77 protein-coding genes (1 of these 77 running past the window's edge) are annotated in these 115,343 nt (G+C 49.6%); 52 read left to right on the forward strand and 25 right to left on the reverse strand.

Annotated features, from left to right (window positions below; all coding sequences use genetic code 11):
• Positions 1–6 precede the first annotated feature (6 nt).
• The 7 genes from N3Z11_RS00005 to N3Z11_RS00035 all read left to right on the forward strand — a co-directional run bounded on the left by N3Z11_RS00005 (position 7) and on the right by N3Z11_RS00035 (position 18,885).
• Positions 7–10,863, forward strand: coding sequence for a non-ribosomal peptide synthetase (locus N3Z11_RS00005; protein WP_260655079.1), 10,857 nt, complete (start codon positions 7–9; stop codon positions 10,861–10,863).
• Entirely contained in the window at positions 10,847–12,718 is a 1,872-nt protein-coding gene (locus N3Z11_RS00010; RefSeq protein ID WP_260655080.1) for a hypothetical protein, read from the forward strand. The genes N3Z11_RS00005 and N3Z11_RS00010 overlap by 17 nt, the downstream gene beginning before the upstream one ends.
• Positions 12,719–12,794: 76 nt before the next feature.
• Entirely contained in the window at positions 12,795–14,048 is a 1,254-nt protein-coding gene (locus N3Z11_RS00015; protein WP_260655081.1) for an efflux RND transporter periplasmic adaptor subunit, read from the forward strand.
• A 26-nt stretch (positions 14,049–14,074) separates the two neighbouring features.
• Entirely contained in the window at positions 14,075–14,755 is a 681-nt protein-coding gene (locus N3Z11_RS00020; RefSeq protein ID WP_260655082.1) for an ABC transporter ATP-binding protein, read from the forward strand.
• A 9-nt stretch (positions 14,756–14,764) separates the two neighbouring features.
• Positions 14,765–17,206 (forward strand): ABC transporter permease, encoded by a 2,442-nt coding sequence (locus N3Z11_RS00025; RefSeq protein WP_260655083.1) that lies wholly within the window; start codon positions 14,765–14,767, stop codon positions 17,204–17,206.
• A gap of 111 nt (positions 17,207–17,317) precedes the next feature.
• Positions 17,318–18,295 carry an aspartyl/asparaginyl beta-hydroxylase domain-containing protein gene (locus tag N3Z11_RS00030; RefSeq protein ID WP_260655084.1) on the forward strand — a complete coding sequence of 326 codons (978 nt, stop codon included), beginning with the start codon at positions 17,318–17,320 and terminating at the stop codon, positions 18,293–18,295.
• A gap of 86 nt (positions 18,296–18,381) precedes the next feature.
• On the forward strand, positions 18,382–18,885 hold the full coding sequence (locus tag N3Z11_RS00035; protein ID WP_260655085.1) for a cytochrome b/b6 domain-containing protein: 504 nt from the start codon (positions 18,382–18,384) through the stop codon (positions 18,883–18,885).
• A gap of 41 nt (positions 18,886–18,926) precedes the next feature.
• On the opposite strand, the gene N3Z11_RS00040 is transcribed toward N3Z11_RS00035, so the two are convergent.
• Positions 18,927–19,979, reverse strand: a complete 1,053-nt coding sequence (locus N3Z11_RS00040) for a TauD/TfdA family dioxygenase (protein WP_260655086.1) — start codon at positions 19,977–19,979, stop codon at positions 18,927–18,929.
• 444 nt (positions 19,980–20,423) lie between these two features.
• Positions 20,424–21,521 carry a hypothetical protein gene (locus N3Z11_RS00045; protein ID WP_260655087.1) on the reverse strand — a complete coding sequence of 366 codons (1,098 nt, stop codon included), beginning with the start codon at positions 21,519–21,521 and terminating at the stop codon, positions 20,424–20,426.
• Between the two features lie 1,046 nt (positions 21,522–22,567).
• Here N3Z11_RS00045 and modA point away from each other — a divergent pair.
• From modA to N3Z11_RS00065, 4 genes are read left to right on the forward strand one after another with little or no spacing between them, the layout of a single operon-like run.
• Positions 22,568–23,434, forward strand: a complete 867-nt coding sequence (gene modA / locus N3Z11_RS00050) for a molybdate ABC transporter substrate-binding protein (protein ID WP_260655088.1) — start codon at positions 22,568–22,570, stop codon at positions 23,432–23,434.
• 10 nt (positions 23,435–23,444) lie between these two features.
• Entirely contained in the window at positions 23,445–24,122 is a 678-nt protein-coding gene (gene modB, locus N3Z11_RS00055; protein WP_260655089.1) for a molybdate ABC transporter permease subunit, read from the forward strand.
• A gap of 43 nt (positions 24,123–24,165) precedes the next feature.
• Entirely contained in the window at positions 24,166–24,828 is a 663-nt protein-coding gene (locus tag N3Z11_RS00060; RefSeq protein WP_260655090.1) for a sulfate/molybdate ABC transporter ATP-binding protein, read from the forward strand.
• A gap of 35 nt (positions 24,829–24,863) precedes the next feature.
• Entirely contained in the window at positions 24,864–25,679 is an 816-nt protein-coding gene (locus tag N3Z11_RS00065; protein ID WP_260655091.1) for a TOBE domain-containing protein, read from the forward strand.
• 150 nt (positions 25,680–25,829) lie between these two features.
• Here N3Z11_RS00065 and N3Z11_RS00070 read toward each other — a convergent pair whose 3' ends face one another.
• From N3Z11_RS00070 to N3Z11_RS00080, 3 genes are all read right to left on the reverse strand, one after another.
• On the reverse strand, positions 25,830–27,080 hold the full coding sequence (locus tag N3Z11_RS00070) for a DUF2235 domain-containing protein (protein WP_260655092.1): 1,251 nt from the start codon (positions 27,078–27,080) through the stop codon (positions 25,830–25,832).
• 191 nt (positions 27,081–27,271) lie between these two features.
• Positions 27,272–28,633 carry a class II fumarate hydratase gene (locus tag N3Z11_RS00075; RefSeq protein ID WP_313771317.1) on the reverse strand — a complete coding sequence of 454 codons (1,362 nt, stop codon included), beginning with the start codon at positions 28,631–28,633 and terminating at the stop codon, positions 27,272–27,274.
• A gap of 163 nt (positions 28,634–28,796) precedes the next feature.
• Positions 28,797–29,342 carry a hypothetical protein gene (locus tag N3Z11_RS00080; RefSeq protein WP_260655094.1) on the reverse strand — a complete coding sequence of 182 codons (546 nt, stop codon included), beginning with the start codon at positions 29,340–29,342 and terminating at the stop codon, positions 28,797–28,799.
• A gap of 275 nt (positions 29,343–29,617) precedes the next feature.
• Between N3Z11_RS00080 and N3Z11_RS00085 the strand changes: the two genes are divergently transcribed.
• Together N3Z11_RS00085 and N3Z11_RS00090 are read left to right on the forward strand one after the other, a co-directional pair.
• Entirely contained in the window at positions 29,618–30,037 is a 420-nt protein-coding gene (locus tag N3Z11_RS00085) for a DUF2141 domain-containing protein (RefSeq protein WP_260655095.1), read from the forward strand.
• Positions 30,038–30,186: 149 nt separating this feature from the next.
• Positions 30,187–31,047: a DMT family transporter gene (locus N3Z11_RS00090; protein WP_260655096.1), complete on the forward strand. Its 861-nt coding sequence runs from the start codon at positions 30,187–30,189 to the stop codon at positions 31,045–31,047.
• A gap of 108 nt (positions 31,048–31,155) precedes the next feature.
• Here the strand turns inward: N3Z11_RS00090 and N3Z11_RS00095 are convergent, their stop codons facing one another.
• The gene (locus N3Z11_RS00095; protein ID WP_260655097.1) at positions 31,156–31,836 is read right to left on the reverse strand and encodes a glutathione S-transferase family protein; all 681 of its coding nucleotides are present in this window, start codon (positions 31,834–31,836) and stop codon (positions 31,156–31,158) included.
• A gap of 226 nt (positions 31,837–32,062) precedes the next feature.
• A complete protein-coding gene (locus tag N3Z11_RS00100) occupies positions 32,063–33,382 on the reverse strand; it encodes a tetratricopeptide repeat protein (protein ID WP_260655098.1) in 1,320 nt (439 codons plus the stop codon).
• A gap of 649 nt (positions 33,383–34,031) precedes the next feature.
• Here N3Z11_RS00100 and N3Z11_RS00105 point away from each other — a divergent pair.
• From N3Z11_RS00105 to N3Z11_RS00135, 7 genes are all read left to right on the forward strand, one after another.
• The gene (locus N3Z11_RS00105) at positions 34,032–34,583 is read left to right on the forward strand and encodes a type VI secretion system tube protein Hcp (RefSeq protein ID WP_313771318.1); all 552 of its coding nucleotides are present in this window, start codon (positions 34,032–34,034) and stop codon (positions 34,581–34,583) included.
• Between the two features lie 35 nt (positions 34,584–34,618).
• Positions 34,619–35,509, forward strand: coding sequence for a type VI secretion system tube protein Hcp (locus N3Z11_RS00110; protein WP_260655099.1), 891 nt, complete (start codon positions 34,619–34,621; stop codon positions 35,507–35,509).
• A gap of 32 nt (positions 35,510–35,541) precedes the next feature.
• Positions 35,542–36,093, forward strand: coding sequence for a hypothetical protein (locus N3Z11_RS00115; RefSeq protein WP_260655100.1), 552 nt, complete (start codon positions 35,542–35,544; stop codon positions 36,091–36,093).
• A 369-nt stretch (positions 36,094–36,462) separates the two neighbouring features.
• A complete protein-coding gene (locus N3Z11_RS00120) occupies positions 36,463–36,837 on the forward strand; it encodes an MmcQ/YjbR family DNA-binding protein (RefSeq protein ID WP_260655101.1) in 375 nt (124 codons plus the stop codon).
• A gap of 122 nt (positions 36,838–36,959) precedes the next feature.
• On the forward strand, positions 36,960–37,580 hold the full coding sequence (locus tag N3Z11_RS00125) for a glutathione S-transferase family protein (RefSeq protein ID WP_260655102.1): 621 nt from the start codon (positions 36,960–36,962) through the stop codon (positions 37,578–37,580).
• Between the two features lie 97 nt (positions 37,581–37,677).
• Positions 37,678–38,958, forward strand: a complete 1,281-nt coding sequence (gene sbcD / locus N3Z11_RS00130) for an exonuclease subunit SbcD (RefSeq protein WP_260655103.1) — start codon at positions 37,678–37,680, stop codon at positions 38,956–38,958.
• The gene (locus tag N3Z11_RS00135; RefSeq protein ID WP_260655104.1) at positions 38,955–42,428 is read left to right on the forward strand and encodes an SbcC/MukB-like Walker B domain-containing protein; all 3,474 of its coding nucleotides are present in this window, start codon (positions 38,955–38,957) and stop codon (positions 42,426–42,428) included. Before sbcD ends, N3Z11_RS00135 begins: the two co-directional genes overlap by 4 nt.
• 91 nt (positions 42,429–42,519) lie before the next feature.
• On the opposite strand, the gene N3Z11_RS00140 is transcribed toward N3Z11_RS00135, so the two are convergent.
• The 3 genes from N3Z11_RS00140 to N3Z11_RS00150 all read right to left on the reverse strand — a co-directional run bounded on the left by N3Z11_RS00140 (position 42,520) and on the right by N3Z11_RS00150 (position 48,226).
• A complete protein-coding gene (locus N3Z11_RS00140; RefSeq protein ID WP_260655105.1) occupies positions 42,520–46,482 on the reverse strand; it encodes a PAS domain S-box protein in 3,963 nt (1,320 codons plus the stop codon).
• Positions 46,483–46,661: 179 nt separating this feature from the next.
• Positions 46,662–47,402 carry a YdiY family protein gene (locus tag N3Z11_RS00145; RefSeq protein WP_260655106.1) on the reverse strand — a complete coding sequence of 247 codons (741 nt, stop codon included), beginning with the start codon at positions 47,400–47,402 and terminating at the stop codon, positions 46,662–46,664.
• Entirely contained in the window at positions 47,399–48,226 is an 828-nt protein-coding gene (locus tag N3Z11_RS00150) for a mechanosensitive ion channel domain-containing protein (RefSeq protein WP_260655107.1), read from the reverse strand. Before N3Z11_RS00150 ends, N3Z11_RS00145 begins: the two co-directional genes overlap by 4 nt.
• Positions 48,227–48,386: 160 nt before the next feature.
• Between N3Z11_RS00150 and N3Z11_RS00155 the strand changes: the two genes are divergently transcribed.
• Positions 48,387–48,938 carry a DUF1285 domain-containing protein gene (locus N3Z11_RS00155; protein ID WP_260655108.1) on the forward strand — a complete coding sequence of 184 codons (552 nt, stop codon included), beginning with the start codon at positions 48,387–48,389 and terminating at the stop codon, positions 48,936–48,938.
• An 18-nt stretch (positions 48,939–48,956) separates the two neighbouring features.
• On the opposite strand, the gene hemN is transcribed toward N3Z11_RS00155, so the two are convergent.
• Positions 48,957–50,315, reverse strand: a complete 1,359-nt coding sequence (hemN, locus tag N3Z11_RS00160) for an oxygen-independent coproporphyrinogen III oxidase (RefSeq protein ID WP_260655109.1) — start codon at positions 50,313–50,315, stop codon at positions 48,957–48,959.
• 135 nt (positions 50,316–50,450) lie between these two features.
• On the opposite strand from hemN, the gene N3Z11_RS00165 reads away from it, so the two are divergent.
• Positions 50,451–51,731: a metal-dependent hydrolase family protein gene (locus N3Z11_RS00165; protein ID WP_260655110.1), complete on the forward strand. Its 1,281-nt coding sequence runs from the start codon at positions 50,451–50,453 to the stop codon at positions 51,729–51,731.
• Positions 51,732–51,870: 139 nt separating this feature from the next.
• Here the strand turns inward: N3Z11_RS00165 and N3Z11_RS00170 are convergent, their stop codons facing one another.
• The 3 genes from N3Z11_RS00170 to N3Z11_RS00180 form a co-directional block, all read right to left on the reverse strand.
• Complete coding sequence (locus N3Z11_RS00170) at positions 51,871–52,335, reverse strand: DUF2489 domain-containing protein (protein WP_260655111.1); 465 nt, start codon at positions 52,333–52,335, stop codon at positions 51,871–51,873.
• A gap of 15 nt (positions 52,336–52,350) precedes the next feature.
• Complete coding sequence (yihI, locus tag N3Z11_RS00175; RefSeq protein ID WP_260655112.1) at positions 52,351–52,902, reverse strand: Der GTPase-activating protein YihI; 552 nt, start codon at positions 52,900–52,902, stop codon at positions 52,351–52,353.
• Positions 52,903–53,646: 744 nt separating this feature from the next.
• On the reverse strand, positions 53,647–54,288 hold the full coding sequence (locus N3Z11_RS00180) for a c-type cytochrome (protein WP_260655113.1): 642 nt from the start codon (positions 54,286–54,288) through the stop codon (positions 53,647–53,649).
• 181 nt (positions 54,289–54,469) lie between these two features.
• On the opposite strand from N3Z11_RS00180, the gene yihA reads away from it, so the two are divergent.
• The gene (yihA, locus tag N3Z11_RS00185) at positions 54,470–55,102 is read left to right on the forward strand and encodes a ribosome biogenesis GTP-binding protein YihA/YsxC (RefSeq protein ID WP_260655114.1); all 633 of its coding nucleotides are present in this window, start codon (positions 54,470–54,472) and stop codon (positions 55,100–55,102) included.
• 694 nt (positions 55,103–55,796) lie between these two features.
• Here the strand turns inward: yihA and polA are convergent.
• Positions 55,797–58,589: a DNA polymerase I gene (polA, locus tag N3Z11_RS00190; protein WP_260655115.1), complete on the reverse strand. Its 2,793-nt coding sequence runs from the start codon at positions 58,587–58,589 to the stop codon at positions 55,797–55,799.
• Between the two features lie 543 nt (positions 58,590–59,132).
• Between polA and N3Z11_RS00195 the strand changes: the two genes are divergently transcribed.
• Together N3Z11_RS00195 and N3Z11_RS00200 are read left to right on the forward strand one after the other, a co-directional pair.
• Complete coding sequence (locus tag N3Z11_RS00195; RefSeq protein WP_260655116.1) at positions 59,133–59,528, forward strand: cytochrome c5 family protein; 396 nt, start codon at positions 59,133–59,135, stop codon at positions 59,526–59,528.
• Between the two features lie 250 nt (positions 59,529–59,778).
• A complete protein-coding gene (locus N3Z11_RS00200) occupies positions 59,779–62,370 on the forward strand; it encodes a diguanylate cyclase domain-containing protein (RefSeq protein WP_260655117.1) in 2,592 nt (863 codons plus the stop codon).
• On the opposite strand, the gene rep is transcribed toward N3Z11_RS00200, so the two are convergent.
• On the reverse strand, positions 62,344–64,362 hold the full coding sequence (gene rep, locus N3Z11_RS00205; RefSeq protein WP_260655118.1) for a DNA helicase Rep: 2,019 nt from the start codon (positions 64,360–64,362) through the stop codon (positions 62,344–62,346). The genes N3Z11_RS00200 and rep overlap by 27 nt on opposite strands.
• A gap of 176 nt (positions 64,363–64,538) precedes the next feature.
• On the opposite strand from rep, the gene ubiK reads away from it, so the two are divergent.
• The 4 genes from ubiK to N3Z11_RS00225 all read left to right on the forward strand — a co-directional run bounded on the left by ubiK (position 64,539) and on the right by N3Z11_RS00225 (position 67,176).
• Positions 64,539–64,802, forward strand: coding sequence for a ubiquinone biosynthesis accessory factor UbiK (gene ubiK / locus N3Z11_RS00210; RefSeq protein ID WP_260655119.1), 264 nt, complete (start codon positions 64,539–64,541; stop codon positions 64,800–64,802).
• Positions 64,802–66,094, forward strand: a complete 1,293-nt coding sequence (locus tag N3Z11_RS00215; protein WP_260655120.1) for a metal-dependent hydrolase family protein — start codon at positions 64,802–64,804, stop codon at positions 66,092–66,094. The genes ubiK and N3Z11_RS00215 overlap by 1 nt, the downstream gene beginning before the upstream one ends.
• 25 nt (positions 66,095–66,119) lie before the next feature.
• Entirely contained in the window at positions 66,120–66,272 is a 153-nt protein-coding gene (locus tag N3Z11_RS00220; protein WP_260655121.1) for a hypothetical protein, read from the forward strand.
• 124 nt (positions 66,273–66,396) lie between these two features.
• Positions 66,397–67,176: a glycosyltransferase gene (locus N3Z11_RS00225; RefSeq protein ID WP_260655122.1), complete on the forward strand. Its 780-nt coding sequence runs from the start codon at positions 66,397–66,399 to the stop codon at positions 67,174–67,176.
• 54 nt (positions 67,177–67,230) lie between these two features.
• Here N3Z11_RS00225 and N3Z11_RS00230 read toward each other — a convergent pair whose 3' ends face one another.
• Positions 67,231–67,581, reverse strand: coding sequence for a RidA family protein (locus N3Z11_RS00230; RefSeq protein WP_260655123.1), 351 nt, complete (start codon positions 67,579–67,581; stop codon positions 67,231–67,233).
• 79 nt (positions 67,582–67,660) lie between these two features.
• The gene (locus N3Z11_RS00235) at positions 67,661–68,485 is read right to left on the reverse strand and encodes a YggN family protein (RefSeq protein ID WP_260655124.1); all 825 of its coding nucleotides are present in this window, start codon (positions 68,483–68,485) and stop codon (positions 67,661–67,663) included.
• Between the two features lie 266 nt (positions 68,486–68,751).
• On the opposite strand from N3Z11_RS00235, the gene N3Z11_RS00240 reads away from it, so the two are divergent.
• The 3 genes from N3Z11_RS00240 to N3Z11_RS00250 are packed head-to-tail and all read left to right on the forward strand — an operon-like array spanning position 68,752 to position 73,049.
• A complete protein-coding gene (locus N3Z11_RS00240) occupies positions 68,752–70,560 on the forward strand; it encodes an assimilatory sulfite reductase (NADPH) flavoprotein subunit (RefSeq protein WP_260655125.1) in 1,809 nt (602 codons plus the stop codon).
• Positions 70,560–72,284 (forward strand): assimilatory sulfite reductase (NADPH) hemoprotein subunit, encoded by a 1,725-nt coding sequence (gene cysI / locus N3Z11_RS00245; RefSeq protein ID WP_260655126.1) that lies wholly within the window; start codon positions 70,560–70,562, stop codon positions 72,282–72,284. Before N3Z11_RS00240 ends, cysI begins: the two co-directional genes overlap by 1 nt.
• A gap of 30 nt (positions 72,285–72,314) precedes the next feature.
• A complete protein-coding gene (locus tag N3Z11_RS00250; protein WP_409566850.1) occupies positions 72,315–73,049 on the forward strand; it encodes a phosphoadenylyl-sulfate reductase in 735 nt (244 codons plus the stop codon).
• Between the two features lie 71 nt (positions 73,050–73,120).
• Here the strand turns inward: N3Z11_RS00250 and N3Z11_RS00255 are convergent, their stop codons facing one another.
• Entirely contained in the window at positions 73,121–75,886 is a 2,766-nt protein-coding gene (locus N3Z11_RS00255; RefSeq protein WP_260655128.1) for an Ig-like domain-containing protein, read from the reverse strand.
• Between the two features lie 661 nt (positions 75,887–76,547).
• On the opposite strand from N3Z11_RS00255, the gene N3Z11_RS00260 reads away from it, so the two are divergent.
• Positions 76,548–77,933: a S41 family peptidase gene (locus N3Z11_RS00260; RefSeq protein ID WP_260655129.1), complete on the forward strand. Its 1,386-nt coding sequence runs from the start codon at positions 76,548–76,550 to the stop codon at positions 77,931–77,933.
• Here N3Z11_RS00260 and N3Z11_RS00265 read toward each other — a convergent pair.
• The gene (locus tag N3Z11_RS00265) at positions 77,896–79,065 is read right to left on the reverse strand and encodes a lipopolysaccharide assembly protein LapB (RefSeq protein ID WP_260655130.1); all 1,170 of its coding nucleotides are present in this window, start codon (positions 79,063–79,065) and stop codon (positions 77,896–77,898) included. The two genes, N3Z11_RS00260 and N3Z11_RS00265, sit on opposite strands and share 38 nt — an antisense overlap.
• A gap of 208 nt (positions 79,066–79,273) precedes the next feature.
• Between N3Z11_RS00265 and sstT the strand changes: the two genes are divergently transcribed.
• The 7 genes from sstT to N3Z11_RS00300 all read left to right on the forward strand — a co-directional run bounded on the left by sstT (position 79,274) and on the right by N3Z11_RS00300 (position 86,786).
• On the forward strand, positions 79,274–80,479 hold the full coding sequence (gene sstT, locus N3Z11_RS00270) for a serine/threonine transporter SstT (protein WP_260655131.1): 1,206 nt from the start codon (positions 79,274–79,276) through the stop codon (positions 80,477–80,479).
• 304 nt (positions 80,480–80,783) lie between these two features.
• Complete coding sequence (gene cysG / locus N3Z11_RS00275) at positions 80,784–82,205, forward strand: siroheme synthase CysG (protein WP_260655132.1); 1,422 nt, start codon at positions 80,784–80,786, stop codon at positions 82,203–82,205.
• Between the two features lie 54 nt (positions 82,206–82,259).
• Positions 82,260–83,177, forward strand: coding sequence for a sulfate adenylyltransferase subunit CysD (cysD, locus tag N3Z11_RS00280; RefSeq protein ID WP_313771327.1), 918 nt, complete (start codon positions 82,260–82,262; stop codon positions 83,175–83,177).
• On the forward strand, positions 83,177–84,610 hold the full coding sequence (cysN, locus tag N3Z11_RS00285; RefSeq protein ID WP_260655134.1) for a sulfate adenylyltransferase subunit CysN: 1,434 nt from the start codon (positions 83,177–83,179) through the stop codon (positions 84,608–84,610). Before cysD ends, cysN begins: the two co-directional genes overlap by 1 nt.
• Before the next feature lie 80 nt (positions 84,611–84,690).
• The gene (gene cysC / locus N3Z11_RS00290) at positions 84,691–85,293 is read left to right on the forward strand and encodes an adenylyl-sulfate kinase (protein ID WP_260655135.1); all 603 of its coding nucleotides are present in this window, start codon (positions 84,691–84,693) and stop codon (positions 85,291–85,293) included.
• Between the two features lie 18 nt (positions 85,294–85,311).
• Complete coding sequence (gene cysQ, locus N3Z11_RS00295) at positions 85,312–86,115, forward strand: 3'(2'),5'-bisphosphate nucleotidase CysQ (RefSeq protein WP_260655136.1); 804 nt, start codon at positions 85,312–85,314, stop codon at positions 86,113–86,115.
• A 233-nt stretch (positions 86,116–86,348) separates the two neighbouring features.
• Positions 86,349–86,786, forward strand: coding sequence for a hypothetical protein (locus N3Z11_RS00300; protein ID WP_260655137.1), 438 nt, complete (start codon positions 86,349–86,351; stop codon positions 86,784–86,786).
• A 97-nt stretch (positions 86,787–86,883) separates the two neighbouring features.
• Here N3Z11_RS00300 and N3Z11_RS00305 read toward each other — a convergent pair whose 3' ends face one another.
• Complete coding sequence (locus N3Z11_RS00305; protein WP_260655138.1) at positions 86,884–88,230, reverse strand: sodium-dependent transporter; 1,347 nt, start codon at positions 88,228–88,230, stop codon at positions 86,884–86,886.
• A gap of 360 nt (positions 88,231–88,590) precedes the next feature.
• Between N3Z11_RS00305 and N3Z11_RS00310 the strand changes: the two genes are divergently transcribed.
• Positions 88,591–89,337, forward strand: a complete 747-nt coding sequence (locus N3Z11_RS00310) for a substrate-binding periplasmic protein (RefSeq protein ID WP_260655139.1) — start codon at positions 88,591–88,593, stop codon at positions 89,335–89,337.
• Between the two features lie 76 nt (positions 89,338–89,413).
• Positions 89,414–90,112, forward strand: coding sequence for a 16S rRNA pseudouridine(516) synthase RsuA (rsuA, locus tag N3Z11_RS00315; protein WP_260655140.1), 699 nt, complete (start codon positions 89,414–89,416; stop codon positions 90,110–90,112).
• Positions 90,113–90,154: 42 nt separating this feature from the next.
• Here rsuA and N3Z11_RS00320 read toward each other — a convergent pair whose 3' ends face one another.
• Positions 90,155–91,291: a site-2 protease family protein gene (locus tag N3Z11_RS00320; protein ID WP_260655141.1), complete on the reverse strand. Its 1,137-nt coding sequence runs from the start codon at positions 91,289–91,291 to the stop codon at positions 90,155–90,157.
• A 423-nt stretch (positions 91,292–91,714) separates the two neighbouring features.
• Between N3Z11_RS00320 and N3Z11_RS00325 the strand changes: the two genes are divergently transcribed.
• The 6 genes from N3Z11_RS00325 (at position 91,715) to N3Z11_RS00350 (ending at position 104,726) form a co-directional block, all read left to right on the forward strand.
• Positions 91,715–92,758 carry an efflux RND transporter periplasmic adaptor subunit gene (locus N3Z11_RS00325; RefSeq protein ID WP_260655142.1) on the forward strand — a complete coding sequence of 348 codons (1,044 nt, stop codon included), beginning with the start codon at positions 91,715–91,717 and terminating at the stop codon, positions 92,756–92,758.
• The gene (locus N3Z11_RS00330) at positions 92,755–95,949 is read left to right on the forward strand and encodes an efflux RND transporter permease subunit (RefSeq protein WP_260655143.1); all 3,195 of its coding nucleotides are present in this window, start codon (positions 92,755–92,757) and stop codon (positions 95,947–95,949) included. Before N3Z11_RS00325 ends, N3Z11_RS00330 begins: the two co-directional genes overlap by 4 nt.
• A gap of 231 nt (positions 95,950–96,180) precedes the next feature.
• Complete coding sequence (locus N3Z11_RS00335; protein ID WP_260655144.1) at positions 96,181–97,155, forward strand: catalase family peroxidase; 975 nt, start codon at positions 96,181–96,183, stop codon at positions 97,153–97,155.
• 356 nt (positions 97,156–97,511) lie between these two features.
• The gene (locus N3Z11_RS00340) at positions 97,512–97,856 is read left to right on the forward strand and encodes a hypothetical protein (RefSeq protein ID WP_260655145.1); all 345 of its coding nucleotides are present in this window, start codon (positions 97,512–97,514) and stop codon (positions 97,854–97,856) included.
• Between the two features lie 10 nt (positions 97,857–97,866).
• On the forward strand, positions 97,867–102,480 hold the full coding sequence (locus N3Z11_RS00345; protein ID WP_260655146.1) for an RHS repeat domain-containing protein: 4,614 nt from the start codon (positions 97,867–97,869) through the stop codon (positions 102,478–102,480).
• 470 nt (positions 102,481–102,950) lie between these two features.
• On the forward strand, positions 102,951–104,726 hold the full coding sequence (locus tag N3Z11_RS00350; RefSeq protein WP_260655147.1) for an alpha-amylase family glycosyl hydrolase: 1,776 nt from the start codon (positions 102,951–102,953) through the stop codon (positions 104,724–104,726).
• Between the two features lie 15 nt (positions 104,727–104,741).
• Here the strand turns inward: N3Z11_RS00350 and N3Z11_RS00355 are convergent, their stop codons facing one another.
• Together N3Z11_RS00355 and N3Z11_RS00360 are read right to left on the reverse strand one after the other, a co-directional pair.
• Complete coding sequence (locus N3Z11_RS00355; RefSeq protein WP_260655148.1) at positions 104,742–106,766, reverse strand: ATP-binding protein; 2,025 nt, start codon at positions 106,764–106,766, stop codon at positions 104,742–104,744.
• 112 nt (positions 106,767–106,878) lie between these two features.
• Positions 106,879–107,139, reverse strand: a complete 261-nt coding sequence (locus N3Z11_RS00360) for a DUF1289 domain-containing protein (RefSeq protein ID WP_260655149.1) — start codon at positions 107,137–107,139, stop codon at positions 106,879–106,881.
• A gap of 590 nt (positions 107,140–107,729) precedes the next feature.
• Between N3Z11_RS00360 and ilvG the strand changes: the two genes are divergently transcribed.
• The 4 genes from ilvG (at position 107,730) to ilvA (ending at position 113,434) form a co-directional block, all read left to right on the forward strand.
• Positions 107,730–109,400: an acetolactate synthase 2 catalytic subunit gene (gene ilvG / locus N3Z11_RS00365; protein WP_260655150.1), complete on the forward strand. Its 1,671-nt coding sequence runs from the start codon at positions 107,730–107,732 to the stop codon at positions 109,398–109,400.
• A complete protein-coding gene (gene ilvM / locus N3Z11_RS00370) occupies positions 109,397–109,663 on the forward strand; it encodes an acetolactate synthase 2 small subunit (RefSeq protein ID WP_260655151.1) in 267 nt (88 codons plus the stop codon). Before ilvG ends, ilvM begins: the two co-directional genes overlap by 4 nt.
• Positions 109,664–109,841: 178 nt before the next feature.
• Positions 109,842–111,695, forward strand: coding sequence for a dihydroxy-acid dehydratase (gene ilvD / locus N3Z11_RS00375; protein WP_260655152.1), 1,854 nt, complete (start codon positions 109,842–109,844; stop codon positions 111,693–111,695).
• Positions 111,696–111,889: 194 nt separating this feature from the next.
• Positions 111,890–113,434 carry a threonine ammonia-lyase, biosynthetic gene (gene ilvA / locus N3Z11_RS00380; protein WP_260655826.1) on the forward strand — a complete coding sequence of 515 codons (1,545 nt, stop codon included), beginning with the start codon at positions 111,890–111,892 and terminating at the stop codon, positions 113,432–113,434.
• Between the two features lie 384 nt (positions 113,435–113,818).
• On the opposite strand, the gene N3Z11_RS00385 is transcribed toward ilvA, so the two are convergent.
• Positions 113,819–115,343, reverse strand: partial view of an AAA-like domain-containing protein gene (locus N3Z11_RS00385; RefSeq protein ID WP_260655153.1) — the 3' portion only. Its footprint extends 476 nt past the window's final position; only the last 1,525 of its 2,001 coding nucleotides appear in the window; the start codon falls outside the window, past its right edge; it ends in the stop codon at positions 113,819–113,821.

The raw sequence follows: 115,343 nt of genomic DNA on the forward strand, positions 1-115,343 counted from the left end.
GGGTTTGTGGCGGCGTCGACCGGGACGGAGCGGCGGTTATGTGAGTTGTGGCAGCAACTGCTGGGTGTAGAGCGTGTTGGGGTGTCGGATAACTTTTTTGCGCTGGGCGGGCATTCGTTGCTGGCCGTGCGGTTGCTGGGCGCGATGAAAGCGGAGTTTGGTCAGGAGCTGGCGCTCAAAACAATCTTCGCCAGGCCTGAGATCCGTCAGCTGGCATTGGTATTGGAGACAACATCACCGGTCAGGCCTCTGTCTGTCCAACCGCTGGATGATTTGCCGTCAGGATCTGACGTGATTGTGCCGCAAATGCTGCCATGGCTGGCGCTGAACCAGGATCAGCTGGATTATATTTGTGCACAAACACCTGGTGGTGCTGGCAATATTCAGAATATTTACGGCCTGACACCGTTACAGCAAGGGATCTTGTTTCATCATCTCAGTCAGCCACAAGACCCCTATATCATTCCGATTTTGTTTTCGTTTGCAGATCAAGCGACAGTTGCTGTGTTTCTGCGCGCACTTGAGTTTGTGATTGCCCGGTATGATGTTTTGCGAACCATGTTTCTCTGGGATCAACTGCCCGAACCTGTTCAGGTGGTTCAAAGGACGGCTACCTTAGCTGCACACTGGCAGAAATTTGACAATCAGGCGCAGGCTCAGGCGTTTTTGCAGCAACAATTACAGCGGCCTGACGGACTTTCCTTGCAAAGTGCTCCCTTAATGCACGCTGAGATCACCTGGGTTGGGGCTGCACAGGAGCATCAGGTGCTGCTCAGGTTCCACCATCTTGTCACTGACCATGTTGGACTCGAAGTACTGGCCCATGAAATAGCCTTATTTTTACAGGCTAAACATCAGCAATTGGCAAAACCACTGCAGTTCAGCAGCTTTATCGGCTGGCTTAAGCAGCAATCGCCCACCCAGGCGGAGCAATATTTTACGGCAAAGCTGGCTGATTTTGCGGAGCCCTCATTACCCTTTGGCTTGCGGGATATTCATCTGGATGGTCAGGGCGCGGTGCGGGAGCATCACCTGATGCCGGTTGCGCAAAGCCGGTTATTGCGCCAGTTGGCAGCAAAACATCAGGTGAGTCCGGCGGCATTGTTTCACGCCGCCTGGTCGCTGGTGATTGCCAGCTGCAGTGCCACTACAGATGTCGTTTTTGGCAGTGTGTTGCTTGGGCGCACACAACATACAGATATGGCCACCATGGTTGGTACTTTTATCAATACCTTGCCTGTGCGTGTCACTCTTGACGATTTATCTGCGGCAGAATTGATCCGGCAAATGCAGAGCCAGCTGAACGATCTGCTGCAGTATGAGCACACCCCATTGGTTCAGGCCAAACGCTGCAGTGCGGTACCAGCCGACATGCCATTGTTCAGTGCGCTGCTGAACTTCCGTCATTCGTCAGCTGAGCCTGCACAGCAACAGGCGGCAGAGCCGGCATTGCAACTTTTAACTTCAACAGAAACCAGCAATTATCCGTTTGAATTAACCGTTGACGATCTGGGTTCAGAGTTCCGGTTAAAGCTGCAGCTGGTGCCGCAGATCAATGCCCGGCAGGTGATGGATTACACCCTGAAGGCACTTGAACATGTGCTGGATGCGTTAAATACCGGTTCTGCAGCGCTGGTAGGTGGCATGTCGTTACTCAGCGATGCAGAAGTGGCAGAACAGATCAAATGCTGGGGCCGCCCGGACGGACAGCATAGCCTGAACGCGCCAGTCCCGGCTCTGATCAGCCAGCTTGCGCAGCTTCAGCCAATGGCTGTGGCACTGTGCTGTGAAAAAGAACAACTGAGTTATCAGCAACTGGACTATATGGCCGGGCATTTTGCGGCATACCTGCGGCAGTCGCACAAGGTGCAGGCCGGCGATTTTATTGCGGTGAAGCTTGAACGGAGTATTTATCTGCTGCCGGTACTTTTAGGGATCTGGCGCGCCGGTGCTGCTTATGTGCCACTGGACCCGTTAAGCCCGCCGGAACGTCAGCAGCTGATATTGCAGGATTGTCAGGCAAAATTGGGCGTCAGCGACAGCGGGATAGACCAGGCCGGCATAGGTCAAATCCGGCTTGATGACCCTGAGGTGCTTGCAGTCATGCACCAGAGTTGTGCGCCTGAGCAGAGCCAGAGCGCAGACGCTGATGATCAGGAGTTACCGGCCTATGTGCTTTACACCTCAGGGACCACAGGTGTGCCCAAAGGTGTACTGCTGTTACAGCGCAATGTCCGGAATTTTCTGGCCGGTATGCTGGCAGCGCCTGGCCTGAAGTCCGGTGACCGTCTATTGGCCGTAACATCCATTAGCTTTGATATTCATGTGCTGGAACTGTTTTTACCTTTGCTGGCTGGTGCCCGGCTGGTGATTGCCAATACTGCACAAAGCCGGGACGCCAGGGCCTTACGCCTCCTGCTTCAGCAACATCAAATCACCATCATGCAGGCAACACCAGCCAGCTGGAAAATGTTACTGGCCGATGGCTGGCAGCCTGACGCCGGTTTTACCAGCCTGTGTGGTGGAGAGGCATTGCCGCAGACTTTGGTCGACAAACTTTGTCATGGTGGCGCAGTACTTTGGAATATGTACGGGCCCACAGAAACTTGTGTCTGGTCCGCCTGTGGCAGGATTCAGCCGGCAGAACCTATTCATGTTGGCCGTCCTGTGACCCACACCGAATTGTATATCCTTTCTGCGAAAGGTCAGTTGTTACCTGCCGGAGTCATTGGCGAGTTATGGATAGGCGGTCAGGGGGTCAGTCCTGGTTATCTCAATCGGCCGGAGCTGAGCAACAAAATGTTTGTTGCGCCTGTGACGCCGCAGATCCGTCAGTCGTCAGCGGGCGGCAAGCTGTTCCGCACCAATGATTTGGCCCGTTGGCTACCTGATGGGCGGCTGCAGATTATGGGACGCGCCGATCAGCAACTGAAAATCAGGGGTTACCGGATTGAGCCCGGCGAGATTGAGTATCAGTTGCAGCAGTCAGAGCTGGTGACTGAGGCTGTTGTTGTGGCGGTACGCGACCCTCAGCAAGAGCCAATACTGGTCGCTTATGTCGTGCCGGCAACACCTGCAGTAGCCGGCAATGAGCTCCACAAGGTGCTCAGCGACATGCTGCTGGCTGTTCTGCCCGCCTATATGGTGCCGGCCCTCTTTGTGCAATTGTCGGAGCTTCCGCTGACTGCCAACGGCAAAATCGATCGAAAACAATTGCCGGCACCAGATTTTGGCACTTCGGCTGCTCCTTTTGTCGCGCCTGCAACAGCCCTGGAGCAGGTGATTGCGAAGTGCTGGCAGCATTGTCTGGGTCTGTCGCACATCGGTGTGCACGATAACTTTTTTGCCATGGGCGGGCATTCCATTATTGCGGTTCAGGTGGTCAGTCAGTTGGGCTTGCATGGCATCCGGATCAGTCCGTTGCAACTTTTTGCACACCCCACTATAGCCGGGCTTGCAGCCAGTTTGCAGCTGCACAGTGATGCGCAGGAGAGCGAGTCTGTACCCGCAAATCTGCTGGATGCGAAGACTGAATCTGTGACACCGGAAATGTTGCCGCTGACCGACCTTTCTCAGCAGGATATTGACCAACTGCTCAGCCAGATCCCGGGTGGAGTGTCACGTATTCAGGATATCTATGACTTAGGACCGCTGCAGGAGGGGATTTTATTTCTGCATATCGCCAGTGAAACCGCCGATCCTTATTTACTGCAAACAACATTTACTTTGCCGGATCAGGCTGCTGTGAACCGGTTTATTGAGCATTTGCAGCTGGTGGTGGCACGGCATGATGTGCTCAGAACAGCGGTGTTCTGGCAAGGTCTGTCAAGACCGGTGCAGGTGGTCTTTCATGAGGCTGGAATTCCTGTGCAGTGGCATAGGTTGAGCGAAACACAAAATCCGGAGCATTACACTGCAGCGCTGATGCAGCAGCCCTGCCGGATGACTTTAACCCAGGCCCCGTTACTGTCTTTGCACATTGTCAGTCAGCCTTCGGTTTCGCAATGCACCCTACTACTCAGGTACCATCATCTTGTGACCGATCAGATGGGGATCCGGCTGGTCTGTGAAGAATTACAGCTGCTGCAAAACGGCCAGGCTGAGCTGCTGCCAGCTGTCCGGCAGTATCGCGATTTTATAGCCTCTGTGCGTCAGTCTGCCAATCAGGATGCCGCCAGTCTGTTCTTCCGGCGCATGCTGGGTGATAAAGATAACGCCACTCTGGTGTTCAACATAAAAACGGATCCGGCGGGGCAGAGCGTACGGCAACAAATCAGCTTGGCAGACGAGCTGGCTGCCGGTTTGCGAAACAGTGCGGCCCTTTTGCATGTTAGCCCCGCAGTGCTGATGCACTGTGCCTGGGCACTAATGGTTGCAGCCTGTGCCGGTGACAAAGACGTTGTGTTTGGTACCGTGCTGTCCGGGCAGGTCCATCACAAACCTCAGGCGGGTCAGATGCTGGGGGTGCTGGTCAATACCCTGCCAATCCGGGTTAACACTGACGGCGTGACGGCCAGGTCATTGGTGCAACAGGTTGCATCCGGCTTGCAGCAGCTGCTGAACTATGTTCAGGTGCCGCTGGTGGTCGCGCAGCAGTCGAGTCCGATCGAAGCGCCTTTGCCTTTGTTTAACACTCTGCTCAATTACCGCCATACCGAAAAAACACAGGCTGCGGTCAGTGGTCAATTGCCTGAGCCGGTTGATGTCAGCCTGCACAGTCACTATCCGGTGGAATTGTCTGTTGATGACGATGGCCAGAGTTTTCAGCTGACATTACAAACCCACGCCGGATATCCGGCAGAGCGTTTGCTGGGTTACCTGCAACATGCACTGGCCGGGATGCTCGATGCATTGGCACAGCCAGAGGATAGGCCGGCCGTATTCTGTCTGTTGTCCGCACAAGAGAAGGCACAACAGCAATTTATCTGGAACAACACCCGGTCTGATTATCCGCAGCAGCAATGTGTTCATCAGCTTTTTGCGGCGCGGGCCGCGTTGCAGCCGCAGCTGCCGGCTGTGATCTGCGATGGCGTGACGCTCAGCTACGCTGAACTGGATCGACGGGCCAATCAGCTTGCACATTATTTGCGCGAACAGTATCAAGTCGCGCCGGAACAGCTGATTGGCTTGTGCCTTGAACGTTCTGAACTGGTGATTATCGCGATGCTGGCCGTGCTCAAAGCTGGAGCAGCCTACGTGCCGCTGGATGCAGCATACCCAAAACAACGTTTGTCTCGGATGCAGGAGGATGCCGGTTTAGCTGTGATTCTGGTGCAACAATCCACCAGCGACAGAACTCAGGCTGAGGTGCAACTGGTACTGGATGATCCTGAAGTACAGCGGGAACTTCAGAGTGCTCCATGCACTGATGTTGATGCACAAAAGCCGACAAGTTCAAATCAGCTGGCTTATGTGATCTATACATCGGGCTCTACCGGTCGGCCAAAAGGGGTGATGATTGAGCATCGTAGTCTGACCAATCATGTAACTTATATCAGCCGGGAATATGGGCTTGGTGCCGGCGACCGCTGTCTGCAGTTGTCTTCGGTGAGTTTTGACAAGTCAGTCGAAGAAATATTTCCGACCTTATGCAGTGGGGCAACGCTGGTGATTTTTAAACAACAATTGTTCGAAAGTCCTCAGGCCTTTACGGCCATGTGCCGGCAGTATCAGGTTGATGTATTAAATCTTACACCGGCATTTTTTCATGAATATGTGGTGCAGGCGTCTAATGGTGAATTGCAGGGGATCCGCCACATTAGTGTCGGCGGCGACAAGCTTAATAGCCAGGATATTCAGGATTACTTCAACAAGCATCAGCAGCCACCACGATTATTAAATGTGTACGGACCAACGGAAGTCACGGTTGATGCCTGTTATACCGAGGTTGATCTGTTGTATCCGAACAGTATTGGTAAACCGGTTGCCAATGCACAGTGTTATGTACTGGATGCGCAGTTACAACTGGTCCCGGTTGGGGTTATTGGCGAACTCTACATCGGTGGTGTGGGAGTGGCCCGTGGTTATCTGAACCGACCGGAACTTACAGCGGAGCGCTTTATTGCCAATCCTTTGGCAACAGGAAGCGGAGACAGGCTGTATCGCACTGGCGACTTAGTCCGTTGGCTGGAACACGGTGCTATTGAGTATCTCGGCCGGGCCGATCATCAGGTGAAAGTGCGTGGTTTCCGGATTGAACCGGGGGAAATAGAAAGCTGCCTGATGGCGATGCCGCTTGTCGGGCAAGCGGTGGTTGTTGCCATCAGGGCACCGTCTGGTGGTCAGCAACTGGTGGCTTATCTGACGGTTGCGTCCGAATATGCGCAGTTATCAACAGAGGTTGTGACGCAGCAAGCGCAGCGGCAGCTGGCTGCCAGCTTGCCGGAATATATGGTGCCGGAGCTGTTCATGGTATTGCCGGCTTTGCCGATCAACCCCAACGGAAAAATTGACCGGCATGCCTTACCACATCCGGACAGCATGCAATCTGTTCAGACGTTCGAAGCGCCGCAGACCGAAGGAGAAAGAGTTATTGCTGCGGTCTGGCAGGAGGTACTGTCGTTGCCGCAAGTCAGCCGGACCGATCATTTCTTCCGGCTGGGTGGTCACTCTTTATTATTGACCCGGGTGCTGGCGAGATTGCAGCAGGTCCTGCAAATCCATATCCCCCTGAAAACGTTATTTGAGTCGCCGGTGCTGTCAAAGCTGGCGGCGCAGCTCGACCAAATCACCAGAGTCAAAGCTCAGGTGAAGATCAATCACGTATCCCGCTCGCAGCGCCTGCCTTTGTCTTATGCGCAGCATCGCTTATGGATGCTCGATCAGATTGATGGGGGTGGCATTCACTACAATATGCCTGCGATATTCAGATTAAGCGGTCAGGTGGATAGTGATGCTCTGGAGTATGCCTTCAGTACTATTGTGCAGCGCCATGAAGCATTGCGGACTCTTTTTCTTTGTGATGACCAGGGAGAGGTGTATCAGCAACTGCAGCCGGCCAGCCAGTTCCGGGTGCAAAGTCTGGATATCTCTGCACAATCTGCAACAACAATCCCGGCGCACATCCAACAGCTGTTAGCGCAGCCATTTGTCTTAAGCCAGGATTATTTGCTGCGGGTACATCTGCTACACGACAGCGCGGAAAGTGCAGTGTTGCTGATCAATATGCACCACATTGCTGCTGATGGCCATTCCGTGGGCCTGCTGATGCATGAGTTGAGTCTGTTATACCGGGCAAAGCAGGCAGGTCTGGTGGCTGAGTTGCCTGAATTGCCGGTGCAATATGCTGACTACGCCTACTGGCAACGCCAATGGTTAAGTGGGGATGTGCTTGAACAGCAGTTGCAATACTGGGAGCAGCAACTCCATGGTCTGCCTCAGGTCCACCAACTGCCCATTGACCGGCCCAGACCGCTTCAGCAAAGTTATGCTGGTGCTTCGTATTGTCATCAGATCCCGGCAGAGCTGACAGCGCGTCTGGCGGCTCTGTGTCACAGGCACGATGCCACTTTATTTATGGGCATTCAGACATTGTTTGCCATTTTGCTGGCCCGCTTCAGCAATGAGCAGGATATTGTGATGGGAACGCCTGTGTCTAATCGGGAGCAGCCGGAACTTGAGCAACTTATCGGTTTCTTTGTCAATACGCTGGTACTGCGTAACGATCTCACCGGCAAGCCCGGATTCAGTTCACTGTTAGCACAAAGCAAAGATATGCTGCTGGCAGCCTATGAGCATCAACACACACCATTTGAACTGGTCGTCGAGCGGTTAAAACCGGAAAGAACACAGAGTTACACGCCGTTGTTTCAAATCATGCTGGTATTTAATCCGGAAGTTCCGTCTGCTGTTGCATTGCCGGGGCTGCTCGCTGAAGCGCCGTATTATGCGACAACCACCGCAAAGTTTGACTTAACCTTACACGTGAACGAAGAAGCAGGTGCGCTGACGCTGAACTGGGAATTTAACACCGACCTGTTTAATCCGGAATCAGTGCAAACAATGGCCCAGGCCTTTGAATGCTTACTGGACGGCATACTGGCAGAGCCTGAACTCAACGTGTATGCGATCAATATGCTGCCGCCGGCCTTGATGCAACAAGTGACTGTAGACTGGAATCGCAGCAAATGGCCGGGGCAGGCTGATCTTTGTATGCACGAGCTGTTTATGCAGCAACTGATAGCGGCGCCTGAGCACATTGCGACTATAGATGCTGCGGGTCATACACTGACTTATTTACAATTATACAGTCAGGTTGTGCAGCTGGCCGCGCAGTTACAGCCGCTGCTTCCTGCCAGTGCTGAGCCGCTGATTGCGATTCGGTTACCAAAGAGTCCGTTACAATTGGTGGCGGCATTGGCGGTTCAATATGTCGGGGCAGCCTATCTGCCGCTGGAAACTGATTGGCCCGCATCAAGATGTGAGCAAATCCTGCTTCAGGCCGATGTGCAGTTGCTGATCGCCACAAGCAGCCTGACCGCTTTGGCAACAGAAGGACTCCGTGTCTGTTATCCGCAGCCAGCAGTAGTGGAGCAGAGCCGGGCCGAACTTCTGGCGCAGGCCAGTGGTTATACGCCGTTACAAACCCCTGCATCACTGGCTTATGTCATCTTTACTTCAGGATCCACCGGCAAACCCAAGGGAGTGGCCATTGAACATGGTGCGGCGGTGAATACCTTGCTTGATATCAACCGGCAGTACGGCGTGACTGCGGCGGATAAAGTGCTGGCGGTTTCTGCTTTCAGTTTTGACCTGTCGGTGTATGACTATTTTGGCATGCTGGCAGCAGGCGGCACTGTTGTGTTCCCGCAGCCGGAATTGGCGAAAAATCCGCAGCACTGGCTGGAACTCACTGAGCGTTTTGCTGTTTCTGTCTGGAACACAGTGCCGGTTTCGGCAGCGCTGTTGGTAGAGCAACTGGAAGAGCAAAGACGCAGTTCTGCTATTTGTTTTAAAGCGGTCATGATGAGTGGAGATTGGATTGATCCACAGCTACCGGCAAGGCTCTGGCAGTCATTTCCCGGTAGTCGGTTATACAGTCTTGGCGGGGCCACCGAGGGCTCTATCTGGTCTATTCATTACCCTATCGAACAGGATACCTCAGCTTTATCCAGTGTCCCTTATGGCCGGCCTATGTCAGGACAGTCATTCTTCATTTTAAATGACATGTTGCAACCTTGTCCGCCACAAGTTACAGGTGAGCTTTTTATCGGGGGGCTGGGTGTTGCCCGCGAATATTATCGTGACAGCGAGTTGACCGGGCGGCAGTTCTTGTGGCATCCGGAGTTAAAACAGCGACTGTACCGGACCGGAGATCTGGGCCGGTATCGCAGTGATGGCCTGATTGAATTCCGCGGCCGTCGGGATAACCAGGTCAAGATCCGTGGTTTTAGGGTGGAGCTGGGTGAGATAGAGCATACGCTGAAATCGCACCCGTTCATTGGTCAGGCTGTGGTTGATGTGCAGCAGACAGCTTCAGGTGACAAAGTGCTGGTTGCTTATCTGGTGCTGCACAACGAACAGGTCATAGCGAGCCGGCTGGAATTTATCGAGCAATGCCGTGATTGGTTGCGCAGTGTCTTACCGCATTACATGGTGCCACAGGCGTTCGAAATTCTGTCCGCTTTGCCTGTAACCGCGAATAACAAAGTTGACCGTAAAGCATTGCCAGCGCCGCAGTTGCAACATAGTGAACCCGAAATGATCTTACCGGCAGACGCATTTGAGGCTTCGTTGTGTGCGATCTGGCGGCAGATTTTCGCCAATCCTCAGCTTGGCATGAAAGCCAATTTCTTTGACCTTGGCGGGCATTCGCTGCTCGCCACCAGGTTGATAGCGAAAGTGCGCAGTCAGTTAGGGTTGCAGGCCACACTGGGTGATGTGTTTTTGCATCCGCAGTTACAGGAGTTTGCCAATCAGTTACGGCTGCGGGAACAGGAAAGTTTGACCAGTGAGTTGCCGGAAACCATGCTGCAACTGAGTACCACACCTGGTTCGGGAACACTCTTCTGTTTTAATCCCGGAGCCGGCACAGCCCATTGTTATGGGCGTTTGGCTGCTGCGTTGTCCGGCCAGTATCAGTTGGTCGGCTTACATTCGCCGCTGATTTACGAACCGCAGTTTTTTGCTGATTTTAAGGCGCTGGTCAACCGTTATGTACAATTGATACTGCGATACCAGACTGAGGGGCCTGTCACTTTACTGGGCTATTCGTCGGGTGGTGTCCTCGCTTATGAAGCGGCCTGCCAACTGGTTCAGCAGGGATATCAGGTCCGGGTTCTGCTGTTAGACAGCTACGCGACTATGGCTGAATATGAAGTACCAAGCCAGGCCTGGTATGCCCCTATACAGTTGGCCTTGCAGGAAATTCTGCTGTTACAGCCGGAACTGGACTGGCATCAGCTGGATGCAACGGATGTTCCGGCAGCGCTGAGCTCTCTGAGCAAACAGCTGCGCCGGCAGTTTCCTGATCATTATATTGCACAGGTCAGCGAAGAAATGACCTGTCGCTATTTGCAGCATTTTATCACGCTGGACAGGTTGAAAAGAGGCCACTGCATCCGCCAGTCAGCGCTGGATTTGGTGTTGTTCAGAGCTGAACTGACGCCACCGGCCGATGGCTTTAATCAGAATCTGAACTGGGACTTGTACAGTAGTGGCAGTGTCAGAATTTTACCATTACAGCAATCGCATCAAACCATGATTGAGTCTGCGGAACTGGCGATGTCTGTGGCTGAATATTTGCGACTGCCTGTGCCACATCAGGCTGACAGAGATGCCGCAAAGGGACAAAACAGCACTACCCATCAGGGGCTGACCCCAGACTTATGCCATGCGGGAGGCGTCAATGAATACAGCGCCTGAGCAACTGGATTTTGATATTCAGGGTTATATACGGGAGGCATTAATGCATGGCCGTAATCATGTATCCGCGCACTGGCGGGAAAAAATTTCGGCGCTGATTGCCCCTTTCCGGCTTGATCCGCGGCAACCCGATTTTAGCCCGGACTGTGGTCTCTGGGAGCGGTTTTTATGGTGTGAAAACTTCACAGCTCTGGGAGAAAAACACAATTATGCTTCATACACTTATTCACCGGTTTTTGATTGTTATCTTGATGCCGGCACCGATGGAGATTTTTGGAGAAAGAATAAAAATGTATGGTATGCTCTGGCAGCGTTGGTTAACGATTGGTTTATTTATGAAATGGAATTATTCAACAAATACACCGAAAACGGTTACACCAAAAAGGGATATAGGCCCGAGCTTGTCGCTGACAGACTGCAACTGTTAAAAGAGCTGAAACAAAGCCTGATGGAAACGGACAATTCGTTTTCCGTCCATCGTGACCAGGGGTTTCCTGACCATGGCTATCCGCATGATATTGAGTATTTCCGTGATGTTGATGCAGCATTAACGACTTTAGTCATGCTGACGGGGCTTCCCGGTGGTATTTATCATGATGAATATATGTTTCTGCGCATGGTGCAACTCACGGAATGTATCTTTTTTGCGGTCGGAGAAGGTGTTCACGACGGATTAGCGTTTTATCAGCAGGGAGAACAGCAAAGGGCTGCTGATATCTTCCGGCAACTGACGGTGCTGATGGATGTACTCAGCCGTTTGTTCAGTGTGATGGATACTCTGGCTGTGGAAAACTTTTATCAGGGTTTTCGGGTAGATACCGGTAATGCCGGTGCTATTCAGTCGGAAAAGTATCAATGGCTGGAGCGTCTCCTGACCGGTATTCAACCGGACAAACTGGGCGTTGTGCTGCAGATAGCAGAACTGAGGGACAAGTCCAGGCTAAAAGACACTGCCATGCCGACTTTAAGGCAACTCTATCAGACCATGCTGAACTGCCGGGATTGTCCTGAACTGGCATTTTTCAGTCAGCGTCTGTTGCATCAATTCCAGTTCTGGAAAGCCAGACACCTGGCGATTGCAATAAAAATGTTGCCTAAAAACTTCGGCGCCGAAGGTCCGCTGGGAATCGGTTATCTGAAATCGAATTTAAGGAACAATATGACTGAAATGCGGCGTCATAGCAGAGAAGTACCGGAGGTTCGGTTATCCACAAGGGCTTGCCAGCTATTTGAGGGACTGACTCTGGTTTGGATACAGTGTACCGATGTTGACCTGCAGAAACTTCAGCTCGCTTTACAAATCAATACCGAAGATATCCGCCAGTCGATGCTGGAACATGCCGATCTGATAGAGCATAACCTTGATGATTATCAGCGGTTTTTCAGCAGTAAACAGGCTGCTTTTCCATTACGCAAACAGATGCAGCACGGTTTACCTGCACCAACAGTTCCTTTGGTTCCGCGTCTGTTACTGCATCTTGAGTTCTACCGCGGTGTGCTGGCGGGGGTGTTTGATATCGACCGGATTGATGGTGATGTGTTAGTCGATGTCAGTATCGAAGCTGAGGTTTACAGTGGTATCGGCAAATCCCGTCAGGTGATCTGTCAGGCCAATGAATTGGTGTTGCGCGATCAGGCAGGAGTAATGGCCTCGTATTTTTCTGGTCCGGGCGGCCGCACAGCCATGGCAGCTGATGGTCCTGTGGCCGGACGGCGCCTCGGTCTGATGTTATTTTCATCACCGGCTATGGCACCTGGCAGCCTTGAGGACACCATCACTTTGATTAACAAATTGTTTTCAGCAGCAGCCGGTACAGTTGACCTGAGTTATTTACGGTTTCAACCAGGGCCATAACGGATATAGGGAAGCCGCTACGCCAAAGTTATCTGGTATTGCGGCTGGCAGTTCAGGAAGTAAGAAAGGTATTGATGTGGATATAAAAAAGCAGGTTGTAACCAAAGATAAAAGTGTACCGGTCAAGTGGGGGCTGGGGCTGCTGCTGATACTTGGTCTCTGGATGCTTTACGCCAGACTGACCAGTCAGGAAATCAGTCTGGAACGTAAAAGCCTGGTGATTGCCGAAGTGCGCCAGGGCGATTTAGAGGTTTCGGTCGACGGTTTTGGTGTTGTCAGATCAGACGATATCAGACTGTTAACAGCACCAAGTAATTCTATTGTGAAAGAGATACTGGTGAAGCCCGGAGCCCGGGTGCAGGCCGGAGATGTGATTGCCCGTCTGGAAAACCCTGATGTAAGACAAGAGCTGCAAAATGCCCGGCAGGAACTGTCAAAAGTACAGGCAGATTTACGGCAAACCATCGCTGATCATGAGTTGGCGATGCTCAACGAAGCGACTGAAGTTTCTGATACTCAGGCAAATTACGAAAAAATCTCTTATATCGTTCAAGCCGAGTCTTCACTGGTGGAAAAGGGAATTATTTCCAAAGTGACCCATGTCGAAAGCCAGGTTGAAGCAGAACGTTTGAAAGCAAAACTGGTGTTTTTACGGGAGAAGCATGAAAGGCTTAAGCGAATTCACGCAGAGATGATCAGTATCAAAACTGATTTGGTCCGGCAGCAGGAAGGTACAGTGAAACTGATTGAACACAAAGTCGATCAGTTGGAGATTAAGGCGGAGCTGACAGGTATGTTGCTGAAATCAGCCATTGGTTTGGGACAGAGCCTGGTGATAGGACAAGAGGTTGCCACTATTGGCAGTGAGGGTTCGCTGGAAGCCTTTATAAAGATCCCACAGGATAAAGCGCAGCGGATTCAAATTGGACAAAAGGCGGTGATTAATAACCGCCAGGATCAGATTGAAGGGGTAGTCAGCCGGATCGATCCTGTGGTTGTCGATAACACGGTTGAACTGGAAATTGACCTACCCGGAGAATTACCGCTGAGTCTGAAAGCGGAGCAGAATGTTGAAAGCAGAATCATTATCGGCAGTTTGGCTGATGCTATGTATATTGAACGCCCTGCCAAAAGTACAGAAAACACGATGCTGAAATTGTTCAGGATTGATGAAGATGATTCTAAAAAAGCGGAATTAGTGCAACTGGCAATGGGCGAAACCGCGAACCAATATATTGAAATTAAATCCGGAACCAAGGTTGGACAAAAGTTTATTATTTCCGATTTGTCAAACCTGATGACTTCTGAAAATAGTATCGTGCTTGAATAAATATTATAAATTGAACAGGGTGATTTATGAAAAGAGTGACCATAGAAATGAATGGTATTGGGAAAATATTCGAAACTGATGAAGTTGAAACCCATGCCCTGAAAAATGTAAGCCTGAAAGTATACGACGGTGATTTTGTATCATTATCTGGTCCGTCGGGATGTGGAAAATCTACATTGTTGTCTTTACTCGGGCTGTTAGATACACCCAGTAGTGGCGAATATAAAGTGGATGGCATCAATGTCAGTAACCTTGTGTCCGATCGTGCTGCTGAGATTCGTAATCAAAAATTTGGTTTTATTTTCCAGTCTTTCAACCTGATAGATGAGCTTTCAGTGTTTGATAATGTGGCCTTGCCACTTCGTTACAGTGCACAGCGTTTCCAGGCAAGTCAGGTTGAAGAACAAGTTCGCCAATGCCTCGCCAGAGTGGGTATTGAACACCGGATGAACCATAAACCTAACCAGTTATCAGGTGGACAACAACAACGTGTTGCCATTGCAAGAGCGCTTATTTCCAAACCATCCGTGATTCTGGCCGATGAACCGACCGGTAACCTTGATTCAAAAAGTGGTGATGCGGTCATGAGTCTGCTGGGCGAACTGAATGACGCAGGAAGTACCATTTTTATGGTGACTCACGATAGCCGGTATGCGGACTTCACCAAAAAGAAGATTCAAATGATAGATGGCCAAATTGTTGCGTAAAGGATATGTATGAATAACTTACGTTATCTGATCAAAAGATCCGTTCAGGCGGCGTTGGCTGACAAGTCTTTTTTTGCCGGTGTTGTAGTCACTATGGGTATCACTATTGGTGTGTTTCTTGTTGTACTGACTTTGGGATTCTACATGCTGTTAAAGCCCTTAAGTTATCCGCAGCAGGACGAGCTTTTTGTGGTGGATTACCAGCGGATAAATCAGAGTGGTGAGGCCGAAACCTCATTTTTTCTTTACCCTGCAGCAGAAGCTTTGTATCGTAATATTCAGAGTGCCAAAGATATCGGTGTCAAAGCGCAGTCTATGCTGTTTTTTTCCAAAGAAGTCCTGACCTCAGAACCTCTGCAACCTAACCTTGCGACCGTTTATACCACGGCAAGCACTGCGGATATCCTGGGGATACCTATGGCAAAAGGGCAATGGTTTCCGCCTGCAGAACTCGGGCAACGTGTGCCTGGTGCGGTGATCTCTTACCAGGTATGGGCAGAGCAATTTAGTTTAAGGGAAGACATTCTTGGCCAGAAACTGGTTGTGAATGGGGTCAGTCATCCGGTGATTGGCGTTATTCAGGCAGACTTCGTTGCCCCACAACTTGCCGAAGTGGGCCTGACGACACAACTGTGGTTGCCCTGGGACTTTAATAATTCTGAATACAAAGAAGACTGGCGAAATGTTGAAGGTAAGTTGTTTTATCTGATCAAAACGCCAGCGGCCAGTACCGGCCAGCTCAGTGTTGTGCTCAGTGCTATGGCTAATGAAATGTTTCGCAAAATGACCATTGATAATCAGCACTTTGTCGGCTGGTCTGCCGATATTGAAGTCACGCCATTACGGTCAAAGTTAGTGGCCGGTAATATGACCACAGTGATATTTTTGCTGGCGGGTGGCTTAGGATTGCTGTTGATTGCGACCAGTAATATCACCAATCTTTTTATTTCGCGGGTGGTGTCAAAACATAAACAACTGGCGATTTCGGCAACTCTGGGAGCGAAGAAAAAGCATTTGTGGTTACAAATGTTCAGTGAAACCTTAGTGTTAATGCTGGCATCCAGTGCTGTTGCGGTTTTGATAGCTTTATTGGGCTTTGGCTTGATCCAGCGGTTTTTCAGCACTCAGCTGGCCCGCGCGCATGAGATATCCTTTGACTGGATGACCCTATGTTCGGCATTGTTGGTCGCAGTTGTGCTGGCTTTTATTATTTCATTATTGTCGATCCGTATTGTGAATTACCGGCAGCTCAGCCAGTCGCTGAAAAGCAGTGGTAAAGGTGTGGGCGTACAAATTTCGTCCGGAGTCCGGAATGCGTTGCTGGTTTCGCAGATTTCTGTTGCTGTGGTGCTGATTTTCTGCAGTGCCAGCCTGATTAAAAACGCGGCCACAACCCTGCAACGGCATGTCGGCTTCGACAGCACAAATGTGTTACGGCTGGAATTCAGAATCGCCACTCTGGATTGGCAGGGTTGGGATACCTATGCGCCTAAAGTAACGGAATTTCGTGACAAACTCGCCGCATTGCCAGAGGTTGAGGCAGTGACCTTCGCCCGCTCACCACTGGAAGATATTTATCAGTTTGCGCTGACTTACAGTGGAGATGGCAAGCGTTATTACCCCTTCCATCGTAATGTCGACCACAATTATCTGGATGTTGTTGGCCAACGCCTGCTGGCGGGCCAGGGTTTTGCGTTAAAGGATGTGCAAAGCCGCACCAATGTTGCAATGGTCAGCGCTACTTTTGCAGAGCAATTGGGACAGGGCGACATTACCAGTGTCATCGGGAAAACCCTGGCAATCGATTCTATACCCCCCGCCACCATTATCGGCGTTGTTGAAGATCTGGTTGTGCCATCAAAAGCCGAAATTCCGCCACGGTTTTATGTTCCGAACGGTGGTTCGGCATTGTGGCTGATGCTGAAGCTGAAACCAGGCACTGTAGTTACAAGGGAACAAGTGACGGCTCTCATGCGTGATACAAACAACCAGTTTGCGCTGACGAATTTTTCTTCATTACAGGCTGATGTGGACAGGGCTAATTTTACGCATCTGGTCACGCTGACCGTTGCGGGAAGTCTTGCCATATTTACCTTGTTGCTGGCCTTTCTGGGCTTGTTCGGCATCATTAGCTATGGTGTTAAATCACGTACAACGGAATTTAATATTAAAATGGCTATTGGAGCGAAATATAACAACATCTTTAATGAAACCGTGCGGGAAAATATCTCAATACTGATGATTGGCGCTTCTTTAGGTACTATCTTTATTATTACCTGTCTGTATTTTTACTACGACTTATTGAGTGTTTATATCTCAATTAGTTCTATGTATATGTATGCCATAACGATAGTTGCTGTATTCGCTGTTCTGATTTTGTCGAGCTCTATTTCGATGAGAACAATTAAAAAGAACAGTATCGTCAATGGCCTGAAGGGGATTGCTGCATAATTGAATAATGGCGTGGCTTTCGAATGACAGCCACGCTTTTTATTTATGTATATTCCTGAGATTGATTTGTACTGGGTACGATATAGTCAGTTCAGCGGGTGGATGTATGAAATGAAAATGAAAAACAATCTGTTTCCTGTAACAGTCAACGATATCAAACAACTATTCTGGACAGGAAATGGCGAAACAGAAATTGAATGTACGATTTCTGAGCTTTCTGAACGTCAGTTTGTTGTAAAAACAGAAGCAAAGCTGCCACAACCCGGTTCGCAGGGGATCTTCTGGCGCCCTTTCTTTCCTATTTTTTCTGCGTCTGTCATCGATGTGGGTGAAGGAATGTTTATTGCTGAACTCGGAGCATTAGATGAGGCAGCCAGGAAAATGCTGGAGACACTGCTTGCAGCGCAACAAGGCCAGCAGATCCCTAGTCGTCACAGACCTGGTTTATTGTTCCGGATTATTCTAAAAGCTTTATTTAATCTTGAACAAAGTTTACCGCAAATCCACAGGCGGACGTTTTTGCCAGCTGAATTTCCCTGGAGTTTAGCCTTTGAGAAAGAATGGCCAGCCATCTGTAACGAAGTCAGAAATATCTTTGATCACGTTGATGTCAGTGAAATTCCACTCGGGCCGGACAAACTTGCGAACTGGCATTCGGTGCTGGTTGCAGAAAAAGGTCAGGCCACGGTGCAGGCCAAAAAGCTGCTGCCCTGTACCGCAAGACTGGTTGAGTCTGTCCCCTCTATGCTGAACGCGGACCTGAGTATTCTCAGGCCCGGCACTGTCATTGGTTACCATAAGGCAAATTCGCGTACTTTTTTGCGAATGCACCTGGGGATTATCATTCCAACAGGAGACGTCTGCTTGCAGCTCGAAGATCAAAAGCTCAGTTGGGAGAATGGTAAGGTAATGATTTTCGACGATTTTTACCCACACTCCGCATGGAATAAGACTGATGAAACCCGGGTGATTCTGATGGTTGATTTCCTTCGTCCTATGCCTGGCTGGAAAGAAGCATTTATCCGCTTTTTACACCGCAAAACGGCCAGTCCTTTGCCAAATGTGCCAGCCAAATGGTTAGACTGGTGATCTGTGTGAGTAGCGCCCGAATGGCGAAACAAGCTCAGGATTGAATCCTGATGTGGTGAATATCAACGTTTACGAAGAGTGGAAACATGAACAAACATTATGTTGTCGATCGGGTACTACATTGGATATCTGCGATTTGTATATTATTGATGATGCTTAATATGAAATCTCAAATCCATATCATCAATTACGAGGTAAAAGGACAGAATGCACATCGGCAAGAAGCGATAGAGTCGCATGTGCTGGCCGGACTTTTTCTGCTGGTGATTTTAATGCTCCGGGTCTACTGGTACAGGAAATATAAAACTTTGATTCCGCGACATCATGCGCCGGGCCGGGCGCACAATATGATGATAAAAATGACACATGTGCTGATGTATACGTTAGTGGCTGCTTTGGCGGTTACGGGCGCCATTCTGGTCAAGAATAATCATATTCCGCTGTTTATTTTTGGAATGTCTGTATCTGATGTGTTACCTGTCCGGGATCAGTTTTTTGACGGAGTCAGAGAATTGCATTTATGGAGCATTACCGCTTTGGGTTGGCTGATAGGTATGCATGTGATTGGCGTCATGGCGGCCCGGCGTTAGTGTCAGCAGCGGCTTGGCTGGCGCGCACGCCAGCCGCTTTATCACAATTCTGCTGCAAAGCTTGCCATATCACCAAAGCACACTAATAACTGGCGTTCTCCCTGATAAGGGTTTCTGGCATGTGCTTTGAGCCTGTTGTCCAGCAGCAGCAGGTCGCCTGCCTGCCATTGAAATGCAAACTGATGTTGCCGGTAGACATCAAGAATGTGTGCCATGTAGCTGTCAGGGATTGGGCTACCGTCTGCAAAATAACAGTTGCGAGGGTATTCATCAGCATGGCTGCACAGCTTTTGTAAAGTGTGTTGTAGCTCAGGGGCCAGGCAGGAAAAATGCCAGTGCTGGGCCTGGTTAATCCAGCACATATCGCCAGTTTCCCTGACCTGATATACGGCAGGTCTGTCTGCCAAAGTAATTAAACTGTCATCCGCCGACCAGCGATATTGCATACCTTCGCGCAAACAGATGGATTCGATAACATGCTTGCTGCTGGTATTAAAAATGGTTTTCCAACCCAGCCCGATGCCATTCTCCGCCTGGTAACGTCTGCAGTAACGGACCCCTTTGTGTTCGAACTCCTCCCGCACCTGCTTGTCCAGTTGCTGGTATATTTCACGGCTGTCGGCCACCGGGGTCTCACCGCCCACTTTGGCGGCAGTGTGACAGGCAAAAATTGCTTTGGTTGGCCAACGCTGGTTGAAGGTATTTTCATTGTGCCAAAGCAGGAAACTATTACTGGCATATCCAACAGGTTGTTGCACAAAAGTGCTGCCAACAAGCGGCGTATGTTCGGTATTTTCACGAAAAACAGAAGTCATAAAATGGTTCGCGAATTGTTCAACCGCAGCGATATTTCCCAGATTAAACCCACGAAATAATATGCCGCCTCTGATCGACAATTGCTTTAACCAATAATCCTTTTCAGCAAAAATAGTTTCAACACTGACTGAACTATCGTTGGCTTCGACTTTATACAAACTATAAGGATGATTAGAAAATGAAGAGACACTATATTTTTTCAGCCCGCCATGCCCGGGACTGGCATTTTCTTTTGTGATTTGTCCTGCTAAGACATCTAGATCTAGTTTGTGCAGCATGATGTACCTATGTACGATAAATGCGACTAAAATGATTGGCCGATACAGGTGGTTGTAAGTAAATTAAATTACTGCAATGATATTTCGTTCATTTATGATAATACATGATTAATTTAATAATGTAATGTTAAATATTTCTTGGGAAACCACACAAAATTCGTGTGCATATCATCTCATTCATTTTCTGACATTGTTCAGATCCCAACATAGTGCTCACACCAGTTCTGTATGTCTGATGTGCCCGGTCATGTAAGTTGTTCCCGATAGCTTGTCGCTGGTAGCTTTGATGTCAGCAACGGCTGTGTTGTGTCGTGGTATAAAGCAGGGCTGTTGGATCTGAAACAGAAGTTACAAAAGAAAAGCAGTCGTTGAATCTCATGTGACCGCAGCAACCAGGCGCTTTTCTGCAAGCAAGCGCCGGTTGATGACGGAGATTGGTAGATGTCACTTTATTAGTGAGTTTTCCTGAATAAAATGAATGACTTGTTCAAAAGCTTCATTAATGGCTTTTGGATGATTCCAGTCGATGTGTTCCCAATCTACCCCACAGTTCAGTGCCAGCAGATTTTCCGAAAGGATAAACTTCATTAATTCAGGTGATTCCACTGTCCCTAAACGATAACGTTTTTTCTTTTCCGGGCTGGCGGTTGGTTTGATATTGTTGAGGACGTCCTGAATCCTTTTGTTCACAGCTCTTTTATGTTCGATATTAAGAACTGTCTGACCTATCTTTTTGCGATAGCGCTGCTCTTCGGTCACAACGATTTTTTTCATCGCAATAAAAGGAATGGAATTACCGTTTTGATAGGCTTCAATCACTGCCGGATAACGTGTCAGTACATTGTAGTTGTCAAAAGCTCCCATCGAAATACCCAGCAAGCTCGAGGTTTCGCGGACGGTCAGCCCTTTGCCTTCCGTCCGTTGCCGCATAGAGCTTAATGTTTCCAGTTCCTGCATTGCTTCCTGAAAAGCCTGCAATTTGCCGTATTGCGGAAGGTCTTCCCGACTGGCGTTTTCCTGAAACTGTTTGGTGCGAGGCAGCGACGGCTTGTGGTTGTATACTTTAAAATGTGCTGCACCATCGATACCATTGGTATAAACCAAAGCAAAAAAACGACGATGGCCGGTTAGCAACTGATAGTTATTATTTTCAACCGGATAAATGGTGGGAACCTGAATTAATTCAGAAACTGATACGTTTGCAGCAAGCTCGATAATTGAGGCAATAGTCGCGTTGGCTTTCTTCCACTCAATGCTATTGCGGTGAAAGCAGTTTACGATGCAGGACTTGCCAATCACAACAGTGTCACGACAATCAAGCCGTTCAATCAGTTGTGCTTTGGACAAACTTTTATAAGCAATTTGGTACGCGAGCTGATCGGGTATGATTACCGCAGGGAAAAATCGGGCATTTTTTTTATCGGGTTGAATGCGATTGAGAAAAATTGATTTGTATTCGTAGGGTTGCTCAATCAGGATTTTGGAAAAATCCATTCGATTTAGCTCAGCCGTCAGCTGTTGCTCCAGGGAAATACCGCTCAATCGCCTGCTCCAGTCGTAATATCTGATATCCAGGCATTGTAAGATTTATAAGTAGGGGCAGCAAGTCATCTGACCATTAAAGTTCGGCTTGCAATAAAGTTGGTATCTACATCGGAGGAACAGGTGAATAACCCAGTTGAGTTAACTTTGTTTTAACAGATTCATCTGTCAGGTACCGTCGCAGGACCATTTGGGGATCAATATGGATACCGTCCAAACCATCTTCCCGCCCCTGCAGGTAAGCGTCCTTATAAATTTCGCGTAACAAGTGTGTCATGATGTCCATTGGGTTTCCATTCATCTTGTACTAAATCTTCTATCTGTCCAATAAAAGGTTGCGGCTCCGTCACCCAATCAGGCAAGCAGGCAGCACAAAACTCACTGTGAGCATGAAAATTACCATTCTGCGCCGGCGCTAAGATACAAAAACAGTGCCTGAGAAAATTAATGAAGTTGTGATATTGGCTTGATAAATCGCGGATATCAAAGGATAGCGCCGCGCTAGATATTTGGCCTTGACGGTTTTTGCACCCAGGCCAGCTCCATTCTGAACACCGTGACAACATTACTATTGATACGGACTACAGGTAGCAAATGTGATTTTTGATGAGTTGGTAATGAGTTAAATCTTATATTCGGCGCAAAAAAAATGACTTAGGTTGTGACCCCGTCAGCAGTCTGATTTCACCGCAGACAAAATTCTGCATAAGCAGGTTTTTCTGTATTTTATTCTGCCTTTTATGCGCTGCTGACTTTTGTTTCTATTCCGGTTGCAGCTTACTGGCGCAGCCCTGTCTGCTAAAAATCCATCGTAGTCTAAAGCCATTATCTATAATGCTGACAGTGAAAATCACCAACTACCCCTTCATGAGTACTCAGGCAGATCAATAGCCATCGTTATATAACGGCGTATATTACGAATAATAACGCCATGAAAAACGCAAGGTCACGACATCGCATAACAACCGGCTTTGCGTATCAAAGGGGCTTGGCAGATAACCAGCTGAAGCACAGGCAGACTATCTGATCAGGCCCGGAGTAGATGAATGATGCGTCCATTTTCTTTTGCCCGCTTAAATGCCGCCGGATTGGCTGCGATGTTTTGTTTCCTTAGTGCTGTTCCGGCACAAGCCGCCCCTTGCGAGTTGACCGTTTCGGCGGCGGCCAGTTTAACTGCGGCTTTTAAACAAATAGCTGCCCGTTTTGAAAGTAGTCAGGTCTGCAAACTAAGGTTGAACTTTGGCGCTTCAGGGGTGCTGGTACAGCAGATGCGCCATGGTGCGCCGGTGGATGTGCTGGCGACAGCCGATCAACAAAGTATGGATTTGGCGGCGCAACATGGCCTGATTAACCCAAAAAGCCGCCAGGATTTTATTGCCAACACCTTAGTGCTGATTGCCCCTGTTGGCAGCGCCATTCTCAGTGGAATAGCGCCCGGTGGCAGTGAACGCAGTGCCAGCGGACTCAGTGCGGCCGGGCTTGGCGGCACGCCTGCATCGTCAGAGTCGCAGGCTGCGCTGCTGCAGCAGCTGAGCAAACCGCAGGTTGAGCGTATTGCTATTGGCAATCCGGCCAGCGTGCCAGCCGGCCGTTATGCTAAAGAGGCGTTGCAGCATGCTGGTTTAGCCAAAACGCTGGAAGCCAAACTGGTGTCAGGGACTCATGTGCGTCAGGTGCTCGATTATGTGGTGCGTCACGAAGTCGAGGCTGGTTTTGTCTACGCTTCGGATGCGAAAGGACAACAGGTGCAACAGCTTGGTGCTGTTGCAACCCAGACGGCAATCCGTTATCCGCTTGCTATCAGCACAGCTTCGGCCAATCCAGCAGCGGCGCTGGCATTTAGCCGTTTTGTCCGCTCTGAGGCTGCGCAGCAGATTTTATTGCAACATGGTTTTAGCCCAAAAGGCGAATAAAGGAGCTGGCATGAACTGGAGCGCCATTCAATTATCCCTCTGGGTGGCCAGCGTGGCTACAGTACTGAATCTGTTGCTGGCCGGTGGTTGTGCCTATGTATTGGCGCGACGCAATTTTGCCGGTAAATCCTGGTTTGAAGCAGTGCTGACTTTGCCGATGGTATTGCCGCCCACAGTGGTGGGTTATTACCTGTTGGTGTTGCTGGGGCGCAACAGTGCTTTGGGTGGCTGGTTGGAAAGCTGGTTTGGCATCCGGCTTATTTTCACCATTGAAGGCGCTATTGTGGCGGCAACTGTGGTGACTTTTCCGTTAGTGCTCAAGCCCGCCCGTGCCGCTTTTGAAGCGGTAGACTCTCAACTGATTCAGGCAGGAAAAGTGCTGGGGCTCAGTAACTTTGCCGTGTTTTGCCGTATCACCTTGCCGCTTGCCTGGCGCGGTATGCTGGCCGGTTTAATGCTGGCTTTTGCCCGGGCCATGGGCGAATTTGGTGCCACCCTGATGTTGGCCGGCAGCATTGCGGGTAAAACCCAAACCTTATCTATTGCCATTTATGAAGCTGTGCAGGCGGGTGAACAACAAAGCGCCAACGAGCTGGTGCTGATTACTTCAGTGCTTTGTGTGGTGCTGCTGGTTTTGGCCAATCTGCTGACACAAGCAAAACAGCAACAGCCTGGTTCAGGCCGCTGAGTCTGGTTTTATTGGCAAATCTGCGCTGGGAGTCGAGGTTATTTTGTTTGAGATCTGTATCAAAAAACGTTTTGCTGACAGTGGATTTTCGCTGGATGTGGCTTTTCAAAGCAATGCGCAGCGGCTGGTGTTGCTTGGCCCGTCGGGTGCAGGCAAAAGTCTGACGCTCAAAGCTATTGCGGGTTTATTAAAGCCCGACAGCGGTCGGATACAGATTGGCAATCAGCTGTTGTTTGACCAGCAAAGCGGTGTAAACCTTGCGCCGCAAGAGCGCAGGCTGGGTTATCTGTTTCAGGACTATGCGTTGTTTCCGCACCTGAATGTCAGTCAGAACATTGGTTTTGCGCTCAAATCAGGTGTGCTGAATCCGCGCCGCCAGCATCAGCATCCGGTGATACAGCTTTGGCTTGAGCGTTTTGAATTAACCCCTTATGCACTGTTGTATCCGCATCAGCTGTCCGGTGGCCAAAAACAACGGGTGGCGTTGGCGCGCGCTCTGGCTGGTGAGCCCGGCGCGCTGCTGCTGGATGAACCTTTTGCCGCTTTGGACCCAAAGCTGCGGCAAAGCCTGCGTGCTGCATTATTGCAACTGCAAGTCCAGACGCAGTTACCGCTGTTGTTGATCACTCATGATGCAGAGGATGCGGCAGTGCTGGGGCAAACTGTCATTGAATTGGAGCAGGGGCGGCTGAAAAGCCAAAGCTGAATTAAAACCATGTTTGAATAAAACCAGGAAGTTAAATGATGGACAATCTCAACCCAACTTTTGGCCTGGAAGCAGATTTAAAGCTGTCGGTGAAAGGCCAGGTATTAGGCGGCAAGCTGCAGGTGTTGTTGCTCAGTGAAATCGACAAATGTGGTTCTATCACCCATGCCGCCAAAGCCGCCGGCGTGAGTTATAAAACCGCCTGGGACGCCATTGAAACGATGAATCATTTAGCCGGCACACCGCTGGTGGCCAGAGCCGCCGGTGGCAAGGGCGGCGGCGGTTCACAACTGACAGCGCGTGGTGCTCAGCTGGTGGAAAATTTTCGGCAAATTGAGGCGGCACATCAGCGTTATTTAACTGAAATTGCGGGTCAGACCGGGGGCTTGCTGGACGATATGTTGTTGTTACGCAGACTCAGTATGAAAACCAGCGCACGCAATCAGTTTCTGGGTAAAGTGATCAAAATCACGCCAGGCGTTGTGAGCGCCGAAGTAGTGCTGCGCACTGGCGATGGGGTTGAAGTGGTGGCTGTCATCACTCATGACAGCTGTCAGCGCCTTGGTTTAACCCCGGATGCTGAAGCTTTTGCGCTGGTAAAATCCAGTGCCGTGATGCTGCTGCCGGCAGGGGAGAACATTAAAACCTCTGCCCGCAATCATTATTCCGGCCGGATCAGCAGGTTGTTACCAGGCGCCGTCAATACCGAAGTGCTGGTGGCCCTTAACGACATCACCACTATTGCTGCCACTATCACCAATGTCAGCGCAGAGCAAATGGCGCTGCGCGAAGGAGTGCCGCTCGGCGTGGCTTTTAACGAGTCCAGCGTGATTATTGCGGTGCCTGCTTAATGCTTAATGGCCTGACGAGCTGATGTGTTTATCCGGTTGAGCATGTAGTAGTTCAAATAAAAAAACCACCGCAGGTGCGGTGGTTTTTTTATGCGTAGGACAGCAGGTGGCTGTCGGTTTGGCTGACCCTGATGGCAATAGCGCAGCCTGTTATATCCGTCGTAGCCCATATCTGTTATTGGCGGCCCAGACACATTGCAGTTTGAGTTGTTGTTTACCGACCAGCAAATCCACCAGACTATTGAGTTGCAGTTGGAGGTTGGTTTTAATGGCAGCACCCATGCCGGGGCTGTAGTTCTCCAGGGTACAGTTGTGTTGTTGCCCGCCCAGAGCCAGCCGGGCCTGAGTGGCAAAGGTTTGGAAACGGTCAAACTGGCGGCGGTTGCCGCCCAGATGTTGTGGCGGCAGTTTCAGACTTGCCGGTTGGTAATTGCTGGCCTGCATGCGCTCAAACACCGAGTCATGCACTTGCATCAGATGGCCCTGACCGGGTGGGGTTTCCACTTTGCGGATATAAGGGCTGTCCATCACTTTGCCAAACAGCTGGTGTGTTTTGCCAAAAGAGTCGTGCAAAGGCGCCAGTGCGCTGGGGGTGACCGATGCTTGCCACATTGGGTCCTGGGTATCAAATTCCAGCCCGAGTTGGCTGGCTTTTTCGACCATCCACACCAGGCTCAGATCCGACACGCTGTGGTCTTCATAACCACCGCCGATATCTGAATGCACTCCGGCAAACCAGCATTGTTCCACTACCTGATTGGCGGCTAAATCGCCGGTCCAGATCGAAGGTGCAAATGGGCCGCGTTTTTCATCCAGTGCCAGCGCATGGTACGCGTGGTGTACCAGCGGACTGATTTCGGTATCAAAAAAACTCACCAGCGATTTTGACAACTGCCGAAGGCCTGGCGTGGGCACGCCCAGCGCACCTACGGTGTCCCAAACACCAATCATCTGAATATCGGGTCTGTGATTATCCTGATACAGCCTGGTGTTTCTTTTCGCAGGTTCAGTGCGGTAATACTGATACGCCTGTGGCAGTTTTTCCCAGTGGTCTTTGGGCAGCAGACCTATGGCGTTGATCATACCGGCAATAGCACGGGCGGTATAAGCACCGCGGCTAAAACCAAAGAGGTAAATTTCATCCTTCGGGTCGTAGTTATGAATCAAAAAACGGTAGCCATCCAGCACGTTCTTTTCGATGCCTTTACCGGTAGCACCACCGATAAATTTATCTACAGCGCCGCCTGTGCCCACGCCCTGGTCGTAAAACACCACCTGCTGGATGCCATTTTTGTCCACCGGCGCCAGGTGGTGGGCAATTTTAATCACATTGGTCGGGTTTTGATCCGGTTCGTTCCAGGTGCCGTCACAACAAATCACAATTCGTTTTTTCGTGTTCATCACAGTGCCTCCGCTGGCAAAAGATCGGGATTGCCTCCTATGCAGCACGGCATACTTATCTGCATAAAAGCAGTATAGGTGAGCAAAGTTGGGGTGATGGCAGCAATCTGGCTTAGCGCGCTGAATTTATAAAAAAGGCATAACACCGCCGGTCACGGCCGTGTTATCAACAGCAGCGACTGTTAGGTCAACTACACCAACAAAGCGGGGTCGAGCAGTTGTTTGAGTTCGTCAGCACTCAGGCCGGACATTTCAATGGCAACATCCAGTACCGGTCTTTGCTGCAGATAAGCCTGTTTGGCAATAGCCGCTGCTTTTTCATAACCAATCAGTGGGTTGAGTGCAGTCACCAGCACAGGATTGAGTGCCAGAGTTCGGCTTGTATTGTGTTGTAAGACCACTAAACCGCCGATACACTGCTGCGCCAACGCCTGACAGCTGCCCGTCATCAGCTCAATACTGCCAAGCAGATTATTGGCCACCAAAGGCAGCATCACATTCAGCTCAAAATTGCCGGATTGACCAGCCACTGTAATGGCACTGTCGTGACCTATCACCTGAGCACAGGCCATAGCCACAGCTTCAGGGATCACCGGGTTGACTTTGCCCGGCATGATTGAGGAGCCAGGTTGTAACGCTGGCAAAGTGATTTCGGCGAGGCCAGCCAGCGGACCAGAGTTCATCCAGCGCAAATCATTGGCAATTTTCATCAGCGCCACCGCCAGTGTTTTTAAAGCACCGGAACAGGCCACGGCCACATCCTGAGTGGCAATACTAAAAAAGAAATTATCAGCGGGGCGCAGAGCCAGACCGGTGAGCTGACTCAGCTGTGTGGCAAACAATGCCGCAAACCGGGGGTGGGCATTGACGCCGGTACCGACCGCTGTGCCGCCCTGCGCCAGTTGTTGCAGTCTGGGTATTTGTTCAGTGAGTAAAGTCTGACCATGCTTCAGCTGAGCCTGCCAGCCGGAAAACACCTGGGAAAAACGCACCGGCATGGCATCCATTAAATGAGTGCGGCCGGTTTTAAGTATCTGACCACATTCAGCGCTTTTGTCGGCAATCACCTGCTGCAGTCCAACCAAAGCCGGCAGCAGCTGGTGCTGCAGCGCCAGTGCTGCACTCAGATGAATGGCGGTTGGAATAGTGTCATTGCTGCTTTGCCCCAGATTGACCTGGTCATTCGGATGCACTGTTTCGCCGGCAAGCTGGCTTGCCACTGTGGCCAGCACTTCGTTGACATTCATATTGCTGCTGGTGCCGGAGCCGGTCTGATACACAGAAACCGGATATTGCCGCGCCTCTGTGTCCGCCAGTTGAGCCTGCGCCGCCTGCACTATTGCCTGGGCTATTGCCGGTTTTAATAACCCCAACTCGGCATTGGTTGTCGCAGCAGCCAGTTTGATTTGCAATAAGGCACGGATAAAAGCCAGTGGCATGGTGCTGTTGTTCAAGCGGAAATTGTCGACTGCACGTTGGGTTTGTGCCTGATATAACGCATAGGTTGGGACTTGCAGTGCGCCCATACTGTCATGTTCGGTGCGGCTGTTCATCATTGGCTCCTTGGGTTGCAAGGCGGAAGTTTTTTGTTACAAATGGCAGCATAGACCGCAGCAGCCATTTTGGCTGCGCGATAACGGACAAACACTGAAATTGCAGGGCAAGTACAGAAAAAACAACGTTGTTATTACCATAACCCTTTTTACTTTATGCTGATCAACCAGCGGTCTTTTTACTACCAGTGAGCAGGTCAAACAGATACAACAAGACAGGGCGTACACCTTTGTACATCAGTGCGGCCATCAGCAGTATTGCCGTGCCAAAAGCTGCCGGAAGCAACACACCAAAGGTGTAACTCATGGCCAGTACAAAACCGAATAAAAACTCTGCCCGGTACAAAGGGAAAAACAGCGCCAGCAGTGGCAGACTCAGCATCAGCTGTGACAATACCTGTTCCCGGCCTTGCAAAAACAACACAGACACCAGCACCCCAAACAGCAGGGCTGCGGCAAAAGACCCCAGCACGGCAACCGGATAAGGCTGGTTTACCCGTCGAGAAACCAAACCCAGTAAAAACCAGCTTAACGCTGGCATCAGCAGCGCTCCCCACCAGTTGGAAATGGCCGGTAAATCCGGCTGATTCAGTAGGTGATGACTGACGACGCCCCCATTTAAGTGTTCAATCGTCAGTAGAATCCAGATATAGAGACTGGCCAGTAAGGTAAGGCCCAGTTGATATTTTTTGAATGATGTTTTGGTCATGCTGTTGCTCCCTGAAGAACCACCAGTGTAGTGCGCTGCAACGACAAACCAAGGCGCAAGAATGTAAGCAAAATTATCCGCTACTCAGCCTTCCGCTGCAGTATCAAGATGCTGTTGTGGGTAAGGGCCGCTTTGTACATCAATGATATTAGGCCGAAAGTCACTTTTTTGGCCGGTAAAAATCATGACTTCCGGCACCTGCTGCCGGGCCGGCCGCTTTATAGAATGCAGCCATGGTGTTCAAGGTGGATACCTCAGCAACAGGATTACAACATATGAAACTTCCAACTTTTTTCTGCATCGCCGCTTTGTTGTTTCCCAGTGCTCAGGCGCTGGCGGCTTATCAGCTGGATCTGAACATTCAGCAAATCAAAAGCGCACAAGGTACTTTGCATGTGGCGCTGTATAACAACGAAGCCAATTATGAAGCCGGTCAGCAAGCTGTGGCCGTGCATAAAGTGCCGGTCAGCAGCAACAAGGTGCAGTTGCGGTTTGCCGGTTTAGAGGCCGGCACTTATGCCATTAAAATTATGCATGACGAAAACAATAACGGTGAGCTGGATAAAAATGTGTTTGGTATTCCGACTGAAGGTTATGGCTTTAGTAATAATGGTGGTCAGTTTGGCCCGTCCAGTTTTAACGAAGCCGCTTTTACGCTCAGCGCCAATCAGCAGTTAGCCATTCAGCTGCATTAATGATGTTGGCAAAAGCCGGGACCTTATTGCGGCTGATCTCAGCCTGTTGCCACTATTGCGATAAAGTGCCCTGGCTTGCTGTCGGAGTCTGGTCGGCCTGGGCTTAGCTTGTGTTAAACTGGCGGCTCTTCTGATTTGAGCTTTCCGATATGCACAGCACCGATAAACCCCTGCATGGCATCCTTGCCATGTTGCTGGCCGTTTTTATGTTTTCTGGTATGGATGCCAGCATGAAAGCGCTGACCAGCCACTACAGCCCGATGCAGATCACCTGCTTACGTGCCGCCTGCGCCTGGCCTTTTATTGTGGCCTGGCTGTGGCACGGCGACAGGCTGCAACATTTGCTTGATGCCCGCTGGTCTTTGCATATTTTCCGCGCTGTACTGGGTGTGGTGATGCTGGCGGCTTTTATTTATGCGTTAAAAACCCTGTCGCTGGCTGATGCTTATGCCATCTTTTTTGCCGCGCCTTTGCTTATTACTATGTTGTCGGTGTGGTGGTTAAAAGATTATGTGGCGCCCAGGCAATGGGTTGCCATCGCTGTTGGCATGGCTGCTGTGCTTTATATGCTTAAACCAGAAGGCGACCAGCTGCTGAGTTTAGGTGCGCTGGCGGCGTTATTGTCGGCACTCTGTTATGCCATTTCTGCCATTACGGTGCGCATTCTGGCCAAAACCGACCATAGCGGCAATATGGTGTTCTGGCTGATGACGATGATAGGGCTTGGCGCTGGTCTGTTGGCCATTCCTGACTGGCAACCGCTGCAAGCTGCTCACTGGCCTTATTTTCTTGCTATTGGTTTAACCGGCGCTATTGGCCAGGTGTTTATTACCGAAGCTTTCCGGCTGGCACCCCCTTCGGTGATTGCCCCTTTTGAATATACCGCGCTGGTCTGGGGCTTAGGCTTTGACATCCTGCTCTGGCAAGTCTGGCCTGATGCCACTTTGTTAATTGGCGCTTCGGTGATTATGGCCAGTGGTCTTTATCTGATTTGGCAGGAAAGGCGTTAAGGCCATTGTTGAAATGGCTGCTGCCAGCAGCGTTGGCAAAATGCAGGCAGATTACAAAAAGCCGGCGCTTTGATAGCGCCGGTTTTTTATCAAAAGTGCAGCGGCAACTTAACCCAGCCGTAAATCAGACTTTATGATGCCAGCTGCCCGCATTTCATCTTCATGGCCTTCGTCGCGCCAGCTTTCGTTCAGTGCCGCTTCGTACCAGCTTTGCATACCGGGCAAGGCCAGCATCCGTTTGGCATAGGCCATGGAAGGAGCGCTCAGCTCCAGACCATAACTCTGGATGCGAAACACTACAGGCGCAAAAAACGCATCTACAGCGCTAAAGCTGTTGCCGGCTAAAAAAGGCCCGCCAAATTCAGTTAAACCTTGCTGCCATAAGGCATCAATACGCTGCACATCTTTGGCCAAAGCCGCCGGATACTGATGCAGCTTGACCCTGACACCACAGTTCATGCCACAGATATTACGCAGCGCAGAAAAACCGGCGTGCATTTCACTGGCAGCACAACGGGCATAGTTACGGGCTTTGGCATCTGCCGGCCAGACGCCCTGGTGTCGCTCTGCTAAATATTCCACTATCGCCAGCGATTCCCACACCACAGTCTCGCCGTCGTGCAAACAAGGCACTTTGGCGGTGGGGGAAAAACGGCTGAAGTTGGCAAAGTTATCCGGCAAAAACTGCTGTAGCTGCTCGGTAAAAGGGATGTTCAGTTCGGTCAGTAATAACCAGGGCCGCAGCGACCAGGACGAATAGTTTTTATTGGCGATATAAAGCTGATACACAAACACCTCCTTGCTGATGAAGTGATTACAGTACGCCGCTCAGAGCACGTGCTCAAGCGCTGAACCCTGGTAAATTTGTGAATATCTGTTGTGTTCGGTGTGGGTGCCATTGTTACCCTCAGGTCGTGGCCTGGCCTTCTTGTTGATGTTCGCTGAAATCAGGGCTGAGGAAGCGTAGTTGTTTTTGGGTGCAAAATCGCCAGTCCGGTGGTTACTTGGCTATAGACTAAGCCGGTCTTTGTGCCACAACGAGAGCACCATCGACATCTTGACCCCCTTCAAGCCGGGGGACTATGTCTTGCATCAGCTTGATGCTAAAACCTGCGCCTTGCAGTGCTGCAGACAGATAGCGCTGTTGGTGACAGTAACGCCCGTTTTCCTGCAAGAGATAGGCAGGTGTTGCTTCGCTGCTGCGATACTGTTCGACGCTGAAAATAAAAAAGCCGGTTGGTTGCAACACCTGAAAAACGTTCGCGAAAACCTGCTGCAGATCGCCAAAATAAACCAGAGTATCAGCGCAGATCACGTAGTGAAATTGTCTGGCGCAGTGCTGCATATAATCAGACAACTCTGCTTCATGCAGCTCGTCGTAGAGTTGACGCTGCGCTGCTTTGGCCAGCATTTTCCCGGACAAATCCACCCCAACAAGGCTACGGGTCAGTTGCTTCACATAGGGCGCGCAGAGTCCGGTACCGCAGCCAATATCCAAAACGTCGATTGGCGCGGCAAACTGTTGAGCGCTGGCGATGAGTTGTTCACAGATTAGTTCTGGCACCTGATACTGCAACTGAGCAAGCGCCTGGTCAAAATAAGCAGAGTAGCTGTCAAAGGTTTGTTTTATATATGAATCTGATGACCTTTGTGGAATATCCTGATGGCTGTAGGACGCCAGTAAATGCTGTGCCATGGCATCCTTTGGGTTTGTTATCAGGAGCGCCTGCAGCAGTTCGATAGCTTCGGCCGGGCGGTCGGATTTGTGCAGAACCTGGGCAAGACGAATGGTTGTCACATTGTTGTGTGGATCCAGTGACAATGCCCGCCGAAAGGCAAGCTCAGCCTGAGCCCATTGTTTTATGTCTGCATAAATATTGCCGAGCGTATGCAGGGCAATTGAATGATCAGGCTGGATAAACAAAGCGCGCTGGACAAACTTCAGCGCGTCGCCTGTGTGTTTGGTTTCACGTAACACAACCGCCATATTCACCAGCGCCTGAACATGGTTAGGCGCTACGGCCAGCACTCGTGTGTACAGCGCCTGCGCCTGGGCAACACGCTCGGTTTCTTTGTAAATATTGGCTAAGTTGTTCATTGCATCCAAATACAGTGGAGCGACCGATAGCGAGCGCAGTATATGGGCAACAGCAGCCTCAGGTTGGCCTGTCTGATAAAACGCCAGCCCTAAGTAATGTAATGCGTCTGGTTGGCTGGGTGCTGTGCGCAATATTTTTTTGTATGCCGCCATGGCCTGAGGTAATTGGCCATTTTTGTGCAGCGTTCGGGCTTCAGCGATGGCATTAGTAATTTTATTCTGCTTGCTGGTCGACATATGCAACCCTTTTGATTCATTTTTATTACATTTATTATGTTCACTTTATTTGGTGACACGACCTGTGCGTTATCAGCAGGTGCTCAACCTTTATAGACCCTGGCATTAAAAATAAACACCGGTCTGGCCAGAAAAACATTTAAAAGTAGAACGCCGGAATGGACGGATACCGGCATTATTGTTTGGTTGTGTTTTTTATAAATTTTCATATTGAGGCACAAATGCCAATACTCTTATTTTAAATTATGCTTTTTGTAAATTTAGGTAATATGAATGTTAATTGTTCGGTGGTGGTAATTTTTGAATAAGCGTAAATAAAATTAGGCGCTGATGTCAGGTTTTTATGCAATCTTCATTTGGTTTTGAGTAATAAAATATTGTAAATAACTAATTTTATTTTGTTTTTAATCTGTGGCTTCAAATATGCATCGCCGCGCACGGTGGTGATGTTTAAATTATTATCTGAGTATTAAATATTTTATTCCGCCAGAATCAAGCCTGTCAGTTTATTGAATCACAACATTCAGACACCGGCTTGCCCTCAAGTCTTGTCCATCAGGAACTGCAGTAGTCCCAGAGGTCCCGATGTATGGAAAATTCATTTAACTTGATGATAGATAATCGAAAATAACATAACCAAAGGTGATTTATGAAAACAGGACATTTTGTTGCTCAATATGTTTTTACAATAGCCACTGCGACCACCTTACTGATCACACCCATTACAGCTTCGGCTGCTGTTGATATGTTTTTAAAGATAGAAGGCATTCCGGGCGAAACGACGGACAAAGCGAACATCGGAAGTGTTGATATTCTTGCCTGGTCTGAAGGGCTGTCCCAATCGGGCACCACCCATTTGGGAGGTGGAGCCGGCGCAGGGAAAGTGAATGTACAGGACATCAGTTTTACCAAGTATTTAGATAGCTCTAGTCCAGTGTTGCGCCAATATATCAGCAGCGGTTCTATTATTCCAAGCGCCATACTCACGGTCAGAAGTGGCGGTGAGATCCCGCAGGTTTTCTTTAAAATTGAAATGAAAAATATCCTGATCAGTAGTGTCTCGGCTGGTGGCAGTGGCGGTGAAGATCGTCTGACTGAAAATCTTACGCTTAATTTTGCAGAGGTACGCTGGACTTATATCAAACCAAATGGTGCCGAAGTAACGGCGGGTTGGAATATTCCAGAAAATAAACCTCTTTAATTACTCAATAAGCCAATTTTGGAGGAGTACATTAAATGAGGCTATTGCCAAATATTCTATTGCGAATGTTCTTCTTGTGTATTTGTACAACAATGTTCGTGTCTGGTTTTGCAGTGGCTGAAAACATTGATACAAAAGTTGTCATCGATCACAATAATTTTACTTTGGTGAGTTCCCGCCGGGTAACCAGAACAGTCAGCGAATACAGTATCAGGGCTGTCGCAACCAATTTGACTGCAGTTGAAATCAAAAATGTGACGGCGAAATTAATTTCAACCCCCCCGAACATCAAGGTGATTGACGGTAACCTGAGTTTTGGGGTGTTAGCACCCAATGCAAGTGCAACAAGTAGCGATGAATTTACTATCCAGATTGATCTGCGCCAGAGTTATTCATTGGCGGATCTGAAATGGGAAGTGAATGGAGAGCTGGCGCCGCCTGTGTCCGCACCCTCTGCGGTCGGTATTTTTATGCGTATCGATAATCATGTGATCAAAGGTGACGTCGTTCATAAGAGTCATAAAGACTGGATTGAGCTGTTGGCCTGGTCAGAAGGCTCGTCAAATACAGGCACAACCCATCAAGGTGGAACCACAACAGGGACATTTAGTTTGGGTGATGTGGGCGTGACTAAACTGTTAGATTCAGCCAGTCTGCCACTCAGAATGGCGATCGCATCAGGTCGTTATTTTGACGAAGTCCAGATTGATGTCATCAAATCCTGTGGTGGTAATAAATATACACAATACGCGATAACGTTAAATCAGGTGCTGGTCACCTCTTTAAGTGCCAGTGCGTCCGGTGGCGTGGATAATTTGGCCGAATATGTCACATTAAATACCGCCAGCATAGAAACCATGTACACCCCGGTCGATCGCGATTGTAGGTTAGAAGACCCTATCTATTCTTTAGTTTCATATGAGTAGGCAGTTTGCCTGCATTAAAAATAGGAAGCGATATGAGTATGCAAAAGATGTTATTTAGTTTTATTTGTTACTTAGTGCTTAGCTTTCAGCCGGCATGGGCAACAATCATTACTGCGACCACCTCAAATATTTCCGGCAATAGTTGGGAGTCGCGTTACACCATCAACAATAACACCGGCTCTGCGATTAAATGGTTCACCATTTATTTTGATTTTAATCATTACAGCAATCTGGTTTATATCCCAACTGCGGAAGTCGGTGTGGACTGGGATGTATTCTCAGTTGAACCCTTCCTCAGTAGCGATGGTTTTGTCGACGCCTTTTCATTTGGCGATGGTATTGGCATCGGACAAAGCCTGACCAACTTTGTGGTGCGATATCAGTTCTCAGGACAATATTTACCCATAATGCAGAGTTTTGAAGTGTATGACCCCGATGCGCTGGAGCCGACACTGCTTGATTTTGGTGACGTGGAGATCACAGCAGTGCCACAGCCCCCGGTATTGTGGTTGTTTGCGGCAGGGTTTATCTGTCTGCTGTTAAAACGCAAAGGCCCTTTAGCGTTAATTCGCCGCCGAATCTGATAAGGACGATACAGATAAAAGGCGGGGGCGAACCGTCGAGGTAGCATCTTTGTTGGCCGTTTAAAGGCCTGGTTTTGCCCGGTTGTTTTACCTCGCCGGCGTGAAAATACAGTGTGTGCACTAAAAAGCCCTGTCAGAAGACCGGGCTTTTTCTTGCGCACTGACATGGTGCCACATGTCTTGTCATCTGTTTTTATCAGTGACAGTCACAAGGAGAGCCCTCAGCGCAGTCGTCCTTGTTGTCGATATGATGCTGTCGCGACAGGGCGGCTTTTTGGCACAAAATGCTGGCACATGGCTGGGGTTTAACTGCACCGGGCCAACGATTTGTGTATGGTGTAAAAAACAGAAGCAATGGAGTGATGTGGAATGGATTTTCAGCAATGCCGTGATTATTGCCTGATGCAATTGCAAAGTAGCGAAGATTTCCCTTTTGGCCCCGATATTTATGTGTACAAGGTGGTTGGGAAAATATTCGCTATTTTAAGTGAAAACCTGGTACCCGGCACTCCGGCTAAAGTGGCCAGCCTGAATTTAAAATGCGACCCAACCGAAGCTTTGATGCTGCGGCAAATTTTCCCGGCCATTACACCGGGTTACCATATGAATAAACAACACTGGAATACGGTGTTGCTGGATAAGTCGGTGCCGGACAACGAAGTCAAACGCATGATTGAGCAGTCTTATCAGCTGGTGGTCAATACTTTGCCCAAAGCAAAAAGACCACGCCTGAGCCAGCCCTGAAACCAAATGGCAAAAAGGCGGAAATTGCCAGAGCGCTGAAAAAAATGACTGTTTTCACGCTGGTTGCTGTAATGTTCTGCGGTTAAGGTATGGCAGGTCTTTTACTGTCAAAGGAAACTCAAATGACACACTGCCCGCAACTGAAGTTATTTCACAACCCACAAAGCCGTTCGTCCGGTATCCGCATCCTGCTGGAAGAACTTGAACTGCCCTGTGCTATTGAACTGGTTGATTTTAAAAACAAACCTGAAGCCTTATTGGCAGCCAATCCGCTTGGCAAAGTGCCAACCTTGCTGGCAGACGATGCAGTGGTCAGTGAGCAAATTGCCATAGTGCAGTTTTTAGCTGAGCTGGCACCTGGCAAAAACTTAAGCCCTTCAGTGGGCGATCCGCTGCGTGGTCCTTATTTACGGGCGCTGGCGCTTTATGGCAGCAGTTTTGAACCGGCCATGATCGATAAAGCGCAAAAACGCGATGGTGGCTCGCCCGGTATGAGTGCTTATGGCAGTGTTGAAACGGTGGAAGCTTTGGTGCGCACCCAACTCAGTAAAGGCCCCTGGTGGCTGGGCGAGCGTTTTACCGCTGCCGATGTGCTCTGGGGTTCTTCATTAAGCTGGATCACCCAGTTTGGCCTGATGGCCAAAACGCCGGAAGTGGCTGCTTATATTGAACGTTTTTTGCAGCGCCCTGCGGTTATTATGGCGCGGGCGAAAGACGCAGCAGACGCGGCAAAACTGGCCTGATGTGGTGGCACAAGCCGGGCAAGCGGCCTGAGCTTCTGCATTTTTGCCACTTTTACGGTTATGATAAGCCCTGATTATTTCTCAGGGCTTGGTTTTTATGCGGATCCTGCATAGCTCCGACTGGCATCTTGGCCAGTTTTTTATTGGCAAAAGCCGTCAGTCTGAACATCAGGCGTTTTTTCGCTGGTTAAAACAACAAATTATCCAGCTCGACATTGATGTGTTGCTGGTGGCCGGTGATATTTTTGACAGCGCCACCCCACCCAGTTATGCCCGCGAACTTTACCATCAGCTGATTGTGGATTTACAGCCAACCGGCGTGCAATTGGTGCTGCTGGGCGGCAATCATGACTCCGTGGCTGTGTTACAGGAAAGTGCCGCTTTACTCAAATATCTGCACACCCAGGTGGTGCCGGGTTATCAAACCGATATTCAGCAACACCTTATTGCGTTAAAACGTAAAAATGGCGAAGTGGGCGCTGTGCTGGCGGCTGTGCCTTTTTTAAGGCCAAGAGATTTGTCACAGCGCCAGGATGGTAAAAGTCAGGCTGGCCAGAGTGCCAGTGATAAAAGCCTGCAGCTGCAACAACAAATCGGCAGTTTTTATCAGGAGCTGTATCAGGGGGCAGCCGACTACGCCACAGCCCTTGGCAACAAAGAGCTGCCGCTTGTTGCTACCGGCCATCTGACTACAGTAGGTGCCAGCAGCACAGAGTCGGTGCGGGAAATTTATATCGGCACGCTGGAAGCTTTACCGGCCAGCGCCTTGCCCCCTTTTGCCTATATAGCGCTGGGTCATATTCATCAGGCGCAAAAAGTGGCGGGTTCTGAATTTATCCGTTATTGCGGCTCGCCTATCCCGCTAAGTTTTGATGAAGCCAGTCAGCAAAAACAGCTGCTGCTGGTTGAGTTCAACCCAGAGAACGCCAAGCCTGAGGTTCGCAGTATTCAGGTGCCTTGTTTTCAGCCTTTACTGAGCCTGACTTCTAACTTGGCTTCTTTAGCCACTAAACTCCAGCCGGCGCTGTTGCAGCTTGCGCCCGGGCAAACTTTGTGGCTGGAGCTGGTGCTTAGTGGTGAAGATGTGTTGTTGTCGGATGTTCAGTTGCAATTACAGCAGCAGCTGGCTGATTTACCGGTTGAGCTATTAAAACTGCGCCGGGAAAGGCGCAGCGGCGCTGCACCCTCATTACAGGCCGACCCTTCATTACAGGAGTTGACTGTTGCTGATGTGTTCAGCGCCAGATTGCTGCAGGAAGAGCTGACGCCTGAGCTGAATCAGCGTTTAACCCAGTTGCATCAGCTGGCGTTAGCGCAGCTGGCCGAACAACAAACTGTGGTTGTGAGCGCTGACAATGCAGGCGGGGTGGCCGGATGAAAATTCTGTCGCTTCGGCTGCTAAACCTGAACTCCTTGCGTGGGGAATGGAAAATTGATTTTCGCGACCCGGCGTTTGCCACTTCGAACTTATTTGCCATTACCGGCCCGACAGGCGCCGGCAAAAGTACGCTGCTGGATGCCATTTGTCTGGCGCTTTATCACCAAACACCCAGATTAAAGCTGCTCAGTCAGAGCAGTAACGAGCTGATGAGCCGGCACAGTGCTGAATGTCTGGCCGAAGTGGAATTTTCGGTGCAGGGTCAGGGGTATCGTGCATTCTGGAGTCAGCGCCGTTCCCGTGGTGCGCTGGACGGTAATCTGCAGGCCGCCAAAGTAGAGCTGGCCAAACTGGACGGTGAGATTTTAACCGACAAAAGTTCGGAAAAGCTAAAACTGACCGAGCAATTAACCGGGCTGGATTTTGCCCGTTTTACCCGCTCTATGTTGTTGTCGCAGGGCAACTTTGCCGCTTTTTTAAATGCCAGCGCCAATGAAAGAGCTGAGCTTTTGGAAGAGCTGACCGGCACCGAAATTTATGGTCAGCTGTCGATGCAGGTGTTTGCCCAATGCCGTGAGCTGGAAACCGAACAAAAACTCACTCAGGCCAGATTACAGGGCATGCAATTGCTGGGTGCTGAAGAATTAGCAGCGCTGGCAACTCAGGAACAACAACTGAGCGCGGCGCAGCAAGAGTTGCAACAGCAACAACAAAGGTTGGTGCCGCAGTTAAACTGGTGGCAGCAACAGCAGCAGGCCTTGTTGCAACAGCAGCAGGCCGGGCAAAAACTGCAGCAGGCGCAAGATGCGATGGCGCAGGCCAAAGTGGGCCTGGCCAAGCTGGACACTTACCCTGAAGTCACGCGGCTGCAACCTTTGTATCAGGCGCTGCTGCAGGCCAGGCAGCAACAGGAACAGGCGCAGCTGCAACTGCAGCAATGGCAGCAACAATATCAGCCGCTGGCACAGGCGCAGCAGCAAAGTCTGGTGTTGATTGCTCAGTTGAGCGCTGAACGCCACACAGTGTTGCAGCAGCAGCACCAGCAATACAAAGCTGAGCTGGCCACTTTAGAGCAGCAGCTGGCCGGCCGCCTTTCTGCCGGCATGCTGGCCGAATTACTGGCCGCTTTTCAACCGGCCTGGCAGCAGGCTGAGCAGCGGGTGCAGCAACTGGCCCATTTAGCGCAGCAACAGCAAAAACTTGAGGCTGAGCTTCAGCAGCTGTCGCTGGCAGGCCGGCAGAAAAAGGCGCAGGAACAACAGTTTGCGACTGAACAAACCAAAGCTGAACAACAGCTAAAGCAGTTAGTCGCGGCGCAGCAACAGCTGGATGCCGGCGCTTTGCAGCAACAACAGCAGCAACTGCAACAACAGCAGTTTGTGTTGGCTGGTGCGCTGCAACAACTGACTCAGCTCAGCCAACTGCAGGCCAAAGTGCAGCAGTTGCAACAACAAAGTAGTGAGCAACAACAGCGCTCACAGCAGCTGGAGCTGCAGGTGACACAGCTGCGTCAGGCGTATAAACAGCAGGAAGCAGTGGTCAAAGACAAAGAAGTTATTTTTCAGCAGCAGCTGAAAATTACCGAATTATCGGCACTGCGGGCCAATTTGCAGCCAGGGGAAGCTTGTCCGCTGTGTGGCAGTGCCGACCATCCGGCCGTTGAGGCTTATCAGCAGCTCAGCCCCAATGCCGCTGAGCTGGCGCTGCAGCAGGCCAAACAGCTGCTGGAGCAATATTTACAGCAGGGCACAACAGCGCAGCAACAACAAACCCGGTTGCAGACCGAGCTTGCCAGTTGGCGGCAGCAACAGCAGGAGCTGCAGCAGCAACAGCAGAACATCCGCAGCCAGCTGCAGGACCTGACCCTGCCCGCTGAGCTGTTGATGCTGGTGCAACAGAGTGCGCAGAGTCTGGCGCTGGCGCCGCTGGAAGCGCGGCAACAACAGCTGAGCCAGGCATTAGCCCAAATCCAGCAGCAGCTGCAGCAATATCAGCACAGTCAGCAGCAGCTGTTAGCGGCGCAGCAACAGTTGCAGCAGGCACAGCTGAATGTGCAACAACTTAGTCAGCAACTTGCGCTGGATCGCCAGCACTACCTGCAGCTGCAAAAAGAGCAAAAACAACATCAGGATGAACAGCAGCGGCTTAGCGTTGAACTGGAAACACAGCTGCAGGCGCTCAGTGCGAAGTTGCAAATACTGGGTGACGCGCCCGTTGCACAAAAGCCCGGCGCCTTGTGGCTGACAGAGCTGCAACAGCGTCAGCAGCACTGGCAGGCGCAGCTGAAAGGCTGGCAACAACAGGAACTGCAGCGCACACAACTGGAGCAGCAGTTATTGCAACTGACACCGCTGCTCAGTCAGGTGCAGGCAGAAGCTGCGCACTGGCAGGCGATCAGCGCAGAGCAGGGCGTAGATGGGCAGCAGCAAGTGCCACAGTCAGCTCAGGCTGCATCGGCCGAAGCACTGCAGCAGGCTCTGCAACAGCACATCAGCCTGTGGCAGCAGCAACAGCAGCAGCTGGCGCAGCTGTTGGGTCAGCAACAAAGTTTGTCAGTACAACAACAGCAGCACGACCTGAAGCTGGCGGCGGCGCAGCAACAATGGCAGCAGGCGCTGGCGGCCAGTCCTTTTGCTACTGAAATTGCCTTTATTACTGCTCAGCTCAGTGAAGCGCAGCTGGTGCAGTTACAACAACAAAAACAGCAGTTGCAGGACGCTGAAACCTCAGCCAAAGCCTTGCTGGCGCAGGCCACTGAACAGCTGACGGCGCTGGAAGCCAGCAAAACAGCAGATTTGCCGGAACTTGCTGTGCTGGAACAACAGCAACAACAGTTACAACAACAGCAGCAACAGCTCAGCGAGCAACTGGGTGAAATCCGGCAGCAGCAAAAACAACAACAACAGCTGGCACAGCAACAGCAGGCGTTGTATCAGCAGTTGCAACAACAGCAGGACACTTATCAGGATTGGCAAAAGCTGAACAGCCTGATAGGGTCGGCCGATGGTGCCAAGTACCGCCGTTTTGCCCAGGGTTTAACACTGCAGCAATTGCTAAAACTGGCCAACCGGCAGTTGGACAAATTACACAGCCGTTATCAGTTATGCCGCAAAGCCGACAGTGAGCTGGAATTACAGGTGCTGGACAGCTGGCAGGCCGACGCGTTGCGCGACACCAAAACTTTATCCGGCGGTGAGAGTTTTCTGGTTAGTCTGGCGCTGGCTTTAGCGTTATCCGATCTAGTCAGCCATAAAACCCGGATCGAATCGTTATTTCTGGATGAAGGTTTTGGCACTTTAGACCCGGACACGCTGGAAACTGCGCTGGCGGCGCTGGATAGTCTGCAAAGCAGCGGCAAAATGATTGGCGTGATCAGCCATGTTGAAGCGCTGAAAGAGCGGATCCCGGTGCAGATCAAAGTGCAAAAACAAGCAGGTTCAGGCTGGAGCCAGCTGATTTTGCCCGCCTGAGTGCCCGCCTGAGTGCCCACCTAATTGCCCGATTGAGATTGCCGGGCGCGGCTGATGTTTTTTGTCTGAGTACGGCTGGCAGCCCCAGGTTTTAGTGGGTCAGAACCTTGGTGGACTGCGGGCTGGTGGCGGCTTGCTGCTGGCGCAGCAGCTGCTCAAATTTTTCTGCACAGAGCGGCGGGCTGCACAAGTAACCCTGATAATGGTCACAGTGCTGCTGGCGTAAAAACTCGAGTTGGGTGGCGGTTTCCACCCCTTCTGCCAGCACTTTAAAACCTAAGGTATGGGCAATGCCGATAATAGCGGTGGCAATAGCCATATCGTCTTTGCTGCTGGGAATATCATCAATAAATTTTTTGTCGATTTTTAATACATCCAACGGGAAACGTTTTAAATAGGCCAGCGACGAATAACCGGTGCCAAAATCGTCAATCGCCAGCCGGATCCCCAAACCGCGCAGTTGATTCAGTGTGTCTATCACCGCTTCTTCGTTTTCCATCAGCGCACTTTCGGTCAGTTCCAGCTCCAGTGCTGCCGCCGGAAACCCTGTGCTGGCGAGAGTTTCACGCACCAGAGCTTTCATATCAAAACGTTTAAACTGGCTGGGCGACACATTGACCGCCAGCGTCAGATCGCACCAGCCCTGCTCGCGCCAGCGTTGCCCCTGAGCACAACTTTGCAGCAGGACAAAACTGCCGATGTCGTTGATCAAACCACAACTTTCAGCGACCGGAATAAAACGGGCCGGGGAGATCATACCTTGTTCCGGGTCAAACCAACGTACCAGTGCTTCAGCGCCGATAATACGGCCGGAGCTGATGTCGAGCTGCGGCTGATAATACACTTGCAGATGACCCTGGCGGATGGCTTTACGCAGATTTGACTCCATGGTGAGCCGGTCACGCGCGGCTTGGGTAAAAGCATCCGCATAAAAGGTAAAGGTGTTGCGCCCCTCTGCTTTGGCTTTATACAAAGCCGAGTCGGCGCCTTGCATCAGCGCCGCTGTGGTGTCGGCATGTTCAGGAAACAGACAGATGCCAATACTGGCACCCAATGTCACCTCAAACTGACTGCCCAGTACAAAAGGTTGTGACAAAGCCTGAATCAGCGCAGCAGCCAGGGTAGCGGCTTCTTCCGGCTCGGCCAGTTGTGGCAACAGCATGGCAAATTCATCACCGCCAAGACGCGCCAGTAAATCACCGGGCCGGCTTTGTTGTTTCAGCCTGCGTGCCACCTGTTGCAGCACCTGGTCACCCAGGTGATGGCCATAACTGTCATTCACATGTTTAAAGTGGTCCAAATCAAGGATTAACACCGCACCTTTGTGCTGTTCTGTGCGGGCCAGAGTTAAACTTTGCTCCAGCAGTTGCAAAAATAAATGCCGGTTTGGCAAATGGGTCAGCTCGTCATGATCGGACAAAAACTCCATTTCAGCTTCGGTGGCCCGGATTTGCGACAGATCGGTGAATATGGCGGCATAGTGGCTGATTTGCTGTTGCTCATCAAACACAGCACTGATACTGAGCTGCAGCTGCAATAACTCACCATCTTTGCGTTTATTCAGAATTTCGCCTTGCCAGTAATGTTGTTCCTGCAACATTTGCCACATCTGCTGATAAAATTCGGCCGGATGGCGGCCGGAGCGGAAAATCGCCGGTGTATGACCAATCAGTTCGCTTTCGCTATAGCCAAATAGTTGCTGCAGTGCCGGATTGGCAGAAATAATACGTTTTTGCGTGTCGGTGATCAGGATGCCTTCCCGGCTGCTGTTAAACACCGCCGCTGACAGTCTGAGTTTTTCATCCTGTTGTTTACGTTCCGTTAAATCCAGATCCATGCAAAAAATCTGCGCTGCTTTATCGTGCAGTTTCACTACGGCGTGGCCGGAATACACCGGCACCAGATGACCGTCTTTGTGTTGTAACAACAGTTCAGTCGAGGGGATAGGCTCGCCGGTTTCAGCCATCTGGCTGATGGCGCAGCGCACATCATGCTGCATTTCTGCCGGAATAATCAGTTGCAGCAGATTTTGCCCGATAGCTTCTTCTTTGCTGTAACCATAAATACGCTCGCTGGCTTTGTTCCAGTAAAAAGTGGTGCCATCAGCTTCATAACCCTGCACTGCAATTTCCGGTGTGTTGTCCAATAAGGTGCGAAAGCGCAGTTCGCTGTCCTGCCACTGTTGTTCTGCCTGTTTTTGCCGGCTGATATCTTCAATTTCCAGCAAAATGTGGCTGAGCTGCTGATTGCTGTCGAGGATGCGGCGTAATGAATAAGCTTGCCAGTAGCTACTGCGGTCGGGTCTTTGCAGCTGATACTGACCGCGCACCGGCTCCTCTGTTGCCTTGAGTTGTGCCATGGCATGAAGGATTTCCTGGCGTAACTGAGGCGGATACAGGCTGGGCAGCGCTGCACCCAGCAGCTGAGCTTCCGCGATGCCGGTGACAGGCTCAACTTGTTGATTCAGATAGCTGATAGTGCCGTCAGGGTCACAAATCACCACAGCAACCGGGCTTTGTTCCACCGCTTTGGATAATAAATCCAGCATGGCTTTGGCGTCGCTGCGCTCGACCAGAAAAGCGGCGAGACTAACAGTAAACTGAATTAAATCAATTTCTTCCGTATTGGGCGCCCTGGTTTCTACCAGGTAAATGGCAAAGGTGCCCAGCAGCGTTTTCTGACTGTTAAAAAAGGGCGTGGACCAGCAAGCGCGCAACCAGGGATAAGGCGCGGCGATCGCCTGAAATTCCTGCCATAACATGTCCTGCCGTACATCTGTTACTATCACCGGCTGGCCTGTGGCAGCAGCTGTGCCACAGCTGCCGTTGCCATAACGGATCGGCAGTCCATCCACTTTGGCGTTATATTCAGCCGGCAGGCTGGGGCCGGCGGCAACTCGCAGGCACTGGCGTTGTAAGTCGGCCAGCAAAATAGAACAGCGCAGGCCAGGTTGTTGCTGTTCGACAAAATTCACCAGTTCGGTCAGCAGTTGAGTTAATGGAATATTGTCCAGCAAACGATGCAATAAATGACTCTGGGCCTGTTGTTTGGACAGTTGTTTACGTTTTTCGCGGATGTTCTGAAAACACAACACCAGCACAGTGCCATCCTGGGATGGTGGCACCGGGATAGCACGGTAAGCACAGGGGATCACTTCGTTATTGGTGTTGAGTAATAAGTCGGCTTCACCACTCTGGGGTTGAGGTTTTTGCAGTGTGGCGGCAATGTCGCGCCATACCGAAAGTGCTGATTTTTGTTTGGCGATAATGGTCAGCATCGGCAGGCCAAGCAGTTGTTGTGGCTGTTGGTAACCCAACTGGCTTAAAGCCGCCTGATTCACAAAAGTAATGTCACCGCTTTGGGCCAGGCCAATAATGGCGTCGCCTGTGGCATCCAGCAGCAACTGCACCTGCGCCATACTGGATTCTAACGCCAGCACTGCCTGCTTTTTGGCGTCTATGTCTTCCACCACGGCCACATAATAACTCTGCTCGGGTTCAGGGGCTCTGTGCATTGATACCGATAAATTGGCCCAGAAAAACACACCATCGGCACGGCGGTAACGTTTTTCCATGTCGTAATGTTCGATAGCACCGCGATTGAGTGCCGACAGTAGCGTCAGATCGGCGGCGAGATCGTCAGGATGGGTGATGTCATGGAAACTGCGGCCGGTCAGCTCGGTAACAGAGTACTGCAGCATATCGGCAAATCGCTGATTGAGCGTTATAAAGTGACCTGTTAACGACACATGGGCCATGCCCACCGCGGCCTGGGCAAAGGTACTTTGAAAATGCTGACTGGCCACGGCGGCCCTGTGGCTTTGATACTGATACAGGCGCAGCAGCCAAAACAACAGGCCGGTACAGAGTAAAAATAATAACCAGCCATTCACCTGATGCAGTTGACTGGCTTGTTGTGTTGTCATCATGCCGGATAGCAACCAAAGATCCAGTTCTGTCAGCCAGCAGACAGCCAGCAGCACAAAGACCACGACGGCCATTTGTGGGTAGATATCATGTTGTTGAGCTGGTTCTGTGCTTTGGTGCCACATCATCCTGATGCCTTGTTCGCTGGTGGTGCTGCAAACCTGCCCGGCGGGCTCCGACTAATAAGGCGTGGTTTGCAACCGCAACTTAGGAAACAAAATCGGTATGATTTTGTGGTTAAGCGTAGTTCAAGCTATTGGAATGACCAATAAAATCGGGAATGGCGGCCGCCATTCCCGACATAAGGTCAAAAAGCGTAGACAAAAGTTAAGGAGGTCAGAGTGTCGGTTTTTTTCTTGCCGGGCGGGACATCAGTGTCGTTCTGCACTAAAAACGCTGCTTTCATCTGCATTTTGCCAATCAGGCTGGCACTGACGGCAGATTCAGCCACAGTCCTGGTGTTTTCCTCACCGTATTCCACACTCAGCGTTTGTTTAAATGAGGCTGTGGTGGAAAATGCCCAGTTAAAACTGGCTGCTGTACGTAGCATCAGACCATTTTCAGTGACATCGTTGGCGGTGCGGCCAGAGAAATAACCCGGACCAATTTCCGCGTCCAGGGTTTTGTTGTCATCCTGATACAAACGATCACCATAACCCACAGAAACCAGGCTGTATTTTTGATAAGCACCAAAAGTGTCGTCGGTGTAAGAGCCCAGGATGTACAGCTTGGCAAAATCATCGTCCAGTTTATAACCGCCTTTGGCCGACACAAAATAACGTTCTGCAGATTTTTCCGTACTGGTATTACCGTCGGCGTCGGTGATTTCGTCTTCTTTAAAATAACCGCCCAGGCTGTATTCATTGCTCCATTGGGTCAGTTCCTGTTTGCTGTCAATTTTGCCGGTGACCGAGCTACCTTTGGTGTTGCCCGACGTCATAATGGCGCCCAGTTCAGCCTGAGTGGTCCAGACTTTGGGTGTTTCTGCTGCCTGCGCCAGAGCGCTAAACAGCATCAGGGTCAGTGCGGATGTGATGCGGTTGTTCATTCCTTAACCTCTTTTTTCATATGTAAACTCATCTGCGGGAAGGGGATTTCAATCCCTTGGTGGTCAAAATCCAGTTTTACTTTTTCCAGAATGTCCCAGTAGACCGGCCAGTAATCCGCTGCCTGCACCCAGGGGCGCACCACAAGCTGTACTGCGGAGTCAGCCAGCGCGCTGACGGCAACCACAGCGGCCGGGTCTTTCAGTATCCTGGGGTCATTGCTCAGAATATCGTGCAGAATTTGTTTGGCCAGACGCAGATCTGAGTCGTAGCTGATGCCAATCACTAAATCGATGCGACGGCGTGGTTCTGCTGAATAATTGATAATGGGCCCGCCGGTGATTTGGGAGTTGGGCACAATAATTTTTTTGTTGTCGCCGGTTTTAAAAATGGTCTGGAAAATATCAATACGCTCCACCACGCCGCTGATACCCGCTACGTCTACCATGTCACCGGCTTTAAAAGGCCGGAAAATAATAATCAGCACGCCCGAGGCAAAATTAGACAAGGAGCCCTGCAGCGCCAGCGCGATCGCCAAACCCGCAGCACCTAAAATGGCAATAAAAGAGGTGGTTTGAATGCCCAGATGCGACAAAGCAATGAGCGCCACAGCAATCAGAGCACCGGCATAAACGATGCTGGATAAAAAAGACACCACAGCGCGGTCAACTTTACGTAACAACAAAGCTTTGCTGACCAACCGGGCGGCACCCAGTGCCAGCCAGCGGCCTATATAAAAAATAACGAGAGCAATCAATAAATTAAAGGCTGAATTTAGCAAAAAGTCCTGATTTTTGCTGAGGTAACTGATCATCTGGTCAAACAACGGAAAACTCCTTCTGAAGAAAGTAAAAAGACAACACAGCTGCAGCTATGCCATTGATCTAAACTCAAATATCATAACTTGTTCTGGTGTTTTTGCCCGAATGGCAGTTTAACTTTGCCGGATGAACCTCAGGTGAAGTCACAACATAGGAGCAATTTTTATGGATCTGGCCAGATTACAACAACAGCTTAAAAGTGGCCGGCAGGCGCCGCTGGAACAATGGCATCCGCCCTTTTGTGGTGATATGCCTATTCTGATCAACCGCGACGGTCAGTGGCATTACCAGCAGAGCCCGATCGGCCGGATGGAGCTGGTGAAGTTATTTGCCTCTGTGTTGCAACGCAAAAACGGCGATTATGTGCTGACAACACCTGTGGAAGAAGTGCGAATTCAGGTGGCGGATGCGCCTTTTGTGATTATTGACTGGAGCTGGCAGCAGCTGGAGCAACAACAGTTGCTGCAACTGACCGACAATCTGGGTTATCAGTATCTGGTCAGTGCTGAGTTTCCGGTGTTGCTGCAGCCTGAACCAGGTTCGGCCCTGTTGTTGCCTTATTTGCAGCTTGGCAGGGGGCTTTGCGCCAAATTCAGCCGGGCAGTGTTTTATCAGCTGGCGGAACAGGCAGAACTGGCTGAACTGAATGGTCAGCCACAGTTAGTGCTGTCCAGCGGCGATTACCGCTTTAGTCTGGGGTTGGCTGAAGACGACTGACTATCCCTGGTTTAAAGGTTAAATCACTTTGGAATAACGTTCGGCGCCACTAAGCAGATAAGCATCAAAACAAGCGGCAATCACCCGCACCCAGGGCCGGCCCAGTTCGGTGACTGCTAGTACATCCCCTTGCCAGCGGATCAACTGGTCTTTTTCACATTCAGCCAGTTGTTGCAGGCTATTGGCAAAATACTGCTGAAAATCCAGCTGCCAGCTATTGGCAAAAGCAGCGGTATCGAGACGGAAATTACACATCAGGCTGGCGATTAAATCAGCGCGGATCAGGTCGTCCTGGCTCAGGCTCATGCCTTTGTCGATGCTGCTGCCTTTATCATCAAGATCGCGGTAATACTGGTTTAAATCTTTTTGTTGTTGCCAGATTTCACTGCCAACCTGGCTGATAGCCGACACGCCAAGCCCGAGCAGAGCGTCGGCATTGTCTGTGGTATAACCCTGGAAATTACGTTGTAACACCCCTTGTTGCTGTGCTATCGCCAGACTGTCGTCTGCTCTGGCAAAGTGATCCATGCCAATCGCCAGATAACCAGCCTGTTGTAGTTTAGCCACCGACAATACCAATAACGCCAGTTTTTCGCGACCATCCGGCAAAGCTTCAGTCGGAATTTTACGCTGGGCGGCAAATCGCTCCGGCAAGTGGGCATAACTGAATAATGAAATGCGGTCTGGATTTAGCATGATCACTTGCTCCAGAGTGTCGGCAAAACTGTCGCTATGCTGGTACGGCAAGCCATAGACTAAATCCAGGTTAATTGACTGATAACCAAGAATTTTGGCACCAAGCACCAGCTCTTGCACCAGCTCGAAACTTTGCTCGCGGTTAATGCTTTGCTGCACTTTGGCGTCAAAGTCCTGTACACCAAAACTCACCCGGCTAAAACCCAGCTCGCGCAACAGCGCCAGCTTTTTTAAATCGCAGCTGCGCGGGTCAATTTCAATACTGAGCACAGCGTCGGGGCTAAAGTGAAAATACTGACGAAGGTTCTGCATCATCAGTCGCAGCTGGGCTTCATCCAGAAATGTCGGCGTGCCGCCGCCCAGATGCAGCTGAGTAACCTGCTGATGTTGGGTGGCCTGCTGATAAAACGCCATTTCCTGCTGTAAATATTGCAGATAACGGTCGGCTTTAGTCTGGTCGCGGCTAATCACTTTGTTACAGCCACAGTAATAACAAAGTTGCCGGCAAAACGGTAAATGCAGATACAAACTCAGTGCCGGCCCACTCTGGCGCAGTGCCTGTAAGGCTTTCTGGCTGCTATAGCCACTGCGTAACAACAAAGCTGTTGGGTAAGAGGTATAACGTGGCCCTTTCACGTTGTATTTTTGTACCAGAGCTTCGTCCCAAATCATCGTGTTCATATCGCATTCGCTTCTGTGGTGCTGGCGACATCATAGCTGCTGTGATTTAGTAGGCTTTGATCCAACACAACAACAGCACAGATTGCTGAAAACAATAAGCCAGTGCAGCACGCTGGCATTAATCCGGGACCATAGATGAAAACAACATACAGTTTAATATGCAGTGCGCTGCTGATGCCTGCTCTGGCGCAGGCTGCCACCCTTATTCATGCCGGTACTGTCATTACCGCTGAAGGCTCACAGCTGTTGAAAAACCACACTCTGGTGGTTGAAGGCGACAAAATCAGTGGCATGGAAGCCGGATTTCGCAGCCCGGCCAGTGGCGATGTGCTGATTGATCTGAAAAATCACACTGTGATGCCGGGCCTGATGGATATGCATACACACTTTTCTTACCAAAGCAGTCCGACAGCCTACAGCGAAGGCTTTACCATGAATGAAGCAGATGTGGCGCTGCGTGGTGCTACTTATGCCGAAAAAACACTGTTGTCAGGCTTTACCACGGTGCGGGAGCTTGGTGACAGTCATCACATCAGCACAGCGCTGCGTAAAGCCATTGATGCCGGTTATGTCAAAGGGCCGCGTATTTTTACCGCCGGTAAATCTATTGCCACTACAGGCGGTCATGCTGATCCAACCAACGGTGTGGCTTATCAGCGTATGGGCGACCCGACCCCGGCTGATGGCGTGATTAATGGTGCGGATGATGCCCGTAAAGCAGTGCGGCAGCGTTATAAAGAAGGCGCTGATTTAATTAAAATCACCGCGACCGGCGGTGTGCTCAGTGTGGCTAAAAGTGGCATGAATGCTCAGTTTAAAGACGATGAGCTCAAAGCTATTGTGGAGACCGCCAAAGATTATGGTTTTACCGTTGCTGTCCATGCTCACGGCAAAGAAGGCATGGAGCGGGCCATTAAAGCCGGGGTCAATTCGATTGAACACGGCACCTTTATGGACGACAACACCATGAAGCTGATGAAACAATACGGCACTTATTTTGTGCCGACCATCAGCGCAGGCAAATATGTGGCGGAAAAAGCTAAGGTGCCTGGATTTTTCCCCGAGATGGTGCGGTTAAAAGCCGCGGCTATCGGGCCTTTAATTCAGCAAACTTTTGCCCGTGCTTATAAAGCCGGGGTGAAAATAGCGTTTGGCACAGATGCCGGTGTCGGCATGCATGGTGATAACTGGCAGGAGTTTGTATTTATGACCGAAGCTGGTATGCCGGCACTGGCGGCCATTCAGAGTGCCACTATTGAAGGTGCCCGTTTGTTGGGTGTGGAACAAAGTATGGGCAGTCTGAAGGTGGGCAAAATTGCCGATATTATTGCAGTGCCTGGTGACCCACTGACGGATATTCAGTTGATGGGCAAAGTAAACTTTGTGATGAAAGCTGGGGTGGTTTACAAAAACTAATCTGCTGACAAATGCAGTGTGTTGCGATAACGCACTGCATCTTTGCATCAGTGTTCTGTAGTGATGAACTGTTTCGCGGATTCAGCATTACGCCAGTAATCTTTAGCGCTCTGAGAGCCGAAGCGATGCAGCAGCGTTGTTAATGCCGCTGCTGCAATAAGGCCAATAAACCTTCAATATCCTTTTCAATAGCGGCTTTGAGCTCAATTTCTTTTTGCTGGCGCAGATGATCCTGCCGGCGTAATTCCTTTTTCTCCAGTGCTTTGCGGGCATCATGGGTTGGCATGTCTTTGATCAAATCGTACATCTCAAACAGCGCTGGCCAGCGACAGGCCTGCGCCAGTTCAGGCTGCATATTTTCCAGCAACACCCAGATGCGAAGCGCCGCTTCTGAAGGTTCACATTGTTGCTCCAGCGTGGCCTTGCCAATCAGCGTGATACTGTCGAGCAGATATTGCTGCCGTTCGGCCAGCTTTTGCTGATGTGCCTGCAATGCCTGTTGTTGTTTTTGCTGTTGTGCTTTTAACTGAAACAGCAATTTGCCAAGATAAAAGGCCAGACCCGCGATAATCAACAAACCGACAACAAACAACGTCATCCACATCACATTCACCTGTTGTTACTCTCCGAGTAAGTCTTTACGCCAATCCGTCTGTTCCAGTTTGGCCAGTGGGTCTAAATCTTCGTCGTCTTCATCTTCGTCCAGATCTAAACCTAACAAAGTCAGCAGCTCGGCATGGCGGGCTGTTTTGGCGTTAAAGTATTTGGCGTCTTTGCCGGTCAGAATTTCGCCCTGCTCGGTGCGTTCTAATAATTCTGCCAGGCGTTCATCCTGCTCAATTTGCGCCAGTTCAACTTCAGGGGCAATTTCTACCGGTTTGGCTTTGGCCAGTACAGCCTTAGGTTGAGTGGCAGGTTCCAGCAGTTTTTGTTCGGCAACAGTAGCCACCAGAGGAATAGGCTTTTTGCTGCCGATGCGTGGATCTTTGTTTTTGCTGCCGCTGGTTTCGGCTTTGTCGGCTTGCACTAAAGCGTTACGGCTGCCGGATTTTAAGCCTGCGCCCTTTTTCTTGGTTTCTACCGGACGGTCACGTTCCTGGCGGGCTTCTGCAGCCGGTTTATGCCTGATACCAATCTGGCCTGAGGTCCGTGATTTTTTTTTGCGAGTCATAATGTCTACCTGTAGAAAAGGGCGCGTATTTTAACCAGTTTTGCCGGTGCTGCCTATGTATTTTAGCGCTGAAGTCAGATCTGGCATGATTTGCCGGGTTTGAGGTGATGTTTTGGGCTGTAGTTGCGAGTGATCAGACATTTATGCTGACAGGTATGACACAAACAAAAAATGGCCCAAAAAACAAAACGGCAGTTAGGGTTACCTACTGCCGCCAAAGTGTTGCACTCAAAGGTGCTGAATTTTTGCATATCGTCCTGACTTACGTGAGACACCCTGTCTGGACAGTTTCCCTATATTGTTAGGTCATTTCCCTATTTAAATAATTATTCGCGATCGTCCTAATACTTTTTAGCTCTTCCATGGATCGCGTTAAAAACGCTGCATCAGTCATGATGCTTTTTTAATTAGCTAGCACTATTGCTGTCCGTGCATATTGTCCGTTTTGTTGAGTTGTTACAATCTGTAACGGGGTTTAATTTACTCCGATCCGGCGGAATGGCAATACTATGATCAAAAAAAAATCACAAAAAAACTGAACTAATTTCAACAGTCAAATTAAATCAGTTAGTTAGCATAATTAATCAGATGAGTTTGCGAAATATGGAAGTGTTTTTGGGTATTTATCTTACGTGCTGTGTGAGATATATCTCACAGCGAGCGAAAAATATTCAGTAGTAATATCAGATTCGACGCATAAAAAAGCCGGTGACAGGCACCGGCTTTAGCAGAAATAGCTGCGTATTAATGTAAACCACCGAGGTATTTAGAGATGGTTTCAATATCTTCATCGGTCAGTTTTTTCGCTACATCGCGCATCATGCCATTCATGTCATTGGCACGGGTGCCGGCACGGAATGCTTCCAGCTGAGTTTTAATATAAGCAGCATGCTGGAAGGAAATTTTCGGGAAGTTCGCCAGGCTATGACCCACGCCACGAGGACCATGACAAGCAATACAAGCCGCGATACCACGGTTCATATCACCAGCACGGAATAATTTTTCGCCAGCTGCCACAACGTCTTCCGGTGTTGTGCCTGATTTCATCGTCTGGCTGGAATAAAAAGCAGCCAGATCCAGCATGTCCTGTTCTGACAGAGCGGCAACCATACCTGCCATCACAGCGTTATTCCGGCCTTCTTTACCACCGCTGGTCATGCCCAGTTTAAATTCTTTTAATTGTTTAAAGATATAACCAGCATGTTGACCGGCAATTTTTGGATACATGTCGGTCGGGCTATTACCGTCTGGACCATGGCAGGCTGCACAAGTGGCAGATTTAGCTTTACCTGCTTCTGCATTACCGACCGGAGCTGTTGTTTCTGCAGCAACAGCCTGACCGGCCAACCCTAAAAAAAGCATGACTGGAAGTGCGAATTTTTTCATGTTTATCCGTCTCTGTTCAGCGTGAACCTGCTCAAAAAGCAGGAAGAAAAAATAATAACCCTAATAATTATGTCTATTTTACACGAATCTAAGCCAGATAAAATCCCATTCATGCGGCTAATGCTTCTTCAGATCAATCAGATCCGCTACACTATAGCCAAATTTGATGTCGGAGTAAGTTGTGTACAAAGCAAAATTTAATTATCAGCAGACCAGTTTTCTAACCAGCGCCCCGGATATTACAGCTCTGCCGCCAGATACCGGCATTGAAGTTGCATTTGCTGGCCGGTCAAATGCAGGTAAATCCAGTGCTTTGAATACATTAACCCGGCAAAACAATTTAGCACGCACCAGTAAAACGCCGGGTCGTACTCAGCTGATTAACACGTTCCGCTTGGCCGATAATAAACGTCTGATCGATTTGCCAGGTTATGGTTTTGCCAAAGTGCCGCTGACGGTGAAAGAAAAATGGCAAAAATCGCTCGGTGAATATCTGATGAAGCGCCAGAGTCTGAAAGGCCTGGTGGTATTGATGGATATCCGTCATCCGTTAAAAGATTTAGATCAGCAACTGATCCACTGGGCGGTAGAAAGTGATTTGTCGGTGTTATTACTTTTAACCAAGGCAGACAAACTAAGCCCTGGCCCGCGGAAAAAAACCTTACTGGAAGTCCGAGAAGCTTCATTGGCTTTTATGGGGGATATCACTGTGCATACGTTCAGTTCGCTGAGTAAACAAGGCTTAACTGAGTTAGAGCAGGTGCTCGACGACTGGTATAGCCGCGATGATGAAAGCCAGCTTCAGGCTGAATAATCCCCACTAGTGAATTGGCGGTCTTGCTACAAGATCGCCGTTTTTATCAGGTATCACCTGACTTCCGGTAAAACCTGCATTACTTACAACACTGCTTTAAAGAAGATTTTACTCCCTTAAAAAAGAAAAACCGGCCTCTCAGAGAGAGGCCGGTATAGCAAACGGGGAGAAGCTATCAATAATTTCAAATCAACAGGGTGTCTTCAAAGAAGACGCGGTCATTATACATAGCTTTTTTTGTATTTAAAGTATTTACTCTAAAAAATCTAATTAAGTTTCAAATTTTGAATAAAAAAAACGCCCCACTGCAAGCAGTGGGGCGGCTAAATAAGCCTACTTTCTATGCTGATTCAGGATTTGACTCCAAAAACCACGAAAGATAGAACATCTTACCTCTGTACCCTACAGTTTCTGATTTTACTGTGGCGAGTTCAAAAAGCAAGCATATTTTGTAATTAAACTACATAAAATTGATTTTGTTTTGTTTTTTATGCTTATTCGTAATTAACTTACGAAGTGTGACACCAGCAAATTCAGATTATTTGATAGTTGTCAGGCAGATGTTAGCTGTGTGGTGGGCAGAAAAAAGCCCCGCTCATTCAATTGCGGGGCTTAAAGGTGAATTACCAGGAATGGGTATGCTCACGGGTAAACAGACTAAACCAGGGAAAATAAGTTCAATCAGTTTCAATACTTAGTGTGCTTCATCCCAATTCAGGCCAGAACCTGCTTCGGCCAGCAGCGGTACATCAAGTTTGGCTGCCTGTTGCATCAGGCTGACAATTTGCTGCTGGAATTCCGGTAGCAGGCCGGCATCCACTTCAAACACCAGTTCATCGTGTACCTGCATAATCATGCTGATTTTGCTTTGATCCTGCTGCTGCAACCATTGATCAACGGCTAACATGGCATTTTTGATAATGTCGGCAGCTGTGCCCTGCATCGGGGCGTTAATGGCCGCACGTTCAGCACCTTTTTTACGCGCCATGTTTTTGCTGTTAATTTCCGGCAAATACAGTCGGCGGCCAAACAAAGTTTCCACATAACCAGCCTGGTGTGCCTGAGCTCTGGTGTTTTCCATATAAGCCAGCACGCCAGGGAAACGGGCAAAATAAGTGTCGACATAATGCTGAGCTTCGCTGCGGCTGATATCCAGTTGCCTGGCCAGGCCAAAAGCCGACATGCCATAAATTAAACCAAAGTTCACGGCTTTAGCACGGCGGCGTTGTTCTGTGGTCACTTCATTCAGCGGCACAGCAAAAACTTCTGCAGCTGTGGCGCGGTGAATATCCAGACCTTGGGCAAAAGCCTCCAGCAAGGCCTTATCCTGAGATAAATGCGCCATAATGCGAAGTTCTATCTGCGAGTAATCCACCGCCAGAATACGCTTGCCAGGTGCTGCAATAAAAGCTTGACGAATACGGCGGCCTTCTTCGGTGCGGATCGGAATATTTTGCAGGTTAGGTTCGGTGGAACTTAAGCGGCCTGTGGCTGCCACTGCCTGATGATAAGAGGTATGCACCCGTCCTGTAACAGGGTTCACACTCTGTGGCAGTTTGTCGGTGTAAGTGGATTTCAGTTTAGCCAGGGTGCGGTGTTCAATAATCACTCTTGGCAATTCATAGTCATGCGCCAGTTCTGTCAGCACTTCTTCGGCCGTGGATGGTATGCCGGTAGGTGTTTTTTTCAGCACAGGCAAACCCTGTTCAGTAAACAGAATTTCCTGTAATTGTTTTGGCGATGACAAATTAAAGGCTTTACCGGCCAGGCTGTGCGCCTGTTGCTCCAGTTCACCTATCCGGTTGGCCAGAAATTCACTTTGTTGTTGCAGCAAGGCTGCATCAATCAGCACGCCGGTGCGCTCCATCCGCGATAACACCGAAAGCAGCGGAATTTCAATCTGTTGTAACACCTGAACTAAGCGACCTTCGGCTTGTAATTGTGGCCATAAATGCTGGTGCAGCTGCAGGGTAACGTCTGCATCTTCAGCGGCGTATTCGGCGGCTTTTTCCAGTTCAATCTGGTTAAAGGTCAGTTGTTTGGCACCTTTGCCGGCAATATCTTCAAAACTGATGGTCTGATGATGCAGATACTTTTGCGCCAGGCTGTCCATATCATGACGGGTGGCCACGCTGTTCAGCACATAAGATTCCAGCATAGTGTCAAAAGCCACACCACGCAGGCTGATATCGTAGCGTGCCAGCACACTCATATCGTATTTGAGGTTCTGGCCTACTTTGGCTTTGTCCGGGTTTTCCAGCCAGCCTTTGAGTTTTTGCAGCACTTCGGTTAGTGACAGCTGCTCCGGCGCGCCTATATAGTCATGACCCAGCGGCAGGTAATAAGCCTGACCCGGTGCAACGGCAAAAGACATGCCCACCAGATCTGCCTGCATATAATCCAGGCTGGTGGTTTCAGTATCAAAAGCAACCAGCTCAGTTTGTTGTAATAACAATAACAACTCATCAAAAGCCTGGGCTGTCAGAATGGTCTGATAACCGCTGCGATCAAGTTGTGCTGCATTTTCAGCCGGGGTTTGTGGTGCTGCAGTTGTGGTTGTTTGCTGTTCGGTGACCGCTTCGCTGCGCACCGTATTAATTTTGTCTGCACTTTGTACTTCAGACAGCCAGCGACGGAACTCACACTGCTGGTATAGTTCGGCCAGTTTGCCGTAGTCTGGCGTCTGAATATGCAAGTCAATCAGCTGTTTGGGCAGCTCAACGTCGGTTTTAATAGTGGCAAGCTGATAAGACAACTCCAGCTGATCTTTAAACTCACGCATTTTCTCAGCAATGGTTTTACTGCCGCGAAAACCCAGGGCTGCAATATCATCCAGTCGCTGATATAAAGTGGCAATAGAGCCAAGCCCCTGCAGTAGTGCCTGGGCTGTTTTTTCACCCACACCGGGCAAACCCGGAATATTGTCAGCTTTATCGCCCATCAGCGCGAGAAAATCGATAATCAGCTCAGGCCCAACCCCAAATTTTTCCCGCACACCGTCCGGGTCGAGGATGGTATTGGTCATGGTATTGATTAGGGTCACATGCGGGTTCACCAGCTGCGCCATATCTTTATCACCGGTGGAGATCAGCACATGACGACCTACCGCAGTAGCCTGCATTGCGATGGTGCCAATCACATCATCGGCTTCAACACCGGAAATACACAATAGCGGCAAACCCAAAGCGTGAATGATCTGATGCAGCGGTTCTATCTGGCTGCGTAAATCATCCGGCATCGGTGGGCGGTGCGCTTTGTATTCGGTATAAAGTTCATTGCGAAAGGTCGGCCCCTTGGCATCAAACACCACCGCCATCTGACTGGGATTATATTGTCTGAGCAAACTCTTCAGCATGTTGACCACACCATAAATAGCGCCAGTGGCTTCGCCTCTGGAATTGGTTAAATGTGGTGGAGAGTGATAAGCACGGAATAAATAAGAAGAACCATCAACCAGGATCAGTGGATCGGCAGGGATTTGTACCATGAGCTGAGCTCCGAATTTTTTATTAAGCATGCCACATCCGCCCTTGAACGGCCAGAATGCTTTGCGCAGAAAAAGTGGATATGTTGTGGATAAGTTTGTGCAAAAAATAACAGGCAGCAGTGTAACTACCAAGATCTTTCAGGCATCGAGCTTAAGCTAAGTTGTTGAGAATAAAACAAAAAACGAAGGGGAGAACAACATGAACCCTTGTTATTATTCTTTACATCCTGTTGTGGAAAATCTTTTTTACCATCCGCCGACCGCATGCAAATGACGTGAGCAGTAAGGGCGAATGGCTAAGTAGACTACCACAAAGAGTTCTTTTGCAAAGCAGAAAAATGAAAAAAAATTTGTTGAATAACGCATGCTTTCAGTTAGTAATTCGATGAAAAAACCATCTGAATGTGCTCAGGTTTTTAAGTTTTAGCCCGAGACCTCACTGAAGGCCGGTTACTGCTGTGTGTTGGGGCTTTCCCTCTTTGCTTTGGCAGCGCTATAATGCCCCAGAATTTGTGCGGCTTAATTTTCCGGGGATCCCGATTTATGAAAAAAATCACTGTTGTTCTAGCTTTATTAAGCTGTGCTCTGGTTGCCCAGGCCAGCACCGACGACAAAAAAATTGATGAATTAAAAGCGCGGATCGCTCCGGTTGGTCAGGTTTATCTTGCAGGTTCTGAGCCTGTTGTTGCTGCGCCTACTGGCCCACGTACCGGTGAACAGGTATATCAGAGCGCGTGTTTCGCCTGTCACGGTACAGGCGCCATGGATGCACCGAAAAAAGGTGATGCAGCCTGGAAACCACGTTTAGCTCAGGGTATGGAAGTGCTGCATAAACATGCGATTGATGGCATTCGTAACATGCCTCCACGCGGCACCTGTGGTGACTGTTCAGATGACGAAATTCTGGATGCGATTAAATTTATGACTGAAGGCGTTTAAGCCTGACTGTTGTGTGACCAGGCCGTCTGCTCTGCAGGCGGCCTTTTTATTTGCGCCTTCTGGTGTTTTGCTTCTTTGTTGTTTTTGCTGTGCAAACCGGCGCTACTCATGCGTTAGCGGAAAAATTGGCGAAAAACTCTGCGGTTGTCTGACTTACACCTCTTTTATCTGGTTAATCTTTGTGCATAATAGGGGCTGTTCTGCAAAAAAGGTCCAACCTCGGGGCCTCTAACTATAAAAAGAGCATCAGTTGAAGGGATTAACAAAAACTGTCGGCCAGGTTGCCGGGCGCACTGTATCGCAGCGCCGCCTAAAGGTATTGCTGGAACGCTATCGGCTGGCCTGTGCTGTGCAGCGTGCGTTATTAAATTTATCTGAACTTGCCAGTACCCTGTCTGATATGTCGGAGTTTTATCCGGCCATCCATTCTTTGCTCAATCATTACCTGCCGGCCGATAACTTTTATGTGGTGCTTACTGATCACGAATCGGGTCAGATCAATCTGGAATATTTTGCCGATGAAAAAGATCAGCTGAATGTTGCCGATCTGAGTCCGGCTGATTTTGCCACAGGCCTCACCGGTTATGTGGTGCGCAGCCGTCAGCCTTTGTTGTGTGACCAGCAGCGTTTTACCGAATTAATAGCGCAAGGTGAAATTCAGTCGCAGGGCACGCCCAGCCACCATTGGCTAGGTGTTCCTTTGTGCCGCGGTCAACAGTTGATTGGGGTGATGGCGGTACAGGTTTATGACAATTCATACAGTTATCAGCAGCGGGATGTGGATCTGCTGGAAGCAATAGCGGGACATACGGTCACCGCCATCGACAGAGTAAAAAGCCGCGAACTGTTGGAACTGACAGTACGGGAGCGCACTAAACAGTTACAAAACATCAACCAGTCACTGCAGCGGGAGATCCGCGAGCGCAGCAATGCCGAAAAGCTGCAGGCGGCTTTATATAAAATTTCTGAACTGACCGCCACCAACGCCGACATGCAGGGTTTTTACCGTGAAGTGCATAAAATCCTGTCGGGTTTAATGAAGGTGGATAACTGTTATATCGCCTTGCTGGATGAAAGCGGCAAAACCCTGAGTTTCCCGTTTTACCTGGATCAATATTCGCCGCCGGCGCAGGAAAGACCGCTGCGTAAAGGTTTTACCGAATATGTACTGCGGGTAGGTGAAGCGCGGCTGATCAACCGTGAATTGTCAGAATTGCTGGTAGCACAGGGAGAAGTGCTGCGCCTGGTGTCTGATCCGGATCAGCAGGTGCCACTGTCAACCAGTTGGCTGGGTGCGCCTTTACTGATTGATCAGCAGGCGCTTGGTGTTATTGCGGTTCAGTCATACGACGAAGCTTATCTTTACAGCGAAAACGAGCTGAATATTCTGCGTTTTGTGTCCCAGCATATTGCCGTGGCTATCCAGCGTAAACTCAATGCTGAACAGCAAAAACAACATCAGGAAGAGCTGGAGCGGAAAATTTTTGAACGTACCCGCGAGCTGCGTCAAACCAATCTGTTTTTACGGTTGCAGGTGGAAGAGCGGAAAAAAATTGAAGAAAAACTGTTTCACGAAGCCAATCACGACACCCTGACCGGCCTTGCCAATCGTCAGCTGTTTATGCAGCACTTAAAACAGCAGTTTACCCTGCGCGGCCGGGAGCCCGGTTTACGCTTTGCTTTGTTATTCATTGATTTAGACCGTTTTAAACTCATTAACGACACTATGGGGCACCATGCCGGTGATTGTTTTTTAGTGGAAGTCAGCCAGCGGTTATTACGCACTGTACGCGAACATGATCTGGTGGCGAGGTTGGGTGGTGATGAATTTGTGGTGCTGTTAACCCAGTTAAATTGCGACACTGATGCTGAAGAAGTGGCAGACCGTATTATTGAAGCTGTGCGCGCGCCTATGCTGCTGCAGGAGCAGCAGGTGCACTCAGGCGCCAGTATTGGTATTGCCTGTTATAAACCGGATTACAAAAATGCCGACGCTTTATTACGGGATGCCGATGCCGCTATGTATCAGGCCAAAGCCATGGGGCGTAACAGGTTTGTGATCTTTACCAGCACCATGCGGATGCAACTGTTGCAGGAGCTCAGTATGGAGCAGGCGCTGCATCAGGCGCTGGCCGATAAACAGTTTGAAATTGCCTTTGACCCTATTGTTTGCTCTGAAAAACAACATTTGTTGGGTTTTGAAAGCAACATCCAGTGGGTGCATCCGGATTTGGGTGTACAACAAAACTTCAGTCATCAGGCGCAACAAGCCGGTGTACTGGCGCAGATTGAACTGCAGATTTTGCAGCAGTTATTGCAGCAGCTACAACAACAGCAGCAACCGGCCTTGTTAAGCCTGAAATTATGCCAACAACATTTGATCAATCCGGTGCATTTTGACCGTTTGCATAAAGTGTTATTGCCCTATCAGTCAGTGTTACACCGATTGGCGCTGGGTTTTGCCGAAACCGACCTGATCCGGCTTGGCAGCAGTAATCTGAATTACCTGCAACAGCTCAAACGGCTGGGCGTACGCTTGTCGCTGGAACAGTTTGGTGTCGAGATGATGCCTTTTGGCTTGTTAGCCCAATATCCATTTGATTTTGTCAAACTGGACCCTTCTTTTAGCCGCAGTGTGCTGCGCCATCCGCATAAAAAACAGCTGCTGGAATTGCTGCTGAACTTGTCACAGAGTTACAAATTCAGGGTGATTGCTGCCGGCGTCGACGATGCTGAATTACAGCAGCAATTGTTGGAACTGGGCTGTTGTTATTTACAGGGGCAGCTGATTCGTAATCTGCAGCAGGCGCAGGCTTCAGTCTTTCTTCAGCAGCTGGCGTAGCCGTTCCAGATGCGCCAGACCTGTTTGCTGGCGTTGTGCTTCCGTTTTTACCGGCGCCGTGTGTTGAGCCCACTCCAAATCGTCAGAAGGCAGCTCCTGCAAAAAGCGGCTCGGTTCGGGTTTGACCACTTCGCCATATTGCCGTCTTTCGCGGGCGTAGGTAAAAGTCAGCTCACGCTGGGCGCGGGTAATACCCACATAAGCTAAGCGTCTTTCTTCTTCCACATTGTCTTCATCAATACAGCTTTGATGCGGCAGTATGCCTTCTTCCATACCAACCATAAACACATAAGGAAATTCAAGGCCTTTGGATGCGTGCAAGGTTAACAGCTGCACCTGATCGGCATCGTCGTCTTTGTCATTGCGTTCCATCATGTCGCGCAGCGTCAGTTTGGTGACCACTTCTGACAGCGTCATGGGTTCGTGTTCTTCGTCGCCTTTAAGCATTTCGCTCACCCAGCGATACAGCTCATTAACGTTTTTCAGCGCCATTTCAGCCGCTTTGGGACTGGCGCAGCTTTCAAATAAATAAGCTTCGTATTTGCTCTGGCGCAGCAGATCACGCACCGCCTCCGACGGCTCAGCCCGCACTGCATTGTCGGCAAGCTCCACCATCCAGCGGGAAAAATCACGCACAGCCGCAAGGCTTCGGGCCGATAATTCATCGGATAATTCCGGCGCACAACAAGCTTCAAACAGGCTGATATGTAATGAATTGGCCAGGCTGCCAATACGTTCTAAAGTGGCGGCGCCAATTTCCCGTTTGGGCGTGTTGATGATCCGCAGCAGTGCGTTGTCATCGTCCTGATTCACCAGCAGCCTTAAATAGGCCATCACATCTTTAATTTCCGGTCTGGAGAAAAACGAGGTGCCACCGGAAATTTTGTATGGAATACGGTTGGTCATCAGCGCTTTTTCAAACACCCGCGCCTGATGGTTGCCACGGTATAAAATGGCGTAGTCTTTGTAATTGCTGCGGTTTAAAAAACGGTGGGAAATAATTTCCGCTACCACTTTTTCTGCTTCATCTTCTTCGTGTTTGGTGGGCAGCACTTTGAGCGGCACACCATAACCTAAAGTGCTGAACAGCGCTTTGTCGTATTCATGTGGGTTGTTGGCAATGAGAATATTGGCAGCCTTCAGAATACGTTCGCAGGAGCGGTAGTTTTGCTCCAGTTTAATCACTTTTAAATTGGGGAAATCTTTGCCCAGCAACACCAGATTTTGTGGTTTGGCACCGCGCCAGGAATAAATCGACTGGTCATCGTCGCCCACCACGGTAAAACGTTGCCGTTCACCCACCAGCCATTTCACCAGTTCGTACTGACTGGTGTTGGTATCCTGATATTCATCCACCAGCAAATATTGCAGCTTTTGTTGCCAGCGCTGACGCACTTCGGCATTGGCGGCAAACAACAGGGTGGGCACCATAATTAAATCGTCAAAATCCAAAGCGTTGTAAGCGCGCAGCTGCTGGGCGTATTGGGCGTAATAATTGGCAAAACTGATGCTTTGTGCGTCCATCGCCTGGGCCATGGCTTGTTGCGGTAGAAGTAAGTCATTCTTCCAGTTGGAAATTTTGCTTTGCAGCGCCCGCAATAAATCTTTATCACCCTGCAAATCGGCTTCGGTCAGCTCTTTGAGTAAAGCCATGCTGTCCTGATCGTCAAACAGCGTAAAATTGGCCTTATAACCAATGGCTTTGTGTTCTTTTTTGATGATCTCAAGGCCAAGGGTGTGAAAAGTAGAAACAGTTAAACCGCGCAATTTGCTGCGATCAAGCTGATGACCGATCCGCTCTTTCATTTCCCGCGCTGCTTTATTGGTAAAGGTCACAGCAGCAATATGCCGCGCCGACATGCCACATTCTTCAATCAGATAAGCAATTTTATTGGTGATGACCCTGGTTTTGCCCGAGCCGGCGCCAGCCAGCACCAGACAAGGTCCGGAGATATATTTAACTGCTTCGTTTTGTTGTGGATTAAGTTTCATCGGTCACCCTGTGTTGCGAGGGCGCAAGTTTAGCAAAAAGCACTATGGTGCAACAGCCAGGTCTGGTGGCCCATTTGCGACAAAAGCAGGCCAGTTGCTTGAAATAGTTGTCGCCTGTCACCATCAAGGCTCGTAGAATAAATTGTTCCGACCCAGCAGAATCCGAGGCAACCCAGATGATAGATCCAAAAAAAATTGAAGACATGGCACGGCAAATTGGTGCTGCTATTCCACCGAAATTCCGGGAAGTGGCCGACGATGTTGAAGCCAAAATTAAGGCGGTGCTGCAGGCAAAACTGAGCCAGCTGGATTTTGTGTCACGGGAAGAATTTGACGTACAAACCCAGGTGTTACAGCGCACCCGCGCCAGATTAGAAGCCCTGGAAGCGCAGGTAGAGCAACTGTTGCAGGAAAAAAATCAGGGTAAGGACCCATCCTGATGCGGCTGCTCAGTAGCTTATTGTTTTGTAGCCTGAGCGCAGCGCCCGCTATGGGCGCAGTGGATGGTGTAGTGCTGGCCGGTTATCTGCTGGATGTCGGCAGTGGCAGTTATCAGCGTGATCAGGCGTTATTGCTCGACGGTGAGCGTATAGTCAGTATAGTGCCGGCAGCTCAGGCGCCAAAATTGCAAAATACCATCGATTTATCTGATGCTTACGTGCTGCCAGGTTTAATCGACATGCATGTGCACCTGACCTCAGACCCGACTAAACATGGCTACCGCGCTTTAGCCGAAACGCCACAGCGTGAAGCCATTTTTGGTGTTAAAGCCGCTGAAGTCACGTTAAAAGCCGGTTTTACCACAGTGCGAAATTTAGGCGCCGGCGGTTTTGCCGATGTAGCGCTGCGTGATGCCATTCACGATGGTGAAACCCCGGGGCCACGGATGCGGGTGTCCGGCCCAACGATTTGTATGACCGGTGGTCATTGTGACAACAATCTGTTGCCGCATATTTACCGTGCCCAAAGTGGCGGCGTGGCCAATGGCAGTGATGAAATCCGCAGCCGGGTGCGTGAAAACATTAAATATGGCGCCGATGTGATTAAGTTCACCGCAACCGGCGGTGTGATGTCAAAAAACACCGACGTGAATGCAGCACAATATAGCCAGGCGGAAATGCAGGCGCTGGTCGAAGAAGCCCATGACAGAGGCCGTATTGTGGCAGCCCATGCCCATGGTTTAACGGGCATTAAAAGAGCAATCCGCGCCGGGGTGGATTCAATAGAACATGCTAGTTTTGTTGACGATGAAGCTATTGCGCTGGCAAAACAACAAGGCACTTATCTGGTGATGGATGTTTATGTCAGCGACTATATTCTGGCAGAAGGTGAAGCCGCCGGTATTTTGCCGGAATCCTTGGAAAAAGAACGTGCTGTTGGCAAAGTGCAACGGCAGAACTTTAAAAAGGCGGTACAGGCCGGTGTTAAAATGGCGTATGGCACTGATGCCGGTGTCTATACCCATGGCCTGAATGCCCGGCAACTGTCTTATATGGTGCAGTGGGGCATGACGCCGCTGCAGGCGCTGCAAAGTGCCACGCTTCATGCGGCCACTTTATTAAACTGGCGCGATCACAACGGCACTTTGCTGGTGGGGCAATTAAAGGCCGGTGCTTATGCTGATCTGATTGCAGTACCACAGGACCCGTTAACCAATATCAAGGTATTAGAACAGGCACCGCTGGTGGTTAAAGGCGGGCAGTTGGTCAGTACCGGCGATCAACAGCTGTAACAACAGCTTTAATAAGGACGCAAAAATGAGCGAATTTGATTTTGATTTAGACCATCTGGACTTTGATGCCGCAGAAGAAAAAAATGCCAGACAACTGGAACTGGCCGATCAGGCTGCTGCCGATGCCGCCGCTTTGCCGGATGAAGATGATTGTGCCGGTGGTGCCTGTAAAATTTAACCGCCGATGCTGCTGATAAAAGCAGCGTTATATCCGGATTTACTAAATTTGTTGGCTGACCCGCTCTGCAGCGCCTGAGCGCTTGGGTATAATAGAGCGCTCAAACTCTTGAGCCGGAGCGCAGATGCAAACAGTGTATGGATTATGGATCGGCGGTAGCCTCAGCGCCGTCGAACAATTGGTGGTGCAGTCTTATCTGCAGCACGGCCATCACTTTGTGCTTTATACCTACGACGGTGTGCAGCAGGTGCCGGCAGGTGCCGAAATCCGCGATGCCAATACCATCCTTGATAAACAACATATTTTTGTGAATCAGAAAGGCAGCCTGGCGCTGTTTTCCGACTGGTTTCGCTGGGAAATGTTGTATCAGCATGGTGGTTATTGGGTGGATATGGACATGGTGTGTTTGCAGAGGCTGCCGGCACAACCTGATATCGTTTTTGGCTGGGAAAGTGAGCTGGTGGGCTCAGGTTTATTGTGTTTTCCGCCGGCCCATCCGTTTTGCCGTTTTATGGCCGACAGCTGCGCCAACCCAAACCATTGGTTACCTTATGATGATCTGCGGCTGAAGCTGAAAAAACTGGCGCGCCGTTACCTGCTTGGCAATCACAGAGGCAATGTCGGCTGGGGTGAAATTGGCGGGCCCAAGGGGCTGACCCGTGCCGTTCATTATTTTGCCTTGCAGTCTTATATCCAGCCGGAGCAGATGTTTTATCCGGTGCATTTTGCTCACTGGCAGCTGATTTATCAGGGCGGCATTGAGCTCAGTGATTTAACCGGCAGTTATACAGTGCATTTGTATAACGAAATGCTGCGTCAGCATGGTTATGATAAAAACCAGACTTATCCGCAGCAGTCCTTGCTTGAACAGCTGAAAAGCCGTTATGGGCTGAGTCAGGGTTAGGCCCTACGCTAAGCACGGGAGCTGCACCTCAGCGCGGGGCTTAACAGCAACAGATCAGCCCTGATACGCTGTTACTTTAATTTCAATCAACCATGCCGGATTGGCCAGGCGGGCCTCAACAGTAGCGCGGGCCGGTGCCTGACCAGGCGCCACCCAGCTATCCCATGCCTGGTTCATGCCGTTATAGTCGGCCATGTCCGCGAGATAAATCACCGTATCCACAATAGCGGTTTTGTCGCAGCCACATCTGGCCAGCAAAGCATCAATCTGCGCCAGCACGTCTTTGGTCTGGGCCACAATGTCACCGTCGGTACGCTCCGGCACCATGCCGGCACAAAATATGAAGTTGCCGGCAATCACAGCTTCGGAATAACGGCTGGCAGGTAAAATACGTTGAATACTCATTGGCTTAACTCCAAAAAAATGCCGCGCAGGTTGCGCGGCGAATTCAGGAGATAAGGATAACTTGTTTAAAGCAAACTGACTATTCGGTCTGACCATCTGCTGATTTGAAGCTCAGCTGTAAACCTTTTTCGCTGGTGTTGATCAGATCAAAAGCGGTCATGGCCGGTACCTGCTGCTGGATTTGCTGTTCCAGCTGGTCAAGCTGCTGCAGGTTCTGGCAAATGCTGTTGCCACGTTTTTCTAACTCAGCACCCCGACTTTCCATATCAGCTTCCAGCTCTTGGCCAAACTTTTCCATTTCCTGGCCAAACTGTTCCATCCGTTGTTCAAAGTTACCTTCACCACGGGACATGGCCTGACCTACCATCACCAGCATAGAGCCGGTCATTTCGGTCATTGAGCTTTCGATGGCTTGTTCAAACTCTTTGGAGAATTCAGCGTCGGCATTATGTAATTTGCTGCCGTTGATGCGGATCTCATCGCCGTTTTTAATCACCAGCTGATCAATATTGCCACGCAGTTTGGCTAAAGATTTATCTATGCCCAGCTGTACGTCGCTGTTGTCACCGCCAAACTGTGTCACCACGCGGCTGATGGCTTCAGACGCCATTTGCAGTGCATCGGCCACCAGCAGAGCGGTTTCCTGAGCCTGACCGCGCAGTCCTTGCTGATATTGTTGCAGAGCCAGTTGGGTATTGGCGTCTGTGCTGACGGCTTTACCATCGAGGAATAACTGACCTTCGCTGTTGATCAGCCATAAAGACTGGTCGGCGCGTTGTAACTGAACTGAAGTTGGGTTTATTACTAAATCGTCTTTAAATTGCAAAGCGCAATTTTGTGAATCAGTGGCAAAAGCAGAAAAAGACAGGCTGGCAGCGATAGCGGTGGCGATTAATGTTTTCATGGTAGACCCCTTGTGTCGGTTGATAGCAGCACATCGCAAAGGCTATGCCAGATATTAAGTTGTTGTATTTATTGATTTATTTTTTATTCGTTAAAGGTTGGCATGGCAGCGCATCGTCAGAATGACCAATTTTTAGTCAAAAAATTACAGTGTTGATGTGATGACCGCTATATAACCAAATCGCATAAAGCGGAAGGATCGATTCTTTCATTAATATCCGTATAGACGGCTAAAATGCGGGCAATTGAATAAAAACAGGTGTTGTTATGCTTCTGGCTTCACTGAGTGCACAAGCAAGCCCGCTAAGTGCCGAGCAAGTTAAAAATTTACAGGCGCTGGTCAGCCAGCTGAATCCCATTCAACAAGCCTGGGTCAGTGGTTATCTGGCCGCGGCAGCGCAGTTGGCCGGTCAGCAGGCGGGGCCTGTGGCTGCGGCTCAGGTAGCAGAAGCGGCAACGCTGACCATTTTATATGCATCACAAACCGGCAATGCCAAAGGGGTGGCCGGAAAAATTAAAGCCGCCGCTGAGCAGCAGGGGTTTGCGGTACAGTTGCTGGATATTGCCAGTTATAAAACCAATGCACTGGCCAAAGAGAAGTTTTTAATCATCGTTACTTCTACTTATGGTGAAGGTGAACCGCCTGAATCTGCCGTGAGTTTTCATAAGTTTTTGTTTGGCAAAAAGGCACCCCAGCTGCAGCAGTTACATTATGCAGTGCTTGGTTTGGGGGATAGCTCTTATGAATATTTCTGCCAGACAGCTTTGGATTTTGACAATAAGCTGGCGGCATTTGGTGCAACAAGGCTGCAGCCAGTGGCTTTATTGGATGTGGATTACGAAGCTCCAGCCTCTGAGTGGCAACAGCAGGCGCTGGCGCAATTTGCGCCTTTATTAACTGCGGCCAATACTGCGCCTTCAGCGCAGGTGATTGCCTGGCCTGGTGCCACTGACGGCCATCATAGTCTGTACAGCAAGCAAAATCCGCTGCTCGCTGAGTTGTCCGTCAATCAAAAAATTACCGGTCGTCATTCCAGCAAAGATGTACGCCATATTGAAATTTCGCTGTCAGGCTCAGGCCTGACCTATCAGCCGGGCGACGCCCTTGGGGTGTATTTCCAGAATGATCCGGCGCTGGTAAACGCTATTCTGACCGCCACCGGCATTGCTGCTGCAACTGAAGTGACGCTGGATGGTGCACAAGTCTCTATTGAAAAAGCCCTCACTGAGCAGCTGGAGCTGACGCAGTCTTATCCGTCTTTTGTCGAAAAATACGCGGCAGCCACCGGCAATGCAGCCTTGCAACAGCTTGCAAGCGATAAAGCCGCGCTGCGCGAATTTTTAGCACAGCATCAAACTGCCGATGTGGTGCTGCAATTCCCGGGTTCGTTAAGCGCACAGCAGTTAGCAGATAGCCTGCGTAAACAACAACCGCGGTTATATTCCATTGCGTCCAGCCAGGCGGAAGTGGGTGAAGAAGTGCATTTAACTGTCGGTGTGGTGCGTTATGACGCTTTTGGCCACACCCATTTGGGTGGTGCTTCCGGATTTTTGGCCGAGCGTTTAGCTGAAGGCCAGCCAGTGAAGGTTTTTGTGGAACACAACGACAATTTCCGCCTGCCAGGCCATGACACACCGGTAATTATGATTGGTCCGGGTACAGGTATTGCACCTTTCCGGGCATTTTTGCAGGAACGGGATAACGCCGGTGCCACTGGCCAAAACTGGCTGTTTTTTGGTAATCCGCATTTTACCCAGGACTTTTTATACCAGGTGGAACTGCAGGATTATTTAAAACGTGGAGTGCTGAGCAAACTCGATGTGGCTTTTAGCCGCGACCAGGCCGAAAAAATCTATGTACAGCACAAGCTGCTGGCCAAAGGGGCTGAAGTCTGGAGTTGGTTAGAACAAGGCGCCCATCTGTATATCTGTGGTGATGGCAGCAAAATGGCCAAAGACGTGCACCAGGCGCTGCTGCAAATTGCGCAACAATTTGGTGGCTTAACCGAAGAAGCCGCCGCCGATTATTTAGAACAACTGCGTGAACACAAACGTTATCAGAAGGATGTTTATTAATGACAACGCCACAATACCCGATAGATCCAAAGCTGCAGGTGCAGGGCGCGCTGTCTGATAACGAACGCTTAAAAGCGGAAAGTCATCATTTACGCGGCACTATCACCACAGATTTAAAAGACGAAATTACCGGTGGTTTTACCGGTGATAACTTCTTATTGGTGCGTTTTCACGGCATGTATCAGCAAGATGACCGCGATTTACGGGCTGAACGCGCCGAACAAAAACTGGAACCACTGCATAACGTGATGTTACGCGCCAGGATGCCGGGTGGCATTATCAAACCTGAGCAGTGGCTGGCAATCGATAAATTTGCCAGTGAAAAAACCCTTTACGGCAGCATCCGCTTAACTACCCGTCAGACCTTCCAGTTCCATGGTGTGTTTAAGCCGAATATCAAACCTATGCACCAGATGCTCAATAGCATTGGCATAGACTCAATTGCCACAGCAGGTGATGTAAACCGCAACGTGCTTTGCACTTCAAACCCGGTGGAGTCGGTGCTGCACCAGCAAGCCTATGAATGGGCAGTGAAAATTTCTGAACATCTGCTGCCAAAAACCCGCGCTTATGCCGAGATCTGGCTGGATGAAGAAAAAGTAGAAACGACTGAGGTTGAGCCAATCCTCGGCGATACCTATTTACCGCGCAAGTTTAAAACCACAGTGGTCATTCCGCCGCACAACGATATTGACGTGCATGCCAACGACTTAAACTTTGTGGCTATTGCCGAAAATGGCCAGTTGGTGGGGTTTAACGTGTTAGTGGGTGGTGGCCTCGCCATGACGCATGGTGACAAAGGTACTTACCCGCGTCGTGCTGAAGACTTTGGTTTTATTGGCCTGGAGCATGTACTGCAAGTGGCTGAACATGTGGTCACAGTGCAACGTGATTATGGCGACAGGGTGAACCGTAAAAACGCCAAAACCAAATACACCATCGACCGTATTGGCGTGGACACCTTTAAACAGGAAGTGGAAAAACGCGTTGGCGTGACCTTTCAGCCAAGCCGGCCTTATGAGTTTACCCACCGCGGCGATCGTTTTGGCTGGGTGGAAGGTATTGATGGTAAACACCATTTAACGCTTTTTATCGAAAACGGCCGTTTGCTGGATTACCCGGGCAAACCACTAAAAACCGGCGTGTCGGAAATTGCCAAAATCCACAAAGGTGATTTCCGCATGACGGCCAACCAGAATTTAATCATTGCTGGTGTGGCCGCTGAAGATAAAGCACAGATTGAAGCTATTGCCCGCGCTCATGGCCTGATTGAAGACTCAGTCACAGCGCAGCGCAAAAATTCGATGGCCTGTGTGTCTTTACCAACCTGCCCATTGGCGATGGCAGAAGCTGAACGTTATCTGCCAACTTTGGTCACTCATGTGGAAGGCATTCTGGCTAAACATGGTGTAGCGGATGATCATATTATTCTCAGGGTAGTCGGTTGCCCGAACGGTTGTGGCCGCGCAATGCTGGCTGAAGCCGGTTTAGTGGGGCGTGGCCCGGGCAAATACAATTTGTATTTAGGCGGCAACACAGCCGGTACCCGTATTCCAAAACTGTATTTAGACAACGTGGCTGAAGCTGACATTCTGGCGGCGCTCGATACGCTGATTGGTCGCTGGGCGGTTGAGCGCAATGCCGGTGAATGTTTTGGTGATTTTGTCATTCGGATTGGTGTCGTGGCAGAAGTGAAAGTCAGTAAAACAGATTTTCATGCCTGAGCCGGCAACAGCTTTGGAGTTTCGAACATGATGAGTTATCAGCAGTTATTAGAGTTAGACCAGGCAGCGCAGCAACAAGCGCTGCTGGAAATTAACCAATTGCTTGCGCCTTTAACGGCGCAGCAAAGGGTTGAATTTGCACTGAAAGAAATGCCTGGTAAACATATGCTCAGCTCCAGTTTTGGTATTCAGGCCGCTGTGATGTTGCACCTTTGCACCAGCGTGAAAGCGGATTTGCCGGTGGTGCTGACCGACACCGGTTATTTATTCCCTGAGACTTATCGTTTTATTGATGAATTAACAGAGCGGCTGCAGCTGAATTTAAAGGTTTACCGCAGTCATTTAAGCCCGGCCTGGCAGGAAGCCCGTTTTGGCCAGCTTTGGACCAGCCCCGAAGGACTGAAGCAATACAACCAGCTGAATAAAGTAGAGCCGATGCAGCGGGCGCAGCAGGAGCTGGCAGTACAAAGCTGGTTCAGTGGCCTGCGCCGCAGCCAAAGCTCCACCCGAGCCGATACCCAAATTGTCAGTGTACAAAGGGGCGTAGTAAAAATTTGTCCTATCGTCGAGTGGAGCAATAAAGATATTCACTACTATTTAAAAGACCACAACTTACCTTACCACCCGTTGTGGGAGCAGGGTTATGTGTCAGTAGGCGACACCCACTCCAGCCGTCCGCTGCAAGCCGGTATGACTGAAGAAGACACCCGCTTTAACGGCATGGGCCGCGAATGTGGTTTGCATCTGGATGGGGATGGGCTCTGAACCGACACAATCAGCAGCAATAAAATGCGTGCCCGTTGTTTAGCGGACACGCCGATGAACTAGCCCCCTTTCTATTTTGAGTTCCATCTGCTTCTGAACTGCGCAGCACACCACAGCAGCGTAAGCCAACCAAATGCCAGGCTACCCCCCGATTTTTCCGCAGGCGCTTCAGGTTTTGTGACCGGAGGTACATCTGTTACGGTGACAGTGATACTTACTTTTGCGGTGGAGATCCCACCCCGGCCGTCAGTAACCTGATATTGAATGTCGTCGATACCGACAAACCCTGCTTTGGGCTGATAACTCAGCTGTTGATCTTGCTGAATACTGACAATGCCCTGAGTTGCTTTCGCTTCCTGAATCCCTATTACGTCAAAATCCGGATCAGTATCGTTATTGAGGACTGCGATGGTTATTTTGCTGCTGTTGTTGGTGGTGGCGTTATCATCTTTGGCGATGGGTGGCCTGTTAGGCAGCTGAATGATTCGGATCCGCTCGCCATTGCTGATGTCTCGCGCCACAAAATACAGTTTGCCACCCAGTTCGATCGCATTGGCATTTATTGGAATTAAAAGTTTATTCCCTAGTAAGTTCGACTCGCTGTTTACCATGCCATCTTTGAACGTTAACTTTTCGAGTTGTGTTTCGCTCAACAAATATGTTGTGTCCTGGTAATGTACAAAGTGAGAAAAAGATCCAGCCAAGGGTTCAATTATCATTGAGCCGTCAGCAGCATATTGTTGTCCCCAACTAGTGAAAAGTTTATCTGCGAATACAAAATGACTCTGGCGTTCAAATCCTCCAATCGGATGTCTGGGTGATCCTGGAAAGCTTTTTCTGGTTTGATTCGCTAAATCGAGCTGAATCAGACTATTACGATAGTTGGAATGGCCCAGAGCATATAATTTATTCTGAAATTCAAATGTCTCATTTATATAAAAATGTGCTGTTGGCAAGCCTGATTGACTGTCATCTGCCAAGGCTTGATTGAATGTAAGAGTAAAGTCAGATAAGTCCAAAACTCCGCCTGAACTGAGCGATTGATCATCCACTAAACGGGAAAACGAGAGGTTCAATTTATTGTTGCTCACACCCAGCAGCTTCGGATATGGCGAAATGTTGGTTAGTGTTTTCAGTGTTTGGATTTGCCCTGAAATCAAATTAAACCGATGGATAAATGAATTGTAAGGGGACTCTTTTGTCTGTGAAGTGACAAAATAATAATGATCTCCGTGTAAAATACCGCTATCAAGTAAAGTGTAGGCATCAGGTAAAGCCGTCTTAAACTCAAATTTCATCGTTTCAGAGTTGAATCGGTAAAAACCCCGATAGCCATCCTGCAGCCATAGTTCAGAGCTTCCCGCCAACAGCTTGCCGCTGGAGTACGCAAAATCATCTTCCCTAACTATATCTATTTTTTGTGTTTTCGGATTAAAGCGTTTGATTAACCATTTTTCTTGTTCGCTTTTTTCATACCAGAATAACTGTTTGTTCCAACTGGTTAATTGACGTATTGGTGTTTCGGCAGCTGCAAATAAACCCGACACTTCCGCTTTCTGTATTCGCTGACCCGAGGTTAAATAAAAGAATGGAGTCCGGCCAGCGCATGCCTCCGGCACAGGGAACACTACACCATATTTATCCTTCAACGCACAACTATCACCAACGATGACCAGTTGATCTTTGAGTTCGATAAATCCGGCTGTTGGATATATATCGTCCCATTGTACATAAGGGTCTGCTTGTACCAGTTGAAATGCGATGTCATCTTGTTTTAGCAGCTTGATACCACCCAGTTTTGACCTGTAGACAAAACTGCCGTCAACAACCGAATTGATTGAGCGATTCTGCGTAAGATGCCAGGGCTTGATGTTCTGATCCAAAAATTCGGTCGGATTATCGCCTAAGTCAATAATATCAATGCGTTGGGTAGTAAAGTTCAGACGTTTTATTTGCGAGTTTTCGCCATTGGTGCCTGCAACGACATACAGCAGATTTTCAGAATTCACAGCAATAATGCCGGCAGAATTCAGCAGTGTTGTTTGCGCAGCAGTGCTTAAACTTGTCTGGTTAGCACTGTGCCGCTGTTGCATGACAATTTCACCATTTTCCTTCAACCAGAAAATATGGTTGTGCTGCACTACGCGGGTAGAATTCCCTTCGGGGGCCACATAGCTTGTTTGCGAAGGCCACTCAGAGCATTGTTCGCGCTCGTTAACAGTGCTCTTATAACAAAACAGACCATTTTCAATCGCCATGCTTTCAGTAAAGCTAACCATCTCTGCGTCATTAATGGCATGAAACAAGCCATCGGTTCGCTCTAATCGGTAATAAAGTTTACGCGCTGGGTTTTGCGAACCATATGCGACAGAGCAAGCTAGTATCGGGCCATTATCCCAGCCCGATAAACGGCAGTCATCCTGATGAGCGTTGGGTTTATGTGCAAAAGCACTGTAAAAAGAGCCAGAACTTGGGTCGAACCAGTCCTTTAAACCTGAACGCTTGTCTCCCATCATCAGGCGATTGCCGATGGGAACCATATGAGATATGTCCGGGCCTGTGTCATATTGTCCTGATGTGGGCCAGGCTCTGTATGCCTCTGGAATTTCGGCAACTTGAACGACACTATTCGTCACAGGATCCAATTGCAAAAAAGAGTATCTCTGACCGAAACGCCCGACAAAATATACTTTTTCATTCAAATTAAAAAAACCTTCAGTCATATGGCTGAGCTTTACTTTAGGTTTTTCTGATATGGGATCTAAGATTTCCTGAGCTTGTAATAATTCAGTTTGATTTAGTATTAATAAAACAAGCAATGCCGTTTTTCTGAACATTTGAATTCCTTATCAATGATTAACTTCGTACTTTATATAAAGCTGGCGTTTTTAATGACGCGTCTTGTATGTGTTTAGCATCGCTGCTCATGTTTTTCTTAAACCTTCCTAAAAAGTTAGGCATGAGAACATTTAGAAGCGTTCTGAGATTTTTATCATGAAACAGATTAGGGTCATTATATCGACAGAATGGTCGCTGCTTCGACGCTCGCTTCTGATGATAAGCAAGCAGCAGTTGGAGCTTTTTTGATTTAGATTTTGCTGCCGGCCACTGATAAATCTCTATTTTAAATCAATAAAATTTACAAAATATTTTTATTTGGTTCTTTATAAGTTTAATGATAACGAATCAATAATTAAAATGCATTAAAAAGGTACAGTGTGCCTCTGATTGCAATAATATCTGTGCCTTATTCCTGTCTGAATTTGAAAACTTGCATGGGCTGCGAATGTGGTTTGCATCTGGATGGGGATGGCCGTGAAGCCAGAAATTTAGTTGTGTTGTGCCGCAGGCCTGTAGTGTTTTGATTGATGCAGCTTTCACCTGAGCGTGCGGCGGCATTTATCATGTTCGTTAAATAATTGAAAATTTAACCAACTTTTTTCAAACATGATTCGACCAATCCAGCGAAACCCCTTTTTCACGGATTTGGAAAATTTTATGTTTGCTAAAATTTTGTTATTCCCCACTTTATGTTTGATGTTGGGGTTGCTGCCATCGGTCAGTATGGCTGGCAATTCCAGACAACAGGCCGTTATTGCTGAAGTTCAGCTGAGCCCGGCGCAGCTGAAAGAAGATTTACAAAGTCTGCGGACTTTTATCAAAGATACCCACCCTGATATTGCTCATTCCGCTTCAGTCACAGAGCTTGAACAAGCTTTTTTGCAGATTGAGGCCAGCCTGACCCAACCTATGACAGCCAATCAATTCTGGCATCAGGCCGGCAAATTAAACCCATTATTTAACGACGCCCATTGGTCGGTGAATTTGCCGCAGGACCAAACCGATATGCAGCAGTTGATCAAAAAAACCGGCGGTGTGTTTCCGCTGGAAGTGCATATCAGACCAGACGGCGAGCTGACAGTGCTGGCGCTGGCCGGTGGCGCTGATACACCCTGGCGCGGCGCCACCATTGAAAGTATTAATGGTGTGCTGGCACCGCTGGTCGGCAGGCAATTATTGGCGCTGCGCCACGGCGACACCCCACTGAACAGAGCCAACTTATTGGCGCCGTCTTTTCAGTTGTATTACGCCAGTGTATTTGGCTCGCCGGCTGAATTTAAATTGCAGTTAAAGCAAAACGACAACATCAGTGAAGTGACACTGCCAGCCAGTCGGGCAGTTGCTGTGATTGGTAAAACCAGCGAAAACTTCGCTGATAATTTTAGTTATGGTGTTTTAGATAACAACAGCGCCTATCTGAAGCTCGGTACTTTTAGCTGGCCTGACGAACAGGAGATTGGCGTTTTTACCAAAGAAGTTTTTGCCAAAATACAAAAGTCCGGCGCAAAAACCCTCGTTATTGATGTGCGGGAAAACCGCGGTGGCAACGACTCAGTCTGGATTGACCATGTGCTGCCTTACCTGGCGGACCAGCCATTTCGGGTCGGCTCACACAACAGGAAAAAAGTCATCGCCAACCGCGCCAGTGCCACTGAGCCAGCAGGATTGGTGATCGAAAGTGAATTTAAAACCTGGTATCAGCCACAACTCAAAAATCCGCTGCGTTTTCAGGGCAAAGTCGTGGTGCTGACAGGCCGTCGTACTTATTCATCGGCCGTGCAATTTTGTAATGTGATGCAGGATTTTGGCTTTGCCACTCTGGCCGGTGAAGGCAGTTATGTGCGCTCACGCAGCACTGGTGGCATTCAGTTTTTTACTCTGCCGCACAGTAAGTTAGACATCATAGTGCCAAGATTTTGGGCAGCAAGACCACAAGGTGGTTTTACCGGACAGTTGTTAACTCCGGACTGGTTGATGCCGGATGATGTGACTGCGCCAAACACCCTTATTCAGGCAGTGCTTGCCCGCTCTGGTGTCCGTTAACGGCCTGCAGTTTGGCCTTATACATAGCCACCTGGCCTTGTTCATAACTGTAACGCAGTGCCTCATGTAACACTTTGCTGGCTGCTGTGTTGTTGTTTTGCTGCAAATAGAGTCTGGCCAATGCCAGGTTGGCTCTGTGCAGGTATGGCGCCTGCTCCAGCAACTTCTGGTAATAACGGATGGCCCTGTCTTGTTGTTGCTGTTGTTCGGCCTGGTAAGCCAGATAAAACCAGTTGTAAGGGTTGTCGTCGTCGCTTTGCAGTAGCAGAGTTTCCAGGCGGTTTACTGCTGCGCTGTCGTTCAGCTCCTGTGCCACCAACAGGTAGTTACTGGCGATGGCTGCCGGGTTCATGCTGTGTTTCAGGCCAAATTCATACCATTGTTGCGCTGAGCGTAAATCTCCGGCACGACGGTACAAAACGCCGAGCAGATTAATGCTGGCGCTGTAGGTTGGCTCTTGTTGTAATGCAGCCCGGGTTAGCCAGAAGGCTTTATTTTGATCTCCGGCAAGCAGCGCATCCGCCGCCAGATTGTTGTACATCATGGCGGCAAAGCGGCGGTGATCAAACATAGCGCCCAGCCGGTCTAACCGCTCCGGAAAATAATCAATAGCGACTGCGGCCCGTTGTACCCGCAGCTGTTGCATTGTGTCCTCTTGCGGCGCAAAGAGATAAGTGCGGACATGGTCTGAGCTGATAAACACATCACCGGAAAAATTCAACATCGGTTCGCCATAAGTTGCTCTGTAACCCACCTCAATATTCACCAGTTTTGCCAAAGCTGTGGTGAGCACCGCCAAAGACATGCAATTGCCCGACATCAGCTGCATGGTTTGGCTGGCGCTGTAGTTTTTGCCTTCATAATGAAAATTTGACAACTGCTTGCTCAGAAACAGTTCCAGCCTTTCATAGCCGGGCATCTGCTGCAGCTCGCTTTGCTGATAAAACTGCAAAAACTGTTGTTGCTGTATGTCGCTCAGCTGATAAAAAGCTGCCACCTCGGGAATGGCATGGGCCGCTGGTTTGGCAAAATAATGTTGGGGTGTTTGCGGTGGCGTGATTGCTGGCGCAGGGGTCTGACTGCAAGCTTGCAATAAAATAAGCAGCAGAATCAACGGCAGAGGTAATTTCATCCGGGTAAGTCCATTTACAACTATTTCATATTGATAACATGAAGGTGGTTAAAATCCAAGCCTTGTCAAAGAGCAAAATTCAGTGAACTTGCGCAGGAACACCGGGGCGCCGCCGCAGTTTTAGCACTTGCCACAGCACACAACTTGCTGCGGCGGCGCTTTAACGGCACAATCGGCGACAAAATAAAACAACAGGAACAATGCGCTGATGACTTCTACAACTTCAACACCGGGCTTTAAGCTGGGCCTGGTGCCGCAAATTATGCTAGGTATTTTGTGTGGTGCCTTATTAGCCAGCTGGTCAGCTGAAGCTGGGCAGGCGGTTGCCATTTTGGGAGCGCTGTTTGTCAAAGCGCTCAAAGCCATAGCGCCAATTCTGGTGTTTATTCTGGTGGCCTCATCCATTGCCAACCGCAAAATTGACGGTCAGGCCAAAATGAAACCCGTGCTGGTGCTGTATTTAACCGGCACTTTTTTAGCGGCCTTAACCGCCGTAGCTGCAAGTTTTTTATTTCCTACCACATTAAACCTGGCCGCAGCTGCTGAAGCTGTCACACCGCCTGAAGGTATTGCTCAGGTATTAAAAACAGTGTTATTCCAGGTGGTGGATAACCCGATCAATGCCCTGCTGACCGGTAATTTTATTGGTGTTTTGGCCTGGGCTATTGGTCTGGGTTTGGGGTTACATCATGCCAATAAAACCACCAAACAGGTGTTTACCGATGTGTCGCACGGTATTTCGATGCTGGTCACTTTTATCATTAAACTGGCCCCTATTGGTATTTTTGGCCTGGTTGCCGAAACAGTGGCCACCACAGGTTTTGCCGGTTTAGCCAGTTATGGCCAGTTGTTGCTGGTGCTCGTGGGTTCTATGTTGTTTATCGCGTTGTTGGTCAACCCGCTGCTGGTGTTTATTACCACCCGCAAAAACCCATATCCTTTAGTGCTCACCTGCTTAAGAGAAAGTGGTATTCCGGCCTTTTTTACCCGCAGCTCAGCCGCCAATATTCCGGTCAATATGATGTTGGCGGAAAAACTCAAATTAGATGAAGACACCTATTCAGTGTCTATTCCGCTGGGCGCCACTATTAATATGGCCGGTGCTGCCATTACCATCACTGTACTGACGCTGGCGGCAGTGCATACGCTGGGCATTCAGGTGGATTTTGCCACTGCAATGTTATTGAGTGTGGTGGCCGCTGTGTGTGCTTGTGGTGCATCCGGTGTTGCCGGTGGTTCATTATTGTTGATCCCGCTGGCTTGTGGCCTTTTTGGCATTTCCAGTGATGTTGCCATGCAGGTGGTGGCTATAGGTTTTATTATTGGTGTGGTGCAGGATTCCTGTGAAACGGCATTAAATAGCTCAACTGATGTGGTCTTTACTGCCGCTGTTTGTCAGCGTCATTCTGCCTGATAAGTTGTGCTGCTGTTGTTTTTGGACAACAGCAGCACAACCCGGTTTGTCTTTTGTGTTCTGCTTTATCCCTCTGCCCCTAATTTTGCCGGCTGCCGCTGGTTTATTGCATCTTGTGTGTTAATTCTTTGGTTTATCCACTCTGCTAATTCCATTTGGTTATAACTGAGCGCAATCCCTTCTTGGAATCAGGACGTTTAGACGTCTAATATCGCATCGTTGATGATCCGGCGGTGATGAGGGTAGCACTCTGTCCAATCCCGCTGCAGGCAAGAAAATAGCGACTTGGTAGCGGGAGCAAGCAGTGCAGTATTTACCTATCTTCACCGATTTAACCGGCAAAGCCGTGTTGCTGGTTGGCGGCGGCCATGTGGCGCTGCGTAAAGCGCGTACTTTGCTCAGTGCCGGTGCGGTATTAACTGTGGTGTCCCATCAGTTTGAAGCCGAATTTTATGCCTGGCAGCAACAGCAAAAAGCCCGGTTAATTCAGGGCGATTTTGCCGATTCTCAACTGGCCGGCCATTGGCTGGTGCTGGCCGCCACCGATGATGACGCGGTGAATGCTGCTGTACATCAGGCGGCAACGGCACGGCAAATCTGGGTGAATACGGTGGATGATCAGGACAAATGTGAGTTTATTTTCCCTTCGATTATCGACCGTTCGCCAATTTTGGTGGCTATTTCCAGCGGCGGCACAGCGCCTGTTTTGGTGCGCCGCTTACGCGAAAAATTAGAAACTTTGTTACCTCAGCATCTCGGGCCTTTGGCTGAACTGGTCGGCAGCTTTCGCAGCAAAGTGCAGCAAAAAATTCAGGGTTTTGCGCAGCGCCGGCAATTTTGGGAAAAAGTGTTTAATTCCAATATCGTTAGTCTGGTGCAAAAACAGCAACTGGATGCCGCAGAAGCTGAGCTTCGCCAATCACTGAATGATCATCAAAGTTCAAAAGGTGAAGTTTATGTGGTGGGCGCAGGCCCGGGCGACCCGGAGCTGCTCACCCTGAAAGCGTTGCAACTGATGCAACAAGCCGATGTGGTGGTGTACGACTATTTAGTGTCCGAACCCATAATGCAGCTGGTGCGCCGGGACGCTGAACTGATTTGTGTGGGCAAAAAAGCCGGCGCGCATTCGGTGGCGCAGGAACATACCAATCAGCTGCTGATTGATTTAGCCCTTGCCGGTAAAAAAGTCTGCCGGTTAAAAGGCGGCGACCCCTTTATTTTTGGCCGGGGCGCTGAAGAAATTGAAGTGTTATTGCCCCATCAAATTCCGTTTCAGGTGGTGCCCGGCATCACAGCGGCTGCAGGTTGTGCTGCTTATGCCGGTATTCCACTGACGCACCGTGATTACGCCCAGGCGGTGCAGTTTGTCACAGGCCATTGCCAGAAAGATGGTAAAGAGCCGGATTGGCACAGTTTAAGCCGCCCGAATCAAACCTTAGTGATTTATATGGGGCTGATGAAATCGGCGCATATTCAGGCGCAGTTATTGGCTGCTGGCCGTGCTGCTGACACACCGATCGCTATTTTAGAAAACGGTACCAGACCACAACAGCGGGTGATTACCGGCAGCTTAGCGCGACTGGCCGATTTAATTGAACAACAGCAGGTACAGTCGCCGGCTTTGCTGGTGATTGGTGAAGTGGTGGCACTGCAGCAAAAGCTGGCCTGGTATGGCACACAAACCAATGCTGCAGTATTTGCCCAGCCTTTGGCCAAGCTGGCCTGAGGCTAAAGCCTGCTTGATACAAGAATGAAATACATCAAATTTATTTGTTTTTAAATTGAGGGTCGTCTAGTGCAAACCTTAACGCATTTACAACAGCTGGAAGCGGAAAGTATCCAGATCTTCCGTGAAGTGGCGGCCGAGTTTGATAACCCGGTGATGCTGTATTCCATTGGTAAAGACTCGTCGGTGCTGCTGCATCTGGCACGCAAAGCTTTTTATCCTGGCAAAATTCCGTTTCCGCTCTTGCATGTCGATACCGACTGGAAGTTTCGCGAAATGATTGCGTTTCGTGACCGGCTGGCCAAAGAGTACGGCTTCGACCTGCTGGTGCACAAAAACCCGGAAGGCCTGGCCATGGGCATGAATCCCTTTACCTTTGGCAGCGCCAAACACACCGACGTGATGAAAACCGAAGGTTTAAAACAGGCACTGAATCAATATGGTTTTGACGCTGCTTTTGGCGGTGCACGCCGCGATGAGGAAAAGTCCCGCGCCAAAGAGCGGATTTATTCGTTCCGCGACCAATACCATCGCTGGGACCCAAAAAACCAGCGCCCTGAGTTGTGGCACACCTACAACGGTCAGGTGAACAAAGGTGAAAGTATCAGGGTGTTCCCGCTGTCGAACTGGACTGAACTGGATATCTGGCAATACATCTATCAGGAAAATATTGAAATTGTGCCCCTTTATCTGGCGGCTTACCGCCCTGTAGTGGAGCGCAACGGCACCCTGATCATGGTGGATGATGACCGGATGCCGCTTCAGCCTGGCGAAAAACCAGAGCAAAAGCTGGTGCGTTTCAGAACCCTGGGCTGTTACCCGCTGACCGGCGCCATTGAGTCGGACGCCGACAGCTTAACCGCCATTATCGAAGAAATGTTGTTGTCGCGCTCCAGCGAGCGGCAAGGCCGGGTGATTGACCACGATTCCAGTGGTTCGATGGAAAAGAAAAAACGTGAGGGCTACTTCTGATGTCAGTCGCTATTGAATTGGAACAACTGGGGATTGAAGAATACCTCAGACAACAACAGCACAAGTCTTTGCTGAAATTTTTAACCTGTGGTTCAGTGGACGACGGCAAAAGTACGCTGATTGGCCGTTTGTTGCACGACAGTGCGCAGATTTACGAAGATCAGCTGGCGGCTTTGCATAAAGACAGTAAAACGCACGGCACCACAGGCGAGAGTATCGACCTGGCGCTGCTGGTCGACGGTCTGCAGGCGGAGCGTGAACAAGGCATCACTATCGACGTGGCCTACCGTTATTTTTCCACCGCCAAACGCAAATTTATTATCGCCGACACCCCGGGCCATGAGCAGTACACCCGCAATATGGCGACAGGTGCTTCTAACTGTGACCTGGCCATTATTCTGATCGACGCCCGTTATGGTGTGCAGACCCAAACCCGCCGTCACAGTTTTATCTGTGCACTGTTGGGCATCAAACACTTTGTGGTGGCCATTAATAAAATGGATTTAGTGGGTTTTGCCGAAGACAGGTTTGAACAAATTCAGCAGGATTATCTGGCTTTTGCCGGGCAGTTAAAGCAGCAATTGGGCACAGAGCAGGGCCCGGACATTGATTTTGTGCCGCTGTCCGCGCTGAACGGCGATAACGTGGTGAACCGATCAAGCCAAAGCCCCTGGTACAAAGGCCCAACCTTATTGCAAAAACTGGAAAACGCTCCGGTTACAGGGTTTAACCTGGCAGGTGAAGCCCGGTTGCCGGTGCAGTATGTCAACAGGCCGAACCTGGATTTCCGGGGTTTTGCCGGCACTATTGCCGCAGGTCAGTTTAAGGTGGGGGATGCCATCGTCGCGCTGCCCTCGGGTAAAAGTTCAGTGATTAAATCTATTGTCACTTTTGATGGTGAGCTGCCCTCTGCTGTGGCCGGTCAGGCGGTCACCTTAACGCTTCAGGATGAAATTGATATCAGCCGTGGCGATGTGATAGCGCCCAAACAGCATCAGGCAATGGTTTCCAACCGTATTCTGGCCAAAGTGGTGTGGATGCACGAAGATCCGCTGCAGCTGAATAAAAGTTACAACATTAAACTGGCCAGTAAAAAAGTGGCGGGCAAAGTCACAGCTATCCGCCATGCCATTGATGTGAATACGCTGGCAGAGTCTGAAGCACAGAGCCTGGCATTAAATGGCATAGCGCTGGTGGAGTTGGAACTGACTGAAGCTATTGTGTTTGACCCTTACCGGCAGAATCGTGACACCGGTGGTTTTATTTTTATCGACCGTTTAAGCAATATCACTGTGGGTGCAGGTTTGGTCGACAGTGATCTCGCCCCAGTGCAGCAACAAAGCAGATTCAGTACGGCCGAGCTGGAGCTGAATGCTTATGTGCGTAAACATTATCCGCACTGGCAGGCGGTTGATATTTCCAGACTGGGCTAACAGCTCTAACAGCGCAGCCCGGCAATCATCAATAGGTTGCCGGCTGTTTGGCCGCTGGTGCGGGTTTTTACAGAGGTGTTATGAACAATATTGTCTGGCAACAACATCAGGTTGACCGCAAACAGCGGGAAGCGCATAAACAACAACAAGCTGTGGTGTTGTGGTTTACCGGTTTAAGCGGTGCCGGTAAATCAACAGTCGCAGGTGCGCTGGAACAGGCGTTGCTTGAGCGTGGCGCTCATACTTATTTGCTCGATGGTGACAATGTACGCCATGGGTTATGTGCCGATTTAGGTTTTTCCGAAGCGGACCGCAGCGAGAATCTCCGCCGGGTGGGCGCTGTTGCCGGCCTGATGGTAGATGCAGGTTTAATTGTACTCAGCGCTTTTATTTCACCACTAAAAAGCCAGCGTGACGCCATTCGCAAGGCATTGCCTGATGGCAAATTTATTGAGGTGTATGTCGCGACTTCGCTCGAAGAATGCGAAAAACGCGACGTGAAAGGCTTGTATCAAAAAGCCCGGCTGGGTGAAATTAAAAATTTCACCGGTATTTCAGACCCTTATGAAGCGCCGGAACAACCGGATATCAGGCTGGATACAGCGCTGCTTTCGCTGGAACAAAGTGTTCAGCAGCTGCTGCTATTACTGGAGCAGCGTGGCATTATCCGGCCACAAAGCTAAATGCAGGACCTGATGTAGATGACTTCTTACACGCCAACACAACAACAACTCAGCCAGTGGTTACCGCAGATTTGCCACATTGCCGTGGCCGCAGGCGAGGCTATTCTGGCGATTTACCATCAACCACAAGCAGTTGCAGTGCAGCACAAAGCCGACGACAGCCCGCTCACCGCCGCCGATTTAGCCGCGCATCAGCTGATTATGCGCGAGTTGGCGTTATTAACGCCCGACATCCCGGTGCTATCCGAAGAAGCGGCCGATATTCCCTGGAGCGTACGCCAGCACTGGCATTGTTATTGGCTGGTGGACCCTTTGGATGGCACCAAAGAGTTTATTAAACGCAACGGTGAATTTACCGTCAACATCGCCTTGATAGTGGCAGGTGAACCTGTGCTTGGCGTGATCCACGCTCCTGTGCTGCAAAAAACCTACAGTGCAGTGCTGGGGCTGGGCGCTTTTGTGGCAGAACTGGATGCGCTGGGGCAACAGCAAACCAGACCCATTCACGCCCAAAAAGCTGTGGCAGGAGAGCCGGTGAAAATTGTTGGCAGCCGCAGCCATGCTCAGCCAGGGATGGACGCTGTGCTGGCGAAATACCCACAACATGAATTACTGGCAGTAGGCAGTTCATTAAAATTCTGTCTGGTGGCCGAAGGCTGCGCACATTTATACCCAAGATTAGGCCCCACCATGCTGTGGGACACGGGCGCCGGTCATGTGATTGCGGTTGCAGCAGGTGCCAGCGTCAGTTATGACGGCATCGAGGGGCCAGCCTATCAGCGGGAAGAATTGCGCAATGGTCATTTTACCGTGCAGGCCTGATAACGGCTGCTGATCCATCTTTTGTTCAGGCCTGAGTCATTTATCTCAACTTATAAGTTGTGTTGACAAAGTGCTTGAGCGACAGAGCATCAAGTCCTTTTATTCGACCAATTGTTAGTACATCTTCGATAAATAGCGCTGTTGTTTCGGCGTCCGGCGGCGGATAATAGCGCTATAGTTTTTTTATCAGGCTGCAAGTTGGCAGCGCGCTGGGTTAAGCAACGGGGATCGGTATGGGGCTGCTACGTCATCTGCATAAAGCGCCGATCAGGGTGCTGCGGTTACAAAGGCGCAAAAGTATGATCCGGATCCGTTTTAGTATGATCCGGTTAAAAACAGCGTTGTCGCAGGAAAAGGCGGAAACCCGCCAAATGTTGCGTATTTATCAGAGTTATTTATCAGGTGAAGCCAGCAAAGCCGATTTAGCAGCGGCCAATGCTCAGCTGGCGGATGTGCTGCGTGCTACAGGCCTGGGCATTTTTGCCATTTTGCCTTTCGCCCCTGTCACTATTCCGCTGATTGTAAAACTGGGCCGTAAACTGGGTATTGAAGTCATGCCAAGTGCTTTTGCGCCTTCGGCTAAAAAACCAGCCAGTCTGACAGCGCAATTACCGGAACAACGAGAACGTCCCAGTAGCAAAAAGGCTGAAAAACCACTGAAACAAGGATAAAACAACAAGGTGTAATTCCTGTTGTGTTATCCAATAAAAAAGCTGCCCAAAGGCAGCTTTCTTATTGTTGTCCGCCGGTATCAAAACCGGGCCGAGATTAACCTTTAATGGTCATATAAGCCACTATCGCAATCAGCAGCGGTGCTACAATAGCCGCCATCAGCCGGTACCAGTGCAGCATAGTTTTGTTCATTTCACCGGCCAGTACTGCACGGATTTCAGGCCAAATGCGCCAGCCAACAAAAACTGCGGCCAGCATACCGCCCAGCGGCATTAATAAATTGGATGCAACAAAGTCCATTAAATCAAAAGGTGTTTTACCGAGGATTTTCATATCTTCAGACATAGCGCCAAAAGATAATGCCGCCGGAATGCCCAACACCACATAGTTGCTGATGCTGACAATCAGGGTGGCGCTTTTACGCGCCAGGCCGTATTCGTCAATCAGGAAGGCCACTGCCGGTTCCAGAATCGAAATCGAAGAAGTCACAGCAGCAAATAACAGCAGTGAAAAGAATACCAGCGCCAGAATCTGACCACCGGCCATTTGGGCAAACAGCGCCGGCATGGTAATAAAGGTCAGGCCCGGGCCAGCAGCCGGGTCAACATGGAAAGCAAATACTGCAGGCAGAATCATTAAACCTGCTAATACGCTTGCCATAGTGGCAAGGCCAGCTATCCATAAACCTGCGTTCACTACCTTGGTTTCAGCACTTAAATAAGAGCCGTAAGCAATCATTAAACCAGCACCCACTGACAGCGAAAACACCGCTAAACCCAATGCATCCAGCACCATTTTTACCGACAGTTTGCTCCAGTCCGGCGTAATAAAATACATCACACCTTCAACAGCACCTGGCAGCGTCAGACTGCGATATACCATAAATAGCATCAGGGCAAAGAGTACCGGCATCAGTACTTTACAGATACGTTCAATACCAGATTGCACACCAGCGATGACAATGGCAGCCGTAATGCCCATAAAGCCTGCGGTATAAATCAAAGCTGAAGTTGGATTGGCAATGAAGTTGGTAAAGGTGTCACTGAGCACTTTGGCATCTGTGGTCAGTATGTCACCTTTCACTGCTTCCACTATATAAGCAATGGTCCAGCCACCCACCACACAATAAAAACCAAGAATTAAGTACACACAAAGCACTGAAATCCAGCCCGCCAGATGCCAGTTGCTTTTGCCTAACACGCGATAAGCGGAGGTTGCAGATTTTTTCGCGCTGCGGCCAATCATCATTTCGGCCAGCATCATCACAACACCTACCGAGAAGACACAGGCCAGATAAACCAGCAGGAATACACCACCGCCATTGGCGCCGGCGACGTAAGGGAATTTCCAGATGGCGCCAAGACCAACGGCTGAACCTGCAGCCGCCAGAATAAAACCGATGCGGGAGCCCCAGCTGCCGCGGGCTGTAGTGGTATTGCTCATGATTGTCCCGAGGTGAAGTTAATAGTTCTAATAGTTATTTGCTGCAGCAATGTAGAGGAAATAGCAGGTCTATTGCAACCAAAATAGTTGACTGGAGCAGCAGAAAAGTTAAAACGCGGTAAGCGACAACAGCTTAGCGCTACAGGGAGCGGCAGCCCGATTTAAACAACAGGGAGTACTGGCCGGAGCTGCTAACCGGTAGTTTTGTATCATGCTGGCTGATGAATTAAATGATGTTAATTAAATGTATCTTCATGCTGGAGTTCAGCACACTGTTATGGCATAAGTTTCAGTCATGTGGCCTTCATTTTTAGCAATGCGGCGACTAAGGTTAAATAACAATATTGTCCGGAGGTAAAAATGGCCAAAAAATTGCTGCTGCTTTGTTGTTGGCTGTTTTTGCCGCAGGTACTGGCAGCCACTCAGCTCACGTTGTACGGTTACCACAGTTCACCTCCTTTTGTAATTAATGCCGAAGCCGAAACCGGCTTAAACTACGATTTGGTGCGGGCGCTACAACAGCAACTCGGCGAAAATTACCAGCTGCAATATAAATTTCTGCCACGTCCACAACTCAATGCCCGCCTGCAGGCCGGTGAACCCACCATAGTGTTATGGGCCAATCCGGCCTGGTTCAGCAATAAAGTGCAGCCATATAGCTGGACGACAGAAATTTTTATCGACCGCGATGTGTTTGTCAGCCATAGTGAATTTACCGGTGATTTAACCGAACTGAATAACCTCGCCGGCAGCACTTTGGGGGCAATCCGGGGTTATAGTTACCCCGGCGTCAATGAGCTGGTAGAGCAGCGGCGTGTCACCCGGCTGGATGCGGAATCTGATAAAGAAAATCTGGCAAGATTGCTCGAGCGTAATGTCGACCATGTAGTGATCACCAGGTCCAGCTTTTTATATTACGGCCGGCAGCAACATTATCTGGGTAAACTCCGTATTGTCGGTGAACCTTACCCTGCTTACAAAAGACAACTGCTGTTGACCCAACATTATCAGAACCTGCTGGGCGCCTTTGACAAAGCCATTAACGAATTACCCAAACAGGAATTCTGGACAGCCCGGCTGGAACTTTACGGTTTAAAAGCACAATAACGGCCTTGATACCAGTGCAAGGTTGAGCCGCTGTGGCCAGCCCGTTACACTAGCCTCTTTTTGCCAGAGCCTTGTGATGCGTTTAGATAAGTTTATTTGTGATTGTACCGGCCTGACCCGCAGCCAGGCTGGCAAACTGATCCGTCAGGCTTTAGTGCTGATTGACGGGCAACCCTGTAAACAACCTGCCACCCAGCTGAAGCCTGAACAACAAGTGGAACTGGACGGTGAAGTTCTCGCTCTGACCGGCCCCAGATATTTTGTCATGCATAAACCGACCGGTTATGTCTGCTCTACGGATGACCCTGACCACAACACCGTCTTTGTGTTAATGGACGAACCCAGACTGGACAAACTGCATACGGTAGGTCGGTTGGATCTGGATACTACAGGTTTATTGTTGATCACTGATGATGGTCAGTGGTCACATAAAATCAGTTCGCCCAAACACGAATGTGCCAAAACTTACCGCGCCTGGCTGGCCGATCCTGTGGATGATTCGGCCATCCGGTTGTTTGCCGAAGGTGTGATGCTGCGCGGTGAAAAACACCCCACCAAAGCAGCACAGCTGGAAATTGTCAGTCCGCATGAATGTTTATTAACTATTCACGAAGGCCGTTATCATCAGGTCAAACGCATGTTTGCCGCTATTGGTAACAAAGTGGAAAAACTGCACCGCGAAAAAATTGGTGATTTTGTGTTAGACGCCAATAGCCTGGCTGAAGGTGAATACCGCGTTTTAACGGAAGCAGAAGTGGCGGCTTTTGTCGGTTGATGCTTGCGCCGGCGCAGCATAAAGCTGCGCCCGGCGTTCTGCTTAACTTTGTAAAATCTTCAGTGGCAACGCCAGGATGTCGTCACCGGATTTGGCGAAATACCAGATAATGCCAATCAGTGAACCTACCGTCAGCAAATACCAGATGGCAGAAAACAACTGGCCGTATCTGTCCAGCGGCAACAGGTGGCTTTGATGACGGCCTCGCCATTCAAAGACAATTTCTAAACTACCCACCAACAATAAAAAGCCAAAGAGCGCCAGCCCCAGGCTGTAACTGACATAAACCCCAAGCAAGGCACCGGCAACTGTGCCAACCAAACCTGCAATGCTGTTCATCGAAAAACTGATGCTTTTCAGAATATGGCCACCATCAAGCGGCAACACCGGAAGCAGGTTAAATAAGTTCAGCAGTGCGTTAAAAGTGGCTAAACCTGCAAAAAAGATATTGCCGGTGAGCCAATAGACCACAAGGCAGGCAATGGAGAGCAGCAGGCCAAAAGTAGGCCCCATAATGGAAATCACCACATCCTGCCAGCGGGTATTAATTTTTTCGTCGGAAAGCGCCAAACCACCCAAAAATGGAATGAGGTAAATGCCTTTGGTTTTCATACCAAAATATTTCATCGCGCGGATATGGCCATACTCGTGAAACACCAGACAGGCCAGCAGCGCCAGTGCAAACTGCAATGAAAACAACCAGGAATAAGCCGCCACACTGGCTCCGGCCAGTACCACTTTGATCACTTTGGCGCTTTTAAACAGCTTAAAGCCCAAAGAGGCCAGCCCCAGCCAGCTTTGTTGTGTTGGTTTTGCCGGCGCCTGTTCAGGCTGCTGCCGTTCAATATCTTTAGTGTTGCGCTCGCCGCTGCTATGCAGTTCATTATTGATAAAAAGCCGGTATTTCAGCACAAAAGGCTGCCACTGCAGTTCGGTTTCAAGTTTGACACTGAGCAGCTGGCTGTCGTCTGTGCCTTCATCTGGCAGTGGCATGCCTGTTAAGGCATCCGCTTGCGATTTGGCAAGCAATTCAAACTGATGCGTGCGCTGCGACGCGTCTTCCGCCGTTGCACTGAGTTGTGACACCAGCTGTCTGTCCCAGAACAATTGTTGCCAGCCGGCCATCGAGCCTTCCAGTCGTAGTTGTTTGCCTAAACAGTCGATTTTTAATAATTCCACAGCAATTCAGTTCCAAAATATCAGAGGGGAGATCAGAGTTCCGTGATCAGTACAGGCCGCTATCAGGCTGCGCCGGGTTTGGCAAAAAGCAAAATTATGCCTGTGCTTTGCGCCAAGGGGTATGACTTTGCGGCAGATCGGTGCTGCCTGCTGATTTTTTGCACATGGACGAGCCCGCGTCAGTCGTGCGGCTATATTCTGTACTGACGAATCGTCAGGGTTAAATAGCTTGTATCATCAATAACTTCTGTTAGTTTTTTAAGCATAGCTGCAGGGTTTTGTGCTGTTGCCAGAGTGAGGCTGTGGTTTTTGTTGCGGCGGCTGAACCTTTTACCAGGTTATCTTTCTAATTAGAACTTTCTAATATATACTTATATCAGTTTAATCTAATGTAGGCCGGCGCACCGGTTTCAGGAGTTCAGCATGATGAAGTTGCCTTTAGGTTTAACCCTGGCGTTAATGCTCAGCCACAATGTAATGGCCGCTGGCTGGGTGCAGCTGAATGCAGTGCAGGCCCCCCAATATCTGGAATTGCCTGCCGTGGTAGAGGCTGTGTCACAAGCCACAGTGTCGGCGCAGACTTCGGGCCGCATCATTGAGCTGCCTTATGATGTCAACGATCTGGTGCCGCAAGGTGCTGTGGTGGTGCGTTTTACCGATACCGAACAAAAAGCCCGGTTGCAAAAGGCCCAGGGGGCCATGACCGAAGCACAAAGCCGTTTTGATGAGCAGCAAAAAGAGCTGGTGCGGGTGCAGGACATTCACAGCAAAGGTTTAGTGGCCAAAGCGGCGCTGGATTTAGCTCAGGCCAACTATGCCGCCGCCAAAGCAAGGCTGGATCAAGCCAAAGCAGCAGTCACTGAAGCCCACGAACAGCTGGAGCAAACCGTAGTGCGTGCGCCTTATAGCGGCATTTTGCAACAAAGGTTTGTTGAAATTGGCGAACTGGCGGTGCCGGGCAAAGCGCTGCTGCGCGGTTTATCTTTGGAAAACCTGCGTCTGGTCAGCCAGTTGCCACAAAGCCAGTTACAGGGTGCACAACAAAGCCCGGCGGCCGAACTGCAGCTTGCCAATGGCACAGTCATTCATCTGGGTAAACCCAATATGACGATAGCACCACAGGCCAATAGCCAAAGCCATAGTTTTCAGTTGCGCCTGCAATTACCGGCCGCCGACTACAGCCAGTATTTGTTATTGCCAGGCAGCTGGCAGCGGCTGCGATTACAAACCGGCGAAGTCAGTCAATTACAAATCCCATCCTCTGCTGTGTTGTGGCGCGGTGAAGTCAGTGCAGTCTGGTTAAAACAAGGGGAGCAGGTGATGTTGCAACCGGTGCGGCTGAAACAGCTTAGCTCTGACTTGTACCAGGTGTTATCGGGCTTAACTGCAGGTGCTGAAATTGCCACTGATGCGCAGGCGCAGCTGGCAAAACAACAGGCGAAACAGCAAGGCCGGAGTCAACCATGAGCAGCTTAGGTATTTCCGGCCGCTTGGCGGCGCTGTTTAAACAAAACCAAATCACCCCTTTATTGGCTTTGGTTGGCTTTTTACTGGGGCTTTTTGCTGTGCTGGTCACGCCACGCGAAGAAGAGCCACAAATTGAAGTGACCTTTGCCAATGTGTTTATTCCTTATGCCGGTGCTTCCGCCAAAATGGTGGAACAGCAGGTGGCAATACCGGCCGAAAAAATCATTGCCGAAATTGCCGGTGTTGAGCATCTGTATTCGGTGTCTGAGCCTGGCCGCGCTGTACTCACAGTGCAGTTTAAAGTAGGTGAAGCCCGCACCGATGCTTTGGTGCGGCTCTATAACGCTTTTTATGCCAAAGCCGACTGGCAACCAGCCAATAGCGGTATTGGCCCTGTGCTGATTAAACCCAAAGGCATTGATGATGTGCCGGTGTTTGCCGTGACTTTATGGAGCAAAAACCCGCAAGTCACCCCTGCAGATTTAACGTCAGCCGCCAAAGGGCTGGAAGAGCAGCTGCAGCAAGTGCCGGGCAGTCGTGATATTTACAGTATTGGCGGTGTGGCGCAGCAGGTGCTGGTGCGGCTTGACCCGGCGAGATTGGCGGCTTATCAGCTCAGTTTACCGGCGCTGCAACAGGCGCTGTTGCAAAACAATGGTCAAAGCCAGAACCAGGCCATGCTGGCGCCGGACCAGCTGATTCAGCTGCAGGCCGGTAACTTTTTAAGCAGTGCCGACGAAGTGGCATCCCTGGTGGTGGCCGTAAAAACCGACAATGGCCAGCAGCTGCCGGTGTATTTACGCGATGTGGCTGAAGTGAGCCTCGGCAGCAGCGAACCTGTTAGTTATGTGCAGCAGCTACAGCTGGATGAAGCCGGCAAGCTGCAACAAAGCCCGGCTGTTACTGTGGTGGTGGCCAAACAACCGGGCAAAAACGCGGTGGATGTATCCAGCGCACTGCTGGCCAAACTGGATCAGTTACAACAGGGTTATCTTGGGCAGGATATTGAGGTCAGTATCAGTCGAAATTATGGTGAAACCGCCAAAGACAAAGCCGATACCCTGATTCACAAACTGTTATTTGCCACGCTCTCTGTGGTATTGCTGGTGGGTTTTGCGCTGGGCTGGCGCGAAGCTTTTGTGGTGGGCATGGCGGTGGTGATCACCCTGGCCATTACTTTATTTGCGTCCTGGGCTTATGGTTTTACCTTAAACCGGGTGTCGTTATTTGCGCTAATTTTTTCCATTGGCATTCTGGTCGACGACGCCATAGTGGTGGTGGAAAACCTGCACCGGCACTGGCTGTTGGGTAAAAAGTCTTTGGCTGATGCCATTCCGCTCGCGGTAGAAGAAGTGGGTGCGCCAACTATTCTGGCTACCTTTACTGTAATAGCCGCGTTATTGCCGATGGCTTTTGTCAGTGGCCTGATGGGGCCTTATATGAGCCCTATCCCCATTAACGCCAGTATGGGCATGCTGATCAGCTTGCTGGTGGCTTTTATTTTTACGCCCTGGCTGTTTCTGCGGGTGTTTGGCAAAAAAAGCCCGGCTGGCGCCCATCACGATGGCACCGACAGCAAACTGGAGCAGCTGTTTAACCGGCTGATGCGGCCATTTCTGGCGAAAAAAGCCGGCCGCAATAACCGCATTAAACTGCTGCTGGGGTTACTCACCGCTATCGGCTTGTCGGTACTGCTGGTCACCAGCCAGCAGGTGGCGCTGAAAATGCTGCCTTTTGACAATAAATCCGAATTTCAGGTGGTGGTGGATTTAGCCGAAGGCAGCACGCTGGAACAAACTCAGGCTGTGTTAAATCAGGTCAGTCAGGCCTTATTGCAATTACCGGAAGTCACCCATCTGCAAACTTATGCCGGTACTGCCGCCCCTATTAATTTTAACGGTTTGGTACGGCAGTATTACCTGCGTCAGCAAGCCTGGCAGGGTGATGTGCAGGTGAACTTAAAAAGCCGGCTCGAGCGCGACGAACAAAGCCATGCCATCGCGCTTAGAGTGCGACCGGCTTTGGCCGCGCTTGAAAAAAGCACAGGCGCCAGTATCAAACTGGTGGAAGTACCGCCAGGGCCACCTGTGATGGCACCCCTGGTGGCAGAAGTTTATGGCCCGGATTACCAGTTACAGCTTAAGCAGGCGCAACAACTGCAAACAACCTTTGCACAAGTGGCTGATATTGTTGATATCGACAGCACTGTCGAAGCGCCGCAACCCTTGTGGCAACTGGTGGTGGATCAACAAAAAGCCGCCTTGCTGGGTGTTGCAGTGGCTGATGTGAGTGCAGCGGTGCAACTGGCGAGCAGCGGTGGCAACGCCGGCTTTTTACGCCAACCACACCAGCGCAGCTTAACGCCCGTGGTGTTAAAGCTAGCCGAAGGTCAGTTGGCGGACTGGCAGCAGTTGTCGCAACTGCCGCTGCACAGCAATACAGGTGCGCTGATCCCGCTGTCTGAACTGGTGCAAAAACAACAGTTCCAGCGCGAAAATACCATTTACCGCAAAGACTTAAGGCCAGTGGTTTTTGTTACGGCCGATTTGGCCGGCGGTATCGACAGCCCGCTGTATGGCATGCTGGAAATTCAGGATTTATTGAGTCAGGCGACAGCGCCGCTGCCACAAAATCTGTTCAGCGCACCGGACAATACCGATGAGCTCAGCATCAAGTGGGACGGTGAATGGCAAATTACCTATGAAACTTTCCGTGATATGGGCATTGCTTATGGTGTGGGCCTGATCATGATTTATCTGCTGGTGGTGGCGCAGTTTAAATCTTATGGCGTGCCACTGATTATTATGGCGCCTATCCCGCTGACGCTGATTGGCATTATGCCGGGGCACTGGCTGCTGAACACCCAATTCACCGCTACCTCGATGATTGGCATGATAGCGCTCGCCGGCATTATAGTGCGCAACTCCATTTTGCTGGTGGATTATATTCAGCAGCAACTGGCTCAGGGTGTGGCGCTTGAAACCGCTGTAGTGCATGCCTCGGCAGTGCGGGCGCGGCCTATAGTGTTAACAGCGCTGGCCGCTATGTTGGGCGCGTTTTTTATTCTGGATGACCCTATTTTTGGTGGTCTGGCTGTGGCACTGATTTTTGGCATTTTGGTGTCGACTTTGCTGACTTTAGTGGTGATCCCTGTGGTGTATTACGCTTACAGCTACCAAAAACAACCTTAATGCCCGCTTGGGACTAAGTAGCCGAAATGCCGCAGGGCGCTGGTAACAGCGCCCTGTTTTTTTGCACTTGTTACAGCGCTTTTAGCCGAAATTTGGCAATTTAACCGGGCTTTTTTGCCGTTGAACCTGTTTGCTCACAGAAAAAAGGCCTGTGCCGGGTCTGTTGCCATGGTTTCAGCCAAAGCGACTAAGCTTGGCTTCTACGCAGATCAACCCCTGATGGAGTGAATAATGAAAACATGGTTATTGGGCGCAGCTTTATTGGCGGCAGCAAACCCGGTTTTGGCCGAAGGCAGCGCCACGCCGGTGCAGTTTATTGATACTTTTGCCAAACTTTTTGGTGAGCATAAAGGCGAGCGTAAAGGCCATGCCAAAGGATTTTGTGTCAGCGGCAGTTTTACCGGCAATCACAAAATGCAGCCTTACAGCAACTCCGCTTTGTTTTCCGGTGAAAGTTATCCACTGACCGGGCGTTTTTCGATGGCGGGTGGTAACCCGAAAGCGGCGGAAAACAGCAGAAGCCCCAGAGGTTTTGCCGCACAAATTAAATTGGCTAATGGTGAAATTCAGCATTTTGCTTTGTTATCCACCCCAATCTTTGGTGCCAAAGACCCCGACAGCTTTTTAGGTTTATTACAGGCGTCAATTCCCGATGCAAAAACCGGCAAACCGGATCTGGCCAAAATTGCCGCTTATCGTAAAGCTCACCCCGACACGCTGGCGCAGGCGGAATATTTAGCTAAAACCGCGCCACCGGCCAGTTATGCCAATACGCCTTATTTTGGTTTGCACAGTTTTTATCTGAGCAATGCCGAAGGCAAACAACAGGCGGTGCGCTGGCAGCTGCAGCCGCTGGATGGTGTCAAAGGTTTAACCGACAGCGAAATTGCCGCAGCACCCAAAGATTTTCTTGAGCAGCGTTTGCTGGCGCAGCTGGCCAAAGGGCCGGTGAAATTTAAGTTGCAATTGCAGCTGGCAGCGGCCGGCGACAATTTACTGGACCCATCCAAAGCCTGGCCGGCAGAGCGCACAGTGCTGGATGGTGGTGAGCTAGAGATCACAGCTGCAGGGGGCGACACCTGCAAAAACATTAACTTCGACCCCAATGTGTTGGCCTCTGGCATCAGCGCAAGTAAAGATCCCATTTTACAAATGCGCTCCGGCGCTTATGCCGTTTCTTTTGGCAAAAGGTTAAGCGGCCAATGAGCCCAGAGCTTTAACTGTTTGCCGCTCAAATGGCGGTTATCTGGTTTATTTTGTCTGCAACAGGGGTCATATGATGTTTGTGACCTTTTTTGACTCAGCCCTGCCCGACTGGCAGGGCTGAGTCAAAAAATACTTTATAAATTCTTCAGATTTTTCATCAGCATAAAAATTCAGCAAAAGTTAATTTTAATAATTAAATGTATATTAATTGTTATATTTTAATCATCAGCTAATACTTGTCATCAGATGTACCACAGCATGGGTCCCCGCAGGAATTAGGGTCTGTTTGCTGCTGGGTTTGCCTGACTGGCGGCAGACATCAGGTTGTTGTCCGCTGCATCATCAAGGATGATGACATGAATCAAATTTATGTTGTGCGGCTCTGTTGTTGCCCGTTGTATGCAAGAACAGCATCTTTCCCCCCACTGCAGTTAGCTGGGACTGCTACTGTGCCTGTTTATCTGACATGGCGTTATCATCTTCGGCTGGGACAAACCGCGAATTTAAGCCGGAACCCCACAACCTACCATATGGCTGGCCGGCTTACCCCTGGTGTTTATGCCACACCACCTGACGGCCAGATAACTCAGGCGTCAACAGCAGCGATTTCTGCTTACAGCACTTCTTTTACCTTCCCCGCTGATACCAGTGCAAAAACCTCAACGCTTTACCAACCCTTTGGCGAGAGTATTGATAATTAATGGATGAACTATGAACACTCAATTGCATGTTACTTCTGGTAGTTTTGCTGTTGTTTCTACAACAAAAAGGTTAGTTGTTGCTGTTGTCTTTACTGCCTGTTGTTCTGCTGCATCAACAGTGTCTGCAGACAATAACGAATGGGCGCAATCTGTCGCTGACCCTTATCGTATTGAATATCACAATACAAACCGGCCTAGTGCCGGCGAAGACAACCCGGGAGATCAACCCATTCACAGAGCAGTGTTAAACGAGCTGAATGTGAAATTTGACATCACACCAGAGACCACAGAGTTGGTGGGTGAATCTGTTGATTTAAGTTCTGGTGCCTTAACCTTTCAGATGACTGATGTACAGATCCCGGGAAACTTCCCGGCAGAAGTTGCCATTCGCCGGCGTTACCATGACACAAACTTTACCCACCGTAACACGGCAGAATTTGGTGATTGGGGTCTGTCGATACCTGCTATTCACAACACGCTGTTTTACTCGGGGGGAGCGCTGCAGGGCTTCTGGGGGCGAGGTAAAGAATGTTCTGCTTCAGGTCAGCAAACACCACCTGCTTTTATGCATCGCGGGCAGCTGATAGAGGCATTTCAATACTGGAATGGTATTACGTTAAATGTGGGAACCAACGCTGAAAAGCTGCTGAAGGTGGGTCGTCCGGACTTTATTTACAACACTAAATCCAACTGGCGTGTTACCTGTTTTACCCGCAGTTCCGGAGTCGGCGAAGGTTTCAGGGCAATGTCGCCTGACGGGCTCACTTATGATTTTGATGTGCCGCATATGGTCAGGGCAAAAATGCCTTCTTATCCCCTGGCGCATCTTTATCAGGTGTTTATGCGGGTTTCCAAAGTATCTGACCGCTTTGGCAATACCGTTCACTATAAGTATGCAACGCGTGCTATGCCCTCAGGGTTGCAGTCAAATAATCTGGTGGAGATTGAATCCAGTGATGGCCGGCTCATTACGCTGAAATATGAACATGAAACAGAGCCGTATCTGGTGACTTCCATTACCAGCAATGGCAGAACCTGGCGTTACCAATACGCTGGTGAGCATATTTTCACTTTGGACAAAGTAATATTGCCGGATCAGAGTTATTGGGATTACGGCTTAACTGAACTCAGCCAAACCGAACCTTTGGATATGGATTTACCTGACACAGGCAGAGGGGATTGCGAACAACAGGGTTATCGTGAAGCTGAAGGTTTTATTCAACATCCGCATGGCGTGAAAGCAACCTTTAAAATCCGCAGTGTGTTGCATGGTCGTACTGAAACACCCACCGCAAAGCGCGACAATAATGAGTCTTATGTGGTGGCTCGCTGTTATCAGAGTATGGCGCTGGTCAGCAAAAAACTGACAGGTGCCGGCGTGAACTTCAGTTGGCAATATGCCTATTCACAAAATAAAGGCGCTTATGCTGGTCAGGCAAAACAAAGCGCCGGTGTTGTTATTGATGGATATGACAGCGGCGATTTAAAAACCACTACTGTGACAGCGCCGGATGGCAGTCAAACTACCCATGTATTTTCCAGAAAATGGGATTATCTTGATGGTACCGAAGTGGCCACCCTCTATAAAGACAGCGATGGTAATACTCAGCTACGGCAACTCACTCACAGTTTTATTGCATCGGATTATCTGGGAACGACTGAGCAATATTGGTCAAATATTCACAGTCTGCTGAAACGGTCATTAAAAACCTTGCAGCAGACACAGGAGTACAGTGCTGGTCAGCCGACCGATTCTTACAGCATTCAATATTCCGCACATAATATTTACGGTCGCCATGAGCGGGAAGTCACCAGCAATAATCTGGGCATGCCATCGCGTACAACAGACATTAGTTATCAGCATGATTTAACACACTGGTTGCTGAATCTGGAAACCAATCGTCAGGTCAGTCAGAGCGGTCAAACTTTATCGCTGAAGTCTGCCAGCTATTATGGGCCTGACGAGCCAGGCAAATCGAAAGTTAAAACACTAAGCAAGTTTGGTCAGCTCATCCAGACACATAGTTATCACAGCGACGGCACTCTGGCGAAAGTTACTTATGCCATGCCGAACAGATGGGTAAAGTACGACACGTACAAGCGCGGCAAAGCCCAGGCTTTTACCTTGCCTGGCCGTAGTTCCGGTGAAATCACAGCGCAGTTAACTGTTAATGACACAGGAACCATCAGTTGGGTGCGTGATTTTAATGGTCATGAAACTTCCTATAAATATGATCTGTTGGACCGGCTGGAAGAGATTAACCATCAGGACCCAAAATGGTCTGATACCCAAATTCGTTATGAAGCTGATGCGTCCGGCAGCGGTAGCCTGGTGCAATCCATCAGCAAAGGAAACTATCGTAAAACCATTTTATTGGATGGCTTGCTGCAACCTTTGCAGACCAAAGAATGGGATGCGCAAAATGAGCAGGCAACGGTCCGCTATCAGCGCCAGCAGTTTAACGCGTATGGGAAAAACAGCTTTCAGTCAGTTGTCAGCGACACCTTAAATCAATCCTTTGGTACATCTACTGCTTACGACGGATTGCAGCGGGTGATTAGTAAAACCAATACAGCTGAAGGTGACCTGAGTTACCAGTATCTGGCGCAAAACCAGATTGCAGTGAACAATGGCCGTGGTAATACCACCACTACCCAATATCTGGCCTTTGGTAACCCTGAACAACAGCTCGCCACCCAAATCACCCAGCCAGAGGGGGTTGTTACTACGATCAGCTACAACCTGGCAGATTTGCCGTTGCAAATAAGTCAGGCTGGTGTGACTGAGCAGCGCCGCTACAACGCCAAAATGCAGTTGTGTCTGCTGCAGCGGCCTGAAACCGGTATTAAAGTGATGCAATACAATCTGCTTGGCCAGCTGGAAAAATATGCTGAAGGTTTAACCGGTAACGGCACGAACTGCGCTGATTATAACAATGTGGCAACTTCATGGGTCACTATAGCTTTTGATAATTTGGGTGAAGAATTATCAAGAACCTATGCCGATTCCAGCACACCTCAACAACGATTTGAACGAGATAATCAGGGCAATCTGACAGCAGTGACTGTGAATAATATTCGCTGGAGTTATGACTATAACAGCCTGCATTTATTGGAAAAAGAAACGCTTACGCTCGACGATAAAAGTTATGTTATTGACCAGGAGTATAATGCTCTGGCTCATTTGCAGAGCCTGAATCTGGCGGGCACAAGGATCACTTACGCCCCAGATGCTTTGGGTCAACCCACTCAGGTTGCCGATGCCACGACCAGTTTTGCCAGTGCAGTGCATTTTTATCCTGATGGCCAGTTAAAGGACTACAGCCTTGGCAATGGCATGATATTCAGCCAGCAACTTGATGATAAATTCCGCCCTTATGAACGGCTGGTGAAACAGGGTGCCACACAAAAAGTTGCACAACGTTATCAATACGACAATAACAATAATATTGAAGCAATTCATGATTTGCTGAATAACACGAAAACAGTCCGTTTGAGTTATGACGATTTAGATCGTCTGGAAACGGCTAATGGTTATTGGGGGAGTGGCACCTTTGTATACGACCCTATGGGTAATATCAAAAATAAAAATCTGGGCAGTCAACAACTAACCTATAACTATGATGCAACAAAAAACCGGCTGCAGTCAGCGACAGGTGGTTATAGTTTTGTTTATGACGACAGAGGTAATGTTATCAATAACGGCAAACATACTTTTGCCTTTAACAGAGCTAATCAGGTCAAAATTTCGGGTACCCTGACTTACCACTATGATGGCCACGGCAGAAGAGTTAAAAAGGTAGCTGATACCACAAATTACAGTGTCTATAACCAGGCAGGACAATTATTACTGACCGAGGGCCCAATTGGCCTCACCCGTTATATTTATCTGGGTAAAGAGCTGATAGCAAAAACAGGCCCAGCCGCAGCAACAGAAGATAAACCTGGTTATACCGGCCATATAGAAGATAGGGATATCGGCTTAACTTATATGCAGCAGCGGTATTATGACCCGGTGCTTGGGCGGTTTTATAGTAATGACCCACTTGGTTTCAAACTTTCGGATCCTTCTACATTTAATCGATACTCTTATGTTAGCAATAATCCATATAAATATATTGACCCATCAGGTATGGACAAAAAAGATAGCTATATGCAGTGTGAGGAAGATCCGAATTGTACTAACTTAATAATTAGACAAGGAGGAAATTCTGATGATTCATTCAAAAATAAAGTAGCTGCATTTGCTGAAAGTGGTAATCAGACGACGATGATTACTAGGCATGATGGTGTTCAGCAAACCCTTGAGGGGAGGATGGCTGAATGGAAATATGGATCTCATAGTCAATTGCAAAATGCCCAATGTGGAGGATTTTCCGTTTCAGTTTGTAGCTTATCAATATTCTTTGGTGGAAGTATTCCGAATGAAGTTCAAGACACTGGGTATTATATCGTTGATAAGCTTGGAGTCGCAGTGGGGTACGCAGATAAATTAATGAATGTACCTAACTATGTTACAATACCTGTAAGTTTGTTTACGGGCGGTGTTAAATTTTCTGCAGCAAAAGCCATTTGCAGAGCAGGGTGTGAAGTCAGGAATAAAAGAATTAATGGAGGTGGATGATGAAATTTATCGCAGTAATTAATTTTGTTTTTATTTTGTATTTTACATGCGAAAGAGTTTTTTTTGTTGAAAATATAAGGATTGTTGACTATGCGACAAGTTCTTTTGTTTTGATTTCTTTTCTTTCTTATTCTTTGTTTATCTTGAGAAGGTCGCGTTTTTTGTTCTTGGCTAGCTCATTTTTTTTAACAGTTAGTTTTGTTTATTTTCTTTTCGATGCTTGGTTATATCCGTTGGGGGGTTATTTATATTCGGTTATAAGTTCGTTTTTATTGTTTTTTATGTTTATGTTCCCTGTGTGTTTTATGTATAAATGTTCTAAGTTCAGCCAAAAGTGACTACTTGTCGGTCTATTGCGTTATTTTTGGAATAGTGAGTTGTATCTCTGTGCAATCGTATGCAACCGCTATTCCTGAGGGCTTTATTTGGTCTAAGCTGTAGCTTAAAAATAACGGGGCCAGGATATGCGATTGAATTTACGAACAAATTGGTTGTTATGTTGTGTTGCCGCTTTGTCGGCTTGTCAGCCGGCAACTGAAACCAAGTCAGCGCCTGAAGCCCCAGTGGTGGCCGAGCAGGCCGCAGCACAACCAGTTGTGCAACCCGCAACGGCAGTGCAAGCTTCGCAAAACAGCAGTGGCAAAGCCTGGTGGCAGGATGCTGTGGTGTATCAGATTTGGCCGCGCAGTTTTGCCGACAGCAATCAGGATGGTCATGGTGATTTTGCCGGCATTCAAGCCAAATTACCGTATTTACAAGAGCTTGGTGTCGATGCTATTTGGTTAACACCTGTGTTTGAAGCCCCTTCTTATCATGGTTACGACTTTACCGAGTTTTATCAGGTAGAGCAGGACTACGGCACTATGGCGCAGTTTGAAGCCATGCTGGCCGACGCCAAAAGCCGCAATATCCGCATTATTCTCGATTTAGTGATCAACCATATTTCCGACCGGCATGACTGGTTTGTGCGCTCCGCCAAAGGGGAAGCGCCATACAAAGATTATTTTATCTGGCGCGATGATTTACCAGCCGATGGCTGGGGGCCTGCCTGGGACAGCAGCAAAATAGACCCTAAAGTGGTGTGGCATTATCACCCGGAGCGCAAACAATATTATTACGCCGCTTTTGGGGCGTCACAGCCGGATCTGAATCTGCAACATCCTGATGTGATTGCTGAAATGAAAAAAATGGCCAAATTCTGGCTGGATAAAGGTGTGGCCGGTTTTCGGTTAGATGCGGTGCGGTATGCCATTGAAAATGGCCCGGGCCAGCAGGCTGATACCAGCGAAACGATACAGTATTGGCAGGATTTCAGCAGTTATGTGCGCTCTATTGCGCCTGATACGCTGCTGGTGGGGGAAGCCTGGGCTGATTTGCCGGTGGCTGCCAAATATTATGGTGACGGCAAAGCGCTGGACGCCGGTTTTGATTTTGATTTTGGTTATAAGGTGCTGGCACTGCTGCAAACAGATGCTGCAGTAAAAGCCGAGTTTGGCACCATGAACAACGCGAATAGCCAGGCTAATCAGGGACAAAACCCGGCCGCAGCACAGCCGCTGCAAGCCAATTATGCCGAGCGGGTGGCCGCTGGTGTGCCTATGGGCTATTTCAGCCCCTTTTTAACCAACCACGATCAGCCCAGACTGGGTTGGCAACTGAATGCCCACCAGGCCAAAGCTAAACTGGCGGCTGCGATGTTATTTGCATCCCCTGGCACCACTTACCTGTACTACGGTGAAGAAATTGGGTTGACCCAGGCCTCAGATGCCGAGCATATTCAGCGCCGTGCGCCAATGTTGTGGGACAAGTCAAATCAGGCCGGTTTTACCGAAGCAAAACAAGCCTGGGTGCAGTCAGCTGAGTTATTTCCGCCACAACAGGGCACAGGCTGGTGGGCGCCATTTTTAACTGAGCAACTCAGTGGTGACAGCACTGTTGCCGATCAGCAAAAAAAGCCCAAGTCGTTGTTAAACCTCTATAAAATGCTAATTCAACTGAAAAAACAGCGCGCTGAATTGTCAGTGGCTGGCAGTTATCAGGCCACAGCGTTGGCAGAAGGTAAATTGCTGCAGCTGGTGCGTGAGCTCAATGGTAAAAAAACTGTGTTTTTGCTGAATATCTCCGAAAACAGCCAGCAAATCCCTACTGAATTGTTACAGGACAGCAGCCTGCAAACGGTCTGGAGTGACAACGATTTAACTGTGACCGCGCTTGATGGCTGGCAGTTACGGATCTGGCGAAACTAAGGCGTTAAGTGCCTGTTAGTTGCCCTGCTCAGTGGCTGTTGCTGCCGGGCAGGGCAAATCCAGATAAAACACCGATCCCTCAGTTGGATTGTTTTCAAACGACAACCGGCCACCATGCTGTTCCACTATGGCTTTGCTGATAGTCAGCCCCAGGCCAGTGCCACCATAACTGCGCTGGTTTGACGCATCCGACTGGCTAAAAGGCTGGAAAATGCGTTGTTGAAATTCAGCACTGATGCCGGGGCCTTTATCCCACACCGCCAGGCGCAGCCAGTGCTGGTTGAGGTAACTGGCGGTCAGTTTAATTTCACTGCCAGGTGGGGAAAACTTGGCGGCATTGGATAACAGATTCGCCAGCACCTGCATCAGCCGGTCCGCATCAACACGCAGCGGTATCCCGGTTAACTCAGTTTCCAGCACAAAATGCACCTGATACTGCACCGCATAACAAGACAATTCCTGCACAGCGGCTTGCAATACAGGTTTGATATCCTGCAGCTTAAACACAAAATGCATTTGCCCTGCTTCAATTTTTTGCATGTCCAGAATGTCGTTAATCAGCCGTAATAGCCGCTGACTGTTTTGCTCTGCTATCACCAGCATGTCCTGCACCTGAGGTGGCAATTCTCCCAGCACTTTGGCCGTTAATAACTTCAGTGAACCGCGAATAGCGGTCAGTGGTGTGCGCAGCTCGTGACTGACGGTGGAAACAAAATCGTTTTTCATTTGCTCCAGCCGCTTGCGCTCGGAAATATCACTGAGCATCACCACAAACACAGCGGGTTGTTGCCCGGCAATTACACTGACAGAAATCGCCACCGGAAAATGATGGCCATCAGCATGGCGGCCTTCGCTTTCATGGCTGCTGCCAGCGCGCTCTGTCAGTGTACCGGCGGTTAAATTCTGCCAGGCCGGCAGCAGCAAAGACAAAGGCTGGCCTGTCATTTGCCCTTCGGCATAACCAAAAATGCGGCTCAGTGCCGGGTTATCACTGAGGATGGAGCCGCTGTCGCTGACGGTCAGTATGGCGTCCCTGATATGCTGCAAAATAGCGCTGGTGCGGGCGGCTTGTTCCAGTTGCTGGCTTTCTGCCATTTTGCGTTCGGTAATATCTTCAAACACAGTAATACCAAAGGCCAAATTGCCATTGCTGTCATAACCCGGCCTGCCCCAGGCCTGTAACCGGCGCTCCGGTGCGCCATTGCCAACAGCTAAATCGTCGATATAACTGGTTTCGCCGAGCAAAGCCCGCGCCGCTGGCATCAACTCTGCCGGATAAGGGCTGAGGCTGGCGTGGTGGAAAAAATGCAGCTGTGTACCCTCGGGCTGTTGTTGCAGCAAAGGCCCCAGCATGCGCGCTGCGGCTTTGTTGAAATAATAGGGTTGTAGCTGCTGGTCCTGCACCACCAGCCCAAGGGGTAAGTCGTCAATCCATTGCCGGTATTGATGCTGGCTAATGGCCTGTTGCGCCTGGCTGTAACTGATGCCGGCCCGGGTCAGAATTAAAAAAACAATAGCATTTACAATAAGGTAGGTTGCCCAGGACATAGGCTCTGTCAGATAAATGTTGGCGTCCAGCGGCATGGTCAGCCAACCCTGGATAAAACCAAGGGCGGTGACGGCCAGAAAAGTAAAACTCAGGCACAGCACGGCAAAAGCCAGTTTGGCCGAATACATCACATAAGCCACCACCACACTGGCCACCAGCCACCAAACCCCGGCGGAAGCCATGCCAAAAGTTATCACGCCGGGCACGGCCACAGTCCAGAACACCAGCATCAGCAGTGTGGTTTTCAGCTGCAGTGGCAGCCTGTTGAGCAGTGCATAAAGCAACAGCACCAGCAGGGCCACGCCAAGCTGAATGTTGTACACCGGCAGCCAGCCGCTGAACAAGGCGCGGGACAGCGAAATGGGCGTGCCAATGGCGGCCACTAAGGCCAGACCACGCCAGACACTGTTGGCAAACTGATGGCGGATCTGGTTCAGTCGTTGCTGCAGATCAAGGGTTTGTGGACGCTGGATGGGGCTGGTTTCAGACAACGCGATAACTCAACAAAAACCTGATGAATTCAATCTATGCAGCCTTTGGCGGAACTGCAACCGGCGGCGACAAAAACAGTTATTTTCTGGCAAAAAGCCGGCAAAAAACGGCTTAACTGAATAAATCCGGCGTAAAAGGTGTGTCGTCGGCTTCGAGATTACTGTCTGGTTTACCGGCCAGGCGGGCGGCGTCGCGGCGGGCGCGGCGTTGTTCCAGCAGTTTTAAAATGCGGGCCCGTTCGGCCACAGGTTTTTGATGCCAGTTAAACCGTTCATCACGCGAGCGCAGGCAACCCACACAATAACCGCGGTTATTGCTTTGGCACACCCCAATACAGGGGTTGGGTAAGTCAAATAGCTCGAGTTGATCCATGGTTTTGTTGCGGGCTGACACAGCACTGGTGGCTTCGGATATTTTTGAGTCTACTGAATTCAGCTGTGCCTTGCCAGCATCAAAGCCCTAATGCCGCTGACGATAGCCCAAGCCTCAAACCGCATTTTGGTTTACATCTGTCCCGCAAATGGCTGGTTATTCCCTGGGCAACAGCCGTTTTTACCGCTAATTTGCCACAAACGAAAAAAAAGCATTGACTTAAGACTTTCAGACGGCTATTTCTAATAGCCATTCGCACCAGCAGAGCTGGGCATTTTTTGTATCAGATAACCGACAGAGTTATTCGCTAAATGAATTTTACAAACAACCTGAACATTATTGTGGTCCTCGTCGTGGTGATTATTAGTCGCCGCGGGGGCTGCCGTTTGGGTTTTAGAAAGTAGAAAAAACCAGACACCAGCAAAACCCCCGCACCGCAAGGTCCGGGGGTTTTGTCGTTTCAGGCCCCCGGAAAATGCAACACAGCGGGTTGTTCGCCCGACAAAAAGCGAACAAAGCTGGATAACGGCTGTAACAACAAGCGAAAAAACGCCTGGTTACAGCAGCAAAAAGCACAAGAGGATGGAGTTATGACGGGCGCAGAATTGGTGGTTAAATTGTTAGCAGAACACGGCGTGGATAGCATTTTTGGCTACCCGGGCGGCGCTATTATGCCAATTTACGACGCGCTCTATCAAAGCCCGGTCAAACACTACCTGTGCCGTCACGAACAAGGCGGTGCTTTTTCTGCCATAGGTTATGCCCGTGCCTCCGGCAAAACCGGTGTTTGTATGGCTACTTCCGGCCCTGGTGCAACCAACTTAATTACCTCTTTGGCCGACGCTTTGCTCGATTCTGTGCCAGTGGTAGCTATTACCGGCCAGGTGTCGCAGGCTGTTGCCGGCACCGACGCTTTTCAGGAAGTGGATGTATTGGGTTTGTCGTTAACTGTGACCAAACACAGCTTTTTAGTGAAAAACGTGGCGGACTTAGCCGACACTTTGCGTGCTGCTTTTGCGCTGGCCCAAAGCGGCCGGCCTGGCCCTGTGCTGGTGGATATTCCCAAAGACGTGCAGCTGGCGGCAGTGGAGTACCAACCACCGTTGCAACTGGCCGCTGCGCAACAAACTGACGCTTTGCCACAACAGCAGCTGCAGCTGGCGCGCACTTTAATTCAAAACGCCAAAAAACCAATGGCTTATATTGGCGGTGGTGTGCATATGGCCGGCGCTCTGGCTGAGCTGAACGAGTTTTTAACAGCCACCGGTATGCCAAGCGTCACCACCTTAAAAGCCATGGGATCTGTGGATAAACACAACCCTTATTATTTAAGTATGCTGGGTATGCACGGCACTCAGGCCGCCAATTTGGCAGTGCAACAATGTGATTTATTGGTCTGTTTGGGCGCCCGTTTTGATGACAGGGTAACGGGCAACCTGAAAAAGTTTGCGCCTGAAGCCAAAGTGATTCATATCGATATAGATCCAGCCGAAATCAACAAGTTACGTTTTGCCGACTGCGCCATGCTGGGCGATTTAAAGTTGTTATTGCCGCAAATGGCCGTGGCAACCGCCATTCAGCCATGGCAACAACATTGCCAACAACTCAAACAACAACACGGCTGGCGTTATGACCATCCGGGCGAGCGGATTTACGCGCCGCTGCTGTTAAAACAACTGAGTGAACGCATGCCCGACAACTCAGTGGTGAGTTGTGATGTAGGCCAGCACCAGATGTGGGTGGCGCAGCATATGAGCTTTAACACACCACGCAACCATTTAAGCAGTGGTGGTTTAGGCACCATGGGTTTTGGTTTGCCGGCTGCCATTGGCGCTAAAATCTCCCGCCCAACAGACACCTCCATTGTGGTGAGCGGTGACGGCTCTTTTATGATGAATGTGCAGGAACTTGCCACCATCAAACGTTTTCGTTTGCCGGTAAAAATTGTGGTGATCGACAACCAGCGCCTTGGCATGGTGCGCCAGTGGCAACAGCTGTTTTTTGATGGCCGTTACAGCGAAACCGATTTATCCGACAACCCGGATTTTGTGTCTTTAGCCGCTGCTTTTGCCATTCCTGGCCATAGCATCAGCCGCAAAGACGAAGTAGCAGGCGCGCTGGACGCTATGTTCACCTGGCCTGGCCCTTATTTATTGCATGTAAAAATTGATGAAAACGACAACGTCTGGCCTTTGGTACCACCAGGCGCTGCCAACCAGGACATGATCACTACAATGCCAACACAGGAGGCCGCCCAATGAGCGCACAACACAGATTAACGATTCAAACCGGTTTGGAAGTTGTAGCACTGGAGCGGTTATTACAGGTCACCCGTTACCGCGGTTTTCAGCTTTGTGGTATGGAAATGAAACCGCTGGCCGACCACAGTGGTTTACTGGTGACGTTAAATATTCAAAGTGACAAACCTATCAGCCTGCTGACGGCACAGCTGAATAAGTTATACGATGTACAGCAGCTGGAGCTGCATGAAACCAGCGCGGTAAATGCAGCTTTAAGTGCCTGATTAAACACAATAACGACCAGCCCCATGATGGGCTGGCGATAATAAAAATCCGGATCAGCTCATTCAAACAATGATGATTTGGATAACAACCAAGTGGCCCTGAACCAAACTAACAATTGCTGACGCGCCTTAAACAAACGTCAGCGCCAATTAAAAAAGAAATGCAGGAGTAAACCGCATGCCTAAATTACGTTCAGCCACCACCACCGAAGGCCGCAATATGGCGGGCGCCCGCGCTTTATGGCGCGCTACCGGCGTGAAAGACACCGACTTTGGTAAACCCATTATTGCGGTGGTGAACTCTTTTACCCAATTTGTGCCAGGCCATGTGCATTTACGCGATCTCGGTAAATTAGTAGCCGAAGCCATTGAAGCGGCCGGTGGCATTGCCAAAGAATTTAATACCATTGCCATTGATGACGGCATTGCCATGGGCCACGGCGGCATGTTGTACAGCCTGCCGTCGCGCGAAATTATTGCCGACTCGGTGGAATATATGGTGAACGGCCACTGCGCCGACGCCATGGTCTGTATTTCCAACTGCGACAAAATTACCCCTGGCATGCTCATGGCCGCTTTGCGCCTTAATATTCCGGCTATTTTTGTGTCGGGCGGGCCTATGGAAGCAGGTAAAACCAAGCTGTCTGATCAAATTATCAAACTCGACTTAGTCGATGCCATGGTGTCGGCTGCTAACCCCAATGTGTCGGACGAAGACAGCGAAAAAATTGAAAAAAGCGCCTGTCCTACTTGTGGCTCCTGCTCGGGCATGTTTACCGCGAACTCAATGAATTGTTTAGTGGAAGCTTTGGGTTTAGGCCAACCGGGCAATGGCTCTATGCTGGCCACCCATAGCGACCGCAAAGCGCTGTTTATCAGCGCCGGCGAACGTATTATGGAGTTATGCAACCGCTGGTATAAAAACGATGATGTGAGCGCCCTGCCACGCTCTATCGCCAATAAAACCGCTTTTGAAAACGCCATGATGCTGGATATCGCCATGGGCGGCTCTACCAATACAGTTCTGCATTTACTGGCCGCCGCTATTGAAGCCAAAGTGGACTTTGGCATGAACGATATCGACCGCCTGTCGCGCATTGTGCCGCATTTATCCAAAGTGGCGCCAAGCACGCAAAAATACCATATGGAAGATGTACATAGAGCGGGTGGTGTTATTGCCATTCTGGCCGAATTACAACGCGCCGGTTTAGTAAACCCGGATACACCTCATGTGGCCGGCAGCTCTTTGGGCGATGTGTTGGCGCGTTACGACATAATGACGACGCAAGACGAAGCGGTAAAAGACTTCTACCGCGCCGGCCCTGCCGGTATCCGCACCACTCAGGCATTTTCACAAAGTTGCCGTTATCCAACGCTGGACGATGACCGCAAAGAAGGTTGTATCAGAAGTAAAGAACACGCTTATTCGCAGGACGGCGGTTTGGCCGTGCTGTACGGCAACTTAGCGCCGAATGGCTGTATTGTAAAAACCGCTGGTGTGGATAAAGACAACCTGACCTTTTATGGTGTGGCCCGTATTTTTGAAAGCCAGGACGATGCAGTTTCAGCGATCCTCGCAGGCCGTGTAGTGGCCGGTGATGTAGTGATTATTCGTTACGAAGGGCCAAAAGGCGGCCCTGGTATGCAGGAAATGTTGTATCCAACCAGTTATTTAAAGTCGATGGGGCTGGGCAAAGCCTGTGCGCTCATTACCGACGGCCGTTTCTCCGGCGGCACTTCGGGTTTATCCATTGGCCACGTGTCACCGGAAGCGGCCAGCGGCGGTGCTATTGCGCTGGTGCAGGACGGCGATGGCATTGATATCGATATTCCAAACCGCAGCATTCAAATCCGCATCAGCGACGCTGAATTACAAAAGCGGCGTGAAGCGATGGAAGCCAAAGGCAAACTGGCGTGGAAACCGGTGGACCGCGTGCGCGAAGTAAGCCCGGCGCTCAAAGCCTACGCCATGCTGGCAAGCAGCGCCGATAAAGGTGCAGTGCGGGATTTATCAAAGCTGGATGAATTATGAGTCAGGCCGTTTTAAAAACTGTAGTGCCGGAGACCACAGCAGCTCCCTTAACGGAAACAGCGGCTGAGGCTGTGGTGAACGCCGGGCGCGCCGCGGCAACTGCACAATCAGTCGCTGGGCAGGCCGATACGCCAGCCAGCAGCCGCAACCCGGCTTATCCAACAAGCGCAATCAACGACAGTGAAGCGCAGGCGCTGCAACAGCAGTATTTACGCGAAATTTTATTGTCGCCTGTGTATCAGGCGGCGGTAGAAACGCCGCTGCAAGCCATGCCAAAACTGGCGCAGCGCCTTGGCCATCATGTTTGGTTAAAGCGGGAAGATCATCAGCCGGTGTATTCTTTTAAGCTCAGGGGTGCTTTTCATAAACTGCATAAAGTGGCGCAAGCCCATAAGGCGAGCACGGCGGCTGCTCCTGATAAAGGCGCGGCAGCGCCGAGTGTAATATGCGCCTCCGCTGGCAATCACGCTCAGGGTGTAGCCATGTCGGCCAGCAAGCTTGGCCTCAACGCCACTATTGTGATGCCCATTACCACGCCGGAAATTAAAGTGGCGGCAGTAAAAGCCCGTGGTGGCCAGGTGCTGCTGCACGGCACCGCTTTTGATGAAGCCAACCGTTTTGCCATTGAATTGGCGGCCACCCAGGGCGCTGTTTATATTCCGCCTTTTGACGACGCCGATGTAATTGCTGGTCAGGGCACTGTCGCCAAAGAACTCCTCACCCAACACAATAAACTGGACGCGGTATTTATTCCGGTTGGTGGTGGTGGTTTGCTGGCGGGTATGGCGGTGTATATCAAAGCGGTATTGCCCAATGTGCGGGTGATTGGGGTAGAGCCAGACGACGCCAACTGTTTGGAAGTGGCGATGCTCAACGGCGCACCGGTAACTTTGCCGCGGGTAGGCTTATTTGCCGATGGTGTAGCGGTTAAACGTATCGGCACCGAGAACTTTAAGTTAGCGCAGCTCTATTGTGACGATGTGGTCACTGTCTCCAGCGACGAAATTTGTGCGGCCATAAAAGATATTTTTGAAGACTTGCGCGCAGTAGCAGAACCGGCCGGTGCTTTGGCTTTAGCGGGCTTAAAAAAATACGCTGCTAAGGCCGACCATAGCCAGAACTTTGCTGCTGTGCTTTCCGGCGCAAACCTGAATTTTGATACTTTACGTTATGTGTCAGAACGTTGTGAGCTGGGCGAGAAAAAAGAAGCGGTATTTGCCGTCACTATTCCGGAAGAAAAAGGCAGTTTCCGCCGTTTCTGCGAAACCCTGGGCGGCCGTGCTATTACCGAGTTTAACTACCGTTATGCCAGTGATAATAAAGCGCATATTTTTGTGGGCATTAAGCTTCGAAACGGCGCGGAAGAGCTGCAACAGGTGAATCAGGCGCTCTCCAACGCGGGCTACGACTATCAGGATTTATCCGACGATGAGCTGGCCAAACTGCATGTGCGTTATATGGTGGGCGGTATGCCACCGCGTTTAGTGAACGAGCAGCTGTATCAGTTTAACTTCCCGGAATACCCAGGCGCTTTAATGAACTTCCTCAATACCTTAGGCGAAAAATGGAATATCACTTTATTTCATTATCGCAACCATGGCGCTGCTACGGGTGATGTATTGGCGGGCTTTGAAATTGCCGACCCATCCGAGATTGAAGGCCATTTGGATGCGCTGGGTTATCCCTATCAGCTGGTGACGGGCAATAAATCTTATCAGACGTTTTTAACGGCTGGGTGATTGCACAGTGATGATGCGGTGATGACGCAGTGATTGCCCAATAGTGGCGAAATTACGGCACAGCTGCTGATGTAATGATTAAAAAGCGCAACTCAGGTTGCGCTTTTTTGTGTCTGTTTGGCGAGGGGGGTTGTTTAAAAGCTGAATTCTAAAGCGTTGGTTGTGTGCTTTTGCTGGTGAAGTGCTTTTGGGTTTTGCCACTGTTGGTGCTAAAGCGCGACTGTGGCGAACCCAACAACCGGCAACAACTGCGTTCGCCCGTTCGCGCCTCCCGCGCTCACTTTTGAATGCTCACTTCGCTGCTGCCGGTTGTTGGTGATGTTCAGATACCTGTGTAGTCAAAGTGCAAGACCTGACCTGGAAGGATCCTATTGAAATTTTGGGTCACACCGCTCCCTCTAAGTCATGTTCAATAGATTCCATGCACAATCTAAAATAAGCGAACTGCTCTTTGGTTATATCTTTCGCATGAGCATCGTGTCTAGATGTGTTAATAAACTCTAATTGACGGAATGCATCTTGTCGCGTTTTGTCAAAGGAGTTGGAAAATATATTCCAGTGTTTGGATATTATTTTTGATAAATCAGAAAAATATATTTCACTTTTTGATGCATTAAATAACTCATCGTATGAAAGGCAGGATAATTCATTTTTTCTCTTTCCGCCAAATATGTTTAATACTTCTTCCTTTGCTTTTGTTGCTCCTAAATTAGCCTTTAGAAGTATTTTTATTAGCTTTCTCAGTTTGACCTCAGCGGAGTTTCTCCTCTTCGATATCTCATCCCACATTTCATCTTGCGAATGACATATTTTTTTGTACTTTGATTGTCTTATTATATAGTCTTTTATGGAGTCTATGTTGAAATCATAAGATTCTCTTTCTTTTTTTAGTATGCCATAGCCAACAAGGTGCGAGGTGTATGACGGGTGTGATGCTGCAAATGCTAAAAAATTATCGATATCATCATTTGCGAGCATTGTCAGCATGTCGTATTCATCTGGATAGGACTCCTTTAATACTCCCATTATCATTTCAAGATAGCTTGAGTGATCGGAGATAAATTTATCTCTACCTTGCTTGTAAGCGATTCTTCCAACTTCAACGGGCCGCTCCTGTTCTGTAACCTCTTTTGCAATAAGGCTGCAGACATGTCTCATTAAAAATGGATGACCTCCAAAATCTTCAGTCAGCTTTGCGTAAAGTGACTCGTCGAATTGAATTCCCATTCTTTTTCCAAGCTTTCTAGTCATTTCCCTCGTATCTTTAACGTCAAAGCCAGGTATGTAGTAAGGATTAAAATGATTAAAAATTGGATTGTCGACATTATCAATTTTTGGTGTTTCAATACACGTTGGATTCGTGCCAACGATCAAATATGCTATAAGATTTGAGTTCCTTTGAAATATTGATCTTATTGTTTGCCAAAATAATGCAAAATCTTTTTCATTACACCAATTGCTGGCTGGGGCGGTATTTCTGGATATGTTTTCTATTTCATCAAATATGATGAATACTGGTGTGTTTGTTATCCTTTTACAAGATTTGAAAAATGATTCTGTAAGGGGTGAAGCATTCTTATTTGAAAATTCCTCTTCATTAGGTAATTCTATGTTCAGTTTTAGCGTTTCGTTAATTGTTTTGCACATGTGGTGTAGCGCTTCGTTCCAGCTGCGTTGATTAAATGCAGTGTCTTGACAGTCTATTACCCCAGAACTTATGCCTTCCTTGGATAAGTTTCTAACGATGCCATTTATTAATGATGTTTTGCCTGTTTTTCTAAGACCAAAAACCCCAGCGTTTTCACCACTTTTTAATCTGTTTATTAATTCTTGAATTAAATCCGCTCTTCCAAAAAAATATATGTCTTTCTTTAGAGGTGCCTCAAAAGCAAAGAGATCACGAGTGTAA

Origin of the sequence: Rheinheimera sp. 4Y26 (assembly GCF_025245835.1) — a bacterium.
Lineage (GTDB): Bacteria > Pseudomonadota > Gammaproteobacteria > Enterobacterales > Alteromonadaceae > Pararheinheimera.

What these genes read in the sequence shown, in the direction of transcription:
- N3Z11_RS00180 (WP_260655113.1), bottom strand. Translation starts at nt 54,288, where the DNA reads ATGAAAAAATTCGCACTTCCAGTCATGCTTTTTTTAGGGTTGGCCGGT.
- N3Z11_RS00225 (WP_260655122.1), top strand. Translation starts at nt 66,397, where the DNA reads ATGCAAACAGTGTATGGATTATGGATCGGCGGTAGCCTCAGCGCCGTC.
- N3Z11_RS00240 (WP_260655125.1), top strand. Translation starts at nt 68,752, where the DNA reads ATGCTTCTGGCTTCACTGAGTGCACAAGCAAGCCCGCTAAGTGCCGAG.
- rep (WP_260655118.1), bottom strand. Translation starts at nt 64,362, where the DNA reads ATGAAACTTAATCCACAACAAAACGAAGCAGTTAAATATATCTCCGGA.
- N3Z11_RS00165 (WP_260655110.1), top strand. Translation starts at nt 50,451, where the DNA reads ATGAAAACAACATACAGTTTAATATGCAGTGCGCTGCTGATGCCTGCT.
- N3Z11_RS00260 (WP_260655129.1), top strand. Translation starts at nt 76,548, where the DNA reads ATGTTTGCTAAAATTTTGTTATTCCCCACTTTATGTTTGATGTTGGGG.
- N3Z11_RS00140 (WP_260655105.1), bottom strand. Translation starts at nt 46,482, where the DNA reads ATGATGTGGCACCAAAGCACAGAACCAGCTCAACAACATGATATCTAC.
- N3Z11_RS00170 (WP_260655111.1), bottom strand. Translation starts at nt 52,335, where the DNA reads ATGTGGATGACGTTGTTTGTTGTCGGTTTGTTGATTATCGCGGGTCTG.
- N3Z11_RS00340 (WP_260655145.1), top strand. Translation starts at nt 97,512, where the DNA reads ATGAATCAAATTTATGTTGTGCGGCTCTGTTGTTGCCCGTTGTATGCA.
- sstT (WP_260655131.1), top strand. Translation starts at nt 79,274, where the DNA reads ATGACTTCTACAACTTCAACACCGGGCTTTAAGCTGGGCCTGGTGCCG.
- N3Z11_RS00235 (WP_260655124.1), bottom strand. Translation starts at nt 68,485, where the DNA reads ATGAAAACATTAATCGCCACCGCTATCGCTGCCAGCCTGTCTTTTTCT.
- N3Z11_RS00305 (WP_260655138.1), bottom strand. Translation starts at nt 88,230, where the DNA reads ATGAGCAATACCACTACAGCCCGCGGCAGCTGGGGCTCCCGCATCGGT.
- N3Z11_RS00085 (WP_260655095.1), top strand. Translation starts at nt 29,618, where the DNA reads ATGAAACTTCCAACTTTTTTCTGCATCGCCGCTTTGTTGTTTCCCAGT.
- N3Z11_RS00010 (WP_260655080.1), top strand. Translation starts at nt 10,847, where the DNA reads ATGAATACAGCGCCTGAGCAACTGGATTTTGATATTCAGGGTTATATA.
- ilvM (WP_260655151.1), top strand. Translation starts at nt 109,397, where the DNA reads ATGAGCGCACAACACAGATTAACGATTCAAACCGGTTTGGAAGTTGTA.
- cysQ (WP_260655136.1), top strand. Translation starts at nt 85,312, where the DNA reads ATGACTTCTTACACGCCAACACAACAACAACTCAGCCAGTGGTTACCG.
- N3Z11_RS00075 (WP_313771317.1), bottom strand. Translation starts at nt 28,633, where the DNA reads ATGAACAGCCGCACCGAACATGACAGTATGGGCGCACTGCAAGTCCCA.
- N3Z11_RS00090 (WP_260655096.1), top strand. Translation starts at nt 30,187, where the DNA reads ATGCACAGCACCGATAAACCCCTGCATGGCATCCTTGCCATGTTGCTG.
- N3Z11_RS00105 (WP_313771318.1), top strand. Translation starts at nt 34,032, where the DNA reads ATGAAAACAGGACATTTTGTTGCTCAATATGTTTTTACAATAGCCACT.
- N3Z11_RS00025 (WP_260655083.1), top strand. Translation starts at nt 14,765, where the DNA reads ATGAATAACTTACGTTATCTGATCAAAAGATCCGTTCAGGCGGCGTTG.
- N3Z11_RS00310 (WP_260655139.1), top strand. Translation starts at nt 88,591, where the DNA reads ATGGCCAAAAAATTGCTGCTGCTTTGTTGTTGGCTGTTTTTGCCGCAG.
- modB (WP_260655089.1), top strand. Translation starts at nt 23,445, where the DNA reads ATGAACTGGAGCGCCATTCAATTATCCCTCTGGGTGGCCAGCGTGGCT.
- N3Z11_RS00135 (WP_260655104.1), top strand. Translation starts at nt 38,955, where the DNA reads ATGAAAATTCTGTCGCTTCGGCTGCTAAACCTGAACTCCTTGCGTGGG.
- N3Z11_RS00325 (WP_260655142.1), top strand. Translation starts at nt 91,715, where the DNA reads ATGATGAAGTTGCCTTTAGGTTTAACCCTGGCGTTAATGCTCAGCCAC.
- N3Z11_RS00020 (WP_260655082.1), top strand. Translation starts at nt 14,075, where the DNA reads ATGAAAAGAGTGACCATAGAAATGAATGGTATTGGGAAAATATTCGAA.
- N3Z11_RS00145 (WP_260655106.1), bottom strand. Translation starts at nt 47,402, where the DNA reads ATGAACAACCGCATCACATCCGCACTGACCCTGATGCTGTTTAGCGCT.
- N3Z11_RS00230 (WP_260655123.1), bottom strand. Translation starts at nt 67,581, where the DNA reads ATGAGTATTCAACGTATTTTACCTGCCAGCCGTTATTCCGAAGCTGTG.
- N3Z11_RS00360 (WP_260655149.1), bottom strand. Translation starts at nt 107,139, where the DNA reads ATGGATCAACTCGAGCTATTTGACTTACCCAACCCCTGTATTGGGGTG.
- N3Z11_RS00120 (WP_260655101.1), top strand. Translation starts at nt 36,463, where the DNA reads ATGGATTTTCAGCAATGCCGTGATTATTGCCTGATGCAATTGCAAAGT.
- N3Z11_RS00335 (WP_260655144.1), top strand. Translation starts at nt 96,181, where the DNA reads ATGAAAACATGGTTATTGGGCGCAGCTTTATTGGCGGCAGCAAACCCG.
- N3Z11_RS00255 (WP_260655128.1), bottom strand. Translation starts at nt 75,886, where the DNA reads ATGTTCAGAAAAACGGCATTGCTTGTTTTATTAATACTAAATCAAACT.
- ilvG (WP_260655150.1), top strand. Translation starts at nt 107,730, where the DNA reads ATGACGGGCGCAGAATTGGTGGTTAAATTGTTAGCAGAACACGGCGTG.
- N3Z11_RS00195 (WP_260655116.1), top strand. Translation starts at nt 59,133, where the DNA reads ATGAAAAAAATCACTGTTGTTCTAGCTTTATTAAGCTGTGCTCTGGTT.
- N3Z11_RS00080 (WP_260655094.1), bottom strand. Translation starts at nt 29,342, where the DNA reads ATGACCAAAACATCATTCAAAAAATATCAACTGGGCCTTACCTTACTG.
- N3Z11_RS00125 (WP_260655102.1), top strand. Translation starts at nt 36,960, where the DNA reads ATGACACACTGCCCGCAACTGAAGTTATTTCACAACCCACAAAGCCGT.
- polA (WP_260655115.1), bottom strand. Translation starts at nt 58,589, where the DNA reads ATGGTACAAATCCCTGCCGATCCACTGATCCTGGTTGATGGTTCTTCT.
- N3Z11_RS00115 (WP_260655100.1), top strand. Translation starts at nt 35,542, where the DNA reads ATGAGTATGCAAAAGATGTTATTTAGTTTTATTTGTTACTTAGTGCTT.
- rsuA (WP_260655140.1), top strand. Translation starts at nt 89,414, where the DNA reads ATGCGTTTAGATAAGTTTATTTGTGATTGTACCGGCCTGACCCGCAGC.
- N3Z11_RS00220 (WP_260655121.1), top strand. Translation starts at nt 66,120, where the DNA reads ATGAGCGAATTTGATTTTGATTTAGACCATCTGGACTTTGATGCCGCA.
- N3Z11_RS00110 (WP_260655099.1), top strand. Translation starts at nt 34,619, where the DNA reads ATGAGGCTATTGCCAAATATTCTATTGCGAATGTTCTTCTTGTGTATT.
- sbcD (WP_260655103.1), top strand. Translation starts at nt 37,678, where the DNA reads ATGCGGATCCTGCATAGCTCCGACTGGCATCTTGGCCAGTTTTTTATT.
- N3Z11_RS00330 (WP_260655143.1), top strand. Translation starts at nt 92,755, where the DNA reads ATGAGCAGCTTAGGTATTTCCGGCCGCTTGGCGGCGCTGTTTAAACAA.
- N3Z11_RS00215 (WP_260655120.1), top strand. Translation starts at nt 64,802, where the DNA reads ATGCGGCTGCTCAGTAGCTTATTGTTTTGTAGCCTGAGCGCAGCGCCC.
- N3Z11_RS00300 (WP_260655137.1), top strand. Translation starts at nt 86,349, where the DNA reads ATGGGGCTGCTACGTCATCTGCATAAAGCGCCGATCAGGGTGCTGCGG.
- N3Z11_RS00070 (WP_260655092.1), bottom strand. Translation starts at nt 27,080, where the DNA reads ATGAACACGAAAAAACGAATTGTGATTTGTTGTGACGGCACCTGGAAC.
- N3Z11_RS00345 (WP_260655146.1), top strand. Translation starts at nt 97,867, where the DNA reads ATGAACACTCAATTGCATGTTACTTCTGGTAGTTTTGCTGTTGTTTCT.
- N3Z11_RS00040 (WP_260655086.1), bottom strand. Translation starts at nt 19,979, where the DNA reads ATGCTGCACAAACTAGATCTAGATGTCTTAGCAGGACAAATCACAAAA.
- N3Z11_RS00155 (WP_260655108.1), top strand. Translation starts at nt 48,387, where the DNA reads ATGGATCTGGCCAGATTACAACAACAGCTTAAAAGTGGCCGGCAGGCG.
- cysC (WP_260655135.1), top strand. Translation starts at nt 84,691, where the DNA reads ATGAACAATATTGTCTGGCAACAACATCAGGTTGACCGCAAACAGCGG.
- N3Z11_RS00250 (WP_409566850.1), top strand. Translation starts at nt 72,315, where the DNA reads ATGAGTTATCAGCAGTTATTAGAGTTAGACCAGGCAGCGCAGCAACAA.
- modA (WP_260655088.1), top strand. Translation starts at nt 22,568, where the DNA reads ATGATGCGTCCATTTTCTTTTGCCCGCTTAAATGCCGCCGGATTGGCT.
- cysN (WP_260655134.1), top strand. Translation starts at nt 83,177, where the DNA reads ATGTCAGTCGCTATTGAATTGGAACAACTGGGGATTGAAGAATACCTC.
- hemN (WP_260655109.1), bottom strand. Translation starts at nt 50,315, where the DNA reads ATGAACACGATGATTTGGGACGAAGCTCTGGTACAAAAATACAACGTG.
- ilvD (WP_260655152.1), top strand. Translation starts at nt 109,842, where the DNA reads ATGCCTAAATTACGTTCAGCCACCACCACCGAAGGCCGCAATATGGCG.
- ubiK (WP_260655119.1), top strand. Translation starts at nt 64,539, where the DNA reads ATGATAGATCCAAAAAAAATTGAAGACATGGCACGGCAAATTGGTGCT.
- yihI (WP_260655112.1), bottom strand. Translation starts at nt 52,902, where the DNA reads ATGACTCGCAAAAAAAAATCACGGACCTCAGGCCAGATTGGTATCAGG.
- N3Z11_RS00065 (WP_260655091.1), top strand. Translation starts at nt 24,864, where the DNA reads ATGATGGACAATCTCAACCCAACTTTTGGCCTGGAAGCAGATTTAAAG.
- cysI (WP_260655126.1), top strand. Translation starts at nt 70,560, where the DNA reads ATGACAACGCCACAATACCCGATAGATCCAAAGCTGCAGGTGCAGGGC.
- N3Z11_RS00100 (WP_260655098.1), bottom strand. Translation starts at nt 33,382, where the DNA reads ATGTCGACCAGCAAGCAGAATAAAATTACTAATGCCATCGCTGAAGCC.
- N3Z11_RS00035 (WP_260655085.1), top strand. Translation starts at nt 18,382, where the DNA reads ATGAACAAACATTATGTTGTCGATCGGGTACTACATTGGATATCTGCG.
- N3Z11_RS00030 (WP_260655084.1), top strand. Translation starts at nt 17,318, where the DNA reads ATGAAAATGAAAAACAATCTGTTTCCTGTAACAGTCAACGATATCAAA.
- N3Z11_RS00265 (WP_260655130.1), bottom strand. Translation starts at nt 79,065, where the DNA reads ATGAAATTACCTCTGCCGTTGATTCTGCTGCTTATTTTATTGCAAGCT.